Annotated in this window: 118 protein-coding genes, 4 tRNA genes, 2 pseudogenes and 2 riboswitches (1 of these 126 only partly in view); of the genes and pseudogenes, 21 read left to right on the forward strand and 103 right to left on the reverse strand. The window is 69.4% G+C overall.

What is annotated here, in order from left to right:
• Positions 1-125: 125 nt before the first annotated feature.
• Positions 126-857 (reverse strand): helix-turn-helix domain-containing protein, encoded by a 732-nt coding sequence (locus tag Raf01_RS01675; RefSeq protein WP_373319444.1) that lies wholly within the window; start codon positions 855-857, stop codon positions 126-128.
• A 219-nt stretch (positions 858-1,076) separates the two neighbouring features.
• Here Raf01_RS01675 and Raf01_RS01680 point away from each other — a divergent pair, with 219 nt between their 5' ends.
• Entirely contained in the window at positions 1,077-1,433 is a 357-nt protein-coding gene (locus Raf01_RS01680) for a WhiB family transcriptional regulator (RefSeq protein WP_203915893.1), read from the forward strand.
• A 90-nt stretch (positions 1,434-1,523) separates the two neighbouring features.
• On the opposite strand, the gene Raf01_RS01685 is transcribed toward Raf01_RS01680, so the two are convergent.
• The 3 genes from Raf01_RS01685 to groES all read right to left on the reverse strand — a co-directional run bounded on the left by Raf01_RS01685 (position 1,524) and on the right by groES (position 5,392).
• Positions 1,524-3,038 (reverse strand): sulfite oxidase, encoded by a 1,515-nt coding sequence (locus Raf01_RS01685; RefSeq protein WP_239133295.1) that lies wholly within the window; start codon positions 3,036-3,038, stop codon positions 1,524-1,526.
• Positions 3,039-3,173: 135 nt separating this feature from the next.
• Positions 3,174-4,808 (reverse strand): chaperonin GroEL, encoded by a 1,635-nt coding sequence (groL, locus tag Raf01_RS01690; RefSeq protein ID WP_203915894.1) that lies wholly within the window; start codon positions 4,806-4,808, stop codon positions 3,174-3,176.
• Positions 4,809-5,083: 275 nt separating this feature from the next.
• Complete coding sequence (groES, locus tag Raf01_RS01695; RefSeq protein WP_505973660.1) at positions 5,084-5,392, reverse strand: co-chaperone GroES; 309 nt, start codon at positions 5,390-5,392, stop codon at positions 5,084-5,086.
• A gap of 586 nt (positions 5,393-5,978) precedes the next feature.
• Here groES and Raf01_RS01700 point away from each other — a divergent pair.
• The 6 genes from Raf01_RS01700 (at position 5,979) to ybaK (ending at position 12,221) form a co-directional block, all read left to right on the forward strand.
• Complete coding sequence (locus Raf01_RS01700) at positions 5,979-7,070, forward strand: sugar ABC transporter substrate-binding protein (RefSeq protein WP_203915896.1); 1,092 nt, start codon at positions 5,979-5,981, stop codon at positions 7,068-7,070.
• A 127-nt stretch (positions 7,071-7,197) separates the two neighbouring features.
• Positions 7,198-8,037: an ATP-binding cassette domain-containing protein gene (locus Raf01_RS01705; protein WP_203915897.1), complete on the forward strand. Its 840-nt coding sequence runs from the start codon at positions 7,198-7,200 to the stop codon at positions 8,035-8,037.
• Complete coding sequence (locus Raf01_RS01710) at positions 8,037-9,299, forward strand: sugar ABC transporter permease (protein WP_203915898.1); 1,263 nt, start codon at positions 8,037-8,039, stop codon at positions 9,297-9,299. The genes Raf01_RS01705 and Raf01_RS01710 overlap by 1 nt, the downstream gene beginning before the upstream one ends.
• 36 nt (positions 9,300-9,335) lie before the next feature.
• Positions 9,336-10,550 (forward strand): ROK family transcriptional regulator, encoded by a 1,215-nt coding sequence (locus Raf01_RS01715; protein ID WP_203915899.1) that lies wholly within the window; start codon positions 9,336-9,338, stop codon positions 10,548-10,550.
• The gene (locus tag Raf01_RS01720) at positions 10,547-11,734 is read left to right on the forward strand and encodes a class I SAM-dependent methyltransferase (RefSeq protein WP_203915900.1); all 1,188 of its coding nucleotides are present in this window, start codon (positions 10,547-10,549) and stop codon (positions 11,732-11,734) included. The genes Raf01_RS01715 and Raf01_RS01720 overlap by 4 nt, the downstream gene beginning before the upstream one ends.
• Before the next feature lie 10 nt (positions 11,735-11,744).
• Positions 11,745-12,221 (forward strand): Cys-tRNA(Pro) deacylase, encoded by a 477-nt coding sequence (gene ybaK / locus Raf01_RS01725; RefSeq protein ID WP_203915901.1) that lies wholly within the window; start codon positions 11,745-11,747, stop codon positions 12,219-12,221.
• A 73-nt stretch (positions 12,222-12,294) separates the two neighbouring features.
• On the opposite strand, the gene Raf01_RS01730 is transcribed toward ybaK, so the two are convergent.
• From Raf01_RS01730 to rplM, 17 genes are all read right to left on the reverse strand, one after another.
• A complete protein-coding gene (locus Raf01_RS01730) occupies positions 12,295-13,425 on the reverse strand; it encodes a S8 family serine peptidase (protein ID WP_203915902.1) in 1,131 nt (376 codons plus the stop codon).
• Positions 13,425-14,633 carry a hypothetical protein gene (locus tag Raf01_RS01735; RefSeq protein ID WP_203915903.1) on the reverse strand — a complete coding sequence of 403 codons (1,209 nt, stop codon included), beginning with the start codon at positions 14,631-14,633 and terminating at the stop codon, positions 13,425-13,427. Before Raf01_RS01735 ends, Raf01_RS01730 begins: the two co-directional genes overlap by 1 nt.
• Entirely contained in the window at positions 14,633-15,076 is a 444-nt protein-coding gene (locus tag Raf01_RS01740) for a hypothetical protein (protein ID WP_203915904.1), read from the reverse strand. Before Raf01_RS01740 ends, Raf01_RS01735 begins: the two co-directional genes overlap by 1 nt.
• 127 nt (positions 15,077-15,203) lie before the next feature.
• Positions 15,204-15,458, reverse strand: coding sequence for a hypothetical protein (locus Raf01_RS01745; RefSeq protein ID WP_203915905.1), 255 nt, complete (start codon positions 15,456-15,458; stop codon positions 15,204-15,206).
• Positions 15,459-15,469: 11 nt separating this feature from the next.
• Positions 15,470-16,534: a tRNA (adenosine(37)-N6)-threonylcarbamoyltransferase complex transferase subunit TsaD gene (gene tsaD / locus Raf01_RS01750; RefSeq protein WP_203915906.1), complete on the reverse strand. Its 1,065-nt coding sequence runs from the start codon at positions 16,532-16,534 to the stop codon at positions 15,470-15,472.
• On the reverse strand, positions 16,527-16,946 hold the full coding sequence (gene rimI / locus Raf01_RS01755) for a ribosomal protein S18-alanine N-acetyltransferase (RefSeq protein ID WP_203916130.1): 420 nt from the start codon (positions 16,944-16,946) through the stop codon (positions 16,527-16,529). The genes tsaD and rimI overlap by 8 nt, the downstream gene beginning before the upstream one ends.
• Before the next feature lie 23 nt (positions 16,947-16,969).
• On the reverse strand, positions 16,970-17,698 hold the full coding sequence (gene tsaB / locus Raf01_RS01760; protein ID WP_203915907.1) for a tRNA (adenosine(37)-N6)-threonylcarbamoyltransferase complex dimerization subunit type 1 TsaB: 729 nt from the start codon (positions 17,696-17,698) through the stop codon (positions 16,970-16,972).
• Between the two features lie 76 nt (positions 17,699-17,774).
• Positions 17,775-18,233 carry a tRNA (adenosine(37)-N6)-threonylcarbamoyltransferase complex ATPase subunit type 1 TsaE gene (tsaE, locus tag Raf01_RS01765; protein ID WP_203915908.1) on the reverse strand — a complete coding sequence of 153 codons (459 nt, stop codon included), beginning with the start codon at positions 18,231-18,233 and terminating at the stop codon, positions 17,775-17,777.
• Complete coding sequence (locus Raf01_RS01770; protein WP_203915909.1) at positions 18,230-18,808, reverse strand: uracil-DNA glycosylase; 579 nt, start codon at positions 18,806-18,808, stop codon at positions 18,230-18,232. The genes tsaE and Raf01_RS01770 overlap by 4 nt, the downstream gene beginning before the upstream one ends.
• A 135-nt stretch (positions 18,809-18,943) precedes the next feature.
• Positions 18,944-20,041 (reverse strand): alpha/beta fold hydrolase, encoded by a 1,098-nt coding sequence (locus Raf01_RS01775; protein WP_203915910.1) that lies wholly within the window; start codon positions 20,039-20,041, stop codon positions 18,944-18,946.
• A 13-nt stretch (positions 20,042-20,054) separates the two neighbouring features.
• Positions 20,055-21,179 (reverse strand): alanine racemase, encoded by a 1,125-nt coding sequence (gene alr / locus Raf01_RS01780; RefSeq protein WP_203915911.1) that lies wholly within the window; start codon positions 21,177-21,179, stop codon positions 20,055-20,057.
• Between the two features lie 195 nt (positions 21,180-21,374).
• Positions 21,375-22,829 carry an NAD(P)H-hydrate dehydratase gene (locus Raf01_RS01785; protein ID WP_275412941.1) on the reverse strand — a complete coding sequence of 485 codons (1,455 nt, stop codon included), beginning with the start codon at positions 22,827-22,829 and terminating at the stop codon, positions 21,375-21,377.
• A gap of 15 nt (positions 22,830-22,844) precedes the next feature.
• Positions 22,845-23,246: a holo-ACP synthase gene (locus Raf01_RS01790; protein ID WP_203915912.1), complete on the reverse strand. Its 402-nt coding sequence runs from the start codon at positions 23,244-23,246 to the stop codon at positions 22,845-22,847.
• A gap of 64 nt (positions 23,247-23,310) precedes the next feature.
• Positions 23,311-25,287, reverse strand: a complete 1,977-nt coding sequence (gene glmS, locus Raf01_RS01795) for a glutamine--fructose-6-phosphate transaminase (isomerizing) (protein ID WP_239133296.1) — start codon at positions 25,285-25,287, stop codon at positions 23,311-23,313.
• A 164-nt stretch (positions 25,288-25,451) separates the two neighbouring features.
• Complete coding sequence (gene glmM, locus Raf01_RS01800; RefSeq protein WP_203915913.1) at positions 25,452-26,792, reverse strand: phosphoglucosamine mutase; 1,341 nt, start codon at positions 26,790-26,792, stop codon at positions 25,452-25,454.
• Positions 26,793-26,882: 90 nt separating this feature from the next.
• Positions 26,883-27,371 carry a 30S ribosomal protein S9 gene (gene rpsI, locus Raf01_RS01805; protein ID WP_203915914.1) on the reverse strand — a complete coding sequence of 163 codons (489 nt, stop codon included), beginning with the start codon at positions 27,369-27,371 and terminating at the stop codon, positions 26,883-26,885.
• Between the two features lie 35 nt (positions 27,372-27,406).
• Complete coding sequence (gene rplM / locus Raf01_RS01810) at positions 27,407-27,850, reverse strand: 50S ribosomal protein L13 (protein ID WP_203915915.1); 444 nt, start codon at positions 27,848-27,850, stop codon at positions 27,407-27,409.
• A gap of 367 nt (positions 27,851-28,217) precedes the next feature.
• Between rplM and Raf01_RS01815 the strand changes: the two genes are divergently transcribed.
• On the forward strand, positions 28,218-28,472 hold the full coding sequence (locus Raf01_RS01815) for a hypothetical protein (protein ID WP_203915916.1): 255 nt from the start codon (positions 28,218-28,220) through the stop codon (positions 28,470-28,472).
• Positions 28,473-28,635: 163 nt separating this feature from the next.
• A complete protein-coding gene (locus tag Raf01_RS01820; protein WP_203915917.1) occupies positions 28,636-29,826 on the forward strand; it encodes a uroporphyrinogen-III synthase in 1,191 nt (396 codons plus the stop codon).
• 19 nt (positions 29,827-29,845) lie between these two features.
• Here Raf01_RS01820 and Raf01_RS01825 read toward each other — a convergent pair whose 3' ends face one another.
• From Raf01_RS01825 to Raf01_RS01840, 4 genes are read right to left on the reverse strand one after another with little or no spacing between them, the layout of a single operon-like run.
• Positions 29,846-30,454 (reverse strand): GTP-binding protein, encoded by a 609-nt coding sequence (locus Raf01_RS01825; protein ID WP_203915918.1) that lies wholly within the window; start codon positions 30,452-30,454, stop codon positions 29,846-29,848.
• Positions 30,435-30,797 carry a DUF742 domain-containing protein gene (locus Raf01_RS01830; RefSeq protein ID WP_203915919.1) on the reverse strand — a complete coding sequence of 121 codons (363 nt, stop codon included), beginning with the start codon at positions 30,795-30,797 and terminating at the stop codon, positions 30,435-30,437. Before Raf01_RS01830 ends, Raf01_RS01825 begins: the two co-directional genes overlap by 20 nt.
• A 60-nt stretch (positions 30,798-30,857) precedes the next feature.
• Entirely contained in the window at positions 30,858-31,265 is a 408-nt protein-coding gene (locus Raf01_RS01835) for a roadblock/LC7 domain-containing protein (RefSeq protein WP_203915920.1), read from the reverse strand.
• A complete protein-coding gene (locus Raf01_RS01840) occupies positions 31,265-34,303 on the reverse strand; it encodes a sensor histidine kinase (RefSeq protein ID WP_239133297.1) in 3,039 nt (1,012 codons plus the stop codon). The genes Raf01_RS01835 and Raf01_RS01840 overlap by 1 nt, the downstream gene beginning before the upstream one ends.
• A gap of 620 nt (positions 34,304-34,923) precedes the next feature.
• Here Raf01_RS01840 and Raf01_RS01845 point away from each other — a divergent pair.
• From Raf01_RS01845 to Raf01_RS01855, 3 genes are all read left to right on the forward strand, one after another.
• Positions 34,924-36,126: an ABC transporter substrate-binding protein gene (locus Raf01_RS01845; protein WP_203915921.1), complete on the forward strand. Its 1,203-nt coding sequence runs from the start codon at positions 34,924-34,926 to the stop codon at positions 36,124-36,126.
• Between the two features lie 107 nt (positions 36,127-36,233).
• Positions 36,234-37,001, forward strand: coding sequence for an ABC transporter ATP-binding protein (locus Raf01_RS01850; protein WP_203915922.1), 768 nt, complete (start codon positions 36,234-36,236; stop codon positions 36,999-37,001).
• A gap of 212 nt (positions 37,002-37,213) precedes the next feature.
• Positions 37,214-40,081: a hypothetical protein gene (locus Raf01_RS01855; RefSeq protein WP_203915923.1), complete on the forward strand. Its 2,868-nt coding sequence runs from the start codon at positions 37,214-37,216 to the stop codon at positions 40,079-40,081.
• On the opposite strand, the gene thiC is transcribed toward Raf01_RS01855, so the two are convergent.
• From thiC to Raf01_RS01870, 3 genes are all read right to left on the reverse strand, one after another.
• Positions 40,073-41,650 (reverse strand): phosphomethylpyrimidine synthase ThiC, encoded by a 1,578-nt coding sequence (gene thiC / locus Raf01_RS01860; RefSeq protein ID WP_203915924.1) that lies wholly within the window; start codon positions 41,648-41,650, stop codon positions 40,073-40,075. The two genes, Raf01_RS01855 and thiC, sit on opposite strands and share 9 nt — an antisense overlap.
• 294 nt (positions 41,651-41,944) lie before the next feature.
• A riboswitch (TPP riboswitch) is annotated at positions 41,945-42,055 on the reverse strand.
• Between the two features lie 76 nt (positions 42,056-42,131).
• The gene (locus Raf01_RS01865; RefSeq protein WP_203915925.1) at positions 42,132-43,775 is read right to left on the reverse strand and encodes an ABC-F family ATP-binding cassette domain-containing protein; all 1,644 of its coding nucleotides are present in this window, start codon (positions 43,773-43,775) and stop codon (positions 42,132-42,134) included.
• 43 nt (positions 43,776-43,818) lie between these two features.
• Positions 43,819-44,427: a class I SAM-dependent methyltransferase gene (locus Raf01_RS01870; protein ID WP_203915926.1), complete on the reverse strand. Its 609-nt coding sequence runs from the start codon at positions 44,425-44,427 to the stop codon at positions 43,819-43,821.
• Positions 44,428-44,493: 66 nt separating this feature from the next.
• Here Raf01_RS01870 and Raf01_RS01875 point away from each other — a divergent pair, with 66 nt between their 5' ends.
• Entirely contained in the window at positions 44,494-45,972 is a 1,479-nt protein-coding gene (locus Raf01_RS01875; protein ID WP_203915927.1) for a hypothetical protein, read from the forward strand.
• Here Raf01_RS01875 and truA read toward each other — a convergent pair.
• The 61 genes and pseudogenes from truA to Raf01_RS02180 form a co-directional block, all read right to left on the reverse strand.
• Entirely contained in the window at positions 45,961-46,770 is an 810-nt protein-coding gene (truA, locus tag Raf01_RS01880; protein ID WP_239133316.1) for a tRNA pseudouridine(38-40) synthase TruA, read from the reverse strand. The two genes, Raf01_RS01875 and truA, sit on opposite strands and share 12 nt — an antisense overlap.
• Positions 46,771-46,850: 80 nt before the next feature.
• On the reverse strand, positions 46,851-47,411 hold the full coding sequence (gene rplQ / locus Raf01_RS01885; protein ID WP_203915929.1) for a 50S ribosomal protein L17: 561 nt from the start codon (positions 47,409-47,411) through the stop codon (positions 46,851-46,853).
• 27 nt (positions 47,412-47,438) lie between these two features.
• Complete coding sequence (locus Raf01_RS01890) at positions 47,439-48,461, reverse strand: DNA-directed RNA polymerase subunit alpha (RefSeq protein ID WP_203915930.1); 1,023 nt, start codon at positions 48,459-48,461, stop codon at positions 47,439-47,441.
• An 88-nt stretch (positions 48,462-48,549) separates the two neighbouring features.
• Positions 48,550-49,176: a 30S ribosomal protein S4 gene (rpsD, locus tag Raf01_RS01895; RefSeq protein WP_203915931.1), complete on the reverse strand. Its 627-nt coding sequence runs from the start codon at positions 49,174-49,176 to the stop codon at positions 48,550-48,552.
• Between the two features lie 16 nt (positions 49,177-49,192).
• The gene (gene rpsK / locus Raf01_RS01900; protein ID WP_203915932.1) at positions 49,193-49,600 is read right to left on the reverse strand and encodes a 30S ribosomal protein S11; all 408 of its coding nucleotides are present in this window, start codon (positions 49,598-49,600) and stop codon (positions 49,193-49,195) included.
• 144 nt (positions 49,601-49,744) lie between these two features.
• Positions 49,745-50,125: a 30S ribosomal protein S13 gene (gene rpsM / locus Raf01_RS01905; protein WP_203915933.1), complete on the reverse strand. Its 381-nt coding sequence runs from the start codon at positions 50,123-50,125 to the stop codon at positions 49,745-49,747.
• Between the two features lie 160 nt (positions 50,126-50,285).
• A complete protein-coding gene (gene rpmJ, locus Raf01_RS01910) occupies positions 50,286-50,402 on the reverse strand; it encodes a 50S ribosomal protein L36 (protein ID WP_203915934.1) in 117 nt (38 codons plus the stop codon).
• Positions 50,403-50,430: 28 nt separating this feature from the next.
• The gene (gene infA / locus Raf01_RS01915; protein WP_007073013.1) at positions 50,431-50,652 is read right to left on the reverse strand and encodes a translation initiation factor IF-1; all 222 of its coding nucleotides are present in this window, start codon (positions 50,650-50,652) and stop codon (positions 50,431-50,433) included.
• A gap of 225 nt (positions 50,653-50,877) precedes the next feature.
• Positions 50,878-51,486, reverse strand: coding sequence for a DUF1707 SHOCT-like domain-containing protein (locus tag Raf01_RS01920; RefSeq protein ID WP_203915935.1), 609 nt, complete (start codon positions 51,484-51,486; stop codon positions 50,878-50,880).
• 64 nt (positions 51,487-51,550) lie between these two features.
• Positions 51,551-52,390: a type I methionyl aminopeptidase gene (map, locus tag Raf01_RS01925; RefSeq protein WP_203915936.1), complete on the reverse strand. Its 840-nt coding sequence runs from the start codon at positions 52,388-52,390 to the stop codon at positions 51,551-51,553.
• Positions 52,391-52,398: 8 nt separating this feature from the next.
• On the reverse strand, positions 52,399-53,052 hold the full coding sequence (locus Raf01_RS01930) for an adenylate kinase (RefSeq protein ID WP_203915937.1): 654 nt from the start codon (positions 53,050-53,052) through the stop codon (positions 52,399-52,401).
• A 115-nt stretch (positions 53,053-53,167) separates the two neighbouring features.
• Positions 53,168-54,490: a preprotein translocase subunit SecY gene (gene secY / locus Raf01_RS01935; RefSeq protein WP_203915938.1), complete on the reverse strand. Its 1,323-nt coding sequence runs from the start codon at positions 54,488-54,490 to the stop codon at positions 53,168-53,170.
• A 274-nt stretch (positions 54,491-54,764) separates the two neighbouring features.
• Positions 54,765-55,208, reverse strand: coding sequence for a 50S ribosomal protein L15 (rplO, locus tag Raf01_RS01940; protein ID WP_203915939.1), 444 nt, complete (start codon positions 55,206-55,208; stop codon positions 54,765-54,767).
• A complete protein-coding gene (rpmD, locus tag Raf01_RS01945; protein ID WP_203916133.1) occupies positions 55,208-55,390 on the reverse strand; it encodes a 50S ribosomal protein L30 in 183 nt (60 codons plus the stop codon). The genes rplO and rpmD overlap by 1 nt, the downstream gene beginning before the upstream one ends.
• Positions 55,390-56,010: a 30S ribosomal protein S5 gene (gene rpsE, locus Raf01_RS01950; RefSeq protein ID WP_203915940.1), complete on the reverse strand. Its 621-nt coding sequence runs from the start codon at positions 56,008-56,010 to the stop codon at positions 55,390-55,392. Before rpsE ends, rpmD begins: the two co-directional genes overlap by 1 nt.
• 15 nt (positions 56,011-56,025) lie before the next feature.
• Positions 56,026-56,421: a 50S ribosomal protein L18 gene (gene rplR / locus Raf01_RS01955; RefSeq protein ID WP_444544540.1), complete on the reverse strand. Its 396-nt coding sequence runs from the start codon at positions 56,419-56,421 to the stop codon at positions 56,026-56,028.
• Positions 56,422-56,479: 58 nt separating this feature from the next.
• Positions 56,480-57,022, reverse strand: coding sequence for a 50S ribosomal protein L6 (gene rplF, locus Raf01_RS01960; protein WP_203915941.1), 543 nt, complete (start codon positions 57,020-57,022; stop codon positions 56,480-56,482).
• Between the two features lie 17 nt (positions 57,023-57,039).
• Entirely contained in the window at positions 57,040-57,447 is a 408-nt protein-coding gene (gene rpsH, locus Raf01_RS01965; RefSeq protein WP_203915942.1) for a 30S ribosomal protein S8, read from the reverse strand.
• 58 nt (positions 57,448-57,505) lie between these two features.
• A complete protein-coding gene (locus Raf01_RS01970) occupies positions 57,506-57,691 on the reverse strand; it encodes a type Z 30S ribosomal protein S14 (protein ID WP_203915943.1) in 186 nt (61 codons plus the stop codon).
• A gap of 2 nt (positions 57,692-57,693) precedes the next feature.
• The gene (rplE, locus tag Raf01_RS01975; RefSeq protein ID WP_203915944.1) at positions 57,694-58,296 is read right to left on the reverse strand and encodes a 50S ribosomal protein L5; all 603 of its coding nucleotides are present in this window, start codon (positions 58,294-58,296) and stop codon (positions 57,694-57,696) included.
• Positions 58,296-58,610, reverse strand: a complete 315-nt coding sequence (gene rplX, locus Raf01_RS01980) for a 50S ribosomal protein L24 (protein ID WP_203915945.1) — start codon at positions 58,608-58,610, stop codon at positions 58,296-58,298. The genes rplE and rplX overlap by 1 nt, the downstream gene beginning before the upstream one ends.
• Before the next feature lie 3 nt (positions 58,611-58,613).
• Positions 58,614-58,982, reverse strand: coding sequence for a 50S ribosomal protein L14 (gene rplN, locus Raf01_RS01985; protein ID WP_203915946.1), 369 nt, complete (start codon positions 58,980-58,982; stop codon positions 58,614-58,616).
• Between the two features lie 94 nt (positions 58,983-59,076).
• The gene (rpsQ, locus tag Raf01_RS01990) at positions 59,077-59,352 is read right to left on the reverse strand and encodes a 30S ribosomal protein S17 (protein WP_203915947.1); all 276 of its coding nucleotides are present in this window, start codon (positions 59,350-59,352) and stop codon (positions 59,077-59,079) included.
• Entirely contained in the window at positions 59,349-59,585 is a 237-nt protein-coding gene (rpmC, locus tag Raf01_RS01995; RefSeq protein WP_203915948.1) for a 50S ribosomal protein L29, read from the reverse strand. Before rpmC ends, rpsQ begins: the two co-directional genes overlap by 4 nt.
• Entirely contained in the window at positions 59,585-60,010 is a 426-nt protein-coding gene (rplP, locus tag Raf01_RS02000; protein WP_203915949.1) for a 50S ribosomal protein L16, read from the reverse strand. Before rplP ends, rpmC begins: the two co-directional genes overlap by 1 nt.
• A 3-nt stretch (positions 60,011-60,013) precedes the next feature.
• Positions 60,014-60,865 carry a 30S ribosomal protein S3 gene (gene rpsC, locus Raf01_RS02005; RefSeq protein WP_203915950.1) on the reverse strand — a complete coding sequence of 284 codons (852 nt, stop codon included), beginning with the start codon at positions 60,863-60,865 and terminating at the stop codon, positions 60,014-60,016.
• Positions 60,866-60,975: 110 nt separating this feature from the next.
• A pseudogene (rplV, locus tag Raf01_RS02010) lies at positions 60,976-61,428 on the reverse strand (50S ribosomal protein L22); the annotation flags it as partial.
• Between the two features lie 32 nt (positions 61,429-61,460).
• Complete coding sequence (gene rpsS, locus Raf01_RS02015) at positions 61,461-61,742, reverse strand: 30S ribosomal protein S19 (protein WP_203915952.1); 282 nt, start codon at positions 61,740-61,742, stop codon at positions 61,461-61,463.
• 18 nt (positions 61,743-61,760) lie between these two features.
• Positions 61,761-62,600, reverse strand: coding sequence for a 50S ribosomal protein L2 (gene rplB / locus Raf01_RS02020; protein WP_203915953.1), 840 nt, complete (start codon positions 62,598-62,600; stop codon positions 61,761-61,763).
• Positions 62,601-62,613: 13 nt separating this feature from the next.
• Positions 62,614-62,916 (reverse strand): 50S ribosomal protein L23, encoded by a 303-nt coding sequence (gene rplW / locus Raf01_RS02025; RefSeq protein WP_203915954.1) that lies wholly within the window; start codon positions 62,914-62,916, stop codon positions 62,614-62,616.
• Positions 62,913-63,608 carry a 50S ribosomal protein L4 gene (gene rplD, locus Raf01_RS02030; RefSeq protein ID WP_203915955.1) on the reverse strand — a complete coding sequence of 232 codons (696 nt, stop codon included), beginning with the start codon at positions 63,606-63,608 and terminating at the stop codon, positions 62,913-62,915. The genes rplW and rplD overlap by 4 nt, the downstream gene beginning before the upstream one ends.
• A complete protein-coding gene (gene rplC / locus Raf01_RS02035; RefSeq protein ID WP_203915956.1) occupies positions 63,605-64,255 on the reverse strand; it encodes a 50S ribosomal protein L3 in 651 nt (216 codons plus the stop codon). The genes rplD and rplC overlap by 4 nt, the downstream gene beginning before the upstream one ends.
• Positions 64,256-64,269: 14 nt before the next feature.
• Positions 64,270-64,578, reverse strand: coding sequence for a 30S ribosomal protein S10 (gene rpsJ / locus Raf01_RS02040; protein ID WP_007073037.1), 309 nt, complete (start codon positions 64,576-64,578; stop codon positions 64,270-64,272).
• Between the two features lie 376 nt (positions 64,579-64,954).
• Positions 64,955-66,148, reverse strand: a complete 1,194-nt coding sequence (gene tuf, locus Raf01_RS02045) for an elongation factor Tu (protein WP_203915957.1) — start codon at positions 66,146-66,148, stop codon at positions 64,955-64,957.
• Between the two features lie 146 nt (positions 66,149-66,294).
• Positions 66,295-68,400 carry an elongation factor G gene (fusA, locus tag Raf01_RS02050; RefSeq protein ID WP_444544542.1) on the reverse strand — a complete coding sequence of 702 codons (2,106 nt, stop codon included), beginning with the start codon at positions 68,398-68,400 and terminating at the stop codon, positions 66,295-66,297.
• A 29-nt stretch (positions 68,401-68,429) separates the two neighbouring features.
• Positions 68,430-68,900, reverse strand: a complete 471-nt coding sequence (rpsG, locus tag Raf01_RS02055; protein ID WP_203915959.1) for a 30S ribosomal protein S7 — start codon at positions 68,898-68,900, stop codon at positions 68,430-68,432.
• Position 68,901: 1 nt separating this feature from the next.
• Complete coding sequence (rpsL, locus tag Raf01_RS02060; RefSeq protein WP_203915960.1) at positions 68,902-69,276, reverse strand: 30S ribosomal protein S12; 375 nt, start codon at positions 69,274-69,276, stop codon at positions 68,902-68,904.
• A gap of 385 nt (positions 69,277-69,661) precedes the next feature.
• A complete protein-coding gene (locus Raf01_RS02065) occupies positions 69,662-70,309 on the reverse strand; it encodes a DUF4190 domain-containing protein (RefSeq protein WP_239133299.1) in 648 nt (215 codons plus the stop codon).
• Positions 70,310-70,319: 10 nt separating this feature from the next.
• Positions 70,320-70,670 carry a hypothetical protein gene (locus Raf01_RS02070; RefSeq protein ID WP_239133300.1) on the reverse strand — a complete coding sequence of 117 codons (351 nt, stop codon included), beginning with the start codon at positions 70,668-70,670 and terminating at the stop codon, positions 70,320-70,322.
• Positions 70,671-70,877: 207 nt separating this feature from the next.
• Positions 70,878-74,768 (reverse strand): DNA-directed RNA polymerase subunit beta', encoded by a 3,891-nt coding sequence (locus Raf01_RS02075; RefSeq protein ID WP_203915962.1) that lies wholly within the window; start codon positions 74,766-74,768, stop codon positions 70,878-70,880.
• Positions 74,769-74,859: 91 nt separating this feature from the next.
• The gene (rpoB, locus tag Raf01_RS02080; protein WP_203916136.1) at positions 74,860-78,303 is read right to left on the reverse strand and encodes a DNA-directed RNA polymerase subunit beta; all 3,444 of its coding nucleotides are present in this window, start codon (positions 78,301-78,303) and stop codon (positions 74,860-74,862) included.
• 597 nt (positions 78,304-78,900) lie between these two features.
• A complete protein-coding gene (gene rplL, locus Raf01_RS02085; RefSeq protein ID WP_203915963.1) occupies positions 78,901-79,290 on the reverse strand; it encodes a 50S ribosomal protein L7/L12 in 390 nt (129 codons plus the stop codon).
• A gap of 34 nt (positions 79,291-79,324) precedes the next feature.
• Positions 79,325-79,921, reverse strand: a complete 597-nt coding sequence (gene rplJ, locus Raf01_RS02090) for a 50S ribosomal protein L10 (protein WP_203915964.1) — start codon at positions 79,919-79,921, stop codon at positions 79,325-79,327.
• A gap of 359 nt (positions 79,922-80,280) precedes the next feature.
• Entirely contained in the window at positions 80,281-80,970 is a 690-nt protein-coding gene (locus Raf01_RS02095; protein ID WP_239133301.1) for a hypothetical protein, read from the reverse strand.
• Positions 80,967-81,683, reverse strand: coding sequence for an ATP-binding cassette domain-containing protein (locus Raf01_RS02100; RefSeq protein ID WP_203915965.1), 717 nt, complete (start codon positions 81,681-81,683; stop codon positions 80,967-80,969). The genes Raf01_RS02095 and Raf01_RS02100 overlap by 4 nt, the downstream gene beginning before the upstream one ends.
• Before the next feature lie 90 nt (positions 81,684-81,773).
• The gene (gene rplA, locus Raf01_RS02105; RefSeq protein WP_203915966.1) at positions 81,774-82,487 is read right to left on the reverse strand and encodes a 50S ribosomal protein L1; all 714 of its coding nucleotides are present in this window, start codon (positions 82,485-82,487) and stop codon (positions 81,774-81,776) included.
• 62 nt (positions 82,488-82,549) lie between these two features.
• Positions 82,550-82,981 carry a 50S ribosomal protein L11 gene (gene rplK / locus Raf01_RS02110; protein ID WP_203915967.1) on the reverse strand — a complete coding sequence of 144 codons (432 nt, stop codon included), beginning with the start codon at positions 82,979-82,981 and terminating at the stop codon, positions 82,550-82,552.
• Positions 82,982-83,132: 151 nt separating this feature from the next.
• A complete protein-coding gene (gene nusG, locus Raf01_RS02115; RefSeq protein ID WP_203915968.1) occupies positions 83,133-83,867 on the reverse strand; it encodes a transcription termination/antitermination protein NusG in 735 nt (244 codons plus the stop codon).
• A 15-nt stretch (positions 83,868-83,882) separates the two neighbouring features.
• Positions 83,883-84,287 (reverse strand): preprotein translocase subunit SecE, encoded by a 405-nt coding sequence (gene secE / locus Raf01_RS02120; protein WP_203916138.1) that lies wholly within the window; start codon positions 84,285-84,287, stop codon positions 83,883-83,885.
• Positions 84,288-84,390: 103 nt separating this feature from the next.
• Positions 84,391-84,463 (reverse strand) — tRNA-Trp (locus Raf01_RS02125).
• 105 nt (positions 84,464-84,568) lie between these two features.
• Complete coding sequence (locus Raf01_RS02130) at positions 84,569-84,958, reverse strand: MaoC/PaaZ C-terminal domain-containing protein (RefSeq protein ID WP_203915969.1); 390 nt, start codon at positions 84,956-84,958, stop codon at positions 84,569-84,571.
• A 5-nt stretch (positions 84,959-84,963) separates the two neighbouring features.
• Entirely contained in the window at positions 84,964-85,407 is a 444-nt protein-coding gene (locus Raf01_RS02135; protein WP_203915970.1) for an FAS1-like dehydratase domain-containing protein, read from the reverse strand.
• A 296-nt stretch (positions 85,408-85,703) separates the two neighbouring features.
• A complete protein-coding gene (gene rpmG, locus Raf01_RS02140; RefSeq protein WP_203915971.1) occupies positions 85,704-85,871 on the reverse strand; it encodes a 50S ribosomal protein L33 in 168 nt (55 codons plus the stop codon).
• A gap of 102 nt (positions 85,872-85,973) precedes the next feature.
• Positions 85,974-86,046: transfer RNA gene (locus Raf01_RS02145), tRNA-Met, on the reverse strand.
• An 80-nt stretch (positions 86,047-86,126) separates the two neighbouring features.
• Positions 86,127-86,199 (reverse strand) — tRNA-Thr (locus Raf01_RS02150).
• A 79-nt stretch (positions 86,200-86,278) separates the two neighbouring features.
• Positions 86,279-88,717 carry a putative bifunctional diguanylate cyclase/phosphodiesterase gene (locus Raf01_RS02155; protein WP_203916139.1) on the reverse strand — a complete coding sequence of 813 codons (2,439 nt, stop codon included), beginning with the start codon at positions 88,715-88,717 and terminating at the stop codon, positions 86,279-86,281.
• Positions 88,718-88,839: 122 nt separating this feature from the next.
• On the reverse strand, positions 88,840-89,064 hold the full coding sequence (locus tag Raf01_RS02160) for a hypothetical protein (RefSeq protein ID WP_203915972.1): 225 nt from the start codon (positions 89,062-89,064) through the stop codon (positions 88,840-88,842).
• Positions 89,065-89,872: 808 nt separating this feature from the next.
• Positions 89,873-90,874 (reverse strand): hypothetical protein, encoded by a 1,002-nt coding sequence (locus Raf01_RS02165; protein ID WP_203915973.1) that lies wholly within the window; start codon positions 90,872-90,874, stop codon positions 89,873-89,875.
• 186 nt (positions 90,875-91,060) lie between these two features.
• Positions 91,061-91,432, reverse strand: a complete 372-nt coding sequence (locus Raf01_RS02170) for a hypothetical protein (RefSeq protein WP_203915974.1) — start codon at positions 91,430-91,432, stop codon at positions 91,061-91,063.
• 207 nt (positions 91,433-91,639) lie between these two features.
• Positions 91,640-92,284, reverse strand: a complete 645-nt coding sequence (locus Raf01_RS02175) for a class I SAM-dependent DNA methyltransferase (protein WP_203915975.1) — start codon at positions 92,282-92,284, stop codon at positions 91,640-91,642.
• 121 nt (positions 92,285-92,405) lie between these two features.
• The gene (locus Raf01_RS02180) at positions 92,406-92,807 is read right to left on the reverse strand and encodes a peptidase inhibitor family I36 protein (RefSeq protein ID WP_203915976.1); all 402 of its coding nucleotides are present in this window, start codon (positions 92,805-92,807) and stop codon (positions 92,406-92,408) included.
• 201 nt (positions 92,808-93,008) lie between these two features.
• Positions 93,009-93,076: riboswitch (guanidine-III (ykkC-III) riboswitch) on the forward strand.
• Positions 93,077-93,089: 13 nt separating this feature from the next.
• Here Raf01_RS02180 and Raf01_RS02185 point away from each other — a divergent pair.
• Entirely contained in the window at positions 93,090-93,341 is a 252-nt protein-coding gene (locus tag Raf01_RS02185) for a CBU_0592 family membrane protein (RefSeq protein ID WP_203915977.1), read from the forward strand.
• A gap of 262 nt (positions 93,342-93,603) precedes the next feature.
• On the opposite strand, the gene Raf01_RS02190 is transcribed toward Raf01_RS02185, so the two are convergent.
• Both Raf01_RS02190 and Raf01_RS02195 read right to left on the reverse strand, forming a co-directional pair.
• Entirely contained in the window at positions 93,604-94,227 is a 624-nt protein-coding gene (locus Raf01_RS02190; RefSeq protein ID WP_203915978.1) for a hypothetical protein, read from the reverse strand.
• Between the two features lie 254 nt (positions 94,228-94,481).
• A tRNA-Tyr gene (locus Raf01_RS02195) sits at positions 94,482-94,562 on the reverse strand.
• Between the two features lie 142 nt (positions 94,563-94,704).
• Between Raf01_RS02195 and Raf01_RS02200 the strand changes: the two genes are divergently transcribed.
• Positions 94,705-95,196 (forward strand): YajQ family cyclic di-GMP-binding protein, encoded by a 492-nt coding sequence (locus Raf01_RS02200; protein WP_203915979.1) that lies wholly within the window; start codon positions 94,705-94,707, stop codon positions 95,194-95,196.
• Positions 95,197-95,277: 81 nt separating this feature from the next.
• Here Raf01_RS02200 and htpX read toward each other — a convergent pair whose 3' ends face one another.
• From htpX to Raf01_RS02245, 9 genes and pseudogenes are all read right to left on the reverse strand, one after another.
• A complete protein-coding gene (gene htpX, locus Raf01_RS02205) occupies positions 95,278-96,162 on the reverse strand; it encodes a zinc metalloprotease HtpX (RefSeq protein WP_239133302.1) in 885 nt (294 codons plus the stop codon).
• A 174-nt stretch (positions 96,163-96,336) separates the two neighbouring features.
• Positions 96,337-97,767 carry an NADH-quinone oxidoreductase subunit N gene (locus tag Raf01_RS02210; RefSeq protein ID WP_203915981.1) on the reverse strand — a complete coding sequence of 477 codons (1,431 nt, stop codon included), beginning with the start codon at positions 97,765-97,767 and terminating at the stop codon, positions 96,337-96,339.
• Between the two features lie 156 nt (positions 97,768-97,923).
• Entirely contained in the window at positions 97,924-99,480 is a 1,557-nt protein-coding gene (locus tag Raf01_RS02215; RefSeq protein ID WP_203915982.1) for a complex I subunit 4 family protein, read from the reverse strand.
• Positions 99,477-101,321, reverse strand: coding sequence for an NADH-quinone oxidoreductase subunit 5 family protein (locus Raf01_RS02220; protein WP_203915983.1), 1,845 nt, complete (start codon positions 101,319-101,321; stop codon positions 99,477-99,479). Before Raf01_RS02220 ends, Raf01_RS02215 begins: the two co-directional genes overlap by 4 nt.
• Positions 101,318-101,704, reverse strand: coding sequence for an NADH-quinone oxidoreductase subunit NuoK (gene nuoK, locus Raf01_RS02225; protein ID WP_203915984.1), 387 nt, complete (start codon positions 101,702-101,704; stop codon positions 101,318-101,320). The genes Raf01_RS02220 and nuoK overlap by 4 nt, the downstream gene beginning before the upstream one ends.
• Entirely contained in the window at positions 101,704-102,216 is a 513-nt protein-coding gene (locus tag Raf01_RS02230) for an NADH-quinone oxidoreductase subunit J family protein (protein ID WP_203915985.1), read from the reverse strand. Before Raf01_RS02230 ends, nuoK begins: the two co-directional genes overlap by 1 nt.
• Positions 102,213-102,793 (reverse strand): annotated as a pseudogene (locus Raf01_RS02235) (NuoI/complex I 23 kDa subunit family protein). The gene Raf01_RS02230 and the pseudogene Raf01_RS02235 overlap by 4 nt, the downstream one beginning before the upstream one ends.
• Positions 102,794-102,812: 19 nt before the next feature.
• Positions 102,813-103,766, reverse strand: coding sequence for a complex I subunit 1/NuoH family protein (locus Raf01_RS02240; RefSeq protein WP_203915987.1), 954 nt, complete (start codon positions 103,764-103,766; stop codon positions 102,813-102,815).
• Positions 103,767-103,768: 2 nt separating this feature from the next.
• Positions 103,769-104,434, reverse strand: a complete 666-nt coding sequence (locus Raf01_RS02245; protein ID WP_203915988.1) for an NADH-quinone oxidoreductase subunit C — start codon at positions 104,432-104,434, stop codon at positions 103,769-103,771.
• Positions 104,435-104,516: 82 nt separating this feature from the next.
• On the opposite strand from Raf01_RS02245, the gene amrA reads away from it, so the two are divergent.
• Positions 104,517-105,227, forward strand: coding sequence for an AmmeMemoRadiSam system protein A (amrA, locus tag Raf01_RS02250; protein ID WP_203915989.1), 711 nt, complete (start codon positions 104,517-104,519; stop codon positions 105,225-105,227).
• A 121-nt stretch (positions 105,228-105,348) separates the two neighbouring features.
• Positions 105,349-105,852, forward strand: a complete 504-nt coding sequence (locus Raf01_RS02255) for a hypothetical protein (RefSeq protein WP_203915990.1) — start codon at positions 105,349-105,351, stop codon at positions 105,850-105,852.
• Between the two features lie 13 nt (positions 105,853-105,865).
• On the opposite strand, the gene Raf01_RS02260 is transcribed toward Raf01_RS02255, so the two are convergent.
• A complete protein-coding gene (locus Raf01_RS02260; protein ID WP_203915991.1) occupies positions 105,866-106,735 on the reverse strand; it encodes a PhzF family phenazine biosynthesis protein in 870 nt (289 codons plus the stop codon).
• 34 nt (positions 106,736-106,769) lie between these two features.
• On the opposite strand from Raf01_RS02260, the gene Raf01_RS02265 reads away from it, so the two are divergent.
• The 3 genes from Raf01_RS02265 to Raf01_RS02275 all read left to right on the forward strand — a co-directional run bounded on the left by Raf01_RS02265 (position 106,770) and on the right by Raf01_RS02275 (position 109,940).
• Positions 106,770-108,035 (forward strand): magnesium transporter MgtE N-terminal domain-containing protein, encoded by a 1,266-nt coding sequence (locus Raf01_RS02265; RefSeq protein ID WP_203915992.1) that lies wholly within the window; start codon positions 106,770-106,772, stop codon positions 108,033-108,035.
• A complete protein-coding gene (locus Raf01_RS02270; protein ID WP_203915993.1) occupies positions 108,028-108,711 on the forward strand; it encodes a DUF1003 domain-containing protein in 684 nt (227 codons plus the stop codon). The genes Raf01_RS02265 and Raf01_RS02270 overlap by 8 nt, the downstream gene beginning before the upstream one ends.
• Before the next feature lie 83 nt (positions 108,712-108,794).
• Complete coding sequence (locus tag Raf01_RS02275) at positions 108,795-109,940, forward strand: P-loop NTPase (RefSeq protein ID WP_203915994.1); 1,146 nt, start codon at positions 108,795-108,797, stop codon at positions 109,938-109,940.
• 103 nt (positions 109,941-110,043) lie between these two features.
• On the opposite strand, the gene Raf01_RS02280 is transcribed toward Raf01_RS02275, so the two are convergent.
• Positions 110,044-110,469, reverse strand: a complete 426-nt coding sequence (locus Raf01_RS02280) for a twin-arginine translocase TatA/TatE family subunit (protein ID WP_203915995.1) — start codon at positions 110,467-110,469, stop codon at positions 110,044-110,046.
• Positions 110,470-110,591: 122 nt separating this feature from the next.
• Positions 110,592-111,887 (reverse strand): S1C family serine protease, encoded by a 1,296-nt coding sequence (locus Raf01_RS02285; protein WP_203915996.1) that lies wholly within the window; start codon positions 111,885-111,887, stop codon positions 110,592-110,594.
• A 307-nt stretch (positions 111,888-112,194) separates the two neighbouring features.
• On the opposite strand from Raf01_RS02285, the gene Raf01_RS02290 reads away from it, so the two are divergent.
• Positions 112,195-112,572 carry the 5' portion of an O-methyltransferase gene (locus tag Raf01_RS02290; protein WP_203916140.1) on the forward strand. The gene runs 264 nt beyond the window's last position, so only the first 378 of its 642 coding nucleotides appear in the window; its start codon is at positions 112,195-112,197; the stop codon falls past the right edge of the window.

Below are 112,572 nucleotides of genomic sequence, written 5' to 3' on the forward strand. Positions count from 1 at the left end.
AGGCTTTCACAGTGCGCAGCCGGTCGGGGCGTCAGCCGATCGCTGTCTGGCCGGTCGGGACCGCGTGACGGGCCGTTTCGTCTGCCGGGCGCTTGCCAGACCGGCTGGCAGGCTCAACGCGGCGGTCAGGACACCAGACCGGTGCGGAAGCCGGCCGCCACGGCATGTGCCCGGTCACGCGCGTTCAGCTTCCGGAACAGCCGCCGGGCATGCGTCTTGACGGTGTCCTCCGACACGAACAGGTCCCGCCCGATCTCGGCGTTGCTCTTGCCGTCGGCCATCCCCCGCAGCACCTGCAGTTCCCGCTCGGTCAGGGCCGGGCGGCGGGGGCGGGCGCCCTCCTCCTCGCGCTGGCTGGGCACCAGCGACTCCCGAGCCTCCCGGGCGGCCGCCGACTCGGCACCGGCCGGGGGCGCGACCACCTGCGCGGGTTCCGGCCAACCGCCGTCCTCCGGGCCGGTGCCCTTCGCCCCGGTACCGGGTGCCGACTGGGCACCGGTACCGCCGTCGGCACGGGTACGCCCCGGCAGGCACAGCAGCAACAACGTCTTCGTGACCGCGGTGACCAGATCCTGGTCTCCGCTCCGGATCACCCCTCGCGCCCCGGCAGCCACAGCGGCCGCCGCGACCTGACTGTCCTCCGGGCCGAACAACACCAGTGTCGCGCCTGGCGCATGGGCCAGCGCACGACGGACGAAACCGACCGGATCGGGTCGGGTCAACGCAGTATCGACAAGGATCGTGTCGGCCGGGCGTTCCGCCAGCCTGGCCATCACCTCAACCGCGGTCACCGCCGTCCGTAGCGCGGAGGCCACTCCCACGCGATCGGCATAGACCGCAATCGCCTGTGCCGCCACGGACGACCGCACACACACCAGGACCGTACCCACTCTCTGGTCCTCCTCTCCTTTGAAGGGGACCACGAAAGTCTCAGTCCGTTACGGCATTTCAGCGAAGTGCCCCAACCTAGCTGGATATCGGGCGTTTCGCCGGATGCTTAGGACTCGATGGGGTCGGGTACCACGGCTTCGGCGTTCGTACAACTCGAACGGCGATACCTACAGGAGGAAGCAGCGATGGCGAACGTACGCAGGCTGCCCGGGCCAATTGCCGACATATGGGAGTGGCAGGTGCAAGGGGTATGCCGCGGACGGGACAGCACACAGTTCTTCCATCCGGACGGAGAGCGCGGATCGTCTCGGAGTCGGCGGGAACGCAACGCCAAGGCGCTCTGCATGGGATGCCCGGTACGGGCGGAGTGCGCCGCGCACGCACTCGGCACACACGAGCCGTACGGAGTCTGGGGCGGCTTCACCGAAGCGGAGCGACTCCGGCTACTTGCCTTGGGCTGGGAAGACACCGCCGACCGGTACGGGCACCGGGTCGACGTACCCCGGCTGGAGGCCCGCCTCGAACCGGCGCGGATCAGCTGAGCCCGCCGCGGGCCGGGACTGCCGGTGTCCGGCCCGTGGCGGGCCCCCGGGGGCGGAGAGCACCCCACGCGTTCCCGCGGGAGGCGGAGGTCAGTTCACAGAAACGCTGATGGTGTGCCAGCCAGTGGCGCCGTCCGGATCGGGCGGCGCTGAGTCTTGTGTCTGGGTCGCGCCGGCGTTGTCTGTCGCGCGCACCTGGATCCGGTGGTCACCGGGTGTGGCGTCCCAGGTCCACGACCACATGCGCCAGGTGTCCACCGACGGGACTTCGCCGAGTGTGGCCTGCTGCCACGCACCGTTGTCGATCCGCACCTCGACCCGGGAGATACCGCGGTGCTGCGCCCACGCGACGCCGGCCACGGTGAGTTGCCCGCGCCGGGGTGCCGAGCCGTCCCGGGGCGTGTCGATGCGCGACTCCGTTTTGATCGGCGCCTGTTGCGACCAGCCGCGTGGCACCCAGTACGCGGAGTAGTCGGCAAAGCTGGTCAGCTCCAGTTCGCTGAGCCACTTGGTGGCCGACACGTACCCGTACAGTCCCGGAACCACCACCCGGACCGGGAAGCCGTGCTCGATGGGCAGCGGCTTGCCGTTCATCCCGAACGCGAGCATCGCGTCCCGACCGTCCATGAGCACCGCCGTCGGCGAGCCGACCGTGAATCCGTCCACGGCGCGCCCCACCACCTGATCGGCGCCGTCCATCGGTCCGGCCTCTTCAAGCAGATCCTTCAGCGGTACGCCGAGCCAGAGCGCGTTGCCCACCAGGTCCCCGCCGACCTCATTGGAGACGCAGGTGAGCGTCACGTACCGCTCGATGGCGGGCCGGGCCAGCAGGTCGGCGAAGGTGAGGGTCATCGGCTTGCGCACCCGGCCGTGGATGCGCAGCGTCCAGGTGGCCGGATCGACCTGCGGCACGCTCAGCGCGGTGTCGATCCGGTAGAAGTCGTCGTTGCTCGTGACGAAGCTGCTGGCGCCGGGAGTGTCGACGTTCGCTCCGGCCGGTACCGCCGGGGCCGGGCTGGCCGGGGTGGGCAGCGTGACGGCGGCCCGGGCCTTGGACACGTTCTGCCGGTTGGCGATCTGCCGGCCGATGAAGCCGACGACCGCCGCACCGGCCAGTACGCCGCCCGACTCCATCAGGAACCGGCGCCGGTCGTACGGGTCCGGGCTGATCTCGCGCTGGCGCAGCAGGAGGATCATGGCGCCACCGCCGGCGACCGCCCCGAGCAAGGACGGGAACACGTAGCCCGGGCCGGAGTTGGGCCGGGTCACCGCGGCGGCGATGCCGATGATGCCGAACACGCCGATGCCGGCGAGGCCGAGCCGCAGGTCCCCGACCGCCAACGCGCCGATGAGGGCCGCGAACAGGGCCAGCAGCACGGTGGTACCGATCAGCAGGGCGGCCTTGTCGTGGGTACCGAACGTCGCCACGGCGAAGTTCTTGACCGGCTTGGGTACCGAGTCCACCACCACGCCGCCGACCGCCACCAGGGGCGCTGAGCGGGCTCCGGCGAACACCGCGACGACCTCCGCCACCCCGAGCGCGACGGCCGCCGAGGCCAGCCCCGCGAGGGATCCGAACCAGCGGGGTACGCGTGCATCCTTCACTCGTGAAAGTGTCCGCGCGTACCACCCCTGCCGGTAGACCGGTAAGAGATCGATAAGAAAGTTCGAAGGGACGGTACGCGGTGCGTACCGTCCCTTCGAGGTGTTCCTGACCGTTGTATCCCGGTCGGGGTCGGCTCAGAAGCCCGGCCCGTGGGAGTGCCCGTGCCCGTGGCCGTCTCCGGCAGCGGCCGGCTCCGGCTCCTTGGGCTTTTCGACCACCAGGCTCTCGGTGGTCAGCAACAGGCCGGCGATGGAGGCGGCGTTGGCGACCGCGTTGCGGGTCACCTTGACCGGGTCCACGATGCCGGACTTGGAGAGGTTGACGTACTCGCCCGAGGCGGCGTTCAGGCCCTCGCCCCAGCCGCTGGAGCGGACCTTCTCCACCACGACGTACCCGTCGAGTCCGGCGTTCTGGGCGATCCACCGCAGCGGCTCGACCAGCGCCTTGCCCACGATCGTCGCACCGGTCGCCTCGTCACCCGTCAACGACAGGCCCTCCAGCGCCGACCCGACCTGTACCAGCGCCGCACCGCCACCGGGCAGGATGCCCTCCTCGACGGCCGCCTTGGTCGCCGAGATCGCGTCCTCGATGCGGTGCTTCTTCTCCTTGAGCTCGACCTCGGTGGCTGCGCCCACCTTGATCACGGCGACTCCACCGGACAGCTTGGCGAGCCGCTCGTTGAGCTTCTCCTTGTCCCAGTCGGAGTCGGACGCCTCGATCTCCTTGCGGATCTGGGAAACCCGGTCGGCGACGTCCTCGGCCTTGGCGGCGCCGTCGACGATCGTGGTGGTGTCGTTCGTGACCACGATCCGGCGGGCCTGGCCCAGCAGCTCCAGCCCGGCGCTCTCGAGCGTGTACCCGAGGTCCGGAGAGATCACCTCACCGCCGGTGAGGATCGCGATGTCCTGCAGGATCGCCTTGCGCCGGTCGCCGAAGGCCGGAGCCTTCACCGCGACCACCTTGAGCGTCTTGCGGATCGCGTTGACCACGAGGGTGGCCAGGGCCTGGCCCTCCACGTCCTCAGCGATGATCAACAGCGGCTTGCTGGCCTGCAGGACCTTCTCCAGCAGCGGCAGCAGCTCTTCGATCGCGCTGATCTTCTGGGTGGTGACCAGGACGTAGGCGTCCTCGAGGACCGCCTCGCCGCCCTCCGGGTCAGTCATGAAGTGCGGGGACACGTAGCCCTTGTCGAACTGCATGCCCTCGGTGACCTCGAGCTCGGTGGCCATGGTGGAGCCGTCCTCGACGGTGATCACACCCTGCCGGCCGACCTTCTCCATCGCCTCGGCGATCATGTCGCCGACGCTCGCGTCCTGCGCCGAGATCGTCGCGACGTGCGCGATCTCCTCGCGGCCGGCCACCTCGGTGGCCTTGGCGAGCAGCGCGTCGTTGACCGCCTTGACGGCGGCGTCGATGCCCCGCTTGAGGCCGCTCGGGTTGGCCCCGGCGGTCACGTTGCGCAGGCCCTCCCGGACCATCGCCTGGGCGAGCACGGTCGCCGTGGTGGTCCCGTCGCCGGCGACGTCGTTGGTCTTCGTCGCCACCTCCTTGACCAACTGGGCGCCCAGGTTCTCGTACGGGTTGGTGAGCTCGATCTCCTTAGCGATCGTCACACCGTCGTTGGTGATTACGGGTGCGCCGAACTTCTTGTCCAGAACGACGTTGCGGCCTTTCGGGCCGAGGGTGACCTTGACCGCGTCAGCCAGCGCGTTCACGCCGTGCTCAAGCAGGTGTCGGGCGTCGTCCGAGAAGCTCAGGATCTTCGCCATCTCTATCCCTTCACAAGGAAATGCCGTCCTGACGCCCGGCGGGCCGAGCGTCAGGACGGCACATTCGCGGACCGGCCGCCAAGCCCGCCCGGTGTGGGGGCGGGCCGGTCAAGCGGCCGGGCCGGTCGCATAGCCGCGCCGTCGAAACCCTCGGGACCGCCACCCGGCATGCCGGGCGCCGGGACGGCACTATGATCATCTCGGCCTTGACCACCCGACGGGCGGTCGGACCGTTACTGCTCGGGCCGCCGCCTCGCGGCGACGACCCGCCCAGCTCACTTCTCGATAACAGCGAGGACGTCACGGGCGGAGAGCACCAGGTACTCCTCGCCGGCGTACTTGACCTCAGTGCCGCCGTACTTCGAGTAGAGCACCGTGTCGCCGACCTGTACGTCGATCGGAATCCGGTTGCCCTTGTCGTCGAAGCGGCCCGGGCCCACAGCGAGGACAGTGCCCTCCTGCGGCTTCTCCTTGGCGGTGTCGGGGATTACCAGGCCCGACGCCGTGGTCGTCTCAGCCTCGTTCGCCTGGACCACGATGCGGTCCTCGAGCGGCTTGATCGCAACCTTGGTCGCGGTAGTCACGGGCATACCCTCCTGGGGTACTGGATCTTCATCTGTCACATGCCACTCGCGGTCCAGCGAGCTGGAACCAGCAAGGTGGCGTTTTCCAGCGGATCCGTCGTCGCGGGTGCCGGCTCCACCGGGCGTACACCGGCCGGCCAACGGCCAACCGACTAGCACCCTCCATGCGAGAGTGCTAACCGCAGGTTATGCCGGGATCTAGCACTCCGTCAAGGAGAGTGCCAATTGCCGCGCCCGGCGTGCCGGGCGGAGCGGCCGAGGCATTCGGGTCACGGCCGGGTCACGCATCGGACGCCGGTTGGCCACGCCCGTGGCCTGCGGCGGGGACCGTGTGCGTCACTCGGTGCGTTCGACCGGTCGCGTTGCCGAATTGTTACCGCAGACAACAAACTTAACCCGGCCGTCATCTTGTGCCGAGCGCTCCCAGAGGAATACGTTGCCCGGCACAACAATCGGAACGGGAGCCGGCCGAAGGCCGCTAGGGCAGCCAGAAAACCGGGTCCCGGGGTCGAGAAACATCGACAACTGCAAACCAACGACCCCTCCCGCCGCCTCGTGCGGCGCATACCCCGAAAGGACCCATGCAATGCGCAAGGGGATCCTCGCCCTCGCCGCCGCCGGGCTGGTGGTTGCCGGCGGTCTGGCCGCGTGTGGCAAATCCGACGATTCCGGCAGCAGCAGCGGCTCCAAGAAGGCGCCGTACGTCGGCGTCATCCTGCCCGATACGAAGTCCTCGGCCCGCTGGGAGACCGCCGACCGGCCGCTCCTGAAGAAGGCATTCGACGACGCGGGCGTCAAGTCCAACATCCAGAACGCCCAGGGTGACCCCAACGCGTTCCAGACCATCGCCGACCAGATGATCACCGACGGCGTCAACGTCCTGGTCATCACCGACCTGGACGCCGGTAGCGGCACCGCGGTCATCAAGAAGGCCCAGGCGGCCGGCATCCCGGTCATCGACTACGACCGGCTGACCATCGGCGGCGGCGCGCAGTACTACGTCTCCTTCGACAACGTCCAGGTCGGCAAGCTGCAGGGTCAGGGCCTGCAGAAGTGCCTGACCGACGAGAAGGCCCCGAAGGGCACCGTTGTCGCCGAGCTCAACGGCTCGCCGGACGACAACAACGCCACTCTGTTCGCCCAGGGCTACGACTCGGTCCTGAACCCGCTGTACGCGGACGGCACCTACACCAAGGGCCCGAACCAGTCCGTGGCCAAGTGGGACAACGCCGTGGCGGGTACCACCTTCGAGCAGATGCTGACCAGCAACAACAAGATCGGCGGGGCCCTCGTCGCCAACGACGGCATGGCCAACTCGGTCATCGCGGTGCTGAAGAAGGACAACCTGAAGATGCCGGTCACCGGCCAGGACGCCACCGTGCAGGGCCTGCAGCACATCCTCGACGGTGACCAGTGCATGACCGTCTACAAGGCCGTCCAGCTGGAGGCCAAGGACGCCTCGGAGCTGGCGATCGCGCTGGCCAAGGGCGACAAGCCGTCGGTGACCCAGTCGGTGATGGACCCGAAGCTGAACAAGGCCGTCCCGTCCCGCCTGGAGACCCCGAAGGCGATCTACAAGGACAACGTCAAGGACGTGGTCGCCGACGGTTACGTGACCAAGGACCAGCTGTGCACCGGTGACTACGCCGCCAAGTGCGCGGCCGCCGGCATCAGCTGACGCCAGGCCAGGCCCGATCCCCTCACGACCGGCACGCAGTCCCGGCGCCGCGCAGCCCGCGCGGCGCCGGGGCGCTGGTCTTCCCCCTGGTCTGTGAACGACCACCGTTTGACAGGAGCAATCTCCCGTGACCGCCACTCCCATCCTGGAGATGCGTGGGATCGACAAGAGTTTCGGTCCCGTACAGGTTCTCCGGCAAGTCGACTTCACCGCGAACGCCGGCGAGGTCACCGCTCTCGTTGGTGACAACGGCGCGGGCAAGTCAACCCTCGTCAAATGCGTGGGCGGCATCTACCCCATCGATTCCGGCGACTACCTCTTCGACGGCAAGCCGGTCACCGTACACAGCCCGCGCGACGCGTCCTCGCTCGGCGTGGAGATCGTGTACCAGGACCTCGCCCTGTGCGAGAACCTCGACATCGTGCAGAACATGTTCCTCGGCCGCGAACGCACCCGGGGCATCGTGCTGGACGAGCCGACCATGGAAAAGATGGCCAGCGAGACTCTCGACCGGCTGTCGGTCCGCACCGTGAAGTCCATCCGCCAGCTGGTGGCCAGCCTCTCCGGTGGCCAGCGCCAGACTGTCGCGATCGCCAAGGCCGTGCTGTGGAACAGCAAGGTGGTCATCCTCGACGAGCCGACCGCGGCCCTCGGTGTCGCCCAGACCGCGCAGGTACTCGAACTGGTCCGGCAGCTGGCCGACAACGGCCTCGCGGTCGTCCTCATCTCACACAACATGAACGACGTCTTCGCGGTGGCCGACCAGATCGCCTGCCTGTACCTGGGCCGGATGGCGGCGCAGGTCAAGGCCACCGACGTGACCTACTCCCAGGTGGTCGAGCTGATCACCGCCGGTCGCAGCGGCGACCTGGGGCTGCAGGCGGCGGCGGTGGCCGCGGCGGGCAATGGCAACGGATCGCACGACGCCGGCGTGACCGACCTCGGCGACATGAACGGAGCACAGTGATGACCGCCCTCCAGACCCCTCCCGGCCGCACGGAGGTACCCGGCTCCACGAGCCGTTCCCTCGGCGAACACGCCCGTGATTACGTGGGGCGCATCCGAGGCGGCGACATGGGCTCGCTGCCCGCCCTGGCCGGCCTCATCGTGCTGTGCATCGTGTTCGGCGTCATGCGCCCGGTGTTCTTCTCCGACATCAACTTCGCCAACCTGTTCACCCAGGGCAGCCAGGTCGTGCTCATCGCGATGGGCCTGGTGTTCGTACTCCTGCTCGGCGAGATCGACCTGTCGGCCGGCTTCGCCAGCGGCGTGTGCGGCGCGATCATGGCGATCCTGCTGACCAATGAGAATTGGGGCTGGTATCTGGCGATCCCGGCGGCGATCGTGACCGGCGTGATCATCGGCGTGGTCCTCGGCGTCCTGGTGGCGAAGGTCGGCATCCCGTCCTTCGTGGTCACCCTGGCCGCGTTCCTGGCCTTCCAGGGCCTCGTGCTGCTCCTGCTGACCGGTGGCAAGAACATTTCGATCAACGACCCGTTCACGGTCGGGATCGAGAAGGACAACCTTCCGCCGTGGCTGGGCTGGGTACTGCTGATCGTGTGTGTCGTCGGGTACGCCGGCGTGCAGTTGAACCGGGTCCGTAGCCGGCGTAGCCGCGGACTGGCGGTCGACCCGCTGTCGCTGATCGCGATCAAGGTCGGCGCACTGGCCGTCGCCGGCGCGATCGCCGTGTACTTCCTGAACCAGGAGCGGGCCATCAACCCGGCGTTCCACTCGCTCAAGGGCATCCCGAACGTGGTGCCGCTGATCGTGGTGCTGCTGCTGGTCTGGACGTTCGTGCTGTCCCGTACCACCTTCGGCCGGCACATCTACGCGGTCGGTGGCAGCAAGGAAGCGGCTCGCCGGGCCGGCATCAACGTCGACCGCATCCGCATCTCCTCCTTCGTCATCTGCTCCGGCATGGCGGCGTTCGGTGGAATCGTCGCGGTCAGCCGGGCCAACTCCGTCGACCCCAACACTGGCGGCAGCAACATCCTGCTGTACGCCGTGGGTGCGGCGGTCATCGGCGGTACCAGCCTCTTCGGCGGTAAGGGCAGGGTCATCGATGCGGTGATCGGTGGCGCGGTGGTCGCGGTGATCGACAACGGCATGGGCCTGATGGGGTACAGCGCCGGCACCAAGTACATCGTCACCGGCGTTGTCCTGCTGCTCGCCGCCGGCGTCGATGCGCTGTCCCGCCGGCGGGCGGCGGCCAGCGGTCTACGCTGAGCGCCGGTCAGGACACCATCCGGAGACGAACCCACCATGCGCGCTGGCCCCAGCCAGGAAGAGATCCGTCGACAGAACCTCGGAGCTCTGCTTCGCCAGGTCCACGTGCATGGTGCCGTCTCCCGTGCCGAACTCACCAACGCGCTCGGGCTCAACCGCTCGACCATCGGGGCGCTGACGGCCGACCTGGCCGCCGCCGGTCTGGTGCGCGAGGAACTGCCCAAGGAGACCGGCCGCGCCGGCCGGCCGTCCCTGGTGGTACGAGCGGAGTCCGAGCGCATCTTCGTGTACGCGCTGCTGATCGGCGTGGACCGGCTGGTGGCGGCACGGATCGGACTGGGCGGCGAGATCCTCGACCGCCGGGAACGGCAGCGCGGGCGGGGTGAGTTCGTCGCCTCCGACGTCATCACCCCGCTGGCCGAGTTCGTGAACGAGATGCACCGCAAGGCCCCGGAGGAGTCCACCTGCGTGGGTACCGGGGTGGCGGTGGCCGGCATCGTCCGGCGGGAGGACGGCCTGGTCCGGCTCGGCCCGATGATCGGCTGGGTGAACGAGCCGCTGGGTACCGCGCTCCACGAGGTACTGGCGATGGACGCGCCCACCTACGTGGGCAACGACGCCGACCTGGGTGCGCTGGCCGAGCACATTCGGGGCGCGGGTACCGACTCCGACAACATCATCTACCTCAGCGGCGACGTCGGCATCGGCGGCGGGATCATCGCCGGCGGACGGCCGGTCGCCGGACATGGCGGGTACGGCGGCGAGGTCGGCCACATGGTCGTCAACCCGAACGGCAAGCCGTGTATCTGCGGGGCGCGCGGTTGCTGGATGACCGAGGTCGGCGAGCACGCGCTGTTGGCCGCCGCCGACCGGCAGGGAATCGGCCGGGAAGGCATCCTGGCCGTCGTCGACGCTGCCAACCGGGGCGACGCGCTCGCGCAGGCCGCGGTCCGCGACGTGGGCGACTGGCTGGGTTTCGGCGTCGCCAACCTGGTCAACATCTTCAACCCGGAGACCGTGATCTTCGGCGGTACCCTCCGCGACCTGTACCTGGCCGGCGCCGCCCAGGTGCGCAGCCGGCTCAACCGCAACGGGCTGCCCGCCTGCCGCGAACACGTCCGGCTGCGTACCCCCGGACTCGGCGACGACTCGTCGCTGATCGGCGCAGCCGAGCTGGCCTTCCAGCGACTCCTGGCGGATCCGCTCGATGTCGGTGCGCCCGCGACCCAGCCGGCAGAATCGACCGTGTGACCCCGGAACTGCTGGTTCAGTTCAGTACCCCGGCCGGCGTGGCGGCCCTGGACGCGGCGGCCGAGCTGGCCGACGCACCGCCACTGACCGCCGCGTCGGCTCTGCGCGCCCGTGGCCTGCCGCCGGACCTGGCGGCAGCCGCCCACACCCAGGCGGTACTGCGGCTGCGTGCCCGGGCGAAGTTCGGACCGGACGCCGCCGTCATGTTCTTCACGCGACCCGGCCTGGAGCAGGCGACCCGTTCGGCGGTGGCCGGTCGCAGGGCCCTCCGGCTGGCCGAAGCCGGCGTCACCCGGCTCGCCGACCTCGGCTGCGGCGTGGGCGCCGACACGTTGGCCGCCGCCCGGGCCGGGATCAGCGTGCACGCGGTCGACGCCGACCCGCTGACCGCCGCGGTCGCCGCCGCCAATGTCCGGGCACTCGGGCTCGACGACCTGGTCACCGTGGCCTGCGCCGACGCCAGCGCCGTCGACCTGTCCACTGTGGACGGAGTGTTCTGCGATCCGGCACGCCGGCGGGGCGGCTCACGAGTGTTCGATCCGCGCGCCTACTCGCCGTCGTGGGACTTCGTGGCCGGGCTACGGGACCGGGTACCCCGCACCGTACTCAAGCTGGCACCGGGCATCGCCCACACGCTGATCCCCGCCGGAGCCGAAGCCGAATGGGTGTCGGTGGACGGCGATCTGGTGGAGGCAGCCTTCTGGTGCGGCCCGCTGGCAGTGGTGCCCCGCCGCGCCTCACTGCTCGGGCCCGATACCCAGACGCTCACCGGTACCGGCGAGCGGGAGGCGCCGGTCGGCCCGGTCCGGCGGTACGTCTACGACCCCGACCCCGCAGTGGTGCGCGCGCACCTGGTGGCGGAGTTCGCGTCCACTGTGGACGGTACGCTGGCGGATTCCCGGATCGCTTACGTCTACGGGGATTCCGCGGTACCCACCGGGTTCGCGCGCTGCTTCGAGGTCGAAGAGGCCATGCCGCTGTCCGTGAAGCGGTTGAAGGCGGTCCTGCGGGAACGCGGCGTGGGCCGGCTGACCATCAAGAAGCGCGGCTCGGCCCTGGACCCTGATGAGCTGCGGCGGAAGCTGCGCCTGGACGGACCCGCCGAAGCCACCATCATCCTGACCCGGGTGGACGACGCCCCGACCGTGCTGTTCGCCACACCGGTGATCCGATCCAGGGCCTAATGTTGGCGGCGTGGCGGGACGAGGAACACCGGCGACGGCGCTGCTGACCAGGCAGAAGATCGACTTCACGATCCACACGTACGAAGTCGGCGAGCACACCTCGGGATATGGCGAGGCAGCGGCGGCGGCCCTGGGCCTCGAACCGGACCGGGTGTTCAAGACCCTGGTGGCGGCCGTGGACGGCAAGCTCACGGTGGGCGTCGTGCCGGTGTCGGGCTCGCTGGACCTCAAGGCGCTGGCGGCGGCCGGCGGGGGCAAGCGGGCGACCATGGCGGAGCCGGCAGCGGCGGAGCGGGCGACCGGCTACGTGACCGGCGGCATCTCGCCGTTCGGTCAGCGGACGCGGCTACCGGTGGTGGTGGACGAGTCGGCGCTGCGCTGGCCGTCGGTGTACGTGTCGGGCGGCCGGCGCGGCATGCAGGTGGAGGTGACCCCCGGGGATCTGGTTCGGGTCACCGGGGCGACGCTGGACCGGATCGCGGCCTGAGCCTGCGGCTTCGCTCCACGGAGAGCGTGCACCGCGGGGTGGTCTGGACACGGCGCTTGGTGGCGTGGCTCGGTCACGGCGTCCGGTGGCGAACCGCCCACCAGATCAGCATCACGATGAGAGCGCAGAGGACCGCGACAATGGGGATGACGATCAGGAGCGCGGTACCGGGGCCGGCCGGCTGAGCGACAGCGGAGCTGCGGCTCGGGGACTGATCGGTCGCGGAGGGAGCGGTGCTGGGGCTGGCGGACAAGGGGGGTACGTCGGCGGTGAGGGCGGCGACGATGTTGATGACGCCGTACCCGTACTCGTTGTCGCGGCCGGGCGGCCCTTTGTCGGTGGCGGTGGCGGTCAGTCGATGGATCACTTCGGCGGCGGACAGGTTCGGGTACTTTGCCCGCACAAGCGCAACGGCACCAGCTGTAATAGAGGTTGCGTCGCTGGTACCGGTACCGCTGGAGTAACCATCGCCAGGCCCGGTCTGATAAATATTCACGCCAGGCGCAGAGAGCAAGACTTGGGGTCCGTCGGTCGAGCCCGAATAATGGTTACCATTGCTATCGACAGAAGCCACGGCAACCACACCAGGCAATCTGGCCGGAACGCTGACGGCCAAGGCGCCTTCGTCGCGGTTACCTGCAGCCGCGACTATCACTATGTCCGAATTCTCCGCGCCCTGAACAGCAGCAACGAGGGAAGGGGTGGGAGTCACAGCGTTTTGTGAGATTGAAATTACCTTGGCGCCGGACTCAACAGCGAATTCGATTCCCTTCGCCATATCATCGGCGATGTTGGAATTATGACCATCATCGCCAGTATCGGCGACTGGTAGTATCTTCGCCCCTGGAGCGATGCCGAAGGCTCCCTCGTTTCTCCCATGTCCGTGTGCTGCTATATTGCCTGCCATCCTTGTTCCATGGCCAGCAGCATCGACCTGTGCATCATCGGAGCGGGTGCCCGAGTACGTGACCTTACCAAGCAAGACGTTTCCCGCTAGATCTGGATGCTTAGCATTGACGCCCGTATCGACAACCGCGACCACGACTCCCTCACCGCTGCTGATCTCGTGTGCTTGCGAGACATCGAGATAGGCAAGGAACCATTGCCTATCTCCGGCGACATCAATCGATGGCGATGCGCTTGAAAAGATCAAGCAGATCGACGCTTGGATCGCCGTAGCGCTCATTACAGCCCTGAAGCTCATCAGCGGTCGATCCCGAGCACACCTGGTCCGGGGTCAAAATGGGTCGGTTCTGGCGATGGCCCAATGACACCTGGTACACCCTCTGGTACTTGCCAAGTATCATTGACATCGTATTCGCGATTTCGGCGCAACTCGCGCGGTCGCTCAATCGTAGCCCGACCACCACCCATTAAACCCATTCCCGGATCATTCCCACCTACGACTCCTCCGACGCGATTCACGGACCGTTGTTGCGGTGCAGTACGCCCGCTTCCTTGGAGCTGTTCATCATCGATAAAAGAGCCGCGACGCGTTACGCGCATAGTCGACGAACCGCGTTCCCCTTGGATCACCCCGGACTCGTTGACGGATCGCAGGCCGATCGAGGGTTCGTATACGCTTCTATCCGCTGGAGTGTCGGGTCCTGTCATTTCTGACGGATCGACGAGACTAGTAGCTGCGGGGCTCCTGCTTGAGGTGGTGATCGTCATCGCTGGGTCGGAAGCCGTCAACCTTGGAGCAATCGTGTCGGAGCGTCGACCCGACGTAGAGGTAGACGTAGAGGCAATAGCCGTCGACTGGATGCCTTCGGCCTCACCTCGACTTGTCGGTACTCGAGCTGGGCGCTCGGCGCTGGATTCTGTCGACGGGTCCGCCGATGGTCTTTCTTGAGGAATGAATGCGTCCGACGCTGGCGTCGACTGAGGCGGCTGGTAGTCGTCAGCGGTCGCGTAGTGGCGCCACGAGTCCATCGCCGCACTCCCCAGCGACTCCATGATCTCGGTCGCCTGCGTATGTAGCTGCTGCTGACGCCGTACCACCGAAGCCCCAGCCTTCGCCTGCGCCCCTAGCTGCCGCATCGCCTCCGACTCCTCGTACACCCGCTGCAGCTTCGGCCGTGCCTCGTCCACCGCGTTCGCCAGCGTCACCAACGCCTGCCGGTTCGCCACCGACACGTCAGCAAGCTGCTGCGCCGAACCGATCAACTCGTCGAGCCGCCCGAGGTACATCGCGGCCGCGTCGCTGCGGTCCGGCGACCATTTGCCCGCCAGCCCGTCCCTGTACCACTCCAGGCGCCGCGCCAGCGACTGCGCCGCCTCGTACGTGCTCTGCCACGCGCCCGCCTGGCGGAACGCCTCGACGGTCGACACGTTGCGCAGCAACGACCACATCCCCGGTACGTCGAACCGGGACCACTCCGTCAGACCCGCCGACCGTGCGGCGGCCATCAGACCGCCCTCCGGGTGAGCTGGTCGCGGGCCGGAATCGTCAACTGGTCGGGCGCCGGGATCGACGGCATCTGCGACAGCTGGCCGCCCACGTCGGCGATCGTCGCTTCCGCGAACGCGTCCGATCCCGCGTAGCGGTTCGCGACCTCGTCTGCCGCGTCGGCGAGCGCCACCATCGCGACCGAGTACGCGCTGAGCAGCTGCACCGCCTGGTCCAGGCTCAGCTGGTGCGCGGACCGTGCGAGTCCCAACTCGGCGAATGCCGGATCCGCGAGCACTGTCGCCTGGCCGGATTGGAATACGTCGAGAGCAGTGGTGGCCACCGGCGCGAACCGCTGGCTCTGCTCCTCGCGCAGCACCCGCGCGAAGTCGGCCAGGCCGGCCAGGTCGACTTCCAGGGATCCGTAGCCGCTCGTGCTGTCGTCGTCCCCAAGACGCCCCACCGCTGTCCTCCCCAGGTCGGCGACTCGCGCCATCCGCCGCATCGCTGTGCAATTGCGCGGCTACGGGGAGGTTACCGCCACCCGGCTATACCCCACGACCCCGGCGAGGCGACCTGTGGATAAGACGTCAGCGATCGACGGGCGTGAAATCCCAGGAGTGCGCTGACCGGGCAACCAGGTGCTTGGGTGGATCGGGCAGCGCCTGTGGATTGCTGCGCCACTTGCTGATCACCACCACCCGGTTGTCGGTGGAGCTGAAGACCTCGCTCGATATGTGCAGGTGGTTGGCCTCAATGCTGGGCAGCGCGATTTCACACAGCCAGGACAGCAGGTCGGTGAGACCTTCCGGGTACGCCCGCAGCTCCCACATCCGTACGATCACAGCGCGGCACCTTACACGTTGACGGTGGTCAAGGGCATGGCCGAGTCGGCGGGCAGATCCAGCTTGCTCGGCGTCACTCCGGCGGCGACGAGGTGGGAGCCCAGCGCCGCGACCATCGCGCCGTTGTCGGTACACAGCTTCGGGCGCGGTACCCGCACGGTGATGCCGTGTTTCGCACACCGCTCTTCGGCGAGTGTCCGGATCCGGGAGTTGGCCGCCACTCCACCGCCGATCACGAGCGTCCCGACGCCGTGCGCCCGGCAGGCGTCGACCGCCTTCGCGGTCAGCACGTCGCAGACCGCCTCCTGGAAGCTGGCCGCCACGTTCTCGACCGGCACCGGTTCGCCGGCACGCTCTCGCGCCTCGACCCACCGGGCCACCGCCGTCTTGAGACCGGAGAACGAGAAGTCGTACCGGTGAGCGGCCAGGTCGCGGGCCGCGCTCAGGCCGCGCGGGAACGGGATCGCCGACGGGTCGCCGGCCCGTGCGGCCCGGTCGATCGGAGGGCCGCCCGGGAACGGCAGTCCGAGCAGGCGGGCCACCTTGTCGAACGCCTCACCGGCGGCGTCGTCGATGGTCGAACCGAGCGGGGTGACTTTCCGGGCGAGGTCCTCGACGAGCAGCAACGAGGAGTGTCCACCGGAGACCAGCAGCGCGATGGCGGGCTCAGGCAGCGCACCGTGCTCCAGGGTGTCCACGGCGACGTGGGCGGCCAGGTGGTTGACGCCATAGATCGGCTTCTCGGCGGCCAGCGCGTAGCCCTTTGCCGCGGCAACGCCGACGAGGAGCGCCCCGGCGAGCCCGGGACCCGCGGTCACCGCGATGGCGTCCACATCGGACAGTGCGACGCCGGCGTCCGCGAGGGCACGGTGCATCGTGGGTACGACGGCCTCGAGATGCGCCCGGCTGGCCACCTCGGGTACGACGCCGCCGAAGCGGGCATGTTCGTCCACACTGGACGCTATGGCGTCGGCGAGCAGGGTGTGTCCGCGCACGATCCCGATCCCGGTCTCGTCGCAGGATGTCTCGATGCCCAGTACCAGCGGCTCATCGCGGGCGGTTGGTTGGTCAGTCATCTCGCCTCATCACCAGCGCGTCGGTGTTGCTCGGCTGGTAATACCCGCGCCGCACTCCGACCTGCTCGAAACCGTATGTCTCGTAGAGCCGCTGGGCCGGGCCGTTGTCCACCGCGACCTCCAGCAGAACGCTACCCGCGCCGCGGCCGCGCGCCTCGGCCAGCAACGCCTCCAGCATCGTCCGGCCGAGGCCGTGCCGCTGCTGGTCGCGCCGCACCGCGATGTTCTGTACCCAGGCTTCCCGGCCGTTGACGGACAGGCCGGCGTAGCCCACGATCTCATCGCTGGCTAGCGCGACCAGGTAGTAGTTCCCGTTGGCGAGTTCGTTCCAGAACATGGCCGGTGACCACTGTTCGGCGCCAAAGAGATCTGCCTCGATGGGCAGCAGCGCGTCGATGTGCCACCACCGCATCGGTTCGAGAGCGATCGCGTTGCTCACCGTAGCGCCGGCTTGCGTTCGCCGGGCAGTACCGCGTCCGGCCGGCGCAGGTAGAGCGGAGTCAATGGCTCCGTGGGCATCCGGTCGCGTACCCGGTCGGCTGCCAGTGCCGCGAATCCGGCGGCCGGCGGGTACCGCGGCTCGTCCAGCACGGGCAGTCCGAGGATGTCGGCGTACCGGTGTGCCCCGTCCCCGACCGCCGCGCGGGTGCCGTCGAGCAGCCGGGCGGCGTGCGGCTCGGGACGCGGGTCGGCACCGGCGGACAGCGGCCCGGCGCCGTACGACAGGAGCACGTCGGCCGGCTTGCCGACGGCCGGATCGGTGAGCCGTACTCCGTCCTCGTACACCGCCCAGTAGATCTCCTTACGCCGGGCGTCGGTGGCCACGAGTACCCGCCCCGGGCCGGCGGCCCAGCCGAGCGCGTCCAGGGAGCACACGCCGTACGCCGGAATGTTCAACGAGTCGGCGAGCGCGGCGGCGGTGACCAAACCGACCCGTAGTCCGGTGAATGGCCCCGGCCCCAGCCCGGCGACGACCGCGTCGAGGTCCTTCGGCGTGGCGCCGCCCTTGGCGAGCACCGAGGTGACCGCCGGCGCCAGGAGTTCGCCGTGTGCGCGCGCGTCCACTGTCACCGACGCGGCCAGCAGCTCGACACCGGTGTCGTCCACGGAGGCGAGTGCCGCGGTGACGGCCGGAGTCGCCGAGTCAACAACGACGATCAGCACGCCGCCACCCACGGGTACGCGGAACGGCGGGGCCGGCCGCAGCCGGTACCGATTCTCGAACAATGAGACACAAGCGTCATTTTATGAGAGAGGCCAGACGGGTCGACCAGTCACCCGCATGTGGGATCAGGGAGATCTCCCGGGAGTCGTCGTCGCGGCGGTCGATGCGGATCTCCAGATAGGTGTCGGACAGTTGCTCCGCCATCCCCTCGCCCCATTCGACCAGGGTCACCGAATCGTCCAGCGACGCGTCCAGGTCCAGGCTGTCCACCTCGCCCCGCGGGTCCGCCACGGCGCCCAGGCGGTATGCGTCCGCGTGCACCAGCGGTACCCGGCCACCCCGGTGGATCCGGGCGATCACGAAGGTCGGGGAGGTGATTTCGCCGTCGACTCTCAGCCCCGCCCCGATCCCCTGGGCCAGAGCCGTCTTCCCGGCACCCAGGGGCCCGCTGAGGATCACCAGGTCGCCCGGGCGCAGCAGTTCGGCCAGCCGCACGCCGAGCGCCCGGGTGTCCTCCACTGTGGACGTTTTCATAGTGACACCCCAGCCAGGTAACGGGCAGCGAAGTCCAGATCCTCGCGTAGTGCGGCCATCGGCGCTCCGGCCGGGCCGAACCGGATCGCGGCGGACGGATGATAGGTCGCGATGACCCGGTACGCGCCGACCTCATGCACCACACTCCGGGCGGCGGCCAGCGTGGTACGGCGACCCAGGAACCAGGCGACCGCGGTCAACCCGAGCGCCACGATCAATCGTGGCCGCAACAGGTCCAGTTGACGCTCCAGGTACGGGCGGCACCGGGCGACCTCGTCGGCGGTCGGGCGGCGGTTGCCCGGCGGGCGGCACTTGACGACGTTGACCACGCCCACCTCGGCGCGAGCCATGCCGGAGTCGGTGAGCAACTGGTCCAGCAGCTGGCCGGCCTTGCCGACAAACGGCCGGCCGGCCGCGTCCTCCTGGGCGCCGGGCGCCTCACCGACGAACACCAGTCGCGCCGGCGCGCCCGGCCCCGGGTCGCCGGTCACCACTTTCTGCCGGGTCGCCGCCAGTTCGGCGCAGGCCCGGCAGGAGGAGACCTCGGAGGCCAACTCGGCCCACTCGGTCAGCATGCCGCCACCCCAGGCCGCGCCACGGAACCGCGGCGAGACCGGGCCAGCGCCGCACTCAACACGACGCCGCCCCGGGTCGCGCCACCGAGCCCGGGCGAGGCCAGCGAGAAGCCAACGCGCGTCCCGCACCCAACATCAGTCGACCTGCTCCAGGAAGTCCATGAGCGCGGCGTTCACCACGTCGGGTTGCTCCAGCAACGCCACGTGCCCCGCCTCTGGAACCGGTACGAACTCCGCGTCGGGCAGTATGCGGCAGATCTCCGCCGAGTGGTCCGGCGGGGTGAGTTTGTCTCGCTCCCCGCAGATGACCAGCACCTTGGTCTCCTTGAGCGCTTCCAGAGCCGGGTACCGGGCGTGGGTGTAGATCGCGCGAAGGTACCGGGCCACGACCTCGGTACCGGTGTGCGCGTTCATCTGCTCCACATATCTGACCAACGCCGGACTCGGCCTTTCGGTACCGAACCCGTACTTGCGGATCAGCGCCTGGGCCAGATCCGTGGAGGCCCGCCGGAGTCCGTCGATCATGCCGCCGGTCAGCCGTCCCGCGCCGGTGATCACCGGTATCAGCGGCCGGCTGAACCTGGCCAGGAAGTCCGGCATGCCGAAGGTGACCTCGTCCAGCTTTCCGGCCGAGGTGGAGATGAACACAACGCCGTGGATCTGCTCGGCGAACATCTCCGGGTACAGCTCGGCGAGCGCCATGATGGTCATGCCGCCCATGGAGTGTCCGATCAGGATGACCGGCCCGTCGCCGACGGTCTCGTCGAGGACCCGCTTGAGCGCCTCGCCGAGGGCGTTCAACGTGTATTCGCCCTGGCGCAGCTTGCTCGACCGGCCGTGGCCCGGCTGGTCGTAGAAGACCATCCGGTACCCGCCGCGCCGGGTCAACTCGGTGCGCTGGAAGTGGAACGTACCCATGTCCAGACAGAAGCCATGGATGAAGACGAGCGTGGGCTCCGGCGGGCTGTTCAGGCCGAAGTCCAGATCGATGCCGTCCTCCGGTTCGACGATCTCGACATGCAGGTCGAGGCCGTCGGCCGTGGTCACCGTCGTCATCTCGTCGTATGGCAGGCGACCGAAGCGCTCGTCGGCCAACGGGTCGGCGGCGATGGCGCTGCGGCGGCGCAGGAGCAGCCGTTCCGCGGCCACGCCCGCCGCCACTCCGGCGGCCGCCACACCGACCACCGCGCCCAGCAGGCCGGCCCGGCGGGCGACCCGGTTCCGCTTCGACATGGTCGAAAGGGCTTCAGACACTGGCTACCTCGCCGTCGTACACGCGGGGCACGCGGACCCCACCGATCCGGGTCACGATCTCGTAGCTGATGGTGCCGACCGCGTCCGCCCAGTCATAGGCGGTCGGTTCGCCCTGGTCGCCGGGCCCGAACAGGATCGCGACGTCGCCGGCCCGGACCTCGTCGTCGCCACAGTCCAGCACGATCTGGTCCATGCACACCCGGCCGGCCACAGTGCGGCGGTGCCCGCCGAGCAGCACCGGGCCCGAATTCGAGGCGTGCCGGGGAACTCCGTCGCCGTACCCGAGGGGCACCACGGCGAGCGTGGTCTCCTGGCTGGTGGTGTACGTGTGCCCGTACGATACGCCTTCACCGGCCGGTACCCGCTTCGCCACCATGACCCGACCCCGTACCGTCATCGCCGGCCGCAACCCGAACGTCTCGCCCGGGATCGGGGACAGCCCGTAGACCGCGATTCCGGCCCGTACCAGGTCGAAGTGGCAGTCCGGCCGAGTCAGCAGGGCCGCGGAGTTGGACAGGTGCCGGTACTTCGGGTGCAGCCCGGCACGCTCGGCGACCGCGAGCCCGTCGTGATACTCGGCGAGCTGCGCGTCGATGCTGGGGTGCCCGATCGCGTCGGCGCAGGCGAGGTGGCTCCACACCCCGACCACGTCGAGTTGGCCGTCCGCCTGCGCTTTCGCCGCCGCTGCGACCAGCGCGGCCCACTCGGTCGGCTTGGCGCCGCCGCGGTTCAGCCCGGTGTCGATCTTCAGGTGTACCCGTGCCGGACGGTCCGCCGCCCGCGCGGCGGCGACCATCTCACCGAGTAGTTCCAGACTGCCCGCTGACACGTCGACGCCGGATCGTATCGCCTGTTCCAGCGGTGCACCCGGGGCCAGCAGCCAGGCGAGCACGGGCGTCTCGATGCCGGCCGCACGCAGCCCCAGCGCCTCGTCGACGGTGCAGACCCCGAGCCAGGTGGCACCGGCATCGAGGGCGGCACGGGCGACCGGCACCATGCCGTGCCCATACCCGTCGGCCTTCACCACCGCCATCACCTCGGCAGTGGTGCCAGACCGGAGCCGAGCCACGTTCTGCCGGATCGCCCCCAGGTCAACCCGGATCTCGGCCTGCCACATACCTATACCCTACCGGCCAGTCACCTAGCAGCCCGCACGCCATCGACGGTCGCCTCAGGCGGCGTCGCCCAGGCCCGTGTCAGGCGGCGCCGTCTGGGCCTGTGCTCACCTCCGCCACAGACCGGCTCCGGCTGCGCTCAGGCGGCAGTCTCTAGGCCTGTGCTCACCTCCGCCACAGACCGGCTCCGGCTGCGCTCAGGCGAGCACGGCGGCGACGCTCGACCGCAGCGCGGCCGCCACGTCTGTCGAGGTCACCGGTCCGCCCTCGGCCGCCGCCCGGCCGGCCATGCCATGCGCGTACGCCGCCGCGACCGCCGCCCGTACCCCGCTCAGCCCGCCGGCCAGCAGCGCCGCGAGCAGCCCGGACAGCACGTCGCCGGTACCCCCGCTGGCCAGCGCCGCGGTACCCGTCGGGTTCACCCAGACCTCCCGGTCCGGGGACGCCACCACGGTACGGTCGCCCTTGAGCAGCACAGTCACGTTCAGTTGGTTGGCCAGCCCGAGCGCCGAGGCGACCCGGTCGCCTCCCGGCGGGAACCCGGCCAGCCGGGTGAACTCCCGATCGTGCGGGGTCACCACGGTCGGCGCGGAGCGCTCGCGGAGCAGATCCTGCATCCGGCCGTCGGCCAGCAGGCTGAGCGCGTCCGCGTCCAGGCACACCGGCACCGGGGCGGCGAGTACCGTCCGCAGCTCACCGGCCGCCCGTTCGTCGGTACCCAGCCCCGATCCGCACACCCACGCCTGTACCCGGCCGGCCCGCTCCACGCTCTCGGTGACGATCACCGACGGGTACCTTTGCCGTACGTAGTCGGCCGCCGACCCCGCGTACCGCACCATCCCGGCCGGCCCCGCGCTCGCCCCGGCTACGGAGAGCACGGCGGCACCCGAGTACGTCGAGGATCCGGTCGCGACCCCGACGACGCCCCGGGTGTACTTGTCCGATTCCCGCCCGGCGACCGGCCACCACCCCCGGATGTCCTCCCGGTCGGCGACCCGGAGCACTGGCGGTACCGCCGGCGACAGCCCGATGTCCACCAGATCCACCAGCCCGGCCCGGGTGGCCCCGGCGCCGACCAGGAGACCCGGCTTGAGGCAGCCGAAGGTGACCGTGACGTCGGCGGTGACCGCCTCGCCGGGTACCTCCCCGGTGTCCGGATCGACCCCGGACGGGACGTCGACCGCCACCAGGATCGGGCGCCCACCGTCGGATGCGGTGGACGACGCCGCGGCCGACACCACCGACGCCGCGGTTGGCCGCAGGCCGCCCTTGCCCCCGATGCCCACGACGCCGTCGAGGATCAGGTCCACCACGCCCGGCGCGGCCGCCACGGTTGATCCGCCGGCCGCTCGCAGCGCGGCGAGTCCGCCGGCGTGGGCGCGGTCCGGGTCCAGCAGCAGCGCGCGCACCGCGACGCCGCGGGCCGCCAGCCGGGCACCCGCGTAGAGCGCGTCGCCGCCGTTGTCCCCGGCGCCGACGAGCAGCAGCACCCGCCGCGCGTACACCGCGCCGAACCGGTCGGTCAGCAACTGCGCGCACCGCCGCGCCAGGCCGGCGGCGGCCCGCTGCATCAGCGTGCCGGCCGGCAGGGTGTCCATCAGCGTTTTCTCGGCTGCCCGCACATCGGGCACCCGCCAAGCTCCCGTGCTCACGGCCGACCCACCTCGTCATCCACGAATGCCACCCCTGTCCCGACGATCGTCCGTCTCGGCGACGACCATGGCTGACGCGATGCCGCCGTCGTGCGACAGCGACAGGTGCCAGCGGCCGATGTCCTTCTCGGCCGCGGCGGCCGCGACCGTACCGGAGACGGTCAGCCAGGGCCGCCCGTCCGGATCGGAAACCACCTCACAGTCGTGCCAGTGCAGCCCGGCCGGGGCGCCGAGAGACTTGGCCACCGCTTCCTTGGCGGCGAACCGGGCGGCCAGCGACTCCGGCGAGCGCGGGTTGCCCGACGACGTGGTCCGCTCCGCCTCGGTGAACAGCCGGTCGGCCAGCAGCGGGGTGCGTGCCAGCGCACGGGCGAACCGCTCGACGAGCACGACATCGATGCCGACAGCCACGATCACACGTCAACCCTAGGGGACCGGCCGGAAACCGATCATTCGCCACCGTCGCGCCACCGGGCCGGGATCACTCCACAGTCACCGATTTCGCGAGGTTGCGCGGCTGGTCGACATCGTGCCCGCGGGACGCCGCGATCTCACAGGCCAACACCTGCAGCGGTACGGTCGTCACCAGCGGCGCCAGCAGCGTCGGCGTACGCGGTACCCGCACCAGATCGTCCGCGTACGGCAGCACGGCCTCGTCGCCTTCCTCGGCGATCACGATCGTCCGCGCCCCGCGCGCCCGGATCTCCTGGATGTTCGACACGATCTTGTCGTGCAGCACCCCGCGCCCGGCCGGCGACGGGACCACGCACACCACCGGCGTACCCTCGTCGATCAGCGCGATCGGACCGTGCTTGAGTTCGCCGGCCGCGAAGCCCTCGGCGTGCATGTACGCCAGCTCCTTGAGCTTGAGCGCACCCTCCAGGGCCACCGGGTACCCGACGTGCCGCCCGATGAACAGCACGCTACGCGAGTTGGCCAGTTCCCGGGCCAGCTCCCGTACCGGTTCCATGGTGGTCAGCACTTCCTCCACCTTGGACGGCATGGCCTGCAACTGGGCCACCACGGCGCCGACCTCGTCCGCGTACTTGATGCCACGTACCTGCGACAGGTGCAGCCCCACCAGATAGCACGCCACCAGCTGGGTGAGGAACGCCTTCGTGGACGCGACCGCGATCTCCGGCCCGGCGTGCGTGTAGAGCACGCCGTCTGACTCCCGCGGGATCGTCGACCCGTTGGTGTTGCAGATCGCCAGGACCCGCGCCTTCTGTTCCTTCGCGTGGCGCAGCGCCATCAGGGTGTCCATCGTCTCGCCGGACTGCGAGATCGCCACCACGAGCGTGGAGCGGTCGAGCACCGGGTCCCGGTAGCGGAACTCGCTGGCCAGCTCGACCTCGCAGGGCAGCCGGGTCCAGTGCTCGATCGCGTACTTGGCGACCATCCCGGCGTGGTACGCGGTGCCGCACGCGACGATGAATACCTTGTCGATGTCCCGGAGATCCTGGTCGGTCAGCCGGACCTCGTCCAGCATGATCTCGCCGGCATCGGTCAGCCGGCCGATCAGCGTCTCGGCGACCGCCTGTGGCTGCTCGGCGATCTCCTTGAGCATGAAGTAGTCGTACCCGCCCTTTTCCGCGGCGGACGCGTCCCAGTCGATGTGGAAGTCCTTGCCGGTCGTGGTGTTGCCGGCGAAGTCGGTGATCACGATCTCGTCGGGCGTGATCATCACGATCTGGTCCTGGCCCAGCTCGATCGCTTCCCGGGTGTGCTCGATGAACGCCGAGACGTCGCTGGCCAGGTAGTTCTCGCCGGCTCCCCGGCCGACCACCAGCGGAGAGTTGCGCCGTGCGCCGACCACGACGCCGGGGGCGTTGGCGTCCACCGCGAGGAGCGTGAAGGCGCCCTCCAGCCGCTGGCAGACCCGCCGCATCGCCTCGGACAGGTCGGCGACGTCCGGCTTCTCCAGTTCGCGGCACAGCAGGTGGGCGACGCACTCGGTGTCGGTGTCGCTGGCGAACTCGACGTCGCACCCCTCCAACTCGTCGCGGAGCTGGGCGAAGTTCTCGATGATCCCGTTGTGGATCACGCCGACCCGGCAGTCCGAGGACAGGTGCGGGTGGGCATTGCGGTCGGTCGGACCGCCGTGGGTGGCCCACCGGGTGTGGCCGATGGCCGTCGTACCCCCGGAGATCCCCAACGGCGTCGCGGCGTCCTTCCCGGAGGCCTCTTGCCGGCTCAGCACCGGCTCACCGGCGGGCGTCTCTCCGCTGGTCAGTGGCTGGTCGACCGGCGCGCCTTCCGGTGCGTGCCAGTCGGCGCGCTCCATGAGCGCCTTTTCCAGATTGGAAAGCTTGCCGGCGCGCTTGCAGACCAGAAGCTCGCCGTCGGCGACGACCGCCACCCCCGCCGAGTCGTACCCGCGGTATTCCAGACGACGCAGGCCGTCAAGCACGATCCCCAGCGCCGACCGGGCGCCCGTGTATCCAACGATGCCGCACACTCACTCGACCTTACCAGAGTTTTGAGCATGAGCGATGCGCAAACTACGGTCATTCGCTCAAGCCATTTGCGCGCTAAGCGGATCAATGCCACTCAACACTGATAAATTGCCCCGCACGGGGCGGCTCCGGGAGGTACACACCTCCCGGGCACCGACCCGGTGAATCAGGCCGGACTGGCCGCCCTGACCACGGTCGCGATCCGCTCGGCCACGGCGCCCGCCAGATCCTCTGTCGGCGCTTCGACCATCACGCGTACCAACTGCTCTGTACCCGAGGGGCGAAGCAGTACCCGTCCCTCGTCGCCCAATTCGGAGGTCGCGTCCGCTACCGCCGCCTCGACGTCCGGAGCCGACGCGGCCGAGGACCGGTCGGCCACCGGTACGTTGATCAGAACCTGCGGCAGCTTGGTCACCACGCCGGCCAGTTCGGAGAGCGTCTTACCGGTCGAAGCCACCCGGGCCATCAGGTGCAGTCCGGTGAGAATGCCGTCCCCGGTCGTGGCGTGCCCCGGCATGACCACGTGCCCGCTCTGCTCGCCGCCCAGCGCGAACTGGCCGCCGCGCAGCGCCTCCAGCACGTACCGGTCGCCAACCCTCGTCTCCACCAGCCGCACCCCGGCGGCGGACATGGCCAGCCGCAGGCCCAGGTTGCTCATCACGGTGGCGACCAGCGTGTCGTCGGTCAGCGTGCCGGCCTCCTGCATGGCCAGCGCCAGGATCGCCATGATCTGGTCACCGTCGACCTCTTCGCCGGTCGCGGTGACCGCCAGGCACCGGTCGGCGTCGCCGTCGTGCGCGATACCCAGGTCGGCGCCGTGCTCGAGGACGGCGGCCCGGACCGTCTCCAGGTGCGTCGAGCCGCAGCCGTCGTTGATGTTGAGACCGTCGGGGTCGGCGTGGATCGCGATCACCCGCGCGCCGGCCCGCTCGTACGCCGCCGGTGCGGCCTCCGACGCGGCCCCGTTGGCGCAGTCCACCACCACGGTCAGCCCGTCGAGCCGGTGCGGTACCGAGTCGACCAGGTGGTTGACGTAGTGCTCGACCCCGTCGATCAGGTCGTGCACCCGGCCCACCTTGGCCCCGGTCGGCCGGTCGAACGGCGCGCCCATGCCCGCCTCGATCGCGTCCTCGATCTCGTCGGGCAGCTTCTGCCCACCCGCGGCGAACAGCTTGATTCCGTTGTCCGGCATAGGGTTGTGGGACGCCGAGATCATCACGCCGAGATCCGCGCGGGCGTCACCGACCAGGTACGCGACCCCCGGCGTCGGGATCACCCCCACCCGGATGACCGTCGCGCCCGCGCTGGCCAGGCCGGCCACCACGGCGGCCTCCAGCATCTCGCCGCTGGCCCGTGGGTCCCGGCCCACCATCGCCACCGGCGGATGGCTGCGATCCCGCTCGGCCAGGGTGTGTGCCGCCGACACCGCGAGCGACAGCGCCAACTCGGGCGTGAGGTTCGCGTTCGCCCGGCCGCGGACGCCGTCGGTGCCGAAAAGCCGACCCATCAGGGTTACCTCCAGGAATTGAAAAACCGAGCACGCCACCCCCTATGAGAGGCGGCGTGCCCGGCTCAGGTTCGGGCAAACAAAAGGAGGTCAGCGCTTCGAGTACTGCGGGGCCTTGCGCGCCTTCTTCAGACCATACTTCTTACTCTCGGTGACGCGGGCGTCACGCGTCAGGAAACCGGCCTTCTTGAGCGCCGGACGCAGGTCGGGGTCCAGGTCGCACAGGGCACGGGCGATGGCCAGCCGGAGTGCACCGGCCTGGCCGGTGATCCCGCCGCCACGCAGGTTGGCGAACACATCGACGTTTTCCACCCGCTCGGTGATCACCAACGGCTCGCGGACGAGCTGCTGGTGCACCTTGCTGGGGAAGTAGTCCTCGATGGCCCGGCGGTTGAGAAGGAACTGACCGGTGCCGGGAACGATCCGGACCCGGACGATCGCCTCCTTGCGGCGGCCCACGGTCTGAATCGGGCGCTCGCGGCGCACACCGTCACCGGGCTGCGCCTTGGTGGCTGTCGCGGTAGCGGCGGCCTGCACGGCCTCGACGGAGCTGTTGGTGTCGGTGTCGGTGTCGGTCATCACGCTTTCCTCGTCGGCACCCACGGCTGGCGCGCTCACTGGGCTACCTGCTTGATCTCGAATGGCTGCGGCTGCTGAGCGGCGTGCGGGTGCTCGGCACCCGCGTACACCTTGAGCTTCTTGATCAGCTGCCGGCCCAGCCGGTTGTGCGGCAGCATGCCCTTGACGGCCAGCTCGATCGCCCGCTCGGGGCGCTTGGTCAGCAGCTCCTCGTAGCCGACCGCCTTGAGGCCACCCGGGTATCCGGAGTGCCGGTAGGCGACCTTGGTCTGGCGCTTGTTTCCGGTCAGCGCGACCTTGCCGGCGTTGATGACGATGACGAAGTCGCCGGTATCCACGTGCGGCGCAAAGGTCGGCTTGTGCTTCCCGCGCAGCAGCGTCGCGGCGTGGGTCGCCAGGCGGCCCAGCACGACGTCGGAGGCGTCGATCACGTGCCAGCGACGCTCGATCTCACCCGGCTTGGGGCTGTACGTACCCACAGGTTTACCTGTCCTCATAAGGCCGGTCGATCCGCGCACCAACGAGGCGCCACAGGCTCGACCAGCCGATCTCTCGGCCGACGTTTCGTTGTCCGGTGCGATTACGCGAATTCACACGCGCATATAGAGCGTACCCGCATGCAGGAACGCCTGAACTATCGCACAACAGCAGGCAACGATACCTGGTAGCCACTGAGAGGGTCAAACCAGCCGGGGAGCGGCCAGGATGTCCCAGTCTGTCCGGTCCGCCAGCATGTCACCGCGGTTTAGCGGAGCCGAAACACCGGAGAAGCCGCCTGGAAATCGGGCGCGGGCAGTCTTGAGCACGTGCACGAGCCACCCCCAGGGTTTTGGGACGGACCTGGGGGTGATCGCCGAGTTGGCCACTCGGCTGCGGTACGGCACCGGTTCCGACGTCGAGCCGGCCGTACCTGAAGAGCTGCGGCGTGCCCCGGCGGGGGGTGCGGACCATTGCGCAGGCGTGGCCTGGGAGCGGATCGACGCCGAGGACGGCGCTGGCCGGACCCCGTGGACGACCGCCCTGGGCACGCCGCGGCTCTTCCCCTACCTCCACCGTCCCGCGTCCACCGTTCCGGCCACCGGCCATCAGCCGACCGGATGAACCGGTCTTAGCAGGTCGGAAACAACGCAGAAGCGTCGGCGAAACGGCCGGACGGCACGGTGAGACCCATGACACCGGTGGCGACCACGCGGTACCAGGGGGCCGGTTCCGGGGTCGCCGCCGGTGATGGCGCGACCGGCCGACGCGGTACGGCGGCCGGCCGATGAGGACGGGGCGCGGATCGGGTACGGGTTCGGTGAGCACGTCCGAGCCGCTGTCCGGATTCACTGTCGCGATCGTGGCGGACCGCTGCCGCGACGAACTGGCCGGGATGCTGGAGCGCCGGGGTGCCCGGGTGGTGCTCGCACCGACCCTGCGCGTCGTGCCGCTGGCCGAGGACCCGGATCTGCGGGCCGTCACCGGGGCACTGGTGGACAACCCGCCGGACATCGTGGTCGCCGGTACCGGGGTCGGGCTGCGCGGCTGGCTGCAGGCCGCACGGCAGTGGGGCCTGGGCGACGGGCTCCGTACCGCCATCGACTCCGCGTACCTGCTGGCGACCGGCCCGACCGGCGGCCTGTGCGGCGGATCAGGCGGCACGGCAACAGACGGCTTGGCAACAGACGGCTTGGCAACAGGCCACGCGGCAAGCGGCGGCGGGTCAGGCGGCGCGGCGAGCGACAGCGCGACAGGCCCGGGCGACGTTCTGGAACGCCTGCTGCGGCACGGGGTCGCTGGCGCGCGGGTCGCCGTTCAGGTGCACGGAGAGCCGCAACCCGAGCTGTGCGCGGCGCTGGTCGGCGCCGGAGCGGAGGTCATCGAGGTCGCCGTGCACCGCTGGGTGCCGCCGGCCGATCCGACCCCGCTGCGCCGGCTGGTCGATCTCGCTGTGAGCCGGCTGGTCGACGCGATCGCGTTCACGTCCGCGCCCGCCGTTGGCGCGCTGCTGCGGCTCGCCGGCCCGGACATCGACTCGTTGCTCGCCGCGCTGCGTGCCGACGTGGCAGCCGCCTGCCTGGGGGCGGTCAGCGCGACGCCGCTGGTTCACCGCGGGGTACCGGTCGTGGCTCCCGCGCGCCCGCGGCTGGCCGGACTGGTCGCCGCGCTGGTCGAGGAGTTGCCGGAACGGGCCCCGACGATTCTGGTGGCGGGACGGGAAGTCGTTCTGCGCGGCCACGCCGCGCTCGTGGACGGCAAGCTCCGGCCGCTCGCGCCGGCGCCGATGGCTGTGCTGCGTGCCCTGGCGGCGACCCCGGGTCGGGTACTCTCCCGGGCCGCGCTGCTCACCTCGCTTCCCCGGGGCGCCGACGAGCACGCGGTCGAAATGGCGGTCGCCCGGCTCCGCGCGGCACTGGGCGGCTCCGCGTTCGTACAGACGGTGGTCAAGCGCGGGTACCGGCTGCGGGTCGACTGAGCCGGGCGGCGAGCCAGCCCTAACGGCCGGCCCGCGCCAACTCCACTCGCAGCGAGGCGATCGCGTGCTCGACCACCGTGATGAGTACCGATTTCACCGACTCGCGCTGGCGCGCGTCGGTCAGGACCAGTGGCACCTCCGGCGCGATGGCGAGCGCCTCGCGCACCTCGTCGGCGGCGTACCGGGGCGCCCCGTCAAAGCAGTTCACCGCCACCAGGTACGGCAGCCGCCGGCTCTCGAAGAAGTCGATCGGCGCGAAGCTGTCGGCGATCCGGCGGGTGTCCACGAGTACCGCGGCTCCCAGGGCGCCACGAATGATCTCGTCCCACATGAACCAGAACCGGGTCTGCCCGGGGGTACCGAACAGGTACAGGATCAGGTCCTCGGCCATGGTGATACGGCCGAAGTCCATCGCGACGGTGGTGGTGCCCTTACCGGGCACCTTCGACGGATCGTCGATGCCGACGCCAGCCTGGGTCATCACCGCTTCGGTGGTCAGCGGCGTGATCTCCGAAACCGCACCGACAAGCGTCGTCTTGCCGACGCCGAACCCACCCGCGATGACGATCTTCGCCGATCTGATCGCGGAAGGCGCCCGGCGCCCGGGGTCAGAGCCTCCGAAGTCCACTCAACACCCTTTCCAGCAGCTGCATACGGTCGTCGTCATGTACCTGCGCCACCTCGTGCAGCGCGAGCAGGCCATCGGCGACCATGTCGGCGACGAGCACCCGGGAGACGCCGAGCGGAAGCCGCGTGTACGCGGCGATTTCCGCCAGCGACTGCGCACGCCCATCGCATAGGGAGGCGATCGCTTGCTTGTCACGCCCGGCGAACCGGGCTTCCTGCTGGCCGCGGTGCGTGGTCAGCAGAATCGCCTCGATGGCGATGTCCCGCTGGGGCTCGGTACGGCCACGAGTGACCGCGTACGGCCGGACCAGCGCTCCGCGCGGATCGTCCGGAGACTTCTCCATGGCCCTCCTCACCCCCTTCCGGTGGCGCCCGTATGAGGGGCGTCAAGGTTGATGGAAACGTCAGCTAGCCTGAGCGCTCCGCGGAGCCGGTACGAGCGCCTGACCGACCCGCTCCACGAGCAAAGCCATCTCATAACCGACCTGCCCCACGTCACACTGGCGTCCGGCCAGCACCGCCAAGCACGAGCCGTCGCTGATCGACATCAGGAAGAGGTAGCCACCGTCCATCTCGACGATGGTCTGCAGCACCGAACCACCGTTGAAGTAGCGGGCCGTGCCATGGGTCAGGCTGACCACGCCGGCGGCGATCGCGGCGAGCTGGTCGGCTCTGTCTTCCGGCAGCCCGCGCGAGGAGGCCAGCAGGATACCGTCGGCGGACACGGCCACCACGTGAGCGATTCCCGCCACGTGGTCGGCAAAGTTGGTCATCAACCAACTCATGTCCTGCATGGCGCCCGGCCTGGTCATCAATGTCTCTCCTCGTTGGTGGTCCGCTGAGCACCGCTCGGCCCGCCGTCAGTACCGGAGCGGCCCCGTTGCACGCCCCGGTGATATGCCGACAGCAGACCGCGCACCTCATCGGGAGTACGCCGGTTCTTCGCGACGCTGGTACGGGCATCCACCCCGCCCGGCACGAGCTGGGCCGCCGGTACCCGCTTGGGTAGACCCGAACGGGTCGTCTCGGACGGGGCCGGCTCGGCCGCCGCTGCCGCCGCACGCCAACCGTCGTCGGCCGCGGTCCGCCAGGATTCCTCGGCCGACGGCTGGTACTGCGGCGGGCTCGAGGGCTGGACCGGGGGCGGCGGTGGAGCCTCCGGTGCCACGTACGCCGACGGCACCACAGGCGGAGGCGAGGACGGCGCCGAAACCACCGGTGGGGGCGGCGGCGGCGCGACGGGCGGTTGGGCCACGGCGTAGCCGTTGGTCAGCCCGGCGGCGACGTTGTGTCCGGGCTCGCCCTGCGGCCCGACAGTCGGCCAGTTGCCGGTGGCGGAGTGGCCGTGGCTGCGGAACCACACAGCCTCCATCGCCCGGAAGATCGGCAGTTCGGCGGTCTCGTCGCTGCCGGTGCGGGGCTGGCTGTTCGCGATTGTGCCGAGCGCGTCGACCAGGGATCCGGTGCCGTTGGCCGTCGTGGGCGCGTTGGCAGGGGGCACGCTGGCCGGGGGCGCTGGCGGCGCGCTCGCCGGTGAAGCGCTGATCGTCGGTGTCGCGACCGTCGGGGAGATCGGCTGGTTGACCGGCGTCCAGTCCTGCCGCGCCTCTGCCAGTTCGGCCCAGCCGCTGAGCGTGGCGGTGCCGACTCCGCCGCCGGTCAGCGCCGGAGACCCTGCGCCGGCCAGGCCCGGCAACTGCGGCATCGGCCAACCCGGCTGGTTCGGCGGTGCGCCGGCCGGACCCCGCTCCACCGCGAGCGGAGTTCGCGGCCTCGTCACCACCGGCTCGCGGCCACGAAGGCGGGGCAGGATCAGGATGCTGCTCGGCAGGGTGACCTGGGTGACGATGCCGCCCTCGGGGTTCGGCCGCAGCTCGACCTTGATGTCGTACCGGCTGGCCAGCCGGCCGACCACCGCGAGACCCATCATCCGGAACGCGGCCACGTCGACCGTCGGCGGTTCGGCGAGCTTCTCGTTCAGCGCCGCCATCTGGTCGGGTGACATGCCGAGCCCGCGGTCCTCGACCTGGATCAGCACGTAGTCGCCGATCCGGCGGGCGTCCGCGAGGACGCTGGCGGTGGGTGGCGAGAACCGGGTCGCGTTGTCGAACAGCTCGGCGACGAGACGTACCACGTCGTTGACCGCACGCGCGGCGATCGACACGTCCGGGTCGACGGTGCCGAACTCGATGCGGTTGTAGAGCTCGACCTCGGACTGGGCGGCGCGGACGACGTCGGCGAGCAGCGCGTCCTCGCGACGAGGCGCGGAAGAGTCGGCGCCGGCGAGCACCAGCAGGTTCTCGTCGTTACGGCGCATCCGGGTGGCCAGGTGGTCGAGCTGGAACAGCTGGGCCAGACGCTTGGGATCCTCTTCCCCGCGCTCGATGGCGTCCAGCTCGCCAATCATGCGGTCGACCAGCGCCTGCGAACGCCGGGCCAGGTTGAGGAACATCGCCGACACGCTGGTACGCAGGGCGGCCTGCTCGGCCGCGACCCGGACCGCCTCGCGGTGGACGACGTTGAACGCCTGCGCCACCTGGCCGATCTCGTCCCGGCTGTCGATCTGAATCGGGTCCCGCACCTGCCGGGCGATCTCGTCCGGCGAGTTTTCGCCGATGTCACGCACGTCGCGCAGCCGGGCCACCGCCTCGGGCAGATCGCGGTCGGCCACGCCGAGCGCGCCCTCACGGAGGCGGGACAGTGCCCGGACCATCGAACTCGCGAGCAGGAAGGCGATCATGATCGCGATAGCCAGTGCGAGGAGGACGACGATCGACTCGATGACGACCTCGCGGATCACCGACGATCGGACAGCGTTGGCGTCCCTGATCAGTGCGCTGTCCAGCTTCACCTCGGCAAAACGCATCAGGTCGACCTTCGCGCCCACCTGGTTGGCGAAGTTCGTCGCCGTCTCGATCGTGGGTTGGACGCTGTTCGAGGCGGTCAGCGAGTTGGCGGCCTGGTCGGCCAGCGCGACGGCGTCACCTGTGATCGTGTTGGCCACCAACGCCTTCTGGTCCGACGTCGCGGCCAGGTCGAACGCGGCCAGGTCGGACTGCTGACTGGTCTCCGTCGCGACCACCGCGTTGTACTGCTCCCGAGCCACCACTTGCTGATGGCTCAGAGTGGCGTAGCCGACGGCCTGTTCCTGCGAGGCGTCGTCCTTCGCCTGGGCGAACGCGGCCATCGCCCGCAGGCCGTCGCTCAGCTTCTGGTCGGTGGTGACCTGGCTGAGGGAGCTGTGGTACGCGACCAGGTCGCTGATGATGTTGTTGTACCGCAGGACCACCTCGTTTGGCAGGCCCTTACGCTGCTCTACCTGCTGGCGTACGCCGCCCAGCGTGGCCAGCTGCGTGTCGATCTGCTGCAACCGGGCCTCGACCCCGTCGGGCACGCCGTGCAGTGACTGGCGATGCTGGGTGTACGTGGCGATGGCGGCGTTGGTCGCCGCGGCCTGCGCCTTGTAGGCGGTGGCGACCGTCACCGGCTTCAGGAACTTGCCGCTCGCGTCCTTGACGGTCGCGTCCTTGGCGCTCCAGCCGGCGACAAACGCGGTGGGAGAGATGGCGTACTCCGCGCCCAGGATTCGCTCCTGCTCCAACTGCTGGGTCGACTCCGCGACGTCGTTGGAGAGGCTGGTCAGCGAGGACACCAGGCTGGCCGACAACGCGCGCTGGCCGCTGTCGGCGAGTCGGGCCACCGCCAGGCTCACGATGGCGATGACCGGCACCACCAGAATGAGCGCCAGCTTTGACCGGATCCGAGCATCGCGCAGCCCACGCCGTCGCTTCGGTCGAGCGTTGGGTGCCTTGATGCGGACCGGCCTGGAATTGCTCGTCCGGGTGCTCACGTCAACGCCCTTCGCTCGCGACCGTCGTGCCGTCCGTGTTCACTTGCTGCGCTCACCGGCACACCCTTCGCTTTGCGACCCATGCACGCCGCTCCGCGCCCACGCTGCCGCCTCCGCTAAAGCTCTCGAGTCACGCGCCGTTCGGCCAACCGACCCCGGCCGAGCGTCGGGTGGGGGCACGCGGCTCGGCCGCGATTTCATCACGACAGGTACTCCCGGCGGAAGGCTCAGCACGGCATGAATCCGGCGCACAATGCACCACGAACCCGGGCCTTCGCAACTCGGGAGTCGACCCGACCCCGATGACCAGCGCGAATATTCTCTGATGACTTTTTAAGCCCGGGGAGCGCCCGGAAAATATGTTCCCGGCAAACATTGGCTGTTGGTGATTAATCGATTGCTACGAGTGATCGCCTACGATGGCCGCCGAGAGGGCACGACCAACGGCTTGACCCGGGGTACCCGGACCGGCAAGGTTGGATCGCTATTCAACCTTCAGGGGCGGCACCGCCGAGCGCACGGCCGGCAACCGTCCACAACAGACTGACGCTGCCCGCACGGGCCGCTCGCCGCGCATGAGGCAATCGGTGCCGCGGCTGGGTAACGGGAGGAACGACGAGTTGAAGAGCAACCGCGTCTCCGTACTGGCCACCGCCGCGATGCTGGCGTTCGGCCTCACCGCCTGTGGCGTGATCGGCTCAGCGGCCGACGACAGCCCGATCGTCATCGGAGCCGACCTCGAACTCACCGGACCCTACGCCGCGGTCGGCAAGGTCTACCAGAACGCGCTGCAGCTGGAGGTCGCTCAGCTCAACGCGGCCGGTGGCGCCGGCGGCCACCCGGTGCAGCTCGTCATCAGGGACAACCACTCCCAGGCGCAGACCGCGACGAGCGACATCGCCTCGCTGACTCAGCAGGACGTCGCCGCGATCGTCACCGGCGCGTGCGGCGAATGTTCGGCGGCGGTCATGAAGACCCTCAACGCTAAGCAGATCCCGACCATCTCGCTCGCCCCGGCCGACCTGGCGGATCTCACCACCCAGGGCACGCTGGTCAGCGGTTCGAGTTCGTACCTGTTCAAACTCAACCCGAACCCGGCGGACAACGCGGCCGTGCTCAGCGCTCAGATGCAAACCGACACGAACGCCCACAAGTACGCGATCCTGGCCACGAGCAACGACGGCTACGGCCCGGCGCTCACCAAGGACGTGCAGACGTACGCCGAGAAGGCGCAGTTGGAGCCGGTCGCCCCCCAGCAGGTGGCGGCCTCCGCCAACGAGACCGGCCTGCGCCAAGCGGTGCACGACGCGTTGTCCCAGTCACCCGATGCGATGGTCGTCTCGCTGCTGCCGGCTCAGGCCACGCAGGTGGTCGCGCTGGCGCGCAATGAGGACTACCACGGCCCGTTCTACTTCGACGCGATCGCCGGGGGCGACCTGTTCCTCCCGTCGCAGGGGGCGATGGTGGGCGTGAAAATGGTCGCGCCGCAGAGCCTGGTCATCGACGATATCATCGCCACGTCGCCGGCCCAGACCGCGCGCAAGCAGTGGTTCGCCGCGTACACGTCGAAGTACGGCACGTTCTCCGCGTACTCGCTCTACGCCGCGGACGCGGCGCGGATCATCTCGTCGGCCGTGGCGAACGCGGGTGGCACCGGCCACGACCAGTTGCGCAACGCGATCGAGGCCACCCAATTGGAGGGGCTGTCCGGCCCGCTGCGGTTCACGCCGGACGACCACTCCGGACTGACCTCGCAGGCGTTGGCCGACGTCAAAATGACCGACGACAACCGGTGGCACCTCGCGACCGGTGCCAACAGCTGAGTGCTCGACCGAACACGGGTGGTGGGTACGGACCGTGATCGGATAGCCTGGCCGGCGACACCCCCGACCATCCCAGCCCTCGCCTCCTCAGCTGTGGAGCTAGCGCGATGATTACCTTGACCGACGTATCGCAGACGTTCGTTGGCAGAACCGGTGCCGTCGAAGCCCTTCGGGGGGTCGATGTCCAGGTCAACGAGGGCGAGTTCCTCGCCGTCGTGGGCCGCTCCGGCTGCGGCAAGTCGACGCTGCTGCGCCTGATCGCCGGCCTGGTCACACCGACCACCGGCCGGGTCACCGTCGACGGGACCCCGGTCGCCGGCCCGCGGCCGGACGTGGCGCTGATGTTCCAGCGTCCGGCGCTGCTGCCGTGGCGCAGCGTGCTCCGCAACGTCATGCTTCCGGCGGAGATGTTCGGCTGGAAGCGCTCCGAGCACCGCGAGCGCGCCCACCGCCTGCTCGAACTCGTCGGCTTGAAGGGGTTCGAGAAGCGGCTTCCGCACGAGCTCTCCGGCGGTATGCAGCAACGTGTGGCGCTGTGCCGGTCGCTCATCCAGCAGCCCCGCGTGCTGCTGATGGACGAGCCGTTCTCCGCACTCGACGCGCTGACCCGCGAGGAGCTGTCGGTCGAGCTGCAGCGGGTGCACATGGAGATGCACACGACCATCGTCTTCGTCACCCACTCCATCGCCGAGGCGGTGCTACTCGCCGACCGCGTGATGGTGCTCAGCTCACGGCCGGGCCAGGTCCGCAAGGTGATCGACGTGGAGATCCCCCGGCCGCGGTCGCTCGGTCTGGGCGCCCACGTCGACGAGGTCGCCCGGTCCAGCGCGGAGCTGCACGAGCTGCTGCTGGAGCCGGCCGCCGCCGCCGTCTGACGCGCCGGTCGCGCTGGGCCGAGCCGGGCCCAGCCAGGCCGTCCATTCTGGACATCAAGGACACCGCTCGTCCGGTACGCATCGACACCTGCCGAGCCCGGGTTGGCGGACCGGACGAGCCGCCAAGCCGCTGAGCTGCATCGTCGCGAGTCCGGTGATCTCCACCGGTGGCGGGTCGCGCCGGCCGGCGGTCGCCTCGTACGCTGGCCGGCATGGCCGTACGGACCTGGACTGGGCCGCTGGTTGTCGCGATCGGTGCCGGTGTGCTCGCCGGCGCCGGGCAGTTGGGCATCGGCGACGGGTTGGGCATCCTCCGCTGGGATCAGCACTCGCTCGGCACCACCCCCTGGCACACGCAGCTGACCTGGATCGCCTTCGTGGCGGCCAGTGCGGTCGTCGTCGCGGCAGTCGCGGGTGACTGGCGGGCGGCCCGGCTGCGTCAGCGACCGGAACTCGCCCAGCGGATCGCCACCGTGATGGCCGGCGTCATCGGAGCGGCGATCGTGGTGCCGCTGGCCGCACGGCCGGCCGGTGGCATCGACCTCGCGGAGACCGGCAGCCCGCGGCTGACAGTCGCGATCACCGCCGGTGCCGGACTGCTGATCGGCCTGGTCGGCGCGTTCGCCGTACTCGCTTTCCCGGCCGTACGCGGAAATGTCATCACCTGTATGGCATGGGTGTGGCTGGCGTCGGCGATGTCCGCGGTCTGGGCTCTCGGCACCGGATCGACCTGGGCCAGCGCCCGGTTGGCTCAGCTCCCACCGGGCGGTGTCTGGACGCCGGCGGTACTGATCGGTGCGCCGGTGCTCGTCGCGCTCGTGGTCGCCACGGTGGCCCGGTTCGGCGGAGGCAACCCGATCACGATTTCCGTGTCCGGCGGGACCGGTCCGCTGCTGGTCGGCGCGGCGTACCTGATCGCCGGCCCGCACGGGCAGTCGTCCGCGTACTGGTCGGCGCTGATCGCGGTCGCCGCGGGCCTGGCGATCTCGGTACCGGTCGCGTACGTGTACCGGCCGGCCGCGGCGTTGCCCAGCGCACCGACGGCCCCGGCCGTACCAGGGGCGGACGACGGACCACACGTCGGCGATGACGACGACGTACCACCGGCAACCGGCACAGCCGGGGGCGAGCCGGCGGCAACGGGCACGCTGAGCTACACCGGACCGGGCAACGGCGAACCGGGCGACACCAGACCGGGCGACACCGGCACGGGTGGGAACCAACAGAGCGCCGAGACGCCTACCACCGGCCCGGCCGGCGACCCCGGACCCACCCCGGCTAAGCGCGGCGGGCTGCTCAAGGCGGCGCGTGCGTTCGGCCGGGGCAGGGGACACGGCGCACCGCGCCAACCCGACTCCCCCGGTCAACCGGCCGGCGCCCCGATGCCCGTACCGGAGGCGTCGCCCGCCCCTGACCTCTGGTCGACGCCCGGCGACGGCAGCGACGCCGCGCACGTGGCGGTCACCCAGCAGACCGCGGTGTACCGGCGGGTCGAGGAAGGCCAGCCACCGACGGTGACCCAGTACGCGGCTCCGATCCAGCAGGCTCCCCCGGGTCGGAGGCACGCCGCGAGCCAGCACACCGCGAGCCAGCGCGCCGCCACGACCGCGCCAGCCGCCACGAGCGCACCAGTCGGCACAACCGCGCCGGCGGCCACGACTCATGCGGTGGCCGCGGACCACCGGGCGCCCGGGGAAGCCGATCCGGACAGGGCGCGGGAATCGGCTACCGACCCGCGTGGCGGGAAGACCGGCTGGCGCATTCCGCGCGCCAGGAAGGCTTCGGCCGCCGAGACAACCGCCCCACCCCAGCCGGTCGCCGCGAGCGACACCGCCGCGAACCGTGCCGCCGCGAGCGATACCGCCAAGAACACTGCCACCAAGAACACCTCGACCAGAAACGCCGCCGCCAAGAACACCGCCGCCGGGAGCACCGCAGTCAGCGAAAGCGCCGGAGCCGCCCCTGTCACCGGAAGCGACATCGCTACCGGAGGCGCCGCCACCGGGAACGACGCCGCCACCGGGAACGACACCGCCACCGGGAACGACACCGGCACTGGGAGCGACACCGGCACTCCGGACGCCCGCCGCCGCGGGTGGCGGTGGGGCCTCAAGCGATCCGGACGCCGCGACGAACAGCCGCCGGCCAGCGAGGCGGTCGCGGGCGCCGAGCCGACGTCCGGGGCGCCGGGCACCGCGGCCGGCGCGAATGCGCCAACGGGCGGCACCACGACACCGGCCGGAGCCCCAATCCTTGCCCCGCTCTCCGTTCCCTCCGAGGGCAGGCAGCACGCCACGCAGACCCCGCCGACCGGCGAGGCCGGCCCGGCCGCACCGACCGCCGGGCGCCGGACGGCGTCAACGAGCGGGCCGGCGACGGCACCGAACGCCGCGGTCCAGACACCGGCCGGAAAGCCGACCGGGAGGCGACAGACCACGCCGGCCGCCGGGCCCGGACAGGTCCCCGGCTCCGGGGACGGCGGCGGGAGGGCGGCCGGGGCCGGCATCACGACTGCCGCAGCCACAGGCACGCAAGCCACAGGCACGCAAGCCACAGGCACGCAAGCCACGACGGGAAAGCCAGCTGACACGACCGAGAAGCCAGCCAAGAAGCGTGGCCGTGCCGGCAAGTCAGGATCGGCCGGGGAGCCAACCAGCGAGACGGCGAACGCGGTAAAGCAGGCCACGGATCAGCCGGCCGCCGGGAACCGAGCCGCGACCGGACCGACCGCGACCGAGCCAGCCTCGGGCACGACAGCCACGACGGGGCGGGCCGCACGGAAGCGCGCCGCGACTGAGCCGGCAGCGACCGAGCCGGCAGCGACCGAGCCAGCTACGACCGGCAGCGGGCAGACCGGCAGCGGGCCCGGCACCGACGCTCCGGCCGAACCGGTGAAGCAGCGCCGCTGGGGGTCCCGCCGCAAGGCCGACGCGCAGCCCGCGGCGACCGAGCCCGCGGACGACGAGTACGTCGACTGGGTCAAGGGGCTCTCCGCGACCGAGCCGACCGTACGGATCGGTGACAGCCGGGCCGCGCGGCATTCCAGGGATGCCGGCGAGTCCCCGGACTCGTCACGCTGACTTGGTCGTCACCGGCAGGTACACGGCGCCCCCGGACGCGACGAACTCGGCCGACTTCTCACTCATGCCGGTCGCGACCGCCGCGTCGATGCTGACGCCGCGCTCGGCGGCGTACCGCTGAAGTTCGTGACCGATCTTCGCGGAGCAGAACTTCGGTCCGCACATCGAGCAGAAGTGCGCGATTCTCGCCGGCGCGGCCGGTACCGCCTCATCGTGGAACGAGCGCGCGGTGTCCGGGTCGATCGCCAGGTCGAACTGATCCTCCCAGCGGAACTCGAAGCGGGCCTTGGACAGCGCGTCGTCCCACGCTCGCGCGCCGGGGTGCCCCTTGGCCAGATCGGCCGCGTGCGCCGCGATCTTGTAGGCGATCACGCCGGCCTTGACGTCCTCACGGTTCGGCACCCCGAGGTGCTCTTTCGGCGTGACGTAGCAGAGCATCGCGGTGCCGTACATCGCCACCATGGCGGCGCCGATGGCCGAGGTGATGTGGTCGTACCCGGGCGCGATGTCAGTGGTCAGCGGCCCGAGCGTGTAGAACGGCGCTTCCCGGCACCACTCCTGCTGGAGGTCCACGTTCTCCTTGATCTTGTGCATCGGTACGTGTCCGGGGCCTTCGATCATCGTCTGTACGTCCCGGCGCCGGGCCACCCAGGCGAGTTCACCGAGGGTACGAAGCTCGGCCAGCTGAGCCGGATCGTTGGCGTCCGCGATGGAGCCCGGCCGCAGCCCGTTGCCGAGGGAGACCGTGATGTCGTACCGGGCGAAGATCTTGCACAGCTCCTCGAACCGGGTGTAGAGGAAGTTTTCCTGGTGGTGCGCCAGGCACCAGGCGGCCATCATCGAGCCGCCGAGTGACACGATCCCGGCGACCCGGCCGACCGCCAGCGGGATGTGGCGCAGCAGCAGGCCGGCATGCACGGTCATGTAGTCGACGCCCTGTTCCGCCTGCTCGATGACGGTGTCCCGGAACAGCTCCCAGGACAGCCGGGTCGGATCGCCGTCGACCCGTTCCAGCGCCTGGTAGATCGGCACCGTACCGATCGGTACCGGTGAATTGCGCAGGATCGCCTCGCGGACCTCGTGGATCCGGTCGCCGGTCGACAGGTCCATCACCGTGTCCGCGCCCCACCGGGTCGCCCAGCGCAGCTTGGTCACCTCCTCCTCAGGTGTCGATGTCGGCGACGCGGCACCGATGTTCGCATTCACCTTGACCAGGAAGCGCCGGCCGATGATCATCGGCTCCGACTCCGGGTGGTTCACGTTCGCCGGCAGTACCGCCCGACCCGCCGCAAGTTCGTCGACCACTGTGGACACCGGGACCCCTTCGCGGAGCGCCACGAACTCCATTTCCGGCGTCGCCACACCCGCCCGAGCGAAACGCAGCTGCGTACCGCCGGCCACCCGCTCTGCCGCCCAGGCCGACCGCATCGGCGGCAGGCCCACCGCCGGCCCGTCAGAACCCGGTCCGGACGTGTCGTAGAGCCGGATCGCGGGCGCGTCCCCGGAAAGAGTCACCTCCCGGAACGGCACCCGGATGTCGGCACGCGGTCCTGTCACGTAGACCTTCATGTGTTCCCCCACTCACCGAAGCCCAGAGGATCCAGTTGGCCGCCATGCCGATCGGGAGAGGCCGCCCAGTCTGGCTCGGCGCGTCTGACGCGACGCGACGACCCAGGCCAGTCGGCCGGTACGGCGACGCGGCGCGCAGGGCGGCGGCCGGTCGCGGGGTACCCGCGATCGCGAATGGCATCTGCGATCCGTACTTGCAGGAAGGGTGTGCCCGTCAGAACCGCCGCGCGGACCTCAGGCGCCGGATCTCCATCCCGACGCGCACTCGGGACGAGACGCAACCGGCGTGTGCATGGGCTCACCGCCGCTCCTCCCTGCGCCGGCATTACCCGGATCAGGTGTGACGGTCAGGGGCGCGCCAGCCCCACTCTCAGCCCGGTGCCCCGGGCTCCCGTGGAATTTTGTGTGTGTACCGACGCTAAGCGTGATGGCCGCCGGACGCAATGTTAGGCCGTGTCTCGAAGTACCTGGCCGGCCTGGTTCAGCCGACATCCCAGGTCGGTTCCGGCGTTTCGACGACCTCGCCGTCGCCCTGGAACAGCAGGAACCGGTCGAAGGAACGGGTGAACCAGCGGTCGTGGGTGACCGCGACGACCGTCCCCTCGTAGCCCCGCAGGCCCTCCTCCAGCGCCTCGGCCGACGCCAGGTCGAGGTTGTCGGTCGGCTCGTCGAGCAGGAGCAGCGTCGCCCCGTCACACTCCAGCAGCAGCACCAGGAACCGGGCCTGCTGGCCGCCGGACAGCGTGCCGAACAACTGGTCGCCCTGGCCGGCGAGTTCGTACCGGCCGAGCACCTTCATCGCGGCATGGCGGTCCATCCCGGCACGGCGCTCGCTGCCCCGCCACAGGATGTCGACCAGTGTGCGGTTGACCAGGTCGGGCCGGTCATGGGTCTGCGAGAAGTGCCCGGGCACGACTCGCGCGCCGAGCCGCGCCGTACCCGACGCCGCCACCGGCTCCACCACCGACAGGGCGGACGCGTCCGGATCGGTACCGCCGGCGGCCAGCAGCCGGAGGAAGTGCGACTTGCCGGTACCGTTGCCGCCCAGCACCGCCACCCGGTCGCCGTACCAGACCTCCAGATTGAACGGGTAGGTCAACCCGTCCAACTCCAGCTCCTCACAGATCACCGCGCGCCGGCCGGTACGCCCGCCGGACAGCCGCATCCGGATGTCCTGCTCGCGCGGCGGCAACGGCGGTGGCCCGGCCTCCTCGAACTTGCGCAGCTTGGTCTGCGCCGACTGGTACCGCGACGCCATGTCCGAGTTGTACGACGCCTTCTGCTTGTACATCAGCATCTGCGCGCGCAGCTTCTCGCGTTCCTCATCCCAGCGCCGCCGATCGCGCTCCAGCCGCTCGTGCCGATCCGACCGAGCCTCGTGCCAGGACGCGAAACCCCCGGGGTGTACCCAGGCCGAACCGCCCTCGACCGCCACCACCCGGTCGGCGGTGCGGGCCAGCAGCTCACGGTCGTGCGACACGTACAGCACCGACTTCCCGGACTCCGCCAGCCGGCTTTCCAACCAGCGCTTGGCCGGTACGTCCAGGAAGTTGTCCGGCTCGTCGAGCAGCAGGACCTCGTCGCCGCCGCGCAGGAGCAACTCCAGCGCGAACCGCTTCTGCTGCCCACCGGAGCAGGTGCCGACCCTTCGGTCCCGTACCGCGTCCCAGGGCAGGCCGAGCGCGGCGACCGCGGCCGTGTCGAACAGCACCTCCGCGTCGTACCCGCCGGCCTCACCCCACCCGGCCAGCGCGTCGGCGTACCGCAGCTGCGCCTTTTCGTTCGCGGCGGCGGCCTGCACCGCCCGCTCGGCCTCGGCGAGCCGCTCACCGGCTGCCCGGACGCGAGGCGCCGCCAGCGAGAGCGCGAGGTCGTTCAGCGTGCGGTCGTCGTCGATCATCCCGATGAACTGGCGCATCACGCCCAGCCCACCGGAGCGCGCGATCACGCCGGTCTTCACCGGGAGGTCTCCGGCGACCATGCGCAGCAACGTCGTCTTACCCGTACCGTTCGGGCCGACCAGCGCGATCTTCGCGCCGTCGCCGACCCGGAAGGAGACGTCGGCGAACAGCACCCGTCCATCGGCCAGCGTGTGCGCCACTCCGGCGACGTCGACGTACCCCATGGTTATCGAATTGTGGCCACGGCGCGGCGCCACGTCACCCCAATTACTCTGCGTGCGCGACGGAGAGCACTCGGTACCCCTTCTGCGACGCGCACCGCTCCACCTGGTACCCCTGACTCGACAGCCACGCCTGGAGCGAGTCCCCGCCGAGGTGCCGGTCCACGACCAGCCAGGCCGTACCGTGCCGGGCCAGCCGGGGCAGCCATCGCAGCAGCATCTCGTGCAGCTCCGCCTTGCCGATCCGGATGGGCGGGTCGCTCCAGATTTCGTCGAAAACCACCTCATCCGGCACCCGATCCGGCGTGGCCGGGATAATCCGGTCGCTCAGTCCCAGCGCCGCCGCGTTCCGCGCGACCAGTTCCAGCGCCCGAGGGTCCACGTCCACCGCGTACACCCGGACGGCCGGCGACGACGCGGCCAGCACCGCGGTGATCGCCCCGTACCCGCAGCCGAGGTCCAGGTACACGCCGCCGCGCGGGCCGGGCAACGGGGCCTTGCGCAACAGCACCGCGGCACCCGGGTCGAGCCGCTGGGCCGAGACAGCCCGGCTCGACGCCGCCAGCGTGAACTCGCGCCCGCCGGCCTCGAAAGTCACCGTCTGGCCGGCTGCCTGGGCATTTGGGTCGGCGCTGAAGTGATGGTCACCGGTCACTCGATGAATTGTGGACCGGACCTATCAGTTGCCCGCGATCGGCCGCCCTTCGGTAACCTTTCCGTCATGACTTATGGGTACGGCGACTCCCCAGAGGGATGGCAGACGCCATCCGAGCCGGACCCAGGGGGCCGTGGACGGCGACGCGCGTACGAACCGGACGACCACCAGGGCGGAAGCGGCGGCGAGTGGCCGACTCCGGAGCGTGACGACCCTTCCGGTGGCGACTGGCGCCCGCAGCAACGAGGCTCGGCACCCGGCAGATACGCGTCGGGCGGCAGGGCATCGGTCCCGGGCGGTCGCGCCTCGGTCCCCGGAAGCCCGTCCTCGGGCGGTCGCGCCTCGGTGCCGGGCAACTACCCGCCCGGCGGTCGGGACGCCGGCCCAGGCCCGGCGCGCGGATCCGGCCCGGGCGTGTACTCCTCCGGCGGCAGGGCATCGGTCCCCGGCGCACGCCCGTCCGACCCCGGCACATACTCCTCGGGCGGCAGGGGCGAGCGCCGCGAGCCGTCCGGCCCCGGATACCCGCCCGCACACGTGCCCCCGCCGCCGCAGTACCGCCCGTCGTGGCCGTCCCGGGGCAGGCCCGAGGCCGAGCCGAGCTGGCCGAGCCCGGGCAGCCAGGACCCGCACGAGGGCGGCTGGTCCGACCGGGGCCGGCCGGCCGGCGAATACGGCAACCCGGGCTACGGGCGTGGCCCGGACGACGCCGGACGCCGATCGGGCTCCGCGCGGGCCGGCGTCGCCACGCCCAGCCGGGCCGCCGGCAGTGCGTCCGCGGGTAACCGCGGCAACGGCCGGACCGGGAAGGACGGCGACCGGCTGCCCAGCAAGCTCTGGATGTCGATCCTCGGCGGCGTGACCGTCGTCGCGCTGGTGGCCGTCGGAACGGCCGGCACGCTATTCATGATCAATGACCACGGGTCCGGCTCGGCGAGCGCGCACGGGTCCGACAAGGCCAAGCACGACATCTCCAACCAGCAGGTCGATCCCAAGCCGCTGAGCACCACCGAGGTCTTCCCGGCCGCGGCGATCGCCCCGGATCCGGCCGGACCGCCCTACCAGGTGATCAAGTCCGAGGAGACCGGCAACTGCGGCATCGGGGCCGTGGGCGACCTGGCCACGCTGATGACCAACCAGGGCTGCACGCAGGTGGTCCGCGCCACGGTGTTCTCGCCCGACAAGACCTACGTGATCACGACGGGCATCTTCAACCTGCGGGACAAGGCCGGCGCCCAGGCGGCCGACGACGCCATAGACGCCAGCGTGGGTGGCAAGAAGGGCCGGTTCCCCGGCCTGGCGGCCGGCAGCGGGACGGATGTCATCGCTTCGTCCGCGACGCAGCTCGGCTGGGACCATGAGGGCCACTTCCTGGTCTACTGCGTGGTCGCGCGGAGCGACGGCAAGCCGATCGACTCCGGCGACCAGGCCACCACGAAGATCATCAACGACATGGTCGAGATCGATCTCAAGGGCACGGTCATCGCCGACCGGATCAGCCCCCGCCCGGCGCCCAGCGGGTCGAACGCGCCGTCACAGAAGTGACCGCCGGTTCCGGGTGATCTCCGCTCGGGCGGCGTACCCCGGCTCGCTGCCCGGGTACTCGACGGCCACCAGGGTGAGTCCTTGGGCCGGCGCGACCGTCACCTCGTTCGCCCGTACGGTGCGGTCCAGCAGCCCGGCCGGCCACGGTACCGGGCGCCGGCCGTCCCCGACCGCGAGCAGCGCGCCGACCAGGCTCCGTACCATCGCCTGGCAGAACGCGTCCGCCTGTACCGTCGCGACCAGCACACCGTCCGGTTCCCGCCGCCAGGCAAGCTGGCTGATCGCCCGGATGGTCGTCGCGTTCTCCTTGCGCCGGCAGAACGCCGCGAAGTCGTGCTCCCCGAGAAGCCGGGCGGAGGCGTCGTTCATCGCCGCCAGGTCCAGCGGCCGGGGCCAGGCCAGCAGGTACCGGGACCGCAGCGGGTCGGCGCCCCAGGACGCGTCGGTCACCCGGTACTCGTAGCGACGGGACAGCGCCGAGAAGCGCGCGTCGAAGCTGGCCGGTACCTCGGTCGCGACCCGTACCCGGACGTCGGGCGGCAGGAGACGGGCCAGCCGCCGTACCAGATTGCCGCTACGGCCCGCCCAGGCCGCCACCGGTACGTCAACGTGGCAGACCTGCCCGGTCGCGTGTACGCCGGCGTCAGTGCGCCCGGCGACGGTCAGCCCCTCGATCTCGCCGAGGACCCGGACGAGTTCGGCGGCCAGCACGCCGGCCACGGTGCGGCGCCCGGGCTGAACGGCCCAGCCGGAAAAGTCCGTACCGTCGTAGGCCACGTCCAACCGCACCCGGACCAGCGCGGCCGGATCGGCCGGCCCCCAGGCGGCGACGAGCCCGGCGCCCCCATCGGGAACGCCGGGCTCGTTCGTGCCTTCGCTCAGGACTTGTTGTCCTCGGGCTCGACGTCGTCCGCCGAGTCGGCCGAGGCCAGCGGCTCGTTCGCCGCCGGCTCGTCCTCGGCCGGCACCGCGGCGGTACCGGTGGCCTCGGTCTCCTCACCGGCCAGTGCGGCAACCGCGTCGGCCCGGGCCGCCTTGCGGGCAGCAGCCCGGCCGGGCGCGGCCTTGGTCGGCGCGACGGTCAGCTCCTCGACCAGCTCGATGATCGCCATCGGCGCGGCGTCACCCTTGCGCGGACCGGTCTTCACGATCCGCGTGTAGCCACCCTCGCGGTTCGCGAACCGGGGTGCGATCTGGTCGAACAGCGTGTAAACCACGTCCTTGTCCCGGACCACGGTCAGCACATGCCGCCGAGCGTGCAGATCACCGCGCTTGGCCTTGGTGATGAGCTGCTCGGCGAGCGGGCGCAGCCGCTTGGCCTTCGTCTCGGTGGTCGTGATCTTTCCGTGCCTGAACAGTGACGTGGCGAGGTTCGCCAGCATCAGCCGCTCGTGCGCGGGGCTGCCGCCGAGGCGGGGGCCCTTGGTGGGCGTGGGCATTGGTGCTCCTTCTACAGGGGCAGCGGCTCAGAGCTGCTCGGTCTCGCGGTAGTCGTCGGTGTCGTAGTCCACGTCAGAGAAGGTGTCGACGACGTGGGTCGGGTCGAAGGTCGGAGCGGAGTCCTTCAGCCCCAGACCCATCCCGGCCAGCTTCATCTTGACCTCATCGATGGACTTCTGACCGAAGTTCCTGATGTCGAGCAGATCCGCCTCGGTGCGGCCGATCAGCTCGCCGACGGTGTTGATGCCCTCACGCTTGAGGCAGTTGTACGAGCGGACGGTCAGGTCCAGCTCCTCGATGGGCAGCGCCAGATCGGCGGCCATCTGCGCGTCCTGCGGCGAGGGGCCGATGTCGATGTGGTCGGCCGTCTCGTCCAGCTCGCGGGCCAGCCCGAACAGCTCGACCAGGGTCGAGCCGGCCGAGGCCAGCGCGGTACGCGGGGTGATCGAAGCCTTGGTCTCGACGTCGATGATGAGCTTGTCGAAGTCGGTACGCTGCTCGACGCGGGTCGCCTCGACGCGGTACGTGACCTTCATGACCGGCGAGTAGATCGAGTCGACCGGGATCCGGCCGATCTCGGCGCCGGCCTGCTTGTTCTGCGAGGCGGTGACGTAGCCGCGACCGCGCTCGACGGTCAGCTCCATGTCCAGCCGACCCTTGCCGTTCAACGTGGCCAGCTTCAGGTCGGCGTTGTGCACCGACACCCCGGCCGGGGGCTGGATGTCTCCGGCGGTGACGTCGCCGGGGCCCTGCTTGCGCAGGTACATCGACACCGGCTCGTCGTGCTCGGAGCTGACGCACAGCTCCTTGACGTTCATGACCAGCTCGACCACGTCCTCCTTGACACCGGGGATCGTGGTGAACTCGTGCAGGACGCCGTCAACCTTGATGCTGGTGACGGCCGCGCCCGGAATGGACGACAGCAAGGTACGCCGCAGGGAGTTGCCCAGGGTGTACCCGAAGCCCGGCTCCAGCGGTTCGATGGTGAACCGCGACCGGGTCTCGCTGATCGGCTCCTCGTTGAGGGACGGCCGCTGAGTGATGAGCACTTGCTTTTCCTCCGATACGTCGGGCGCCCGCTATTTGACGCCAACGCTTGTGTGGCGGCCGCCCAGGCCGGGCGGCCGCCGAAAGCTCTTACTTCGAGTAGTACTCGACGATGAGCTGCTCCTGGATCTGCGTGTCGATGACCTGCCGAGCCGGGAGAGTGTGCACGAGGATCTTCAGCTGGCTGGGGATCGCCTCCAGCCACGCCGGCACCGTCCGGGAACCGGCCTCGGCGACAGCGATGATGAACGGGGTCAGCTGGCGGGACTTCTCCCGGACCTCGATGATGTCGTGTTCGCGAACCCGGTAGGACGGGACGTCGACCTTCGTGCCGTTGACCACGAAGTGGCCGTGCTTGACCAGCTGGCGGGCCATGTCCCGGGACTTGGCGTAGCCGGCGCGGTAGACGACGTTGTCCAGCCGGGACTCCAGGATCTGGAGCATGACCTCACCGGTCTTGCCCGGCTTGCGGACGGCGTCGTCGTAGACCGCCTGGAACTGGCGCTCCAGCACGCCGTACACCCGGCGGGCCTTCTGCTTCTCACGCAGCTGGAGCAGGTACTCGGTCTCCTTCGGACGACCACGGCCGTGCTGGCCGGGCGGGAAGGGGCGCGACTCGAACGGGCACTTCGGCCCATCGCACTTGCTGCCCTTGAGGAACAGCTTCATCTTCTCCCGACGGCAACGGCGGCAGTCGGCACCTGTGTAACGAGCCATCTCTATCTATTCCTTCTCAGACCCGGCGACGCTTCGGCGGACGGCACCCGTTGTGCGGCTGCGGCGTGACATCGGCGATCGTGCCGACCTCAAGCCCGACGGCCTGCAGCGAGCGGATGGCGGTCTCCCGGCCGGAGCCCGGACCCTTCACGAACACATCGACCTTGCGCATGCCGTGCTCCATCGCACGCCGCGCGGCGGCCTCGGCGGCCAGCTGCGCGGCGAACGGGGTCGACTTGCGCGAACCCTTGAAGCCGACCTGGCCGGCAGACGCCCAGGAGATGACGGCCCCGGTCGGGTCGGTGATCGACACGATCGTGTTGTTGAAGGTGCTCTTGATGTGCGCCTGTCCGTGCGCGACGTTCTTGCGTTCCTTGCGCCGTACCTTCTTGACGGCGGCGCCGGTGCGTGCCTTCGGCGGCATAAGCTTCGTAGTCCTCCTGAATCGATCCGCTGGCGGTGACGCCGTTCCGGTCCGTCAACGGCCGTCCCCACGCGGTGCTCGAACGGCACCGCTGGGCGGCCAGTTGCGTCCCGGAGTCGCCGGCGGACCGAGCGCTCCTGATTGTTACTTCTTGCCGGGCTTCTTCTTGTTGGCTACGACCTTCTTCGGGCCCTTGCGCGTACGCGCGTTGGTACGGGTCCGCTGGCCGCGCACCGGGAGGCCCCGGCGGTGACGGATGCCCTGGTAGCACCCGATCTCGACCTTGCGCCGGATGTCCGCGGCGATCTCGCGGCGCAGGTCACCTTCGATCCGGAAGTTGGCTTCGATGTAGTCGCGGAGCTGAACCAACTCTTCGTCGGTCAGGTCCTTGACCCGCTTGCCGGGGTCGATGCTGGTCGCGGTGAGCGCCTCGGCGGCGCGGGTGCGGCCGACCCCGAAAATGTAGGTAAGCGCGATCTCCATCCGCTTCTCGCGGGGAAGATCAACGCCGACTAGACGTGCCATGGATGGGCGTGCTCCTCGTGCTCGTGGAGGTCTGTGCCCGTCCCACCCCTACCTGCCCGGGTAGGGCCCCGGCCTCCCACCGGGGGTCAGCCGCTGTCCATCGAGTGGACGAACCGCGGCTGGGACGAACCTGTCTTGTGCTACGGGCAGTGCCCGGGCGTCAGCCCTGACGCTGCTTGTGACGCGGGTCGGTCTTGCAGATGATCATGACCCGGCCATGCCGGCGGATCACCCGGCAGTTGTTGCAGATCCGCTTAACGCTCGGCTTGACCTTCACTGGTTACCCCTCATTGGTCAACCGGACGTCACTTGTATCGGTAGACGATGCGGCCACGGGTGAGGTCGTACGGTGAAAGCTCCACCACGACCCGGTCTTCCGGCAGAATACGGATGTAGTGCTGCCGCATCTTGCCGCTGATGTGTGCCAAGACCTTGTGCCCATTAGCGAGCTCGACCCGGAACATGGCGTTCGGAAGTGGCTCGATCACTCGGCCCTCGATCTCGATGGCCCCGTCTTTTTTCGGCATGTCCTCCGCTACCTGACGTCCAGTTTGATGACAGGCTCACAGAGTCCATCGCAAATGCCAGAGGACATTTACGCCAGCCGCGGAACCATCACGCCGCCGAAGCGCAGGGCAGGCATGACAGTGCGGACGCTGTGCGCCGAAAAAATAGTGTACGCGTACCAACACGCCAGCGGCAAACTCACTCCGGAGGACCGGCGCGTCGGTTGACACCGGGCCTTCGAGCGACTACCGCCAGCGATCCCGGCGCCGGTCCCAGCGGTCCTGGTGCCGCTCCCAGCGGTCCTGGCGTCGGTCCCGCTCCCGATCCTTGCGCTGCTGCTGGCGCTCCTGCTCAGCGGCCAGATAGGTGTGCGGGTCGCCACTGGCGTACGCCATGATCGTCCGGCCGAGCAAGATCGCGCCCCACGGGCCGGCAACCCAGACCGGCCACGGGTACCCGCCGAAGTCGCTGGCCACGTAGATCACCATGCAAATCAGCGTGGTGGACAGCCAACCGCCCCACATCGCGAGCAACAGCGGCGACCGTCCCTTGCGACGCTGCTGCTCGGCCGCCGGCGGGACAGGCGTCCCGTATCCGGCCTGAGCCCCCGACGGTCCGGACGGCCCGGGCGCCGCCGGCGCGACCGCCGACTGCTCCGGACTGGCCGTGCGCGGCAAGTCGTCGAGCACCCGGTCGAGTTCGCCGTAGGTCTTCGCGGCATACGCGCGCTGCAGCCGCTCGTCATACTCGGACAGGTCCAGGCGGCCCTCGTTAAGCGCCGTACGCAATCGATCAGCTACGAACTGCCGGTCCGAGTCGGCCGCTCGCAGGTCGTCACGCCCTTCCGCCACCATCAAAGCTTCCCACGCCTCGGCAAGCGGACGCCAATGCGGGTTTCCCCGAGCCGGCGGCTGCAGGTCAGGCGTCGGTGACGTGCGAGGTCAGCAGCTCGCCGAGCCGCTCGCGGCCCCCGTCCTCGGCGGTGAACACCCAGACCCCGTCCTCGTACAGGCCGATCGAGTGCTCGACGTGTACCGCGGTCGAGCCGTCCCGGGTGATCACGGTCCAGCCGTCCGACAGTTCGACGGTGTCGGCCGCGCCCATCGTGATCATCGGCTCGATGGCCAGCGCCAGCCCGGCGACCAGCCGGGGCCCCTTGCCGGCTCGACCGTAGTTGAGCACGTGCGGATCCTGGTGCATCTCGGTACCGATGCCGTGGCCGCCGTACCCGCGGACGATCCCGTACCGGCCGGCTCCGCGCAAGTGTGCCTCGATGGCGGCGGAGATGTCGGTGAGCCGGCCGCGACCGGACCGGACGCCCCGTGCCGCGGCGGCGATGCCCGCCCACATGGAGTTCTCCGCGACCTCGATCGCCCGGCTCAGATTCGGCTTGATCTCGCCCACGCCCACCGTGATGGCGGCGTCGCCGTGCCACCCGTCGAGGATCGCGCCACAGTCGATCGAGATCAGGTCGCCTTCGGCCAGCACCTGTGTCGGCGACGGGATGGCGTGCACGATCTGCTGGTTGACCGACGAGCAGATCGTGCCCGGATATCCGTAGTACCCCTTGAACGAGGGCACCCCGCCGGCCGCCCGGATGTTCTCCTCGGCCAGGGCGTCAAGGTCACCGGTGCTGACTCCGGGCGCCACGGCGTCCCGCAGCTTCGCCAGGGTGTCCGCCACCACGAGACCGGCGGCCCTCATCTTGAGCAACTGTTCGGGCGTTTTGTACTGGATGTCCAGTGTTGCGGCTCGCATACGTACGCTCATCCACCGTACGAGCGGAGTGCGTCGATCGCCCGTACCGTGACGTCCTCGACCGGCCCGGTCGCGTCGATGCCGACCAGCTTGTTCTGTGCGCCGTAGTAGTCCACCAAGGGAGCGGTGTCCCGGGAGTAGACCTTCAAACGCTCGGCGATCACATGGGGCTTGTCGTCGTCCCGCTGGTACAGCTCGCCGCCGCAGCGGTCACAGGCCGCCTCCTGGCTCGGAGCGTCGAACTCGACGTGCCAGATCTTGCCGCAGCCGCGGCACTGCCGCCGGCCGGACAGCCTCCGGATCACCTCGTCGTCGTCGACCACCAGCTCGAGCACGAGGTCCAGCTGGGTGCCCAGGTCGGCGAGGAGCTTGTCGAGCGCGGCGGCCTGCGGCAGGGTGCGCGGGAACCCGTCGAGCAGGAACCCGTCGCCGGCGTCCGGCTCGGCCAGGCGCTCCCGGACCATGTTGATGGTCACCTCGTCGGGTACGAGCTGGCCGGCGTCCATGTAGCGCTTCGCCTCGACGCCCAGCGGCGTGCCCTGGCCGACATTGGCCCGGAAGATGTCCCCGGTCGAGATCTTGGGTACCGCGAGGTGGGCCGCGATGAACTCCGCTTGGGTTCCCTTGCCCGCGCCGGGAGGACCGACAAGTACCAGCCTCACGCGACGCCACCTCCCCGACCGGCCGAGGCCCGGCCCGGTGACAACTCGCTCCACATAGCGCGCGGCGCCGCGAAGGCACTCGCGGCGCGGCGCAGCAGTCGGGTCAGCCCGCTCACTACCTCAGGAACCCTTCATAGTTGCGCTGCATGAGCTGGCTCTCGATCTGTTTCACGGTCTCCAGGCCGACACCGACGATGATCAAGACGGCCGTGCCACCGAACGGGAAGTTCTGCTTGTTGTTACCCACGAGGCCCATGAACAGGTTCGGCAGCACCGCGATGATCGCCAGGTACAGAGCGCCCGGAGCGGTGATCCGGCTCAGGATGAAGTCGAGGTACTCGGACGTCGGCTTGCCGGGCCGGATGCCCGGGACGAAGCCGCCGTACTTCTTCATGTTGTCCGCGACCTCGGTCGGGTTGAACGTGATCGAGACGTAGAAGTACGTGAAGAACAGGATCAACAGGAAGTAGACCGTGATGTTGACCCAGTCGTTCTGCTTGATCAGGTGGCGGTCGATGAACGTGTAGAGCGCGTTCGGATGGTTCGCGTCCATCAACTGGAGCGCCAGCTGCGGCAGGTACAGCAGCGAGGACGCGAAGATCACCGGGATGACACCGGCCTGGTTCACCTTCAACGGGATGTACGTGGACGTGCCGCCGTACATTCGTCGCCCGACCATACGTTTCGCGTACTGCACCGGAACCCGGCGCTGAGCCTGCTCCATGAAGACGACTGCGGTGATCACGATCAGGCCGATCGCGATGATCAGCGCGAACACGGGCCAACCCCGGCTGGTCTTGATCGACCAACCCTCGGAGGGAAGCCGAGCCGCGATCGACGTGAAGATCAGCACGGACATGCCGTTGCCGATCCCCTTGTCGGTGACCATCTCACCGAGCCACATGATCACACCGGTGCCGGCCGTCATCGTGATGACGATGACGCTGACCGTGAGCCACATGGGGATCTTGGTCTGCGGGATCGCCGGGAACTGATCGCACTGGTTGTTGAACAGCTGCCCCGACCGGGCCAGTGCGACGAACGCCGACGCCTGGAGAATCGCGAGGCCCAGGGTCAGGTACCGGGTGTACTGCGTGATCTTGGCCTGGCCGGCCTGCCCCTCCTTGCGGAGCTGCTCCAGGCGGGGGATCACGACGGTGAGCAGCTGCAGGATGATGCTCGCGGTGATGTACGGCATGATGCCCAGCGCGAACACCGACAGCTGCAGTAGCGCGCCACCGGAGAACAGGTTCAGCAGGCTGAAGACGCCGTTGCTGCCGTTCTGCACTAGCTTGATGCACTGCTGGACGTTGCCGTAGGACACACCGGGACTCGGCAGAGTGGCGCCGAGCCGGTATATAACGATCATCCCCAGCGTGAAGAGCAGCTTCTTACGCAGGTCAGGCGTTCGGAACGCACTGAGAAAGGCGGAGAGCAACTTCTTCCTCCTGCGCGGCGCGGGCCCGCGGTGCTGCGGGGTCTATGGCCAGGGCGTAGAACAAAAGCCTAGCTGGGAACGGACTCTAACAGTCCGCTCCGAGTTCGGTGAGGGGTGGATGACACATCGTCAGCCACCAATTGAAGATCATGGCGCCCGCCGGCCGCGATCGCAACCGTGCGGACCCCGCCAACCTCGACAAGTCCCGGACCGACCGCGCCAGGCCCACCCCGATCGGAGTGGGCCTGGCAGCCGAGTCCGTGGCCTCACGGGGTCAGACTTCCGTAGCCGACCCGCCGTTGGCCTCGATCTTCTCCTTCGCCGACGCGCTGAACGCGTTCGCCGACACCTGGAGCGTCACTCCGCCCAGTTCCCCGGTACCGAGAACCTTCACCGGCTGGCCCTTGCGAACCGCACCGGCCTCGACCAGTTCGGTGATACCGACCTGACCGCCCTTGGGGAACAGCTCGGCGAGCCGGTCCAGGTTGACCACCTGGAACGTCACCTTGAACTTGTTCTTGAATCCCTTGAGCTTCGGCAGCCGCATGTGGATGGGCATCTGCCCACCTTCGAAGGCCGCCGGAACCTGGTACCGGGCCTTGGTGCCCTTGGTACCGCGACCGGCTGTCTTACCCTTCGAACCCTCACCACGACCCACCCGGGTCTTCGGCGTCTTCGCGCCCGGGGCCGGACGCAGGTGGTGGACCTTGATCGTCATTACTCGACCTCCTCGATCTTCACGAGGTGGTTCACGGTGAAGATCATGCCCCGAATCTCGGGGCGGTCCTCCTTGACCACCACGTCATTGATCCGCTTCAGGCCGAGCGTGCGCAGCGTCTCGCGCTGGTTGCGCTTCGACCCGATCTCGGACCGGACCTGGGTCACCTTCAAGCGGGCCATCACGCCCCCGCTCCGGCACGCGCGGCCAGCATGGCCGCCGGCGCGACATCCTCGACCGGAAGACCGCGACGGGCGGCGACCGCCTCGGGCGACTCCAGCTTCCGCAGGGCGTTCACGGTCGCGTGCACGATGTTGATCGGGTTCGACGAACCGAGGCTCTTGGAGAGCACGTCGTGGATGCCCGCGCACTCCAGCACGGCACGCACCGGACCACCGGCGATGACACCGGTACCGGCGCTGGCCGGCTTGAGCAGCACTACGCCCGCGGCGTCCTCACCCTGTACCGGGTGCGGGATCGACGACGTGATCCGGGGCACCTTGAAGAAGTGCTTCTTGGCCTCCTCGACGCCCTTGGCGATGGCCGCGGGCACCTCCTTGGCCTTCCCGTACCCGACGCCGACCGTGCCGTCACCGTCGCCCACCACGACGAGCGCGGTGAAGCTGAACCGGCGACCGCCCTTGACGACCTTGGCGACGCGGTTGATCGTGACGACGCGCTCGAGGTGCGGGGTCTTCTCGACCGGCGCGTTACCCCGGCCGCCCTCGCGACGGTTGTCGCGGCGGTTGCCGCCACCCTCGGAGCTGCCGGACCCGCCGCCTCTGCGCTGTTGACCTGGCATGAAGCGTTCTCCTTCCTAGAACTCGAGTCCGTTTTCGCGGGCGGCGTCGGCCAGAGCAGCGAGCCTGCCGACGTACTTGTTGCCACCGCGGTCGAAGACGACCTTGCTGACGCCAGCGGCCTTGGCCCGGTCGGCCAGCAGCGCGCCGACCTTACGGGCCTGATCGCTCTTGGCACCCTCGGTGCCTCGGATCGAGGCGTCCATGGTGGAGGCCGACGCCAGGGTGCGCCCCTGCGCGTCGTCCACGACCTGGGCCACGATGTGCCGGAGCGACCGGGACACCACCAGGCGCGGGCGCTCGGCGGAACCGCGGATGTTCTTGCGGACCCGGAAGTGCCGGCGTGCCTTGCCGACCCGGCGCGTGGAGGCCACTCCGCCACCGTTGCGCCTCTTTAACAACGTAGCCGTCACAGCCCCGCCAACCTCTCTTCGCTCGCAACCAGAACCGTTGCCAGCGTCCTCGCCGAGCTCACTTCTTACCGGCCTTTCCAGCCTTGCGGCGGATGACCTCGCCCTGGTACTTCACGCCCTTGCCCTTGTAGGGCTCCGGCGGCCGGATCTTCCGGATGTTCGCGGCGACCTCACCGACCTGCTGCTTGTCGATGCCCTCGACGCTGAACACGGTCGGGCGCTCGACGGAGAACTTGATGCCGTCCGGCGCGGCCACCGTCACCGGGTGCGAGAAGCCCAGAGCGAACTCCAGGTCCTGCCCCTTGGCCTGGACCCGGTAACCCGTCCCGTTGATCTCCAGGGTCTTCCGGTATCCGGTGGTCACGCCCACGATCATGTTGTTGACCAGGGTGCGCGACAGGCCGTGCAGCTCCTTCGAGCGGCGCTCGTCGTTCGGGCGTACCACGTTGAGCGTGCCGTCCTCGGTCCGCTCGGCCGTGATCGGATCCGCCAGCGTGTGCGACAGCTGCCCCTTCGGGCCCTTGACGGTCACGGTCTGGCCGTTGATGGTCACGTCTACCCCGGTGGGCACCGTGATCGGCTTGCGTCCAATGCGCGACATGTTGTGCAGCCCTCCCGCTACCAGACCCAGGCGAGGACTTCCCCGCCCACGTTTCGCTTGCGGGCCTGCCGGTCGGTCAGCAGTCCCTGGGACGTCGAGACGATCGCGACACCCAGTCCACCGAGTACCCGCGGCAGCTCCGGCGCCTTCACGTACACCCGCAGGCCGGGCTTCGAGACCCGGCGGATCCCGGCCAGGCTGCGCTCGCGGTTCGGGCCGTACTTGAGGTCCACCGAGAGGGTCTTGCCGACAACGCCCTCCGCCGGCTCCTCTACCGACCAGCTGGAGATGTACCCCTCGGCCTTGAGGACCTCGGCGATGTTCGCCTTGATCTTCGAGTACGGCATGGCCACCCGGTCGTGGTACGCCTGGTTGGCGTTGCGCACCCGGGTCAGCATGTCCGCGATCGGATCAGTCATGGTCATGGTCAGGTCGTACCTTTCTCGCCGCGGTTCCCTGTCCGGGCCTTCGGCGAAGAGTCATCTACCAGGAAGCTTTCGATACGCCGGGGAGCTCGCCACGGTGGCCCATCTCCCGGATGCACACGCGGCACAACCCGAACTTGCGGTATACCGCCTTGGGCCGCCCGCACCGCTGGCAGCGGGTGTACGCGCGCACCGAGAACTTCGGCTTCGCGGCCGCTTTGATGATCAGCGCCTTCTTGGCCATGGTCAGCTCTCCTTGCTCTGGTCCTCACGGAACGGGAAGCCGAGCAGCCTCAGCAGCGCCCGACCCTCCGCGTCCGTGCGCGCGGTGGTCACCACGGTGATGTCCATGCCCCTGGTGCGATCGATCCGGTCCTGGTCGATCTCGTGGAACACCGACTGCTCGGTCAGACCGAACGTGTAGTTGCCGTGGCCGTCCAGCTTGCGGCCGTCCAGGCCGCGGAAGTCACGGATACGCGGTAGCGCGATCGACAGCAGCCGGTCCAGGAACTCCCACATCCGGTCGCCGCGCAGGGTCACCTTCGCGCCGATCGGCATGCCCTCGCGCAGCTTGAACTGCGCGATCGACTTGGTCGCCCGCCGTACCTGCGGCTTCTGGCCGGTGATCGCGGCCAGGTCGCGGACGGCGCCGTCGATCAGCTTGGCGTCCCGGGCAGCCTCGCCGACACCCATGTTGACGACGATCTTCACCAGGCCCGGCACCTGCATCGGGTTCCCGTAGCCGTACTGCTCACGCAGCTGGCCCACGATGTCGCTGCGGTACCGCTCCTTCAGGCGCGGCTGGGGCGCGGCGGTGGTCTCGTCGCTTCGAGTCTTGACGTCAGTCATCACAGGTCCTTACCGGAACGGCGCGCGACGCGAATCTTCGAGCCGTTGTCGTCGATGCGGTAGCCGATACGGGTCGGCGCGCCGTCCGAGTCGACGACCATCACGTTCGAGACGTGGATGGGCGCCTCCTGGGTGACGATGCCCCCGGTCTTCGAGCCACGCTGGGTGGTGCGGATGCGAGTGTGCTTCTTGACCCGGTTCACGCCTTCGACGAGGACCTTGTCCAGGCGCGGGTAGGCCGCGATGACCTTGCCCTTCATGCCCCTGTCCCGGCCGGCGATGACCATGACCGTGTCGCCCTTCTTGACCTTCACGGCCTACAACACCTCCGGTGCGAGCGAGATGATCTTCATGAACCGCTTGTCCCGCAGCTCACGGCCAACCGGGCCGAAGATGCGGGTACCCCGCGGGTCGCCACCGTCCCTGATGATCACGGCGGCGTTCTCGTCGAAGCGGATGTACGAGCCGTCCGGGCGGCGCCTCTCCTTGGCCGTGCGCACGACGACCGCCTTGACGACGTCGCCCTTCTTCACACCGGCACCCGGAATGGCGTCCTTGACGGTGGCCACGATGACATCGCCGATGCTGGCGTAGCGCCGGCCGGAGCCACCGAGCACCCGGATGCACAGGATCTCCCGAGCCCCGGTGTTGTCGGCGACGCGCAGCCGCGTCTCCTGCTGGATCACGTCATTCTCCTATGTCTGCCAGTTCTCCGCCGCCGACGACGGCGGAGCTTGGCGGAACGTCCTGCCTACTGGTGAGCTCGCTGAAGGTGCTCGCTCACTTGGCCTTCTCGAGGATCTCCACGATCCGCCACCGCTTGGTCGCGGACAGCGGACGGGTCTCCATCAGCAGCACCCGGTCGCCGATGCCGCACGCGTTCTGCTCGTCGTGCGCCTTCAGCTTGCTCGTCCGGCGAAGCACCTTGCCGTACAGCGGGTGCTTGACCCGGTCCTCGACCTCGACGACAACCGTCTTGTCCATCTTGTCGCTGACCACGTAGCCCTCGCGCACCTTGCGGCGGTTCCGCGGGGCGGTGTCAGTGTCGGTACTCATGCCTCAACCACCTCAGTCGGCGCGGCCGAAAGACCCAGCTCGCGCTCCCGCATGATCGTGTAGATCCGGGCGATCTCCTTGCGGATGACCTGGAGCCGCCGGTTGTTGTCCAGCTGCCCGGTCGCGCCCTGCACACGCAGGTTGAACAGCTCAGCCTTGGCCTCTCGCAGCCGCGTGACGAGGTCGTCCTCGGACAACTCGCGCAGCTCGACAGCCGTTGTGCCCGCTGCCATCAGCCCTCAGCCCCTTCGCGTGTGACGATGCGGCACTTCATCGGAAGCTTGTGAATGGCGCGGCGAAGCGCCTCGCGGGCGATCGCCTCGTTCGGGAAGGACATCTCGAAGAGAATCCGCCCCGGCTTGATGTTCGCCACCCACCACTCCGGTGAGCCCTTACCGGAACCCATCCGGGTTTCCGCCGGCTTCTTCGTGATGGCCTGGTCCGGGAAGATCGTGATCCAGACCTTTCCACCACGCCGGATGTGCCGGTTCATTGCGATACGAGCGGCCTCGATCTGCCGGTTCGTGACGTACGCCGGCTCAAGCGCCTGAATGCCGAACTCGCCGAACGCCACCCGGGTACCGCCCTTCGCCGCACCGTGCCGGTCCGGGTGGTGCGGCTTGCGGAAGCCCTTCGGGGGCTTACGCGGCATCAGCATGTTTCAGCCCTCCTGCTGCTCTACCGGCGCGGCAGGAGCCTCGCCAGCTTCGGTACTCACCGCGACCGGGCCGCCCGTACTGGTCGGCTCGGCGGCCGCGCGGCCCGCCTCGGTACCGCCCTGCGTGGTGCCCGACGACCCGGAACGCAGCCTGCGCGGACGCTCGGGACGGTCGCCACGCTCGCGGCGCGGACGCGACGGACCCGTCTCCGCCGGAGCTTCCCGGCCGGGTACCGCATCGCCCTTGTAGATCCAGACCTTCACGCCGATCCGGCCGAAGGTGGTACGGGCCTCGAAGAACCCGTAGTCGATGTTGGCCCGCAGCGTGTGCAGCGGAACCCGGCCCTCGCGGTAGAACTCGCTACGCGACATCTCCGCGCCGCCCAGGCGACCGCCACACTGCACCCGGATGCCCTTGACCATCGGGTTCTTCATCGCCGACTGCATCGCCTTGCGCATCGCCCGCCGGAAGCTGACCCGGCTGGACAGCTGCTCGGCGATGCCCTGCGCGACCAGCTGGGCATCCGACTCGGGGCTCTTCACCTCGAGGATGTTCAGCTGGACCTGCTTGCCGGTCAGCTTCTCCAGCTCGCCACGGATCCGGTCCGCCTCGGCACCCTTACGGCCGATGACGATGCCCGGACGGGCGGTGTGGATGTCGATGCGGACCCGGTCCCGGGTGCGCTCGATGTCCACCTTGGAGATGCCGGCCCGCTCCAGGCCGCGGGACATCATGCGCCGGATCCGTACGTCCTCGGCGATGTAGTCCTTGTACAGCTTGTCGGCGTACCAGCGGCTCTTCCAGTCCGTCGAGATGCCGAGCCGGAACCCGTGCGGGTGAACCTTCTGACCCATTACTCGGTCTCCTCCTCGGCAGCAGCCGCTGTGGTGTTCTTGGCGGCCGGCTTCTTCGCCGGCGCCTTCTTGGCTGCCTTCTTCGCGGGCGCCTCGGTGGCGGCCGGTTCCTCGGTGGCCACCGGCTCGGCCGGCTGCGCCTGAGCCGCCGCCTTCTTCACCGGCCGGATCGGCCCGGCCTGGACCGACTCCACCGCGATGGTGATGTGGCAGGTCCGCTTGCGGATCCGGTACGCCCGGCCCTGCGCCCGCGGCCGGAACCGCTTGAGCGTCGGGCCCTCGTCGACATACGCCTCGCTGACCAGCAGCGAGTCGGGGTCGAGCCGCTCGTTGTTCTCGGCGTTCGCGATCGCTGAAGCCAGCACCTTGTAGACCGGTTCGCTGGCGGCCTGCGGCGCGAACTGCAGCACGGTCAGCGCGTCCTTCGCGGGCAGCCCGCGGACGAGGTCGACCACGCGGCGCGCCTTCGTCGCGGACATGCGCACGTGCCTGGCAACCGCACGGGCGCCCGGCAGCACGGCGTCGCCAGAGCTCGCGGGTCGGCGTTGCGTGTTCGTTGGCATCGGTGTCCTTACCTAACTGTCCGCTGGTCCGCTTACCGGCGCCGGCTCTTGCGGTCGTCCTTCTCGTGACCCTTGAACGTGCGGGTCAGAGCGAACTCGCCGAGCTTGTGGCCGACCATCGACTCGGTCACGTACACGGGCACGTGCTTGCGCCCGTCGTGAACGGCGATCGTGTGCCCGAGCATCTCGGGGGTGATCGTCGACCGTCGCGACCAGGTCTTGATGACGTTCTTGGAGTTCCTGTCGTTCTGCGCTTCCACCTTCTTCATCAGGTGGTCGTCGACGAACGGGCCCTTCTTCAGGCTGCGAGGCATATCTACTCAGAACCTTCCTCAGCCGCGCTTGCGGTTGGCGTAGCGGCGGCGAACGATCAGCCGGTCGCTCGGCTTGCCCTTGCGACGGGTACGACCCTCGGGCTTACCGTTCGGGTTGACCGGGTGGCGACCACCGGAGGTCTTGCCCTCACCACCACCGTGCGGGTGGTCGATCGGGTTCATCGCGACACCACGGACGGTCGGGCGCTTGCCCTTCCACCGCATCCGGCCGGCCTTGCCCCAGTTGATGTTTGACTGGTCGGCGTTGCCGATCTCGCCCACCGTGGCGCGGCAGAACACCGACACCCGGCGGATTTCCCCGGAGGGCATGCGCAGCGTGGCGTAGTCCGCCTCGCGGCCGAGCAACTGGATGCCGACGCCGGCCGAACGGGCCAGCTTGGCGCCACCGCCCGGGCGCAGCTCCACGGCGTGAACCGTGGTGCCGACCGGGATGTTGCGCAGCGGCAGGTTGTTGCCCGGTTTGATGTCGGCGCGGGAGCCCGACTCGACCCGGTCGCCCTGCTTGAGGTCCTTCGGCGCGATGATGTACCGCTTCTCGCCGTCGGCGTAGTGCAGCAGCGCGATGCGCGCGGTGCGGTTCGGGTCGTACTCGATGTGCGCGACCTTCGCCGGTACGCCGTCCTTGTCGACCCGCTTGAAGTCGATCAACCGGTACTGGCGCTTGTGCCCGCCGCCCTGGTGCCGAGTGGTGATCCGGCCGTGGGCGTTGCGCCCGCCCTTGCTGTGCAGCGGCACGACCAGGGACTTCTCCGGCTGCGACCGAGTGACCTCGGCGAAGTCGGCGACGCTGGAGCCTCGACGACCGGGCGTGGTCGGCTTGTACTTGCGGATAGCCATTATCGATAAACCCCTAGCTCACCGGGCCGCCGAAGGCCTCAATGCGGTCCCCGTCGACGAGCTTCACGATCGCGCGCTTGGTGTCCTTGCGCTTGCCGATACCGGTACGCGTGCGCTTGCGCTTGCCCTGGCGATTCAGGGTGTTCACCGTCTCGACGCGGACGTTGAAGATCTGCTGGATGGCAATCTTGATCTCGGTCTTGTTCGCGTCCGGGTGCACCTGGAACGTGTACCAGTTCTTGTTGAGCTCGCTGTAGCTCTTCTCCGAGATCACCGGCGCGACGATGATGTCGCGCGGGTCGGCGATCGTGCTCACTGTCCGCCCTCCTCGCTGGCGTCGTCCTGCACAGCGGCCGCGTCGGCGGACCCGCCGCCGGCCACCCACGGCACACCGAGGAACTCGTCCAGGGCCGTGGTCGTAAACACCACGTCGTCGGCGACCAGTACGTCGTACGTGTTGAGCTGGCCGGCCTCGATCAGGTGCACGGCCGGCACGTTGCGCAGGGAGAGCCAGTTCAGCTCATCCTCGGCGCCCAGCACGACCAGTACCCGCTTCGCTTCGGCGACGACCTTGCCCAGCGTCGCGACCGCGGCCTTGGTCGACGGCGTCTCACCGTCCACGAAGGACTCCACCAGGTGGAGGCGGCCGTCGCGGGCCCGGTCGGACAGGGCACCACGCAGGGCGGCGACCTTCATCTTCTTCGGGGTGCGCTGGCTGTAGTCCCGCGGGACCGGGCCGTGCACCACGCCACCACCGGTGAACTGCGGCGCGCGGGTCGAACCCTGCCGGGCCCGGCCGGTGCCCTTCTGCTTGTACGGCTTCTTGCCGCCGCCGGACACCTCGCCACGGTTCTTGGCCTTGTGCGTGCCCTGCCGGGCCGCCGCCAGCTGCGCCACCACGACCTGGTGCATCAGCGGGATGTTGGCCTGTACGTCGAAGATGTCCGCGGGCAGGTCAACCGAGGCGGTCGTGGTGCCCTCACGGCTGATGACGTCGACGGAGGTCACTTCGTACCGCCCTTCTTGGCCGCGCTGCGGACGAGCACCAGCGCACCCTTCGGACCGGGTACCGCGCCCTTGACCAGGATGAGGTTGTTCTCCGGGTCGACCGCCTGGATGGTCAGGTTCTGCACGGTGTAGCGCGAGCCACCCATGCGGCCGGCCATCCGTACGCCCTTGAACACGCGGCCCGGGGTGGCGCAGGCGCCGATCGAACCCGGGGAGCGGTGCTTGCGCTCGACACCGTGGCTGGCGCGCAGGCCGTGGAAGCCGTGCCGCTTCATCACACCGGCGAAGCCCTTGCCCTTGGTCCGACCGGTGACGTCGATCGGCGCACCGGCCTCGAACGCCTCGACGGTGACCTCGGAGCCCAGCTCGTACTCGCTGGCGTCGGTGGTGCGCAGCTCGACGATGTGCCGGCGCGGCGCCACGTTCGCCTTGGCGTAGTGTCCAGCCTTCGGCTTGTTGACCTTGCGCGGGTCGATCGCACCGAACGCGAGCTGGATCGCGGAGTAGCCGTCCTTGTCGGCGGTGCGGACCTGGGTCACGACGCACGGGCCGGCCTGCACCACGGTCACCGGGACAACGCGGTTGTTGTCCCAGACCTGGGTCATGCCGAGCTTGGCGCCCAGGATCCCCTTGACTTGCCTGTCCATTAGTCGAGTCCCTACTACAGCTTGATCTCGATGTCGACGCCCGCCGGCAGGTCAAGGCGCATCAGCGAGTCGACCGTCTTCGGCGTCGGGTCGATGATGTCGATCAGACGCTTGTGCGTACGCATCTCGAAGTGCTCGCGCGAGTCCTTGTACTTGTGGGGCGAGCGGATCACGCAGAAGCGGTTGATCTCCGTGGGCAGCGGCACCGGGCCCGCGACCTGCGCCCCGGTACGTGTCACCGTCTCCACGATCTTGCGAGCCGAGGAGTCGACGACCTCGTGGTCATAGGCTTTGAGCCGGATGCGGATCTTCTGTCCCGCCATAGTGGCTTCTGTTCCTTCTTCTCGATGCCGCTGTTGTGCGGGTCCGTGGACCGCCCCGGCTCGTCTCCGAGCTCCGGGTCTAGGCCCCGCTCCCGCTCGTACCGACCCCCGCGGTCGGGCGTGTCGCCTTGTGGAACCAGGCTCCGCCCCTGATCCGGAGCGGTCTGGCGGCGTCCCGACTCAGGGCCGGATCGCCGAGGCGTTCGTCCGTGGCTCACCACGCCGATGGGCGGGAGAACCGTTCGGTGGTCGAAAGGCGCCCAAGGTGTTCGAGCGCCATGCGGGGGTGGCCGACCGAAATCGGCCACCCCGCGCTGAGCACAACCTGTTCAGTATGCCGTACCGAGGTACGGCGACAAAATCAGGGTTACCCAGGTCACTTAATGATCTTGGTGACCCGACCCGCGCCAACGGTGCGGCCGCCCTCACGGATCGCGAACTTGAGACCTTCCTCCATCGCGATCGGCTGGATGAGCGCCACCGTCATAGCGGTGTTGTCGCCCGGCATGACCATCTCGGTGCCCTCGGGCAGCGTGACGACGCCGGTGACGTCCGTGGTCCGGAAGTAGAACTGCGGACGGTAGTTCTGGAAGAACGGGGTGTGCCGGCCGCCCTCCTCCTTGGAGAGGATGTAGACCGTGCCCTCGAACTCGGTGTGCGGGGTGTTGGTCCCCGGCTTCACCACGACCATGCCGCGCTCGACGTCCTCGCGCTTGATACCGCGGAGGAGGAGACCGACGTTCTCGCCGGCCCGAGCCTCGTCGAGCAGCTTGCGGAACATCTCGATGCCGGTCACGACGGTCCGCATCGACTTCGGCTTGATGCCGACGATCTCGACCTCCTCGTTCGGCTTGAGGATGCCCCGCTCGCAACGGCCGGTGACGACCGTACCGCGACCGGTGATCGTGAAGACGTCCTCGATCGGCATCAGGAACGGCTTCTCGGTCTCCCGCTCGGGCTGCGGAATCGCGGTGTCGACCGCGTTCATCAGCTCCATGAGCTTGTCCGCCCACTCGGCGTCGCCCTCGAGCGCCTTCAGCGCCGAGACGCGAACGACCGGCAGGTCGTCGCCCGGGTACTCCTGGCTGGAGAGCAGCTCGCGCACCTCCAGCTCGACCAGCTCAAGCAGCTCCTCGTCATCGACCATGTCGCTCTTGTTGAGCGCCACGACGATGTACGGGACGCCGACCTGGCGGGCCAGCAGCACGTGCTCGCGGGTCTGCGGCATCGGGCCGTCGGTGGCGGCCACGACCAGGATCGCGCCGTCCATCTGGGCGGCACCTGTGATCATGTTCTTGATGTAGTCGGCGTGACCAGGGCAGTCGACGTGGGCGTAGTGCCGCGCCTCAGTCTGGTACTCGACGTGTGCGATCGAAATGGTGATGCCGCGGGCCTTCTCCTCCGGCGCCTTGTCGATCTCGTCGAACGGCGTGTACGGGTTGAGATCGGGCATCTTGTCGTGCAGGACCTTGGTGATGGCCGCGGTCAGCGTCGTCTTACCGTGGTCAATGTGACCGATGGTGCCGATGTTGACGTGCGGCTTAGTCCGCTCGAACTTCGCCTTCGCCACTGCTGTCCTCCTGTGGACTTCTTGGTTCGTACGTCGTTTACCTGGGTCTGGCCGCAGTGGCCGGCCCGGATGATGCAGCTCGCTCCCGCCGGGACCAGCCGGGGATCACTCCCCGGCTGCCTCGGTGGATTGCTCGGCGGCGATGCTCACTCGCCCGTCGCCTTCGCAATGATCTCCTTCGCGACGTTCTGCGGAACCTCCGCGTAGGAGTCGAACTGCATCGAGTAGCTCGCCCGGCCCTGGGTCTTCGACCGCAGGTCGCCGACGTAGCCGAACATCTCCGACAACGGCACCAGGGCGCGGACGACGCGGGCACCGCCGCGCTCCTCCATCGCCTGGATGATGCCGCGGCGGGAGTTGAGATCGCCGATGACGTCACCCATGTTCTCCTCCGGGGTGACGACCTCGACGGCCATCATCGGCTCGAGCAGCACCGGATCGGCCTTGCGGGCCGCCTCCTTCAGCACCATCGAGCCGGCGATCTTGAACGCCATCTCGGACGAGTCGACCTCGTGGTACTTCCCGTCCGTCAGCGTCAGCTTCAGCCCGACCAGCGGGTACCCGGCGAGGACGCCGTACTGCATCGCGTCCTGGGCACCGGCGTCGACCGAGGGGATGAACTCCTTCGGGATGCGCCCACCGGTGACCGCGTTGACGAACTCGTACGTCGGCCCGTCCGAGGCCAGCGGCAACGGCTCCAGGTTCACGAGAACGCTGGCGTACTGCCCCGACCCACCGGTCTGCTTCTTGTGCGTGTACTCGACCTTCTCCACCTTGCGGCGGATCGTCTCCCGGTAGGCCACCTGCGGCTTGCCGATGTTGGCCTCGACGCGGAACTCGCGCTTCATCCGGTCGACGAGGATCTCCAGGTGGAGCTCGCCCATACCGCTGATCACGGTCTGGCCGGTCTCCTCGTCGTTGCGGACGCGGAAGGTCGGGTCCTCTTCGGCCAGCTTCTGGATCGCGGTGCCGAGCTTCTCCTGGTCGGCCTTCGACTTCGGCTCGATGGCCACCGAGATGACCGGCTCCGGGAAGGTCATCGACTCCAGGATCACCGGGTGCGCCGGGTCGGACAGCGTGTCGCCGGTCGTGGTCTGCTTCAGACCCTGTACCGCGACGATGTCGCCGGCCTGCGCGAACGGGCGGTCTTCCCGCTTGTTCGCGTGCATCTGGTAGATCTTGCCGATCCGCTCCTTGCGGTCCTTCGTGGAGTTGATCGTCTGGGCGCCGGACTCGATCCGACCCGAGTACACCCGCACGTAGGTGAGCTTGCCGAGGTGCGGATCCGTCTGGATCTTGAAGGCCAGGCCGGCGAACGGCTCGTCGACGCTCGGCCGGCGGTGGATCGGCGTCTCGCCGTCGGTGGCCGTACCGTCGATCGCCGGAACGTCCAGCGGCGACGGCAGGTAGTCCACGACGGCGTCGAGCATGGGCTGGACGCCCTTGTTCTTGAACGCCGAGCCACACAGCACCGGGTTGACCTTGCCAGCGATGGTCGCCGCGCGGGTGACCGCCTTCAGCTCCTCGACGGTGAACTCGCCGCCCTCCAGGAACTTCTCCAGGACGGCGTCGTCCGTCTCGGACAGCGTCTCCAGCAGCTTCTCGCGGTACTCGTTGGCCTGGTCAACCAGGTCCGCCGGGATCTCCTCGACGGCGTAGTCCTCGCCCTTCTGGGTCTCCCCGCGCCAGGTCAGCGCGCGCATCCCGAGCAGGTCGACGACGCCGATGAAGTCGGCCTCGTTACCGATCGGAATCTGGAGCACCAGCGGGTTGGCCTGGAGCCGGGTCACCATCATGTCGACGCAGCGGAAGAAGTCCGCGCCGGTGCGGTCGAGCTTGTTGACGAAGCACATCCGGGGCACGTGGTACTTCTCGGCCTGCCGCCAGACCTGTTCGGTCTGCGGCTCCACGCCGGCAACGCCGTCGTAAACAGCCACCGCACCGTCCAGAACACGCAGCGAGCGCTCGACCTCGACGGTGAAGTCGACGTGGCCGGGCGTGTCGATGATCTGGATCGTGTGGCCCTTCCACTCGCACTTGGTTGCGGCGGAAGTGATGGTGATACCGCGCTCCTGCTCCTGCTCCATCCAGTCCATGACGGCAGCGCCCTCGTGAACTTCACCGATCTTGTACGTGATACCGGTGTAGAACAGGATCCGCTCGGTGGTCGTAGTCTTACCAGCGTCGATATGCGCCATGATGCCAATGTTGCGGAGCTTGGCGAGCGCGTTGTCGGCGGCAGCCACTGTGATCCCCTACTTCGTCTTCGTTTTCGTGACCTCTACCACCGGTAGTGCGCGAAGGCCCGGTTGGATTCGGCCATCTTGTGGGTGTCCTCGCGCCGCTTCACGGCGGCACCGAGGCCGTTGCTCGCGTCGAGCAGCTCGTTCATGAGTCGCTCAACCATCGTCTTCTCGCGCCGAGCCTTGGAGTACGTCACCAGCCAGCGCAGTCCCAGAGTGGTGGCCCGGGTCGGGCGCACCTCAACCGGCACCTGGTAGGTCGCGCCACCGACGCGGCGGCTGCGTACCTCCAGAGTCGGCTTCACGTTGTCCATGGCGCGCTTGAGCGTGACCACGGGGTCGGTGCCGGTCTTCTCCCGGCAACCCTCCAACGCGCCGTACACGATCCGCTCGGCGAGCTGACGCTTGCCGCGCATAAGGATCTTGTTGATCAGCTGGGTGACCAGCGGTGAGTTGAAAACCGGGTCGGCGACCAACGGCCGGCGCGGCGCGGGGCCCTTACGCGGCATGTCAGCTCTTCTCCCTCTTCGCGCCGTACCGACTGCGCGCCTGCTTGCGGTTGCGGACGCCCTGGGTGTCCAGCGATCCGCGAACGATCTTGTATCGGACGCCCGGGAGGTCCTTCACCCGGCCGCCGCGAACCAGCACGATCGAGTGCTCCTGCAGGTTGTGCCCGACACCGGGGATGTACGCGGTGACCTCGATCTGGCTGGTCAACTTGACGCGGGCCACCTTGCGCAGTGCCGAGTTCGGCTTCTTCGGCGTGGTGGTGTACACGCGCGTGCACACGCCGCGCCGCTGCGGGCTTCCCTTGAGCGCCGGCGTCTTGGTCTTGCTCGTCTTCGCCTGGCGGCCCTTGCGGACCAGCTGCTGGATGGTGGGCATCCGGGTCTCGAATCTCCCTTCGACCGCTGCCTCGCGGCCGCGCCGTCTTGCCTGTCGAACGTCCTACACCTGCCGTGCGGCCGGATCGGCGACGATCGCCTGTCCGGCCCCCGCGGTCGGGCGTGTCGTCCGGCACACGGGCCCGACGGCAACCATGCGGACCGCCGGGTTAATTTCTCGGGCGACGCCACACGGGCGCACGCACGATGAGCCCAGGGCATGCCCGGGCACGAGGGGAAAGAGTACCGACCGTTTGAGCCCTCGTCAAAATGAGCCCTACGGAAGTCACTCCGGTATCAAATAGTACCTCGCGATTACGGAACCCTGCCGCCGACCGGCCGTCGCGCGGTGCCGGGCCGAGTGAGGCCCGTCTCAGTCGCCGCGCTCAGCTGATGAGCAGGGCGAGCACGAACCCGAACGCGGCCACGCCCAGGCCCGAGGCCCCGCACCAGATGCCGGCGAGCGCCGCACCCCGGCCCTTCAGGCGTCCCCGGGCCGATCCGATCTGGCGGAGCGCGATCGTACCCAGCGTGATCGCGGCCGCACCGAGCAGAGCGGACAGGATCGCGAACGCACCCGAGACCAGGGGACCCCAGCCGCGGCTGGCGCCGGCCACTCCGAAGCAGATGACCACGAGAGCCACCAGCGCGGTCCCGATGCCGGCCACCATGCTCCCGGTGGCCAGGCCGAGGAAGGTCGGGTTGACCGGCAGGTAGGCGATCCCGAACTCGGTGCCGGGTACCGGGTCGATGCGTACCGGCCGGCCCTGGGCGACGACGGGTCCTGATGGCGGCGGCGGGGGTGCCGGCACCCTCGGGTACCCCTGGTGGACAGGTACGCCACCCGGGTACTCCAGCGCACCGCCGGGGTGCGCCGGCGGCCGGACGACCGGCGTCGGGCCCGGGTACGGGTGCCACCCCGGGGGCGCCGGAGGCGGGTACGGCTGGCCCGGCCCCGGCGGCGGATAGTGCGGCGCCGGCATCGAGGGGGGTGGCCCGGGGTTGGCCCAGGGCGGCTGGGGCGGCTCCGTCACGGCCGGCCTTTCAGTTCACGTTGGGGGCGTAGTTCGTGCCGCCGGAGCTGCCGGCCATGTGCAGCAGCCCGACGATGGCCGCGACCACCACGGCGGTCGCCGCCAGGACGATGCCGACCCAGGCCAGCGCGACTCCGATGCGGATGCGCCGGCCGCCGGTGAGGAACCCCTTCGCCGCCGACATCTCCCGCCGGGCGTCCCGGGCCAACAGCAGGGCGAGTGCCGCCGGGATGAGGCCGCCGAGGAAGAATCCAGTGACGGCGGCGACGATGCCGAGCGCCAGGACCGCGACCGCCTTCGACGACGGCACCGGATCGGGATCGAGCGGATGCCGCACGGTGGCCACGTCGATCGATCCCACGCTCGCTCCCGGGATAGCGCTCACCACTTTATAGAAACAGATCGGGGCCTCAGGCGTTCACCTGAGGCCCCGATCTCACGCTCGGTGCCGGCTGTTCGGCCGGGTTTCGCTCGGCGCGTCAGGCGCCGGGCGATGACCCAGACCGGTCAACCGGCCGGCCTGGGTCGGCACGGCGTGCGCCGAGCGACGACCCAGACCAGTCGACCGTCAGCGGAACGATCCGAGATCGAAGTCGTCCAGCGGTACCGCGTGGCCGCTGGCCGGCCCGAAGCCGTAGTCGGTCTCGGCGTACCCGGTCATCGAGTACACCTTGGCCTTGGCCTCCTCGGTCGGCTCCACCCGGATGTTGCGGTACTTGCTGATGCCGGTACCGGCCGGGATGAGCTTTCCGATGATCACGTTCTCCTTCAGACCGATCAGCGAGTCGCTGCGGGCGTGGATCGCCGCGTCGGTGAGCACCCGGGTCGTCTCCTGGAAGGACGCCGCCGACAGCCACGACTCGGTGGCCAGCGACGCCTTGGTGATACCCATGAGCACCGGACGCCCCGCGGACGGCTCGCCGCCCTCGGCCACGATCCGCCGGTTCTCCGCCTCGAAGTGAGCGCGGTCGACCAGCACACCCGGCAGGAACTCGGTCGAGCCGGAGTCGATGATCGTCACCCGCTTGAGCATCTGGCGGATGATGATCTCGATGTGCTTGTCGTGGATGAGCACACCCTGCGACCGGTAGACCTCCTGGACCTCCTGGGTCAGGTGGACCTGGACGGCCCGCGGACCCAGTACCCGCAGCAACTCGTGCGGGTCGATGGTGCCCTCGGTGATCTTCTCGCCGACCTCCACGTGCCCGCCGTCGGTCACCCGCAGGCGGACCCGCTTGGAGATCTTGTCGTGGACGATCTCGTCGCTGCCGTCGTCCGGCACGATGATGATCTTCCGCGACCGGTCGCCTTCCTCGATCCGGATCCGGCCGGCGATCTCCGCGATCGGCGCCTTGCCCTTGGGCACCCGCGCCTCGAAGATCTCCTGGACACGGGGCAGACCCTGGGTGATGTCCTCACCCGCGACGCCACCGGTGTGGAAGGTACGCATCGTCAGCTGCGTGCCCGGCTCACCGATCGACTGGGCGGCGATGATGCCGACCGCCTCGCCGACGTCCACGGTCTTGCCGGTCGGCAGCGAACGGCCGTAGCAGGCCCCGCAGACGCCCAGCTTGGACTCGCAGGTGAGCACGCTGCGCACCCGGACGTTCTCGACGCCCGCCGCGACCAGCTTGTCCACCAGGATCGAGTTGATGTCGTCGCCACGATGCGCGACGACGTTGCCCGACGTGTCCTTGATGTCGTCGGCCAGCGTACGGGCGTGCGCCCCGGTCTCGGCGTGCTCGTGCACCACCAGCTGACCGTCCGCCGTCCGCTCGCCGACCTGCATCGGGATGGCCCGGTCGGTACCGCAGTCCTCCTCACGGATGATCACGTCCTGCGAGACGTCCACCAGACGCCGGGTCAGGTACCCGGAGTCGGCGGTACGCAGGGCGGTGTCGGCCAGACCCTTGCGGGCACCGTGCGTGGAGATGAAGTACTCCAGCACGGACAGGCCCTCACGGAAGGACGACTTGATCGGACGCGGGATGATCTCACCCTTGGGGTTGGCCACCAGACCACGGATCGCCGAGATCTGCCGGAGCTGAAGCAGGTTACCGCGAGCACCCGAGTTGATCATCTTCCACAGCGGGTTCTCCTTCGGCAGAGCCGTCTCCATCTCCTTGGCAACCTCGTTGGTCGCCTTGGTCCAGATCTCGATCAGCTCGCCGCGGCGCTCCTCCGCGGTCATCAGACCACGCTGGTACTGCTTGTCGATGCGCTCGGCTTCCCGCTCGTACCGCTCCAGGATCTCCCGCTTGCGCGGGGGCTGGACCACGTCCTCGATACCGATCGTCACACCCGACCAGGTGGCCCAGTGGAAACCGGCCTCCTTGAGCGCGTCCAGAGTGGCCGCCAGGGCGACCTTCGGGAAGCGCTCGGCCAGGTCGTTGACGATCGCCGAGAGCTGACCCTTGCGGATCTCGTAGTTCACGAAGCGGTACCCGGGCGGCAGGGTCTCGTTGAACAGAACCCGACCCAGGGTCGTGTCCATGATCAACGGAGTACCCGGCTCCCAGCCCTCCGGAGCGTCCCACGGGGCGGCACCGACGCCGTTGTCCACGCCGATCACACCGTGGAGGCGGATCCGTACCGGCGCCTGCAGGTGCAGCTCGCCGTTGTCGAAGGCCATCCGCGCCTCGGCGTCCGAGCTGAACGTCCGCCCGGCTCCGGGCAGGTCCTCCCGCTTGTGCGTGAGGTGGTACAGGCCGATGACCATGTCCTGGGTGGGCATGGTGACCGGCTTGCCGTCGGCCGGCTTGAGGATGTTGTTCGACGAGAGCATCAGGATCCGGGCCTCGGCCTGCGCCTCGGCGGCCAGCGGCACGTGCACCGCCATCTGGTCACCGTCGAAGTCCGCGTTGAACGCGGTGCAGACCAGCGGGTGGATCTGGATGGCCTTGCCCTCGACCAGCTGCGGCTCGAAAGCCTGGATGCCCAGACGGTGCAGGGTGGGCGCCCGGTTGAGCAGCACCGGGTGCTCGCCGATGACCTCTTCCAGCACGTCCCACACGACCGGGCGCTGACGCTCGACCATCCGCTTGGCGGACTTGATGTTCTGCGCGTGGTTGAGGTCGACCAGCCGCTTCATCACGAACGGCTTGAACAGCTCCAGCGCCATCTGCTTGGGCAGGCCGCACTGGTGCAGCTTGAGCTGCGGGCCGACCACGATGACCGAACGGCCGGAGTAGTCGACGCGCTTGCCCAGCAGGTTCTGCCGGAACCGGCCCTGCTTGCCCTTGAGCATGTCGGACAGCGACTTCAGCGGCCGGTTACCGGGACCGGTGACCGGACGGCCACGGCGGCCGTTGTCGAACAGCGCGTCGACGGCCTCCTGCAGCATCCGCTTCTCGTTGTTGACGATGATCTCCGGGGCACCCAGGTCGATCAGGCGCTTGAGCCGGTTGTTCCGGTTGATCACACGGCGGTACAGGTCGTTCAGGTCCGACGTCGCGAACCGGCCACCGTCCAGCTGCACCATCGGGCGCAGGTCCGGCGGGATCACCGGTACGCAGTCCAGCACCATGCCCAGCGGCGAGTTGGTGGTGTTCAGGAACGCGGCGACGACCTTGAGCCGCTTGAGCGCACGGATCTTCCGCTGGCCCTTGCCGGAACGGATCGTCTCGCGCAGGTCCTCGGCCTCGGCGTCGAGATCCATGTTCTCGATCAGCGCCTTGATCGCCTCGGCGCCCATGGCACCCGAGAAGTACTCCCCGAACCGGTCGCGCAGCTCGCGGTACAGCAGCTCGTCGGTGACCAGCTGCTTGGTGTCGAGCTTGCGGAACGTGTCCATGACCTCGTCGAGCCGGTCGACCTCGCGCTGCGCCCGGTCACGGATCTGGCGCATCTCGCGCTCGCCAGCCTCCTTGACCTTGCGCCGCACGTCCGCCTTGGCGCCCTCCGCCTCCAGCTCGGCCAGGTCCTGCTCGAGCTTGGCGGCGCGCTTCTCGATCTCCGAGTCGCGGGCGTTCTCGGCGTGCCGCTTCTCCGCACCGATCTCGCTCTCGACCGTGGACATGTCGCGGTGCCGCGCCTCGGTGTCCACGCTCGTGATGACGTACGACGCGAAGTAGATGATCTTCTCGAGGTCCTTGGGAGCCAGGTCGAGCAGGTAGCCCAGGCGGCTCGGGACGCCCTTGAAGTACCAGATGTGGGTCACCGGCGCCGCGAGCTCGATGTGTCCCATCCGCTCACGCCGCACCTTGGCCCGGGTCACCTCGACGCCGCAGCGCTCACAGATGATGCCCTTGAACCGGACCCGCTTGTATTTCCCGCAGTAGCACTCCCAGTCCCGGGTCGGGCCGAAGATCTTCTCGCAGAAGAGCCCGTCTTTTTCCGGCTTGAGGGTGCGGTAGTTGATCGTCTCGGGCTTCTTGACTTCGCCGTGCGACCACTGGCGGATGTCGTCCGCGGTCGCCAGGCCGATACGCAACTCGTCGAAGAAGTTGACGTCGAGCACTTGGTCCCTCGTATTTCTTGATCGCTACGCGATGCTCGGGTTTGTGGTCGCCAGGCGGGGCCCGGCCGGCAGGCCGGCCGGACCCGACACCTCAGATCTCCTCGACGCTGCTGACGCCCTCGTTGGGACGCCGGGACAGGTCGATACCCAGCTCCTCGGCCGCCCGGAACACCTCGTCGTCGGTTTCCCGCATCTCCAGAGCCACGCCGTCGCTGGAGAGCACCTCAACATTGAGGCACAGCGACTGCAGCTCCTTGAGCAGGACCTTGAACGACTCGGGAATGCCGGGCTCGGGGATGTTCTCGCCCTTGACGATCGCCTCGTATACCTTCACGCGGCCGAGCACGTCGTCCGACTTGATCGTGAGCAGCTCCTGCAGGGCGTACGCGGCGCCGTACGCCTGCATCGCCCAGCACTCCATCTCACCGAAGCGCTGCCCACCGAACTGCGCCTTACCACCCAGCGGCTGCTGCGTGATCATCGAGTACGGTCCGGTCGACCGAGCGTGGATCTTGTCGTCGACCAGGTGGTTGAGCTTCAGGATGTAGATGTAGCCGACCGCGATCCGGTCGGGCAGCGGTTCGCCGGACCGGCCGTCGAACAGCTGCGCCTTGCCGCTGGCCCCGACCAGCTGGACACCGTCCCGGTTGGCCAGGGTCGAGTCGAGCAGGCCGGCGATCTCCTCTTCCTTCGCGCCGTCGAAGACCGGGGTCGCCACGTTGGTGTCCGGCTCCGACTCGTGCGCGTTGATCGACCGCAGCGCCTTCTTCCAGGTGGTGTCGTCGCCCTCGAGCTTCCAACCGGTCTTGGCGACCCACCCGAGGTGCGTCTCCAGCACCTGGCCGACGTTCATCCGGCTCGGTACACCCAGCGGGTTGAGCACGATGTCCACGGGCGTGCCGTCCTCCAGGAACGGCATGTCCTCGACCGGAAGGATCTTGGAGATGACACCCTTGTTGCCGTGCCGGCCGGCGAGCTTGTCGCCGTCCTGGATCTTCCGCTTCTGGGCCACGTACACCCGGACGAGCTCGTTGACGCCCGGCGACAGCTCGTCGCCGTCTTCCCGGGAGAAGGTACGGACACCGATGACCGTGCCGCTCTCACCGTGCGGCACCTTCAGGCTGGTGTCCCGGACCTCGCGGGCCTTCTCACCGAAGATCGCGCGAAGCAACCGCTCCTCCGGGGTCAGCTCGGTCTCGCCCTTGGGCGTGACCTTGCCGACCAGGATGTCGCCCGGTACCACTTCGGCACCGATCCGGATGATTCCCCGCTCGTCCAGGTCGGCCAGCATCTCCTCGCTGACGTTCGGGATGTCGCGGGTGATCTCCTCCGGCCCCAGCTTGGTGTCGCGGGCGTCGACCTCGTGCTCCTCGATGTGAATCGAGGTGAGGACGTCCTGCTGGACCAGCTTCTGGGACAGGATGATCGCGTCTTCGTAGTTGTGGCCCTCCCAGGGCATGAACGCCACGAGCAGGTTGCGCCCGAGCGCCATCTCACCCTCGTCGGTGCACGGCCCGTCCGCGATGACCTGGCCGGCCTCGACCCGGTCACCCTCGAAGACCACCGGCTTCTGGTTCACGCAGGAGCCGGCGTTCGACCGGCGGAACTTGTGCAGCAGGTAGGTGCGGCGGTGGCCGTCGTCCTGGTGCACCGTCACGTAGTCGGCGCACAGGTCCTCGACCACGCCACCGACCTCGGCGACGACCACGTCACCGGCGTCGACCGCGGCGCGGTACTCCATGCCCGTGCCGACCAGCGGCGACTCCGCCTTGATCAGCGGTACGGCCTGGCGCTGCATGTTCGCGCCCATCAGGGCCCGGTTGGCGTCGTCGTGCTCGAGGAACGGGATCATGGCGGTCGCGACCGACACCATCTGGCGCGGCGAGACGTCCATGTAGTCCACAGCCAATGGCGCCACGGCCTCGAACTCGCCGCCCTTACGACGGACCAGCACCCGCTCGCCGGCGAACGCGCCGTCGCTCTTCAGCGGCTCGTTGGCCTGCGCGATGACGTGCCGGTCCTCCTCGTCCGCGGTCAGGTAGTCGATCTGGTCGGTGACCCGACCTTCGAGGACCTTCCGGTACGGCGTCTCGATGAAGCCGAACGGGTTGACCCGGGCGAAGGTGGACAGCGCGCCGATCAGACCGATGTTCGGGCCTTCCGGCGTTTCGATCGGGCACATCCGTCCGTAGTGCGACGGGTGCACGTCACGGACCTCGAAACCGGCCCGCTCCCGGGACAGACCACCAGGGCCCAGCGCCGACAGGCGGCGCCGGTGGGTCAGACCGGCCAGCGGGTTGGTCTGGTCCATGAACTGGGACAGCTGCGACGTACCGAAGAACTCCTTGATCGCCGCCACTACCGGGCGGATGTTGATCAGGGTCTGCGGCGTGATCGCCTCGACGTCCTGGGTGGTCATCCGCTCGCGGACGACCCGCTCCATCCGGGACAGACCGACCCGGACCTGGTTCTGGATCAGCTCGCCGACCGTACGCAGGCGCCGGTTGCCGAAGTGGTCGATGTCGTCCGGCTCGTACCCGTCTTCGCCGGTGTGCAGCCGGCAGAGGTACTCGACGGTCGACACGATGTCCTCGACAGTCAGCACACCCGTGGTGATCGGGACGTCGACCTCGAGCTTCTTGTTGAACTTGTATCGCCCGACCTTCGCCACGTCGTAGCGCTTCGGGTTGAAGAACAGGTTGTCCAGCAGGGTCTGCGCGTTCTCCCGGGTCGGCGGCTCACCGGGCCGCAGCTTCCGGTAGATGTCGAGCAGGGCTTCGTCCTGGCCGGCGATGTGGTCCTTCTCCAGCGTGGTCATCATCAGCTCGGACCAGCCGAACCGCTCGCGGATCTGCTCGTTGGACCAACCGATGGCCTTGAGGAGGACGGTGACCGCCTGGCGGCGCTTGCGGTCGATGCGAACGCCGACCGTGTCGCGCTTGTCAATGTCAAACTCCAGCCAGGCACCCCGGCTGGGGATGACCTTCACGCTGGACAGGTCCCGGTCAGAGGTCTTGTCCGGCTGCTTGTCGAAGTACACGCCCGGCGAACGGACGAGCTGGCTGACCACGACGCGCTCGGTGCCGTTGATGATGAAGGTGCCCTTCGGCGTCATCATCGGGAAGTCACCCATGAACACCGTCTGGCTCTTGATCTCGCCGGTGGTGTGGTTGGTGAACTCCGCGGTCACGAACAGCGGCGCACAGTAGGTCAGGTCCTTCTCCTTGCACTCCTCGATCGAGGCTTTGACCTCGTCGAAGCGCGGCGCGGAGAATGACAACGACATAGTTCCGGAAAAGTCCTCAATGGGACTAATTTCGTCGAGGATTTCTGCAAGACCCGAACGAGCGTGCGGATCATCAGCCGAACGCGTTGCCCACGCCTCGTTGCCGACCAACCAGTCAAAGGACTCGGTTTGAATGGCAAGGAGGTTGGGGACTTCGAGGTGTTCGGTGATCCTGCCGAATGAGATTCGGCGGGGAGCGAAGGCGCTCGACGACGTACGACTGGTCTTCGCAGGGCGGGAAGCTGCCAAGATGCGTCCTTCCGAGGACCGGTGGTGCTGCAAAACGGCCGTTGCGCGTGCACCCCGATTGACCCCTGTTAAATTACCCAAAACGGACAATCTAGGCGGGGGCTAGTTCGGAAGGCAGCGCAAACTAGCAGTGTAGCCGAAAGGCTAACCGCTGTCGAGCCCCCATCGCGAAGTCTCCTGAGCGGGCCATACCGGGGGGTGAACCCGGGGCCTGCACGGGCCTCAAGGACCCTTGCTCGGGACTTCCAGCGACGGTCTGGCGCATCCGCGGAAGGCGTTGCGCAATCAGCGTGCCTGTCCCGTGCGGCCCCGTCAAGAGTTGAGCGACGGGTCGGACACGGGTGATGCGCAACTTGCATATGCGCATACGGCATATTCGGACAAAGGGGTGCGCAGAAGGCTCCGGCCGGGCCATCCGGTGGCCAACTTCCCGGCGGCTGGACGGCCCCGAGGCGCGTACCGCCGCGTTCCCGGACGGGCGAGCCGGAGGCCGGCGGTGGCTCCAGCGGACGCCGGATCGCACCCGGCGCGGGCAGAAACGCGGCGGCCGGCTCCGGGTACCCGGAGCCGGCCGCCGACCGACGCGTTGGCGTCAGGTCACTTGAGGGTGACCTTGGCGCCCTCGGCCTCCAGCTTGGCCTTGGCCTTGTCGGCGTTCTCCTTGTTGGCCTTCTCCAGGACCGGCTTCGGCGCGGCCTCGACCAGGTCCTTGGCCTCCTTCAGGCCCAGACCGGTCAGCTCACGCACGACCTTGATGACCTGGATCTTCTTGCCGCCGTCAGCCTCGAGGATGACGTCGAACTCGTCCTTCTCCTCCTCGACCGGGGCAGCAGCGGCGCCGCCGCCCGGGGCCGCCGCGGCAACCGCGACCGGGGCGGCGGCGGTGACGTCGAAGGTCTCCTCGAACTGCTTCAGGAAGTCAGACAGCTCGATCAGCGTCATCTCCTTGAACGCGTCGAGCAGTTCGGTGTTGCTCAGCTTCGCCATGATGGGTCGGCTCCCTTTCCGTACGTTGTGGTGGTCAGGCGCCTTCCGGCGCGGAAGTGGCCGACGCCTCGGCTGTGTCGGCGGGCGCGGCGCTGGCCGGCCCGCCTTCCTTCTCGATCTTGTCCTGCAGGGCGGCCACCACGCGGGCGGCCCTCGACAGCGGCGCCTGGAACAGGCCGGCGGCCTTGCTCAGGTTGCCCTTCATCGCGCCGGCGAGCTTCGCCAGCAGTACCTCGCGGGACTCCAGGTCGGCGATCTTGCTGACCTCGTCCGCGTTGATCGCCTTGCCTTCGAACACGCCGCCCTTGATGACAAGCAGCGGGTGAGTCTTCGCGAAGTCGCGCAGGCCCTTCGCCGCCTCGACGGGGTCGCCGGCAACGAAGGCGAGCGCGGTAGGACCGGTGAACAGGCTGTCCAGGCCGGTGATGCCAGCATCGGTCGCCGCCCGCTTCGCGAGCGTGTTCTTGGCGACCTCGTACTTCGTCTCGGCGCCCAGCGAACGCCGCAGCTCGGTGAGCTGAGCGACGGTCAGGCCCCGGTACTCGGTGAGAACGGTCGCGCTGGAGCTACGGAACTGCTCGCTCAGCTCGGCGACCGCGCCGGCCTTGTCGATCCGGATCTTGTCCGCCATGTCCCTCCTTCCTGTGGATCCTCGCGGGAGCGCTCGTGTCACGAGACTTCCCTGATTGGGCTGTACGGCTGGGTGCCCAACAACGAGAAAACGCCCCGGCGCGGGGGCGCACGGGGCGGGCAGGAACATGATGGCCCGACTCACGATGCTCCGGACATCGCGAACCCGGACCGCCAAACGGCCCGACCTTGCGGATGTCCGCCCCTGCGCGGGCCGCCCGCTCGATGCGGGGCCTTCGGCCGCGCCTTCCGAAACGATCTTCCGATCGGATCATCAGCGCGGTGACCAGCGGTCTTCGGGTGGAACTTCGGTGTGAAGGATACCGGACGGTCGGGTCGGGCGCCAAAACCGTTCCGGAATCAGGCCCGGGTGCGCCTCAGCCAGCCGTACCCGGCCAGAACGAGCGCGGACCAGACCAGCGCCCAGCCGGTGAACCCGCCCAGGGCACCGGCCCCGATCCCGTTCGCGAGCGCCCGGGCGGCACCCATCAGCGGCGGCGCCAGCCACGGTACCGGCGAGCCGCTCAGCCCCAGTACCAACCCGAGAACGGCGCCGCCGACCAGGACGGCGGTGGCCCGGCCGGCGGTGGTGGCGATCACCCGGCTGCTCCACGCTCCGACAGCGAGGGCGGGTGGCAGCACGATCGCGTGCGCCCACAGACCCAGCAGCAGCCCGGTACCGGCGTGCGCGTGCTTGACGCCGTTCACCACCCAGGGCAGCCCGAGCGCGATGATCACCGCGGGTACCGCGATCACGGACGCCGCGAGCAGTCCGGCGACCGCCTCACGGCGGCGGGAGCGCAGCGCGACCACGGCCAGCCGGCGCTGGACGTCCGGCTCGGCGTCGAGGAGGAGCTTGGTCTGCCAGGCGAGCACCGGGAACATCAGCAGCGCGGACACCCCGTACGCCTCGGCGGCGTCGGCCTGGCCGCCGCCGTACAGGATGCTGAGCAGGACGAGAGCGGCAAGCAATGGCGGGATGAACCGTCCGGTGCGCAGGAAGCCGGCCACCCGCATGGTCACCAGCGGTGCCAGCCGTGCGCCGCTCATGCCCGTACCCGGATGATCTCGTGCCCGGCGGCGCGCAACGCGGCCACGGCGGCCGGCCCGTCGCCGGCGGCGACCTCGATGAGCCACGGAGTATCCGCGCCCGTCCTCGCCTTCTCGGCCCGCTCCGGCGTCACTCGAGCGCCGTCGACCGTCCACTCGGTCGCCTCCGGCAGCCTCGCGGTGTCGCCCCGGTGATCGCTGACGATCACCGACCCGCCGGCGGCCACGATCTCGGCGACGATGTCCGGCACCAGATCGCGGGCCGCCGCGTCCAGCCCTTCCCACGGCTCGTCGAGCACCAGCAGCTGGGGTCGGCAGATCAGCGCCTGTGCCAGGCCGACCTTCTGCGCCGTGCCCTTGGACAGCTCGGCGAGCTTGACGGTGCGGAACGGCGCCAGGCCCAGCCGGTCGATCCACGGAGCCGGCGACCCCGCCCCGTGCAGCGCCGCCATCGCGGCCAGATACCCCGAGACGGTGAACGGCTGCTCCGCCGGGAACCGCTCCGGCACCCACCCGACCCGGGAAGGCCGGTCGAGAATGCGACCGCGGGTCGGCTGGAGCACCCCGGCCATCATCTGGAGGAGCGTGGACTTGCCGGCGCCGTTGCGCCCCCGCACCACCACGACCTCGCCGTCGCCAATGTCGACGGTGACTTCCGACAGCACCCATGCGGTCCGGCGACCGTACCGGAACGACACCTCATCCAGGCGCATGCGAAACACGATGCCACAAACGAATCGACGGGAACGACCCTGCCGGTCGTCCCCGTCGATCTGGTTGCGTGCGCCCGCTCGGGCCGGCGGTTACTCCGCCTCGGCTCCGGTCAGGTTGCGCGTGATGCTGGGGTCGATCGGGATGCCGGGCCCCATCGTGGTGGTCACGAAGACCTTCTTGAGGTACTTGCCCTTGGCCGCGGACGGCTTCGCGCGCAGGACCTCGTCGAGTACGGCGGCATAGTTGTCGACCAGCTGGTCCTCGGTGAAGGACGCCTTGCCGATGATCAGGTGCAGGTTCGAGTGCTTGTCCACCCGGAAGGTGATCTTGCCGCCCTTGATGTCCTGCACCGCCTTCGTCACGTCCATCGTGACCGTGCCCGTCTTCGGGTTCGGCATCAGGCCGCGCGGGCCCAGGATCCGCGCGATCCGACCGATCTTGGCCATCTGGTCCGGCGTGGCGATCGCCGCGTCGAAGTCCAGCCAACCCTCTTGAATCCGGGCGACCAGCTCATCGGTGCCCACCACGTCCGCTCCGGCGGACTCGGCCTCGGCGGCCTTCGCGCCGGCCGCGAAGACGATGACGCGGGCCGTCTTGCCGGTGCCGTGCGGCAGGTTGACCACGCCCCGGACCATCTGGTCCGCCTTGCGCGGGTCGACCCCGAGGCGCATCGCGACCTCGACCGTGGGGTCGAACTTGACCGTGGTGGTCTCCTTGGCCAACTTGATCGCGTCGGCCGGCGTGTACAGCTTCTCCCGGTCGACCTGTTCGGCTGCCTTGCGGTAGTTCTTGCTGTGCTGCATGAGCTCTAGTCTCCTGTGGTGTCTGGCGGACGCACCCGCGTCCTCCCACGGTGTTGCGGGGGTCAGTCCTTGATGGTGATGCCCATGGAACGGGCAGTGCCGGCGATGATCCGCTCGGCCATCTCGATGTCGTTGGCGTTGAGGTCGGCCATCTTCTTCTCGGCGATCTCGCGCAGCTGGGCCTTGGTGATCGCGCCGACCTTGGTCGCCTGCGGGACGCCGGAGCCCTTCTGCACACCCGCGGCCTTGATCAGCAGGCGGGCGGCCGGCGGCGTCTTGAGGATGAAGGTGAACGACCGGTCTTCGTAGACGCTGATCTGCGCCGGGACGACGTCGCCGCGCTGGGACTCGGTCTGGGCGTTGTACGCCTTCACGAACTCCATGATGTTCACGCCGTGCTGACCGAGGGCGGGACCGACCGGCGGAGCCGGGGTCGCCTGGCCAGCCGGCAACTGAAGCGTGAAGGTCTTGACGAGCTTCTTCTTCGGAGGCATGGCAGCTTTCTTTCCTGGGCTGGATGTTGGCACATACTGCCGGCCCGATCGCGTCGCACGGTACGACACGGCCCGGGCCGGACGTTTCAGGGTACCGCGACGCCACGGGCGGCTTCGTCCGGCTCTCGCCGGCCGCCCGATCCGCGCGGAATCAGATCTTCGCGACCTGATTGAAGTTGAGCTCCACGGGGGTCTCCCGGCCGAAGATCGACACGAGCACCTTGAGCTTCTGCTGGTCGGCGTTGATCTCGCTGATCGTGGCGGGCAGCGACGCGAACGCGCCGTCGGTGACGGTCACCGAGTCGCCCACCTCGAAGTCGAGGACCTTGACCTCCGGCTTGGCCTTGGCCTTCTCCACCGTCGCCGCCGGGGCCAGCCACTTCAGCACCTCGTCGAGCGAGAGCGGGGCCGGGCGGTCGGCACGGTCGGTGGCGCCCACGAAGCCGGTGACCCCCGGCGTGTTGCGCACGCAGGAGTATGACTCCGGGGTCAGCTCCATCCGGACCAGGATGTAGCCCGGGAACACCTTGTTCTGGACCTGGAGCCGCTTGCCGTTCTTGACCTCGACCTCTTCCCGGGTCGGAACCTCGACCTGGTAGATGAAGTCCTCCATGTCGAGGCTCGTGATGCGGGTCTCGAGGTTGGTCTTGACCTTGTTTTCGTACCCGGCGTACGAGTGCACCACGAACCAGTCACCGGGCGCGAAGCGCAGTGCGGCGCGCAGTTGCTCGACCGGGTCGCCCTCCTCGCCGTCCATGGCGTCGACGTCAACGGTGGCGACGGCGGTCGTCGGTACGGTGGCCGCCTCGGCCGACGCGTCGATCTCCGCCGCCTCGGCGTCGGTCACGTCGTCGGGGGTACGGGCAGTCTCGTCGTACTCAGGCACGGCTTTTCTCTTCTCCTACTTCTGACCCTTGCCGAACACGAACAGCACGGCCTTGGCGAACCCGAGGTCCAGCAGTCCGACGACGGTCAGCATGATCGCGACGAACACAACGACGACCGTCGCGTATGTCAGCAGTTCCTTGCGCGTCGGCCAAATGACCTTGCGCAGCTCAGCAACGATCTCACGAATGAACCGGCCGATGCGGCCGAAAATTCCGGGACGGTCGTCCGATGCGTCCTTGACGGTCTTCTTGTCCGTCTTGTCGCCATCGTCCTTCGACTTCGTCCGGACCGCGGTCGCCTTCCGGGCTGCAGCCGACGCGTCCTCGTCGTCGAGGGAGTCATCGTCGACAGCGTCGTCGAGCACCTCATCGAGGTGCTCATCCACGGCGTCCTCATCGCGCCGCTTGCTCTCGGCCACTTCGCCCTCTTCCATTTCCGAGGTGATATGTCACGCGCCGCGGATCGCTACCGCGCTCTTTCTGTCGATGCGGGCCGGCCGACCCGCCGTCCGTCATGGCCTGCAGGGGCGACAGGACTCGAACCTGCAACCTGCGGTTTTGGAGACCGCTGCGCTACCAATTGCGCCACACCCCTACGAGGAGCACACCCGGCCATGCCTGACCAGGGTTAGATCGCCCCACGGCCGACCAGTGTACGGGTATCGACCGGGTTTTCCCAAGCGGAACCCACGCACGAGGATCACGCCTGTCGCACCGTCGCCCGCGCCTGCGCGAGTACCTTCTCGCCCTCGCAGGTCGCGGTGAGATCCAGTACGGCGTTTCCGTCCTCGGTCACGCTCTTGAGGACGGCATTGATCACCAGCTCCGTGCCCTCATCGGTGTCCGGAACGACGATCGGCCGGGCAAACCGGACAGTGTAGTCGACAATGGGCGCCGGGTGCCCCACCCACTCGGTCACCGCGCGTCCCACCAGCGCCATCGTGAACAGGCCATGCGCGATCACGCCGGGCAGGCCGACGCCGGTCGCGATCCGGTCGCTCCAGTGGATCGGGTTGAAGTCGCCGGACGCGCCCGCGTACCGGACGAGATCTGCCCGAGTGATCCGGTACCTGCGCTCCGCCAGATCCATCCCGCTCACTCTCCCCGTACCACGATCTTGGACCAGCCCGTGACGACCCGCTCGCCGTCCTCGTCGAACACCTCGGTCCGGGCGGTGAGAAAGTCGTGCCCGCCCCGCGACATGATCTGTTCCACCGTGCTCCGGCAGGTCAGCACGTCTCCGGCATGGATCGGGCGATCATGCTGGAGGCGTTGGTCGCCGTGCACGACCCGGCTGAAGTCCAGCCCGAGGTCGGGATCGTCGAGCAGCTGCCGGATGCCGGAGTTGGTGAGCAGGACCGCGAAGGTCGGCGGGGCCACGACATCCGGGTAGCCCAATTTGAGGGCCGCTTCCGGATCGAGGTACGCCTGATCCTCGGCGCCGATCGCCTCCGTGAACTCGCGGATCTTCTCCCGGCCCACCCGGTAGGGCTCGGTGGGCGGGTAGGTGCGACCTTCGTACGACGGATCCAGCGGCATCCTGCGAACCTACCGCCTGGCCGTTCGCGCCGGGAACGCTGCTCGGCCACTGCCGCGCCACTGCCGCGCCACTGCCGCGCCACTGCCGCGCGTCCATGGGCGCTCCCGCCCGGCCCGGCCGCGGCGGCGCCCGAGCGGGACGGGAAACACCGATGGCGGCGCCCGAGGATTCCGGGCGCCGCCATCGGCGGACGATGTCTAGTCGAACCTGGCCGCAGTGCCCCGCACGGGCGCCTGCCGGGCCGTCCCGCCTTCGCGAGGACCGGGCGTCCGGCCGGCTCAGCTGGCCGCTGAAGCTACCGCGTCTCGCGGTGTACCGTGTGCCTGCCGTCGCGCGGGCAGAACTTCCTCAGCTCGATGCGGTCGGGGTCGTTACGGCGGTTCTTACGCGTGATGTAGTTGCGCTCCTTGCACTCCACACACGCCAGTGTGATCTTGGGACGTACGTCGGTCGCCTTAGCCACGGCGGAGTGCCTTCCTCGCTGTTGGGATGCTCGGCGTTCCAGAGTAGCCGCGCGGCGGCCACGGACGCAAAGCGGGCGACCCTGAGGCGCCCGATCACTACGTAGCGGTGGCCGGACTTGAACCGGCGACACAGCGATTATGAGCCGCTTGCTCTACCAACTGAGCTACACCGCCAACTGCCTTCCCGCACTTACCGGAAAAGCCACCCGCCGGTATCGCCCGGAAGGACCCCGACGGCGTCAACTGGCAGGTCGAGCCCCCTTACGGAATCGAACCGTAGACCTTCTCCTTACCATGGAGACGCTCTGCCGACTGAGCTAAGGGGGCGTCACACTCTCCGTCTGGAGAGGCGCACCGGGTAAGAGTACACAACTCACCGGTGCGGGTCGAACCGGTATCCGGGGTGTCAGGGAACGGCACGAAGCCGCCGTACCTCCCCGGCAGGTGTGGGCTCCGGCTCGGTCTGCGCGGCGAACCACGCCTCCAGCCGGTCGTACGACAGCGGGCGGCTGAACAGGAATCCCTGACCGATATCGCAGCCGACCTCTTCGAGCAGCGAGAGCGTCAGTTCGCTCTCCACGCCCTCGGCGACCACGCTCAGCCCGAAGTGCCGGGACAGGTCCACGACGGCGCGGACGATCGCCAGGTCGTCCGGGTCGGTCGCCATGCCCTGAATGAAGGCGCGGTCGATCTTGACTTCGTGTACCGGCAGGCGCCGCAGGTACGACAGCGACGAGTACCCGGTACCGAAGTCGTCCACCGACAGCCGTACGCCCATCTCATTGAGCCGGCGCAGGATCGGCAGCGGGCGGTCCGTGCCGGCGATCACACTGCTCTCGGCCATCTCCAGAGTCAGTTGCTCAGGGCTGACGCTGTATTCCTCCAGCAGCCCACCGACCCAGTCCGGGAACTCCGGGTCGGTCAGGGTCCGGGGCGACAGGTTGACCGCCACGTTGAGCGGCCTGCCGGCTTGGGACCACTCCCGGCACCGGCGCAGGCCCTCCCGCAGTACGACCTCGGTGAGCCGGCCCATCTGTCCGGTGTGCTCCGCCACCGCGACGAAGTCCTCCGGCGAGACCGACCCGTGCGCGCTGCCCTCCCACCGGGCCAGGCATTCCACGCCGATCAGCCGGCGGTTGCGGAACGACACCTTCGGCTGGAAACACACGGTGATGTCGCCGTTGTCCAGCGCCTTGCGCAGGTCGCCGGCCAGGCCGAGCCGCCGGCTGGACCGGGACTCCAGGCCGAGGTTGAACAGCTGGACGGGCGGGGACATCGACTTCGCCACGTGGGTGGCGACGTCCGCGCGCTGTAGCAGGATCCCGGGGTCGGCGCCGTGATCGGGGTGTACCGCGATCCCGACCGCGGAGTCCACGTCGAGCTGGAGTGCGCCGATCTCCATCGGCTCCTGGAGCGCCTGCCGCAGCTCGCCGGCCAGGCCCACCGTGGCGTCTGTGCCCTGAGCCCGCAGCATCACCACGAACTCGTCGCTGCCGAGGCGGGCGACCAGCGCGGCGGCCGGGGCCGCCTCACGCAGCCGGCGGGCCACTTCGGCAAGCAGTTCGTCGCCGGCCGCGTACCCCAGCGACTCGTTGACCTCGCGCAGTCCGGACACGTCGAACTGCAGTACGGCGACGACCTCACCCGGAGCGCGCACCTTCACGGCCTGCTCCAGCGCGTTGAGCATTCGCCGTCGGTTGGGCAGCCCGGTGAGCGCGTCATGGTGCGCGTCGAACCTCAGCCGGTCGACCAGCCGCGAATTCTCCACGGCCGCCGAGGCGTGGATCGCGACGGTCTCCAGCAGCTGAACGTCTTCGACCCGGAAGCTGGTGGTCGAGCCACCCAGCCGTTCGGCCACCTCCAGCGTGCCGATCACCGCCCCGCCGGAGCGCAGCGGTACCACGATCGCGTCCTTGGTACCCGTCTCCCGCAGCGCGGCGCGCAACTGCTCCTCGTCGCCGAGCTTCGGTCCGGCGGCCACCGTCTCGCCCGACTCGGCCGCGCGGCGGCGCAACGCTTCCGGGGTGGCCGACAGGTCGGTCAGGGCGGTGTCGTCGACCCGGGCCGACAGCAACGTCTCCGGGAACCGGCCCTGCGCCGGCAGCCACAGCGTCGCCCACTCCGCGGCGAGCAGATCCCTGGTCCGGACCAGCAGGACGTCGGCGAGCGTGGCGTCGTTCTGGGTCTCCGACACGGCGCGGGTCAGGTCGTAGATCTCGCTGAGCGACCGGTGTTGGCGCAGCGACTGCGCATAGGCCCGGTAGATCACGATCCCGGCGCCGGCGAGGCCGGCCAGCAGGAGGATCGCCCACGGACTGCGCTGGATGGTGATCAGTACCAGCAGCCCGACCGCGCCGTTGATGCTGCCGACGAGTACGCCCGGAGTCGCGGTGCGCAGCATCCGGCGCAGCGAGGCGCCGCCCTGGATCAGCGAGATCACGCCGACCACGGAGACCACGGTGACCAAGTTGGTGCTCAACGCCGCCACGAACAGGACAAGCCAGGTGCGTGGAGTGCGGTCCAGCGGACCGAAGTACGTCACGATCAGGCTGGCCACCGCTATGCCGGCCAGCGCGTTGGAGACGTTGAACGCCAACTTGACCGGGGGTGCCCCCTGCCGGAGTTGCGCGATCAGCCGGGCAACGGCGCGGATCACCAACAGAGTCAGCGGCGGCAGGTAGTACAGCGACAGGATAATAGGAATCTCGGTCAGCGCGATGATCAGCGCATGCCGGCGAACGTCGATGTTGAGCGAGACGGCATCAGCCGCCACGAACATCGCGAGGAAGAGCAGCGTCTCGGGTAGCGGCGCCAACAGCGGTCGCCGGTGGATCACCGCCGGCATGGCGAACAGGATCGTGAGCCCGACCAGCGGCCCGGTGATCAACCAGGAGAGATAGTCGGACTTTCCACGCGGAACCGATACAGGACGAGCCACGACACCTACCGCACTCCTACCAGGAGCGGCTAGCCCCAGACGCCTTCCAGCGGGCTGAACACCGGCGCGGCGCCCAAGAAGCCAGCGTTCGTGGATGACCCGTCGTCGCCGACGATGGCGGCCGGGACAGTGTCATCGCTCGACACGGCCACGGTGCGGGCGTGCGAGAGGGAGACGAGGAGGGCGACACCAAGCGCGACCGCCGCCACCGCGATGAGCCGCAGTGCGCCAGTGCGCAGTCCGCGTACGTGCATAGCAGCTCCTGTCGGTGTAACAAGTCGATGGATTGCGAGGAGTAATGGTGATGATGGTGCCACAGAAGCCGTCATAGCAAAAGTCCAGCTTCACCCTTGAGCCGTTTGACTCGCCAATTCTCACCCAATGCGACGGCGGGAGCAGCGGAAGTGGCCGGGAATGGCCGTAAGCCAGTGCGCCACCCGGCCGAAAGGGCATGACCTTATCAGCCGAACGGATGATCATCATGAGCGCATTCCGGCTCGCCGGGTGAGCCCGCACCCCACCGCCACCCGGGCAGTCAGACCGGCGCACCGGACCCGCTGGCGACGACCCCAGCTAGATCCTTCCCTTGCCCTACAGCGAATCCCTACTTCTTGTAGGAGGGATCGACATAAGCGCTGGCCGACCCCCGCCCCCCGGTAACCGGACGCACGAACGGACGCGGGGACACCGCTCGCACACCCACCCGAGCACCGTGGCGGGTACCGGCCGCCCGCCGGCCGCCCGCACTCGGACACCAGTACAGCGAGTAATAGCGAGACGGAACCACGCACCGTTACCGGATTCTTCCGAATGGCCACCGTTCATCGGCTATTCGGAACCACCGAGAGATCACCGCTTCGACGAACGGGTGTTGCTTCCCGGCAAATTTCACCCATTACAGCGGAGACCCTTTCCCGAGCCCGGATTCCACAATTAACGACGGAATAGCAGCAATACTCGATATGCCCTTTTTCGGACTAACCGCCACTCCCGAGCCCATCGCGCGTCGACCCGACCGCACAGGCCCAATGGGACGAATGAGTCCTAACCGATCCTGCCGACCTACGGCGTGGTGACGCCGCGCCCCCACTGGACCCCCACCCGGCCGCGCGCCACGGGAGACGGCCGTGTCGCACGCCCCTGATCCTCGGTCGAGGCCGGCGCGCGGCGAGCGGGGGCCGGGACCGGGTGCTGCGCGCGGTGAACCCGCATCGCGGCAGCGAAAGCCTCCTCGTTGAGGCTGCGTCGCGCCGCCGCGGCCATGTCCGCCTGGTGCCAGGCGGTGCGCTCGATCTCGGACAACCCCTGATAGGTGCGCAGCAGCCGGGACCGGCCAGCGCAGCGGAGGATCAGATCCTGCTCGAACGGATGGAGCCGCGGATCCCAGCCGTTGCGGTGCATCATCGCCGCGCTCAATTGCTCGATGGTCAGCTCGCCACGGTGGTACGCGCCGGTCGCTGCCCGCAACAGGTACCTCTCCCGCCGCTGCGCCTCATCCGCGGACAGCGCCGGGTCGTCGTCGGCGGGGAGCGGGAACGCCGCGGCCTCGATCGCACGCCGCGCCGCGCGGTCGGCGGCCTCGTACGCGCTCCAGGCCGCCTGCTGCGCGTTGTGTACCGCGTGCCACTCCTGCCGGCGCCGCTCGGCGGTCACCGACGCGCGGCTGGCCGCGACCGCCACCTCGGCGGCGTAGCGGTTCAACTCGGCGACCGGGTCGGCGGCCCGGTCGCCGTCCGTGCCGGAGGAGGCCGCGCCCACCGGTGTCCGGCCGCCGTCGCCGACCCGGGTCAGCACCAGAGTCGGCGTACTGTCGCTGGCCGCCACCCGGCTGGCCCTCGCCGCGGCGCGGGCCAACTCCTTGCGCTTGTGGCGCAGGGCGGCCCGGCGGGCCCGCTGTGCTCGGCGGGCGGCGCGCCGCTCCCGGCCGCGCTGGCTGCTAAGGGAGAGGACCACGCACACCAGCGCGGTCAACGCGACCAGACCGAGCCAGATGGTCAGTGCCTCACGTACGTCGAAGAGAAGCTCATGCATGACGAAATGTCCCACGATCGATACCTCGTCCATGATCGATGCGGTTGGCGGTGCGGTGGCCGCCCCCGAAGGGAACCTCCCCGGGGGAACGTCCCCGGAAGAGCGAGGCGGCCGGTGCGGGTGTGAACCTGAGTGACGGCCTACGGCCGGAAACGGTCTACCCGTGTGGGAACAGAAGGGTGGCGTGGAGCCGTCGGCGACCGGAAGCGGTCGCCGGTGTCATGCGAGAGGAGGAGCCCGCGAGCCGACGGCGGCGGGAACGGTCGTGCGAGACAGGACGAGCGGCGGCGCGACCGGAGGCTGTTGAGTGTCGTTGGACGCCGGGGCGGACACGACCGCGACAGGTACGGCGCGGTATGCGACCCACTGCTCACTGCCGCCGCCTCGGGCCGGAGCGATGTCGGCGTCCGCCTGGCGCGCGCCGGCGGCGTCGGCCGCGAAGCCAGCGGGGACGGGGGGCTCTGAGACGGTCAGGTCGGCGGGAACGATGCGGGCCGCAGCCGACACTCCGGTCGCCGTGAGGGGGGTCGGATGCCCGTAGCGCGCGCCGGCCGCCATGGAGAGCAGGGCGAGACCGACGAGCAACGGCATGGATCGATGCGAACGCCGCCGGTGGCGGGGCGACGCAACGAGGGGCATGAGTGGACGTTACTCCCCATAGGGGACGGTCGTAAACCGCTCGTGACGAACATCGCGCAGCGGACCGGACCAGGTAGAAGGCGCTTTCCAGGAGCGGCGCGCAGAACCGTCGATATCCCGTCCGGCCCACGCGCGGACACCCACTCAGCCGGCCTCGCCTCAGAGCCTGCGGGCGAGGAGATGTGCCTGCGGTACCTTCTCGGTCTCGTCCGGCTCACGCACCAGCCGGGCGACCATGACCAGTCCCGCCTGGCTCAACAAGTCGGCGACCCGGTCCGGCGGCAGCCGGTAGGCGTCGAGCGACACCGCTTGCCCGTACGCCCGCTCGACGCGGAGTCGTTCGTCGCCCGCCTGGAACGCGAGCAGCACATGCCCGCCCGGCGCCAGCACCCGGTGAAACTCGGCGAACAGCGCCGGCAGCCGCTCGGGCGGCGTGTGAATGATGGAGTACCAGGCCACGATCCCACCGAGCTCACCGTCCGCCCGGTCCAGGGCGCTCATCGAACCCTCGTCGAACCGCAGACCGGGGTACGCCCGCCGGGCCACCTCCACCATCGACGGCGACAGGTCGACACCGGCCGCGGTCAGCCCCAGGTCGCGCAGGTACGCGGTCACGTGGCCGGGACCGCAGCCGAGATCGGCGACCGGCCCGCCGCCGGCCGCCCGTACCAGTTCGGCGAACGCCGTCAGCAGCGCTCGTGTCAGCGGTTGGCGGTCGAGAGCGTCGCGCAGGCGCTCGGCGTACTCGACGGCAACGGCGTCGTACCCCGCCCGGGTCTCGGTCAGGTAGTTCGGCTCGCTCATGGGCGACGACGGTAGCCGGATCCTGCCGGTGCCGGAGATCCGGCTGTTCGGGCGGCCGACCGCGCACGATGCCGCCGTCGGGCGGCTGGCCGGCCAGCCGCCCGACGGAAATCGCCGCTCGTCAGAGAATGATGAACGCCGACCATCCGGTACTGCCGATGAAGGTCTCGATGAACTGGTTGTCGACGGTGACGTAGTCGCCGGTGCATCCCTGGTTCTCCCACAGCCGAAGCCGGTGGCCGCTGCCGTAGTCCGAGAGCCCGCTCTTCACCTTGTTGTCGAAGTTCGACGGCAGGTTCTGGCAGCCTTTACCGCCGTACTTCGAGAACGCGATCTCGAAGATGTTCCCGTACCCGCCGATGTCGTCCCAGACGCAGCCCACACCATTGGGACACTCCGTGTAGGCCGGCGTGGCGACACCGGCCGTGGATGACGCCTGAGCCGACGCCGGCGCCTGAAGGCCGGCCACAGCCAGGACGGAGGCCAGGGCGAGAGCGGCCAACGTACCGATCAGTCTGCGCATGGGTAGATCCCTTCGCTTGACGACAGGTGATCCGCGTCCGGCAGCCTCCGGCTGATCCGATCGGGATCACCTTCGAGCTTGCGCAACACCATCGATACGTTCGTTATGCGTCTGCTATGCGTACCGCGGGCCCGTCCTCACGGCCAGGGTTGGGTTGCGGCGGCCGGAACAACGCCGGGGCCGTTTCGTTACAGTCAAGCGGGTACGCCCGCGGAGGTGGGCGTCCGGACGAGGCACACCGTACCCGGACAGCGACAAGACGGTGTCGGTGGTGTTTTCGCTATGTATGACGTTATCCAGGTCGTCGGTTCGCTGCTCATCCTGGCCGCGTTCGTGGCCGCCCAACTCGGCCGGCTCAACCAGTCCAGCTACCGCTACCTCGTCGCCAACGCGGTCGGCTCGGCGGTTCTGACGGTCACCGCGGTCGTGAGGCTCGAATGGGGCTTCATCCTGCTCGAGGGCGCATGGGCGCTGATGTCGATCTATTCGATCGCGCGGAAGGCGGCGGGACAGACACCGGCAGCGCCGCATTGATCGGCCATGTCCGCGACCCGCCAACGTCCGCGCGGGTGGATGTCCCACCCCGATGGACTCGGCAGAAAAAGGTTCTCGCGCGAGTTTCGCCGAGATAGGCGGACACCTATAGCGTCGGCCCCTTCCCGGTACGATCAGGCCATCTCAGTGCTTACTTCACTTGTACCGGTGGTGGGTCCATCGAGATCGCTCTCGGCAGACTGGCGACCTACACCGAGTCTTGTGCCACTGGCCGCTGTTGCTACCGCGATCGCGCCAGACGTCATCTCGTTGTCAGCCATACGCGAGCTGCTTCTTGCACCGCGAACGGATAGAACGAACTGTTCGTCATCCACTCGACGTAATTGCGGATCGTCGAGACCTTCACCGGCGACGGGACAACGAGAGAGCTGACCGTTCCATTGCCCCATCTGGTGGTTCGCATCAACACCCGTTCGTCGATGGACAAGGCACTGAACTCGGGAACGCCGTAGCTCCCGAGCGCGGAGGCGCCGCTGCCAGCGATGTCCCACTCGTCGGAAAGTTGGACCCGCACCCAGGCCAGTTCTGGCTCATCGGGGGCTTCGGAATAGTCGACTTCGAGCAGGAACTCTCGATGCTCATCAAAGAGGCCGGAGCCGGTGGCAAGCCGAAACCATTGAGCATTGATCTTGCCGGCCCGATCGGAGTCATCGAGGTCAACGGACGGCCCGTCGATGCGCCCGTCTTCGTCGCGGCAGCACGGCGCGAGATTCGCGGCTTCGACCGGAATCCGGATTGCGGCGCGGTCTCGTGCGACGAAGTGGAGACCCGCAGGTGCCAGATCGGCGGCTACATCGGCGTCGGACAGAGACACGTAAAACCCGCCTATATAGATCAGATTCGTGAGCGCTGGACGCTGTTTCACGACAAGCTACGCCCAACTGTTGCCCACTTCGGCCACCTCGGGTGAGCCACTGCCCCAGGCGGATCTCCAACCATGTGCGGACCGGCGCGCAACTGCTCGGCCACGCACCTGACTGCTTTGGATCGTGCTCCAAGCTTTGCCACGCATCTGCCGCGGCGACTGAGCCTGGACCGGTCCGGGTGAGACTGAACGGGATTCACGAGAACGGCCCCTGGTCAGCGTTTCCGCTGCTCAGGGGCCGCTTTGCGAGGCTGTGGCGGGTGGAGGGTTCGAACCTCCGTAGCTCTCGCGACAGATTTACAGTCTGCTCCCTTTGACCACTCGGGCAACCCGCCGTGACAATCGCTGCCGTAGCTCGGCCACGGTAGCGGAAGCAAGGATAGCGGTACAACCTGGGGCTCGCGCAAACGGGTACCGTCGGCACGCCGGTGGGTACGTGGCAAGCTGGATGGACGAATTTCGCAAACAGGAGACGACGTGGCAGACCCATCTTTCGACATCGTGAGCAAGGTCGACCGGCAGGAGCTCGACAACGCGCTCAACCAGGCCGAGAAGGAGCTGGCCACCCGGTTCGACTTCAGGGGCACCGGAGCGCGGGTCAGCTCCGCTGGCGAAAACGCGGTGACCGTCTCGGCCGAAACCGAGGACCGGGCCCGCGCCGCACTTGAGGTGTTCAAGGAGAAGCTGGTCAAGCGCAACATCTCGCTGAAGTCCCTGGACGCGGGCGAGCCGAAGGCGTCGGGCAAGACCTACCGGATCGAGTGCAAGATCATCCAGGGCATCGATTCGGACAAGGCGAAGGCGATCAGCAAGAAGATCCGCGACGAGGGCCCGAAGGGCGTCCAGGCGCAGATCCAGGGCGACCAGCTCCGGGTCAGCGGCAAGAAGCGGGACGACCTGCAGTCCGTGATCGCGATGCTCAAGCAGGGCGACTTCGGGGTGGCCCTCCAGTTCACGAACTACCGGTAGCCCCGGCTCGCTCACCGGGAAAGGGATCCGGCCTGGCCGACCGCGCGAAGCGGGCGACCAGGCCGGCCGGTACGGGGTCGGTCAGCGCGTGTACGCGACCGGACCCTGGTTGCCCGCCATCTGCTCCAGCCGCGCGATGCGCTGGGCCATCGGCGGGTGGGTCGAGAACAGCTGGGCCAGCCCTTGCTTGCGGAACGGGTTGGCGATCATCAGGTGGGCGGTGCTGGTCAGCTGGCGCTCGGGCGGCAGCGGCAGAGCCTGAGCCCCCGCGTCGATCTTGCGCAGCGCGCTGGCCAGCGCCAGCGGGTCCTGGGTCAGCCTGGCGCCGGAGGCGTCCGCCTGGTACTCCCGGCTACGGCTGATGGCCAACTGGATCACGGTCGCGGCCAGCGGACCAAGGATGATCATGGCCAACGCGCCGAGGATTCCGCCCTCACGGTCGTCGTCGTCGGAACGACCGAACGGGATGAGCCACGCCAGGTTGGCCAGCATCGTGATGATGCCGGCGAGCCCGGCGGCCACCGAGGAGATCAGGATGTCCCGGTTGTAGACGTGGGACAACTCGTGACCGATGACGCCACGCAGCTCGCGGGGGTTCAGCATCCGCATGATGCCCTCGGTGACGCAGACCGCGGCGTGCTCCGGGTTACGACCGGTTGCGAACGCGTTGGGCTGCGCGGTCGGGCTGATGTACAGGCGCGGCATCGGCTGCCGTGCGCTGCTGGCCAGCTCGTGGACCATCGCGTACAGCTGCGGGGCCTGGGCCTGGTCGACCGGGCGGGCACCCATCGCACGCAACGCGATCTTGTCCGAGTAGAAGTAGGAGACGGCGTTCATCACCAGCGAGATGACGACGGCGATCACAAGGCCGCCGCTCCCGCCGAACAGCCAACCGACCGCGAGAATGAGGCCGGTCAACAGGCCCAGGAGGGCCGCGGTCTTGAATCCATTGAAGTGCCGGTGCACGTTCACTCCTTTTCCGGTTGACCGGTACAACGCGGCCGCCGGCGGGTGGCCTTCCCGCATTTTGCCGTGAATCCGCTGAAAGGAGCCTGGGAAAGCGCCGGGGATGATCCACTTCCGTTCCGACCAGTCTGGCTCGGCGCCTCTGGCGCCGCGCCACGTCCCAGACCAGTCGCTTCAGGTGAGAGAGTCGATCACCAACTGCGGCGCAAACCCGACGACCACCGCGACGACGGCGACCGCGCCCAGAGCGGCCGCAACCGGCCATCCGACCCTGATCCGGGCCGTCTCGTCACCGGTCGCGAACAGCGATCCGACGGCCCGTACGTAGTAGGCCAGCCCGATCACCGCGTTGACCGCGACGACGATGGCCAGCCAGGCTGCACCGCCGGACAGCAGGGCGCGCACGACGATGACCTTGGCGAACAGCCCGGCCAGACCGGGCGGCAGGCCAGCCAGGCCGATCATCGAGAGGGTGAACACGCCGGTGACCCAGGGCGCGCGCCGCGCCGCGCCGCGGTAGTCGGCGATCGGGCCGCCGTCCTGGTCGCCGCGGAGGGCGACGACCGCGCCGAACGCACCGATCTCCAGGATGACGTAGAAGACGGCGTACCCGACGGTGGCGGCCACCGCCGCGGACATTGCCGGCGGGGTACGCCCGCGGGACAGCGCCAGCGCGCCCAGCGGCGCCAGGATGTACCCGGCCTGGGCGATCGACGACCAGGCGAGCAGCCGGACCATCCGGGTCTGGCGCAAGGCACCGAGGTTGCCCACCAGCATGGTGAGCGTCGCCACCACGGCCAGCGCGGGCCCCACGATGTCCAGGGCCGGTCCCAACGCGTCCACGGCGACGTACAGGATCGCGATGACGCCACCCAGCTTCGACGCGGTCGACAGGTACGCGGCGACCGGCACCGGTGCGCCGTCGTACGCGGCCGGCGCCCAGGCGTGCATCGGCACCGCGGCCACCTTGAAGGCAAGCCCGGCGATCACGAGTACCGCCCCGGTCGTCACCATCGGCTGCCGGTGCCCCTGCTGCAGCGCGCCGGCCAGGACCGTGAAGTGCAGGGCACCGGTCGACGCGTACAGCAGGGCGGCACCGAGCAGGGTCACCGCGGTGGACACGACGCTCACCACGAAGAACGTGATCGCGCCCTCCGCGCTGGCGACGCTGCGCCGGCGGAAGGCGACCAGCGGGTACAGCGGCAGGGTCAGCGTCTCGACCGCGACGGTCAGGCTGATCAGGTCGCGGGTGTACCCGAGGATCACGCCGCCGGTCATCGAGCAGCCCAGCAGGAAGTAGTACTCCCCCAGCGACTGGCTCGGCACGGACAGCGCGACGACGACGAGCGTGAGCAGCGCGAACACCACCGCGATCAGGGCCGCCCGGTGGTCGGCGACGTACGAGCAGCCAACCGAGCAGAACGTCCGGCGCACCGGTCCCCGCCCGACCGCTATCGCCGCCACGGCCGTGGCGACCGTACCCACGGCGGTGGCCGCCGCGACTACTGCCCGCCGGCCCGGTACCAGCAGGTCGGCCAGGAACGCGAGCAGCGCGGTACCGGCGGCGCAGTACCCCGGCAACAGTGCAACCTGATCGATGCTCATCGCACCGCCTCACTGCGTTCGCCGGCACGATGAGGCATAAAAACGCTGAGCCCCATGATTCGCTCACTCCGCCTGCTCATCGCACCTCCTCACTGCGTTCGCCGGCACGATGAGGCACGAAAGCGCTGAGCCCCATGATTCGCTCGCTCCGCTCGCTCATCGCGCCACCAGTTCCATGACCGGGCCGTGCGCCAGCCAGAGCACCACCCCTGGAACCAGCCCGACCGCCAGCGCGAGCACCACCAGCGGCGCCCAGGACACCACCTCACCGGCCGACAGCGGCGCGCAGGCGCCGGCGAACGCCGGCCCCACCGGGCCGTGACTGACCCGGCGCAGCAGTCGCAGGAAGTACGCGGCGGCCAACGCACCGCCGAACGCGGCCAGTACGGCCAACACCGTCCACAGTGGACCACCGTGGCGCAGCGCGGCGACCACCGCGAACGCCTCACCCCAGAATCCGGCCAGGCCAGGCAGCCCGAGCGAGGCGATCGCCGCGTAACCGAGCAGGCCGGCCAGGCGCGGCATCCGTTCGCGCAGGCCACCGAGCTGGGTCATCTCGCCGGTGTGCGCCCGGTCCTTGATCGCGCCGACCAGGAAGAACAGCAGGCCGGTGATGATGCCGTGGGCGATGTTCCCGATCAGCGCGGCCTGGATCCCGGTGGCGTTCAGGGTGGCGATGCCGAGCAGTACGAAGCCCATGTGCCCGACGCTGGAGTACGCGATGAGTCGCTTGAGTTCGGTCTGCGCCAGGCAGACCAACCCACCGACGAGGATCGCGGCCACGGCGAGCACGCCGAGCACCGGCGCCACCCGGCGGGCGCCGTCGGGCAGCACCCCGACGGCGATCCGCAGCAGCCCGTACGTGCCCATCTTCAGCAGTACGCCGGCCAGGATCACCGAGCCGACCGTCGGCGCCTCGGTATGCGCGTCGGGCAACCAGGTGTGCAGCGGCCACAGTGGACTCTTCACCGCGAACGCGAGGGCCAGCAGCACGAACGCGGCCAGTTGCAACCCGCTGGACAACCCGGCGCCGTGAGCGGCCGACAGCTTCACCAGGTCGGCCGTGCCCGCGCGGGTCACCACGAGGAACACCCCGACCAGCAGCAGCACCGACCCGGCCAGCGTGTAGAGCACGAACTTCCGGGCGGCGTGTCGCCGGCCCGGCCCGCCCCAACCCGCGATGACCGCGTACATGGGCAGCAGGACGATCTCGAAGAACACGAAGAACAGCACCAGGTCGAGGGCGAGGAACACGCCCAGGATGCCGACCTCGATGACCAGCAGCAGCGCCGCGAGCAGGCGACCCGCAATATATGGAGGTGGTGTGCTTCGGGGTTGTGCCCCTGGGCTCACCACCTCCACAGCTGGAACCGCCCACAGTGTATAGATACAACAGATAAGGGTCAGCAGGGCGGTCAGGACTACTAACGGGTAGGAAATGCCGTCCACGCCGATGTGGAAGCGAAGGTCCAGGCCGGGCGCCCAACGCAGGTCCACCTGATGCCAGGGCACGATGCGGCTTCGCGGCACGGTGGGCATCGGCGGGATCGTCCGATGGAAGAGGGCGAGGCTGGCGAGGAACGCGAGCGCCGCGGCCACGGTGGCCACCAGCCGGCCCAGCCGGTCGGCTCGGGCCGGCACGAGCGCAGCGCCGGCCGCGCCCAGCGCTGGGGCCGCGAGCGTCACCACCAGGAATACTTCTCCGGCCGTCATCGCGCACCCACCACGAGTACCGCGGCCAGCCCGATCAGCAGTGCCCCGCCGAGCACCGTCGCGGCTGCCCGCGGCAGCGCGGCTCGGTGCCACCGGCCGATCGTCTCGCCCAGGTCGACCGCGCGCCGCCCGGTCGACTCCACCGTGCCGTCCACAATGGACTCATCCGCGCGGCGGACGGCCGCGGCGAGCCGCCGTACCGGGCGGACGACGGCCGCATTCTGCACCTCGTCCAGGTAGAACGCGCCCGCGAACACCGGTGCCGCCCGGCCCAGGGCCAGCGCGGGGTCGGCGGCCGGGTCCCGACGCCACAGCGCCCAGGCGAGCAGCACCCCGACCACGAGGCAGGCCAGCGGGGGGACCGTGGCGGCGTCGAGGTGAACGAGTTCGGCGGCACCCAGCCGGTGCGCGAACCCGGACGCCAAGCCGGCGAGACCGAGCAGGACCGTCGGGACCGCGAGCAGCACGATCGGTACGAGCATCACCGGGCCGGCCTCGTGCGGATGGGCGTCGCCGCGGGCCGGCCCGAAGAACGTACGCAGCCACAGCCTGGTCGCGTACCACGCGGTGACCAGCGCGGTGATGAGCGCGGCGAGCCAGACCAGCAGGCCGACCCAGCCCGCGGCCGGGCCGCGTTCGCGGGCCTCGAAGGCCACCGCCACCACCGCGTCCTTGCTCCAGAACCCGGCGAATGGGGGTACCCCGGCCAGTGCCGCAAGCCCGACCGTGAAGCACCAGAACGTCACCGGCAGCGCCCGGCGCAGTCCGCCCATCAGCGCCATCGAGTTGCCGCCCACCGCGTGGATCACGCAGCCGGCGGCCAGGAACAGCAGCGCCTTGAAGGCGGCGTGGGTCAGCAGGTGGAACAGCGCGTCCGGTGCGGCGCCGACGGCCAGCGCGCCGGCCATGTATCCGATCTGGGACACGGTCGACCAGGCCAGTACCCGCTTGATGTCGTCCTGGGCGGTCGCCGCCAGGGCACCGAGCAGCATGGTGACCGAAGCCATCACGCCGAGTACGGCCAGGGTGGCGGGTGCGCCGAGGAACAGCGGGTACAGCCTGGTCACGACGTAGATGCCGGCCGCCACCATGGTGGCGGCGTGGATGAGCGCGGAGATCGGGGTCGGGCCGGCCATCGCGTCGGGCAGCCAGGTGTGCAGCGGGAACTGTGCACTCTTGCCGGCCACGCCGGCCAGGAGCAGCAATGTCGCGAGGGTGAGCCGGGCCGGCGAGTAGTGCGCGGCGAGCACGTCGGCGATCCGGAACGATCCGGCGGACAGGCCGAGCAGCGCGATGCCGATCAGGAAGCCGACGTCGCCGACGCGGGTGACCAGGAACGCCTTGACCGCGGCGCCGGGCGCCTCCGGGAGCGTGCGGTCGTGGCCGATCAGCAGGTACGAGCAGATGCCCATGACCTCCCAGCCGACCAGCAGTGCGATCAGGTCGCCGGAGACCACGACGAGCAGCATGGCGGCGGTGAACAGGGACACCTGGGCGGCGTACGGGGCGTACCTGTCGTCGTCGTTCAGGTACGCCACCGAGTACACCTGGACGGCCAGCGCGACGACGCCGACCGCGACGGCGACCAGCGCGGCGGCGCCATCCACCCGTACCGACAGGGTCACCGGCAACTGGCCGAAGTCGGCGATCCGGTACCCGCCGGCAATCCGTCCATTGTGGACGGCCAGTGCGACGGCGAGCCCGAGCGCCACCGCCGCGCCACCGATCCCGAGGGCGATCGCGGCGGTACGCGCCCGACCACCGGCCCGTACCGGCAGCAGCAGGCCGAGCAGCGCGGCCAGGAACGGTACGGCCGGCAACGCGCCGGCCGCCGCCGTCACAGGTCCACCTCGTCCCGTACCGGCAGGGTCGCACCGGAGGGGCGGCGTTGCACCGGGATGCCGTCGGTCACCGGCGCCCGTTCGGACAGCGGGATCCGGTCGACCGCGACGCTGGCCCGCAACCGGTACAGCGCGAGGATCAGAGCGAGCCCCACGCCCACCTCGGCAGCCGCGAGCACGATGACGAACAGGGCGAACACCTGCCCGCTCGCCGGCAACTCGGCCCGTACGGTCGCGTCCGAGGTGATCAGGATCAGGTTCACCGCGTTGAGCATCAGCTCGACGGACATCAGCAGCAGTACGGCGTTGCGGCGCACCAGGACGCCGTACACGCCGAGGCCGAACAGCGCTGCCGCGGTGAGGTACGGGATGACCGGGTGCATCAGCGGCTCCCGGAATCGTCGCCGGGAGCCGGGCGGGACACCACGATCGCGCCGATCAGGGCGGCCAGCAGGAGCACCGACAGCACCTCGAACGGCAGCACCCAGTGCCGGAACACCTCGCCGCCGAGCAGTTGCGCCGAGCCGACCGCGGGCGCGTCGACCTTCTGCCACCGGTACCCGTCAAGCAGCAGCGCGCCCAGACCGAGCGCCGCGCCGCCACCGACCAGCAGCCCGGTCCAGCCCGGCCGGTCCAGGTCGGAACTGGCCCCGATCGGCGCCCGGGTCAGCATCACCGCGAACAGCAGCAGTACCACGACGGCGCCGACGTACAGCAGCACCTGAACCCAGGCCACGAGTTCGGCCGCGAGTACCAGATAGGCGCCGGCGACCGCGCCCAGCGTCACCACCAGCCAGAGCCCGGCCCGGACCAGATGGCTGGTGATCACCACCCGCCAGCCGGCACCGACCGCGATCGCGCCGAGCGCGAGCAGAAGTACGTCCGCAGCTGTCATGAACCATCTCGCATGGCTCGCTCCGGTGGCTTGTCGGGCGGCCTCGCGGGCCGTTGGCCTATCGAGCGGCCCGGCGGGCCGCGGTGCTCTCCTCCTTCGCCGGCTCCCCCATCGGGTCGTGGGCGGGCGGCGGTGGCACCGTCCACATCCACTCCCGCAGCCGGTCCTTTTCGTGCAGCAGGTCGCGGATGTCGTACTCCGCGTATTCGAACTCGGGTGACCAGTACAGGGCGTCGAACGGACACGCCTCGATGCAGATGCCGCAGTACATGCACAGGGAGAAGTCGATGGCGAACCGGTCCAGCACATTGCGCTGGCGCGCCCGGGCGGCGCCCGGCACCACCACCTCCTCCTTGTGGGAGTCGATGTAGATGCACCAGTCCGGGCACTCCCGGGCACAGAGCATGCAGACCGTGCAGTTCTCCTCGAAAAGGGCGATCACCCCGCGCGAGCGGGGCGGCAGGTCGGGCTCCACGTCGGGGTACTGCCGGGTGTGCGCCCGGTGGGCCATGGTCTTGGCGGTCACCGCCAGACCCTTCACCAGGCCCTTCCCCGGGATGCCATCCATAGCGCTCATCCTTCCCCGTCGGGCCCGCTCACGCGAGCACCCGTACCGCCGCGGTCAGCACCAGCTGGCCGAGAGACACCGGTACCAGCACCAGCCAGCACAGCCGCTGCAGCTGATCCTCGCGCAGCCTCGGGTACGAGACCCGGACCCAGATCACCACAAAACTGACCGCGAACGTCTTCACCAGTGTCCACAGCCAGCCCAACTGGCCGTCGAGCGGGCCCTTCCAGCCGCCCAGGAACAGCACCGCGGTCAGCGCCGAGATGACCACGATGCCCACGTACTCGGCGAGCAGGAAGAACGCGAAGCGCAGCCCGGTGTACTCGGTCATGTACCCGAAGACCAGCTCGGAGTCGGCGATCGGCATGTCGAACGGCGGCCGGCGGATCTCCGCCAGCCCGGCCACGAAGAACACCAGCATCGCGGGCAGCTGCCAGAGCAGCCACCAGGGCCGCCAGGCCGCGACGATGCCGGGCAGGCTCAACGTGCCGGCCGCCATCGCCACGCTCGCCGCGGCCAGCACGAACGGCAGCTCGTACCCGAGCAGCTGCGCGGCCGCGCGCAGGCCGCCGAGCAGCGAGTACTTGTTGGCGCTGGACCAGGCCGCCATCAGTACCGCGACCACCCCCACGCCGACGACCGCGAGCACCACGAACAGGCCGATGTCGATCGGCTGGCCGACCAGCCAGTCGCGCGGACCGAGCGGGATGAACAGCAGCGCGACCAGGTACGGCACGAGCGCGATCACCGGCGCGATCCGGAACACCGGCCGGTCGGCGTCGGCCGGGGTCACGTCCTCCTTCTGGACGAACTTCACCCCGTCGGCGATCAACTGTGCCCAGCCGTGGAACGCTCCGGCGTACATCGGCCCGAGCCGGCCCTGCATGTGCGCCATCACCTTGTGCTCGGCCTGACCCACCAGCAACGGCAGGGTGAGAAACGCGACCACCACGCCGAGCACCCGGATGATGACCTCGATCACGGCTACCCCTCGCGATCCGGGATGCGCGGCCTGGGAGGTTCGCCAGCCGCCGGGCCAGACGCGCGACCGGACTCGCGACCGCCCGGGCCGGACTCACCACCGGCGCCCGGCTCGCGCGGGCCCCACTCGCCCGGCGCCGGTACGCCCGGCGGGCGCATCGGGGCTCGCCGGGCCGTATTCGGGTCGTGCGACTCGCCCGGCTCCTTGGCGCCCGGCCAGGCTTTGGCGACTCGCGCGGCGAGGACGAACTCCTTGCGCAGCGGATGCCCCTCGAACTCCGGCGGCAGCAGCAGGGGGCGCAGACCGCCCGGGTGTCCCGGGAAGTCGACGCCGAACATCTCGTGCGTCTCCCGTTCGTGCCAGGCGGCGCCGGCGAAAATGTCCACAATGGACGGTACGGCGGCGGTCTCCTTCGGGACGAGCGTACGCAGCAGGAGTCCGGTACGCGCGGAAGTCGACCACAGGTGGACGACGATCCGGTACCCCTCGTCCAGCTCATCGACGGCGGACAGCCAGTCCAGGAAGTCGTACCCGAGCCCGTCCCGCGCGGTGCGCACGGCCGGAGCCCAGCCAGCGACCGGCACGTCCACGGTCACCCTCGACCACGCGCCGCCCCCGGACACGGAGGCCGCGCCACCGAGCCGGGCACCCACCTCCTCCGGGGTCATGGGAAGGATCGTAACCGGCCGGCCGGGTCCGGCGGCAGTTCCTCAGAGTCGCGAGTGCTGCCCGGATCGGTAGACTGGGTCGATGAACGAGCCGCCGGCCGGCTCGGATCCCGCGAGTCCCGGCTACGCCGACCCGGCCCATCCGGGCCCGAGCCACCCCGAATCGGGCAGCGCCGACTCCGGTAGCACCATCCCGTCGCCGGCCGCGCGGGCCCGTCCCGCGCTCTCCGCCGACGAGGGCATCTGCCTAGCCCGGCTCGCGAGTGCCGCGGTCGCCGCGAAGCTGGCCGGCGCCCCACCGGACGACCAGCCCCCGGCGTCGGGGCGGCTGCGCGAGCCCGGTGCGTCGTTCGTCACTCTGGAGACGCACGGCCGGTTGCGCGGCTGCATCGGTAGCCTGCGCGCGATCCGGCCGCTGTACCTGGACGTGACGCGCAACGCCCGGCGGGCCACGATCGACCCCCGCCTGCCGCCGGTCACCGGCGCCGAGTGGGCCGACCTGGCGGTGTCCGTCTCGGTACTCAGCGATCCGTCGCCGCTACCCGCCGGAGAGCTGGTCGAGTTGGTGGCCGCGCTGCGGCCGGGGCTGGACGGGCTGATCCTCACCGACGGCAATCGCCGGGCGACGTTCCTGCCGGCGGTGTGGCGCAAGGTCGCCGATCCCGAGCAGTTCGTCCAGGCGTTGCTGGCCAAGGGCGGCTGGCCGCCCGGAGAGTGGCCGGCCGGAATCCGGGCCGCGCGCTACACCAGCGCCGAGTTCGTCGACGCCCCGCCGCGGGCGGCACTGTCCTGAGACGCCCGCCGCGGGCGGCGCTGCGCTGAGACTCCCCGCCCGGGAGGCGCTGCCATCGGGCGCCCGCCGCGCGAGACGCTGCCGGGAGACACCCGCCGCGGAAGGCCCTACAGTGACGGACATGCACCCGCTGGTTGAGGAGGCCATGAAGAAGGCCGCCGTGGCCTGGTTGACCGTTCCCGGGCAACCCGGCCCGTACGCGGTCTGGTGCCTCTGGCTCGACGGGGCGCTGTACGTGGTCAGCGGGCCGGGCGAGCAGCCGGCACCGGGGCTGGCCGGCGCGGTCGTCGTGGACGTGTCGTCCCGTGGCGACCATGGTGGGCGGATCGTCACCTGGCCGGCACAGGTCCAGCGGCTGGCGCCGGACGACGAGGCGTGGCCGCCGGTCACCCAGCAACTGGCCGGCAAGCGGCTCAACGCGCCGGCGAGCACGGCCGACACGGTACGGCGCTGGGCTGACGAGTGCGTGATCAACCGGCTGGTGCCGGTCAGCGATCAGGTGGAGGCGGGGGCCCCGGCGGATGCCGGCTCCGGCGCCGCTCCGCCCCGGTCCACCCCGGCCGCCAACCGCACCGCGAAGCCGTTCCGGCTGCATCGAGTGCGCGGGGCGGGCCCGAACCGGTAGGCCGGTGGGGCGGTCAGCCCACGAACGGCGGGATCACCATCTCACCGTGCGCGATGGGTACCACCCGCCCGCTCACCGTCGCGGACACCGCCACCCCGTCGCGCGCCGTCACCCGGCACTCCAGGGTGGACGGGCGGCCCATCTCGTAGCCCTGCTCGACCACGTACTCCGACTCGCGGTCGCCGGGGAGCAATCCGGAGGCGATGAGCCAGACGCCCATGCCGAGCGCCGCCGACCCGGTCGCCGGATCCTCGATCATCCCGCTGCCGAAGAACAGCCGGCTGTACCCGGTGCGGTTCGCCGCGTCCCAGGCCACCAGGCTCACCCCGAACAGCCCCGCCGCCCGGGCCGCGGCGGAGTCCCCAGCCGCCCGGGTGAGCGCGTCCCGGGTCACCGACACGAACGGGAACTCCAGACCGCAGCCGGCGATCCGGGGAGCCGGCCCGACGAAGTCTTCGCTGGTCAGGCCGGTTGCCGCCAGCAGGTTGGTGGGGTCCAGTGCCTCCCCGACGGTCGGCTGGCCGCCGGTCAGGGTGGCCTTTCCGCCCGCGTACACCTCGATGGGCAGCAGCCCCGCGCCGCACTCCTGCACCACCACGCCGGGGCCCCGCCCGGCCCGCTCGACGAAGGTGACCGCCGACCCGACGCTGGGGTGCCCGGCGAACGGCAACTCCTCCTCGGTCGTGAAGATCCGCGCCCGGTACGTCGCCTCCGAAGTGGTCGCGGGCAGCACGAATGCCGTCTCGGAGAGGTTGAACTCGCGAGCGATCGCCTGCAGCTGCTCGGTGGCGAGATCGTGCGCCTCGAACACGACCGCCAGCGGGTTGCCGGTGAACGGGCGGTCCGTGAACACGTCGACGATCTGGTACGGCAGGGTGATCATGCGATCAACCCTATCCGCCCACTACGCTAGACGGGTGACCACGGCGACCAGGGTGTACGTCGCCCGGCTCGCCGGCCTCGCCGTCTTCGACCCCAACGGCGATCAGGTCGGGCGGGTCCGGGACGCGGTCGCGCGCGTTCGCAGCAGCAGCGTGCCGCCCCGGGTTGTCGGGCTGGTGGCCGAGATGCCGCTACGCCGGCGGATCTTCCTTCCGATCAACCGGATCACCGCGATCGAGCCCGACTCGGTGGTCCTGTCCACCGGCACCCTGAACCTGCGCCGCTTCGAGAAGCGCACCGGGGAGCTGCTGGTCCTGAGCGAGCTGCTGGACCGGCGGGTCGTCATCGGTGACACCGGGCGATCCGGCACGGTCGTCGACGTGGCGATGGAGGCCGACCGGGCCGGGGAGTGGTCGTTGACCCGGGTCGCGGTACGCGAGGTGACCGGCCGGCTGGCCCGCCGGGGCCACCTGCACCAGTTGGAGTGGGCCGAGGTCACCGGACTGATCGGGGTCGCCGATCAGCAGGGCACGGCCAACCTGCTCGCGGTGCTGGACAACATGCGCCCGGCGGACCTGGCCAACGTGCTCCAGGACCTGTCCGACAGCCGCCGAAACGAGGTCGCCGCCGCGCTGGACGACGAGCGGCTGGCCGACGTGCTCGAGGAGCTGCCGGAGCACGACCAGGTGGAGATCATCGCCGCGCTCAACCCGGAGCGGGCCGCCGACGTCCTGGAGGAGATGGATCCGGACGACGCCGCCGACCTGCTCGCCGAGCTGCCCAAGCCGGACCAGGACGTGCTGCTGGACCTGATGCAGCCGGACGAGGCCGATCCGGTCCGCCGGCTGCTGGACTACTCGCCCGGCACCGCGGGCGGCGTGATGACTTCCGAGCCGATCGTCCTGCCTCCCGACGCGACGGTCGCCGAGGCGCTGGCCCGGGTCCGTGAGCCGCAGCTGTCCCCGGCCGTGGCGGCGCAGGTCTTCGTGGCGCGCGCACCGATGGCGACACCCACCGGCCGGTACCTGGGCATGGTCCACTTCCAGCGGCTGCTCCGCGAGCCGCCGGCCGAGCTGCTCGGCGGCGTGGTGGACAACGACATCGACCCGCTGGACCCGGACACGCCGCTGCCCGAGATCACCCGGCGGATGGCCACGTACAACCTGATCGCGATCGCGGTGGTCGACAACAACGACCGGTTGGTCGGCGCGGTCACCGTGGACGACGTGCTCGACCACCTGCTGCCGACCGACTGGCGCGACCGCGATCAGGACGTACCGCTACGGATCGGCCATGGCTGACCTCCGCCGGGACGTCCGGCTCGATCAGCCGCGGGTGTCCCGACGGGTACCGGTCCCGAAAATCGACAGCGAGACCTTCGGCAGGTTCGCCGAGGTGTTCGCGCGGTTCATGGGTACGCCGCGGTTCATCGCGTACATGACGATCTTCGTGGTGGTGTGGATCGGGCTCAACATCGCCGGGATCTACGGGCTGCGCTGGGACCCGTACCCGTTCATCCTGCTCAACCTGTTCTTCAGCACCCAAGCCTCGTACGCCGCGCCGCTGATCCTGCTGGCCCAGAACCGCCAGGCCGACCGGGACCGGGTGACCATGGAAGAGGATCGGCGCCGGGCCGCGATGCAGAAGGCGGACACCGAGTACCTGGCCCGGGAGATCGCCTCCCTGCGCATCGCGCTCGGCGAGGTGGCGACCCGCGACTTCGTCCGCTCGGAGCTGGTCCGGCTCGTCGAGGAGCTGGACGAGGCCGCGGCGCGGCGACAGAAGTCGGAGCGCAAGGAGTTGCGCCGGGAGGCCCGGCGGGCGATACGCAAGGCAGAGACGGAGCACCTGGACGAGCCGTTCGACGATCTCGACGACGACTCGGCGCTGGAGGAGAATCCGCCGCCGTTCGACCGGTCTGGCTCGACGCGTCCGACGCCGCGCCACGACCCAGACCAGTCGTCCTCACGGGGCTAGCGTCGTGTGACTGGCGCCACCTGGGCCGCGGCGGTCGAGCCGGCGCCGGCGGGTCGGGCCCGTACCGGACGTAGCATGGCGTTATGTCAGCTCCGACGACGTCCATGGAAGCCGCGATCCAGACCGCTCTGGCGTCCGTACAGGACCCGGAGATCCGCCGGCCGATCACCGATCTCGGGATGGTCCGCGAGGTCACGGTCGATCCGACCGGCCGAGCCACAATCGAAATCCTGCTCACCGTCGCCGGCTGCCCGATGAGGGACAAGCTGAACACAGACATCACCGCCGCGGTGTCCGCGGTACCCGGAGTCACCGGCGTCCAGATCGGCTTCGGCGCGATGAGCACCGAGCAGCGCCAGGCGCTCCAAGCCTCGCTGCGCGGCCCGGGCGCCGCCGAGCCGGTGATCCCGTTCGCCCAGCCGGGCTCCCGTACCCGGGTGTACGCGGTGGCCAGCGGCAAGGGCGGCGTCGGCAAGTCCAGCGTCACGGTCAACCTGGCCGCCGCACTGGCCGCGAAGGGGCTGTCGGTCGGCGTGGTGGACGCGGACATCTACGGGCACTCGGTGCCCCGGATGCTCGGCATCACGGCCCGCCCGACCCAGGTCGAGGACATGATCATGCCGCCCCAGGCGTACGGCGTGAAGGTCATCTCGATCGGCATGTTCACCCAGGGCAACGCGGCCGTGGTCTGGCGCGGCCCGATGCTGCACCGCGCACTCCAGCAGTTCCTCGCCGACGTGTACTGGGGTGACCTGGACGTCCTGCTGCTCGACCTGCCCCCGGGTACCGGCGACGTGGCCATCTCCCTGGCGCAGTTGCTGCCCAGCGCCGAGATCCTGGTGGTCACCACGCCGCAGGCGGCGGCCGCCGAGGTCGCCGAGCGGGCTGGGGCGATCGCTCTCCAGACTCACCAGCGCCTGGTCGGCGTCGTGGAGAACATGTCCTGGCTGGAACTGCCGACCGGCGAGCGGATGGAGGTCTTCGGTACCGGCGGCGGGCAGACCGTGGCCGACTCGCTGACCCGGATCACCGGCGCCACCGTGCCACTGCTGGGCCAGATTCCGCTGGACACCCGAGTCCGCGAGGCGGGCGACCAGGGCATGCCGATCGTGCTGGACGCGCCGGACGCACCGGCCGCGGCGGCGCTGTCGGCGGTGGCCGACCGGCTCGCGGTCCGCCGCGAGTCTCTGCTCGGCAAGCCGCTCGGATTGCGTCCCTCCGGGCGCTAAAGCCGAACCAGCGCCCCTCCGGGCGCTGTGGGTTACCGCACGCGAAAGGCCGGCCCTCGGGCCGGCCTTTTCAGTGACCTCGACTCCGCCGAGGCGGACGTCGTCAGGTGGCGTCCGCGTCGTATGCCACCTGGCTCGCGGTGATCGACGCCGGGCCGCCCGACGAGGTCGGCTTGGCGTGCAGGTCGACCGACTCCGCCGCCGACTTGAGCTCGTTGTGCACGCCCTTGATGTCCTGCTGTACGTCTTTGTAGAGGTCTTCCAGCGGCTTGCGCAGCGCCCGCTCGTCCTCCTCGGAGAGCAAGTGCTTGCGGATCAGGCTCTTCGGGTTGAGGTCTTCCAACTGGATGTCGGTGCCCAACTCCCGGCTCAGGTCGCCGGTGGCGTTGCGCGCCATGTCCCGCAGGTTGCGCAGCATCTTCACGCCGTCGGCGATCGCCTTGGGCAGCTTGTCCGGGCCGAAGATGAACAGTGCCAGCAACAGCAGCAGAAGGATCTTTTCGCTGTCGAGGTTCTCAAGCCCGAACATGTCGATCTACCCTCCTCGGCGGCGATCAGGGGCCACGCGAGCCAATCCGCGCCGTTGCTGTCGACGAGCCCGTTTCACAGACTACGCACGGCAGGGCCCCTGCGGCGAGAGGGCCGAGGGGATCAGTTGGTTGATGCAGCCAAGGTCACCTGTACGTTGTGAGGCCCGCCGTCCCGCTGATACTGGACATTCACCGACTGGCCCGGCGCGTACATCCGGACGAGGGCGATCAGATCCGCCGGCTGGTCCAGCGGCACATTGTTGATCCGGGTCAGCACGTCGCCGGCCCTGATCCCGGCGTGGGAGGCAGGTCCACCCGGGGACACCACGGTCACTTCGACGCCACCGTTCGGGTTCAGGTACGAATTGGACAATTCGGCACCGATTACCGTCCGACGGGCCTTACCGTTGTTGATGATGTCCTGTGCTATCCGCTTTGCCTGGTTAATCGGAATCGCGAAGGCGAGGCCGATATTCCCCGCTGTCTCCGAATCCGACGCGGTCGAACGGATCACCGAGTTGATCCCGATCACCCGGCCGCCGGCGTCGATGAGGGGCCCACCGGAGTTGCCGTGATTGATCGCGGCGTCGGTCTGGATCGCGGCGTAGTACCGCGTCGGACCGCCCGGCTCATCCGCCTCGATGGTGCGGTTGAGCGAGCTGACGATGCCGTACGTCACGGTGTTGGCCAGGGCGAGCGGTGAGCCGATCGCCAGTACCGGATCGCCGACCGCCACCCGGTCGGAGTCGCCGAACTGGACCGCCGGCAGGCCGGTCTTGTCCATCTTGAGCACGGCGACGTCGGACTCCTCGTCGACGCCGATCAGCTTGGCGGACACCGTCGTGGAGTCGCTGAACGTCACGGTGGGCTGGCCCTTCTCCCCCTCGACGACGTGATCGTTGGTGATCACGTAACCGTCGCCGGAGGCGATGAAGCCCGAGCCGAGGCTGTATCCGGAGCCGGTGCCCACCTTGATCGTCACGACGCTGGGCAGCAAACGGGAGGCCACCCCGGCCAGCGAGCTCGGCGGCCGTACGGTCAGTGAGGCCGGCGAACCGTTACCGCCCGCACCCAGTACCGTGCGCCCACCCGCGCCCCCTCTGGTGGCGAACACGTAGCCGAGCGTGCCGCCAAGCGAACCGGCCAGCAGAGCGCTCACGATGGCCACCAGGAATACCAGTCCGAGCCCCCGGCGCGGCCCCGTACCGGTGGAGGTGGGGTCCGATTCGAGGGGCGGCGGCTGGGCGGCCGGGCGGATCACCACGGCGGACGGCGCATCCGGATCTCGCCACGGATCGCTCAGCGCGTCGGACCACCATGGTGACTGGCCCGTTCCCGTGGTGCTGGTCGAGCGCGCTCCGGGCGCGCCTTGCCCGGCGACGCCGTCAGGCTGCCGCCAGGCCGAACCGTCAGTCACGATCGGCACCCTCTCCTGTCCATCCCCGCCTCCAGCATCGCACGCCCGGCGCTGTCGTAAGTCGGCGCTCGGATCTCCACCGGCCGCCGTGCGCACCCGCCGCCGCGGCCGGTGGCTGTCGTACGCGCCCTGGCCAGCTGATCATCTTCCGGCTCCCGTACGCCGCCTCGGTTCGGCGAGATCAACAGGACAGGGCCTACGCTTAGCTCGCAGCGCCCGCGCCCCAGCCGTGGCGCCCGCCCACCGTCGGCGTCCGCCTACCGGAGGCGCCAGTCCCCCGATCGGGAGGTGCACCATCGCCGCGACCATCAACACGCCGAATCCGGTCACCGCCGCGACGCGCGAGTTCGCCGAGGCATACGCCCCCGAGGACCGGGTCCTGCAGGTAGCCCGCTCGCTGTCCCACGAGATCGGCCTGTCCCCGGTGCAGCCGGGCGCCGGGGCCGCACTGCGGCTGCTCGCCGCGGCCGGTGGGGCCAAGGCGGTCGTGGAGATCGGCACGGGTGCCGGCGTCAGCGGGCTGTGGCTGCTTTCCGGCATGCGGTCGGACGGGATCCTGACGACGATCGACGTCGAGGCCGAACACCAGCGGATGGCCCGGCGCATCTTCATCGAGGCCGGGTACCAGCCGTCCCGTACCCGGATCATCACCGGCCGGGCGCTGGACGTGATGCCCCGGCTCGCC

The organism is Rugosimonospora africana, from assembly GCF_016862975.1.
Lineage (GTDB): Bacteria > Actinomycetota > Actinomycetes > Mycobacteriales > Micromonosporaceae > Rugosimonospora > Rugosimonospora africana.

Coding starts and splice junctions, on each gene's coding strand:
- rpmC (WP_203915948.1), bottom strand. CDS start 59,585: ATGGCAGCGGGCACAACGGCTGTCGAGCTGCGCGAGTTGTCCGAGGAC.
- Raf01_RS02170 (WP_203915974.1), bottom strand. CDS start 91,432: ATGCCGTTGCTCGTCGGTCTCGCCCTGCTCTCCATGGCGGCCGGCGCG.
- thiC (WP_203915924.1), bottom strand. CDS start 41,650: ATGAAGGTCTACGTGACAGGACCGCGTGCCGACATCCGGGTGCCGTTC.
- rplK (WP_203915967.1), bottom strand. CDS start 82,981: ATGCCTCCGAAGAAGAAGCTCGTCAAGACCTTCACGCTTCAGTTGCCG.
- rplE (WP_203915944.1), bottom strand. CDS start 58,296: ATGACTGACGTCAAGACTCGAAGCGACGAGACCACCGCCGCGCCCCAG.
- Raf01_RS01715 (WP_203915899.1), top strand. CDS start 9,336: ATGCGCGCTGGCCCCAGCCAGGAAGAGATCCGTCGACAGAACCTCGGA.
- rplA (WP_203915966.1), bottom strand. CDS start 82,487: ATGCAGCACAGCAAGAACTACCGCAAGGCAGCCGAACAGGTCGACCGG.
- Raf01_RS02175 (WP_203915975.1), bottom strand. CDS start 92,284: ATGAGCGAGCCGAACTACCTGACCGAGACCCGGGCGGGGTACGACGCC.
- Raf01_RS02185 (WP_203915977.1), top strand. CDS start 93,090: ATGTATGACGTTATCCAGGTCGTCGGTTCGCTGCTCATCCTGGCCGCG.
- rpsK (WP_203915932.1), bottom strand. CDS start 49,600: ATGCCGCCGAAGGCACGCACCGGCGCCGCCGTCAAGAAGGTACGGCGC.
- Raf01_RS02270 (WP_203915993.1), top strand. CDS start 108,028: ATGGCTGACCTCCGCCGGGACGTCCGGCTCGATCAGCCGCGGGTGTCC.
- rimI (WP_203916130.1), bottom strand. CDS start 16,946: ATGCGGTGGTGGCACATCGACGCGCTGCTGCCCATCGAGGCAGATCTC.
- Raf01_RS01855 (WP_203915923.1), top strand. CDS start 37,214: ATGGCCGTACGGACCTGGACTGGGCCGCTGGTTGTCGCGATCGGTGCC.
- Raf01_RS01850 (WP_203915922.1), top strand. CDS start 36,234: ATGATTACCTTGACCGACGTATCGCAGACGTTCGTTGGCAGAACCGGT.
- rplQ (WP_203915929.1), bottom strand. CDS start 47,411: ATGCCCACGCCCACCAAGGGCCCCCGCCTCGGCGGCAGCCCCGCGCAC.
- rpmD (WP_203916133.1), bottom strand. CDS start 55,390: ATGGCCCGCTTGAAGGTGACCCAGGTCCGGTCCGAGATCGGGTCGAAG.
- Raf01_RS01770 (WP_203915909.1), bottom strand. CDS start 18,808: ATGCTGACCGAGTGGGCCGAGTTGGCCTCCGAGGTCTCCTCCTGCCGG.
- Raf01_RS01700 (WP_203915896.1), top strand. CDS start 5,979: ATGCGCAAGGGGATCCTCGCCCTCGCCGCCGCCGGGCTGGTGGTTGCC.
- rpsC (WP_203915950.1), bottom strand. CDS start 60,865: ATGGGTCAGAAGGTTCACCCGCACGGGTTCCGGCTCGGCATCTCGACG.
- rplP (WP_203915949.1), bottom strand. CDS start 60,010: ATGCTGATGCCGCGTAAGCCCCCGAAGGGCTTCCGCAAGCCGCACCAC.
- Raf01_RS02215 (WP_203915982.1), bottom strand. CDS start 99,480: ATGACGGCCGGAGAAGTATTCCTGGTGGTGACGCTCGCGGCCCCAGCG.
- glmM (WP_203915913.1), bottom strand. CDS start 26,792: ATGGGTCGGCTTTTCGGCACCGACGGCGTCCGCGGCCGGGCGAACGCG.
- rpsM (WP_203915933.1), bottom strand. CDS start 50,125: ATGGCACGTCTAGTCGGCGTTGATCTTCCCCGCGAGAAGCGGATGGAG.
- Raf01_RS02100 (WP_203915965.1), bottom strand. CDS start 81,683: ATGCGCCTGGATGAGGTGTCGTTCCGGTACGGTCGCCGGACCGCATGG.
- Raf01_RS01970 (WP_203915943.1), bottom strand. CDS start 57,691: ATGGCCAAGAAGGCGCTGATCATCAAAGCGGCCGCGAAGCCGAAGTTC.
- rplB (WP_203915953.1), bottom strand. CDS start 62,600: ATGGCTATCCGCAAGTACAAGCCGACCACGCCCGGTCGTCGAGGCTCC.
- Raf01_RS01820 (WP_203915917.1), top strand. CDS start 28,636: ATGAGGACGGGGCGCGGATCGGGTACGGGTTCGGTGAGCACGTCCGAG.
- rplJ (WP_203915964.1), bottom strand. CDS start 79,921: ATGGCGGACAAGATCCGGATCGACAAGGCCGGCGCGGTCGCCGAGCTG.
- Raf01_RS02230 (WP_203915985.1), bottom strand. CDS start 102,216: ATGACAGCTGCGGACGTACTTCTGCTCGCGCTCGGCGCGATCGCGGTC.
- Raf01_RS02245 (WP_203915988.1), bottom strand. CDS start 104,434: ATGACCCCGGAGGAGGTGGGTGCCCGGCTCGGTGGCGCGGCCTCCGTG.
- nuoK (WP_203915984.1), bottom strand. CDS start 101,704: ATGCACCCGGTCATCCCGTACCTCACCGCGGCAGCGCTGTTCGGCCTC.
- Raf01_RS02130 (WP_203915969.1), bottom strand. CDS start 84,958: ATGGATCTGGCGGAGCGCAGGTACCGGATCACTCGGGCAGATCTCGTC.
- infA (WP_007073013.1), bottom strand. CDS start 50,652: ATGCCGAAAAAAGACGGGGCCATCGAGATCGAGGGCCGAGTGATCGAG.
- Raf01_RS02280 (WP_203915995.1), bottom strand. CDS start 110,469: ATGTTCGGGCTTGAGAACCTCGACAGCGAAAAGATCCTTCTGCTGCTG.
- rpsJ (WP_007073037.1), bottom strand. CDS start 64,578: ATGGCGGGACAGAAGATCCGCATCCGGCTCAAAGCCTATGACCACGAG.
- Raf01_RS01920 (WP_203915935.1), bottom strand. CDS start 51,486: ATGGTGGCGGAAGGGCGTGACGACCTGCGAGCGGCCGACTCGGACCGG.
- alr (WP_203915911.1), bottom strand. CDS start 21,179: ATGTGGCAGGCCGAGATCCGGGTTGACCTGGGGGCGATCCGGCAGAAC.
- Raf01_RS02180 (WP_203915976.1), bottom strand. CDS start 92,807: ATGCGCAGACTGATCGGTACGTTGGCCGCTCTCGCCCTGGCCTCCGTC.
- amrA (WP_203915989.1), top strand. CDS start 104,517: ATGAACGAGCCGCCGGCCGGCTCGGATCCCGCGAGTCCCGGCTACGCC.
- groL (WP_203915894.1), bottom strand. CDS start 4,808: ATGGCGAAGATCCTGAGCTTCTCGGACGACGCCCGACACCTGCTTGAG.
- Raf01_RS02255 (WP_203915990.1), top strand. CDS start 105,349: ATGCACCCGCTGGTTGAGGAGGCCATGAAGAAGGCCGCCGTGGCCTGG.
- Raf01_RS01730 (WP_203915902.1), bottom strand. CDS start 13,425: ATGAGCTTCAGGGCTGTAATGAGCGCTACGGCGATCCAAGCGTCGATC.
- Raf01_RS01835 (WP_203915920.1), bottom strand. CDS start 31,265: ATGACCAGGCCGGGCGCCATGCAGGACATGAGTTGGTTGATGACCAAC.
- Raf01_RS02275 (WP_203915994.1), top strand. CDS start 108,795: ATGTCAGCTCCGACGACGTCCATGGAAGCCGCGATCCAGACCGCTCTG.
- Raf01_RS01875 (WP_203915927.1), top strand. CDS start 44,494: ATGACTTATGGGTACGGCGACTCCCCAGAGGGATGGCAGACGCCATCC.
- rpsQ (WP_203915947.1), bottom strand. CDS start 59,352: ATGAGTACCGACACTGACACCGCCCCGCGGAACCGCCGCAAGGTGCGC.
- tsaD (WP_203915906.1), bottom strand. CDS start 16,534: ATGACTGACCAACCAACCGCCCGCGATGAGCCGCTGGTACTGGGCATC.
- Raf01_RS02210 (WP_203915981.1), bottom strand. CDS start 97,767: ATGAGCATCGATCAGGTTGCACTGTTGCCGGGGTACTGCGCCGCCGGT.
- Raf01_RS02135 (WP_203915970.1), bottom strand. CDS start 85,407: ATGCCGCTGGATCCGTCGTACGAAGGTCGCACCTACCCGCCCACCGAG.
- rpsE (WP_203915940.1), bottom strand. CDS start 56,010: ATGCCAGGTCAACAGCGCAGAGGCGGCGGGTCCGGCAGCTCCGAGGGT.
- Raf01_RS01775 (WP_203915910.1), bottom strand. CDS start 20,041: ATGTCGAAGCGGAACCGGGTCGCCCGCCGGGCCGGCCTGCTGGGCGCG.
- Raf01_RS01735 (WP_203915903.1), bottom strand. CDS start 14,633: ATGGCCGCCGCACGGTCGGCGGGTCTGACGGAGTGGTCCCGGTTCGAC.
- rplF (WP_203915941.1), bottom strand. CDS start 57,022: ATGTCGCGCATTGGACGCAAGCCGATCACGGTGCCCACCGGGGTAGAC.
- rpsG (WP_203915959.1), bottom strand. CDS start 68,900: ATGCCGCGTAAGGGCCCCGCGCCGCGCCGGCCGTTGGTCGCCGACCCG.
- Raf01_RS02155 (WP_203916139.1), bottom strand. CDS start 88,717: ATGCCGGCGGTGATCCACCGGCGACCGCTGTTGGCGCCGCTACCCGAG.
- tsaE (WP_203915908.1), bottom strand. CDS start 18,233: ATGAAAACGTCCACAGTGGAGGACACCCGGGCGCTCGGCGTGCGGCTG.
- rplC (WP_203915956.1), bottom strand. CDS start 64,255: ATGGACAGGCAAGTCAAGGGGATCCTGGGCGCCAAGCTCGGCATGACC.
- Raf01_RS01710 (WP_203915898.1), top strand. CDS start 8,037: ATGACCGCCCTCCAGACCCCTCCCGGCCGCACGGAGGTACCCGGCTCC.
- Raf01_RS01865 (WP_203915925.1), bottom strand. CDS start 43,775: ATGGGGTACGTCGACGTCGCCGGAGTGGCGCACACGCTGGCCGATGGA.
- rpsI (WP_203915914.1), bottom strand. CDS start 27,371: ATGACCGACACCGACACCGACACCAACAGCTCCGTCGAGGCCGTGCAG.
- rplO (WP_203915939.1), bottom strand. CDS start 55,208: ATGACGATCAAGGTCCACCACCTGCGTCCGGCCCCGGGCGCGAAGACG.
- rpsH (WP_203915942.1), bottom strand. CDS start 57,447: ATGACCATGACTGATCCGATCGCGGACATGCTGACCCGGGTGCGCAAC.
- Raf01_RS02095 (WP_239133301.1), bottom strand. CDS start 80,970: ATGAGCGGCGCACGGCTGGCACCGCTGGTGACCATGCGGGTGGCCGGC.
- rpsD (WP_203915931.1), bottom strand. CDS start 49,176: ATGGCTCGTTACACAGGTGCCGACTGCCGCCGTTGCCGTCGGGAGAAG.
- Raf01_RS01680 (WP_203915893.1), top strand. CDS start 1,077: ATGGCGAACGTACGCAGGCTGCCCGGGCCAATTGCCGACATATGGGAG.
- map (WP_203915936.1), bottom strand. CDS start 52,390: ATGCGAGCCGCAACACTGGACATCCAGTACAAAACGCCCGAACAGTTG.
- Raf01_RS02260 (WP_203915991.1), bottom strand. CDS start 106,735: ATGATCACCCTGCCGTACCAGATCGTCGACGTGTTCACGGACCGCCCG.
- rpsL (WP_203915960.1), bottom strand. CDS start 69,276: ATGCCCACCATCCAGCAGCTGGTCCGCAAGGGCCGCCAGGCGAAGACG.
- rplL (WP_203915963.1), bottom strand. CDS start 79,290: ATGGCGAAGCTGAGCAACACCGAACTGCTCGACGCGTTCAAGGAGATG.
- Raf01_RS01830 (WP_203915919.1), bottom strand. CDS start 30,797: ATGGAGAAGTCTCCGGACGATCCGCGCGGAGCGCTGGTCCGGCCGTAC.
- rpsS (WP_203915952.1), bottom strand. CDS start 61,742: ATGCCTCGCAGCCTGAAGAAGGGCCCGTTCGTCGACGACCACCTGATG.
- Raf01_RS02165 (WP_203915973.1), bottom strand. CDS start 90,874: ATGGACGAGGTATCGATCGTGGGACATTTCGTCATGCATGAGCTTCTC.
- Raf01_RS02160 (WP_203915972.1), bottom strand. CDS start 89,064: ATGCACGTACGCGGACTGCGCACTGGCGCACTGCGGCTCATCGCGGTG.